General features: G+C 71.8%; 111 protein-coding genes (1 of these 111 only partly in view). 34 read left to right on the top strand and 77 right to left on the bottom strand.

The window, feature by feature from the left end; translation table 11 throughout:
• From AB0K15_RS29225 to gltB, 6 genes are all read right to left on the bottom strand, one after another.
• Positions 1-1211: the 5' portion of a class II 3-deoxy-7-phosphoheptulonate synthase gene (locus AB0K15_RS29225; protein WP_285969235.1), read on the bottom strand. Its footprint begins 181 nt before the window's first position; 1211 of the gene's 1392 nt are visible here — the first part of the coding sequence; the start codon lies at positions 1209-1211; the stop codon falls past the left edge of the window.
• Between the two features lie 52 nt (positions 1212-1263).
• Positions 1264-3618: a hypothetical protein gene (locus tag AB0K15_RS29230; RefSeq protein WP_364057278.1), complete on the bottom strand. Its 2355-nt coding sequence runs from the start codon at positions 3616-3618 to the stop codon at positions 1264-1266.
• Positions 3619-4738: 1120 nt separating this feature from the next.
• On the bottom strand, positions 4739-4930 hold the full coding sequence (locus tag AB0K15_RS29235; protein WP_364057281.1) for a hypothetical protein: 192 nt from the start codon (positions 4928-4930) through the stop codon (positions 4739-4741).
• Between the two features lie 104 nt (positions 4931-5034).
• On the bottom strand, positions 5035-5268 hold the full coding sequence (locus AB0K15_RS29240; RefSeq protein WP_364057284.1) for a hypothetical protein: 234 nt from the start codon (positions 5266-5268) through the stop codon (positions 5035-5037).
• Positions 5269-5592: 324 nt separating this feature from the next.
• On the bottom strand, positions 5593-7101 hold the full coding sequence (locus tag AB0K15_RS29245) for a glutamate synthase subunit beta (protein WP_364057287.1): 1509 nt from the start codon (positions 7099-7101) through the stop codon (positions 5593-5595).
• Entirely contained in the window at positions 7094-11662 is a 4569-nt protein-coding gene (gltB, locus tag AB0K15_RS29250) for a glutamate synthase large subunit (RefSeq protein WP_364057290.1), read from the bottom strand. The genes AB0K15_RS29245 and gltB overlap by 8 nt, the downstream gene beginning before the upstream one ends.
• 383 nt (positions 11663-12045) lie before the next feature.
• Between gltB and AB0K15_RS29255 the strand changes: the two genes are divergently transcribed.
• From AB0K15_RS29255 to AB0K15_RS29270, 4 genes are all read left to right on the top strand, one after another.
• The gene (locus AB0K15_RS29255) at positions 12046-12831 is read left to right on the top strand and encodes an SDR family oxidoreductase (RefSeq protein WP_364057293.1); all 786 of its coding nucleotides are present in this window, start codon (positions 12046-12048) and stop codon (positions 12829-12831) included.
• 142 nt (positions 12832-12973) lie between these two features.
• Positions 12974-13309: a hypothetical protein gene (locus tag AB0K15_RS29260; RefSeq protein ID WP_364057296.1), complete on the top strand. Its 336-nt coding sequence runs from the start codon at positions 12974-12976 to the stop codon at positions 13307-13309.
• 41 nt (positions 13310-13350) lie between these two features.
• Positions 13351-14757, top strand: a complete 1407-nt coding sequence (locus AB0K15_RS29265) for a hypothetical protein (RefSeq protein ID WP_364057299.1) — start codon at positions 13351-13353, stop codon at positions 14755-14757.
• Positions 14758-14771: 14 nt separating this feature from the next.
• Positions 14772-15620, top strand: a complete 849-nt coding sequence (locus AB0K15_RS29270; protein WP_364057302.1) for a hypothetical protein — start codon at positions 14772-14774, stop codon at positions 15618-15620.
• A gap of 397 nt (positions 15621-16017) precedes the next feature.
• On the opposite strand, the gene lgt is transcribed toward AB0K15_RS29270, so the two are convergent.
• From lgt to AB0K15_RS29290, 4 genes are all read right to left on the bottom strand, one after another.
• Positions 16018-17082, bottom strand: a complete 1065-nt coding sequence (gene lgt, locus AB0K15_RS29275; RefSeq protein ID WP_364057305.1) for a prolipoprotein diacylglyceryl transferase — start codon at positions 17080-17082, stop codon at positions 16018-16020.
• Between the two features lie 91 nt (positions 17083-17173).
• A complete protein-coding gene (locus tag AB0K15_RS29280; RefSeq protein WP_364057308.1) occupies positions 17174-18349 on the bottom strand; it encodes a M20 family metallopeptidase in 1176 nt (391 codons plus the stop codon).
• Positions 18346-19485, bottom strand: coding sequence for an amidohydrolase family protein (locus AB0K15_RS29285; protein ID WP_364057311.1), 1140 nt, complete (start codon positions 19483-19485; stop codon positions 18346-18348). Before AB0K15_RS29285 ends, AB0K15_RS29280 begins: the two co-directional genes overlap by 4 nt.
• Entirely contained in the window at positions 19482-20921 is a 1440-nt protein-coding gene (locus AB0K15_RS29290; protein WP_364057314.1) for an APC family permease, read from the bottom strand. Before AB0K15_RS29290 ends, AB0K15_RS29285 begins: the two co-directional genes overlap by 4 nt.
• Positions 20922-21007: 86 nt before the next feature.
• Between AB0K15_RS29290 and AB0K15_RS29295 the strand changes: the two genes are divergently transcribed.
• Positions 21008-22375 (top strand): glutamine synthetase family protein, encoded by a 1368-nt coding sequence (locus AB0K15_RS29295; RefSeq protein WP_364057317.1) that lies wholly within the window; start codon positions 21008-21010, stop codon positions 22373-22375.
• Between the two features lie 2 nt (positions 22376-22377).
• On the opposite strand, the gene AB0K15_RS29300 is transcribed toward AB0K15_RS29295, so the two are convergent.
• From AB0K15_RS29300 to AB0K15_RS29335, 8 genes are all read right to left on the bottom strand, one after another.
• Positions 22378-23034, bottom strand: a complete 657-nt coding sequence (locus tag AB0K15_RS29300) for a peptidoglycan recognition family protein (RefSeq protein WP_364057320.1) — start codon at positions 23032-23034, stop codon at positions 22378-22380.
• Positions 23035-23138: 104 nt separating this feature from the next.
• The gene (locus tag AB0K15_RS29305) at positions 23139-23561 is read right to left on the bottom strand and encodes a hypothetical protein (RefSeq protein ID WP_364057323.1); all 423 of its coding nucleotides are present in this window, start codon (positions 23559-23561) and stop codon (positions 23139-23141) included.
• A 53-nt stretch (positions 23562-23614) separates the two neighbouring features.
• Positions 23615-23965, bottom strand: coding sequence for a hypothetical protein (locus tag AB0K15_RS29310; protein WP_364057326.1), 351 nt, complete (start codon positions 23963-23965; stop codon positions 23615-23617).
• 49 nt (positions 23966-24014) lie between these two features.
• Complete coding sequence (gene trpA, locus AB0K15_RS29315; protein ID WP_364057329.1) at positions 24015-24809, bottom strand: tryptophan synthase subunit alpha; 795 nt, start codon at positions 24807-24809, stop codon at positions 24015-24017.
• On the bottom strand, positions 24806-26026 hold the full coding sequence (trpB, locus tag AB0K15_RS29320; RefSeq protein WP_364057332.1) for a tryptophan synthase subunit beta: 1221 nt from the start codon (positions 26024-26026) through the stop codon (positions 24806-24808). Before trpB ends, trpA begins: the two co-directional genes overlap by 4 nt.
• Entirely contained in the window at positions 26023-26832 is an 810-nt protein-coding gene (trpC, locus tag AB0K15_RS29325) for an indole-3-glycerol phosphate synthase TrpC (protein ID WP_364057335.1), read from the bottom strand. Before trpC ends, trpB begins: the two co-directional genes overlap by 4 nt.
• 154 nt (positions 26833-26986) lie before the next feature.
• Positions 26987-27499, bottom strand: a complete 513-nt coding sequence (locus AB0K15_RS29330) for a Trp biosynthesis-associated membrane protein (protein ID WP_364057638.1) — start codon at positions 27497-27499, stop codon at positions 26987-26989.
• A gap of 73 nt (positions 27500-27572) precedes the next feature.
• Positions 27573-29135 carry an anthranilate synthase component I gene (locus AB0K15_RS29335; protein WP_364057338.1) on the bottom strand — a complete coding sequence of 521 codons (1563 nt, stop codon included), beginning with the start codon at positions 29133-29135 and terminating at the stop codon, positions 27573-27575.
• Between the two features lie 96 nt (positions 29136-29231).
• On the opposite strand from AB0K15_RS29335, the gene AB0K15_RS29340 reads away from it, so the two are divergent.
• Entirely contained in the window at positions 29232-29840 is a 609-nt protein-coding gene (locus AB0K15_RS29340; protein WP_364057341.1) for a TetR family transcriptional regulator, read from the top strand.
• Between the two features lie 78 nt (positions 29841-29918).
• Here the strand turns inward: AB0K15_RS29340 and AB0K15_RS29345 are convergent, their stop codons facing one another.
• The 13 genes from AB0K15_RS29345 to AB0K15_RS29405 all read right to left on the bottom strand — a co-directional run bounded on the left by AB0K15_RS29345 (position 29919) and on the right by AB0K15_RS29405 (position 38799).
• Entirely contained in the window at positions 29919-30677 is a 759-nt protein-coding gene (locus tag AB0K15_RS29345) for a DUF3592 domain-containing protein (RefSeq protein WP_364057344.1), read from the bottom strand.
• Entirely contained in the window at positions 30674-31303 is a 630-nt protein-coding gene (locus tag AB0K15_RS29350; RefSeq protein WP_364057347.1) for a DUF3592 domain-containing protein, read from the bottom strand. Before AB0K15_RS29350 ends, AB0K15_RS29345 begins: the two co-directional genes overlap by 4 nt.
• Before the next feature lie 29 nt (positions 31304-31332).
• The gene (locus tag AB0K15_RS29355; RefSeq protein ID WP_364057350.1) at positions 31333-32232 is read right to left on the bottom strand and encodes a DUF3592 domain-containing protein; all 900 of its coding nucleotides are present in this window, start codon (positions 32230-32232) and stop codon (positions 31333-31335) included.
• On the bottom strand, positions 32229-33047 hold the full coding sequence (locus tag AB0K15_RS29360; RefSeq protein ID WP_364057353.1) for a DUF3592 domain-containing protein: 819 nt from the start codon (positions 33045-33047) through the stop codon (positions 32229-32231). The genes AB0K15_RS29355 and AB0K15_RS29360 overlap by 4 nt, the downstream gene beginning before the upstream one ends.
• 117 nt (positions 33048-33164) lie before the next feature.
• A complete protein-coding gene (locus AB0K15_RS29365) occupies positions 33165-33947 on the bottom strand; it encodes a DUF3592 domain-containing protein (RefSeq protein ID WP_364057356.1) in 783 nt (260 codons plus the stop codon).
• A 29-nt stretch (positions 33948-33976) separates the two neighbouring features.
• Positions 33977-34207, bottom strand: a complete 231-nt coding sequence (locus AB0K15_RS29370) for a hypothetical protein (RefSeq protein ID WP_364057359.1) — start codon at positions 34205-34207, stop codon at positions 33977-33979.
• Positions 34208-34230: 23 nt separating this feature from the next.
• A complete protein-coding gene (locus AB0K15_RS29375; RefSeq protein WP_364057362.1) occupies positions 34231-34884 on the bottom strand; it encodes a DUF3592 domain-containing protein in 654 nt (217 codons plus the stop codon).
• Positions 34885-34986: 102 nt separating this feature from the next.
• Positions 34987-35835 (bottom strand): DUF3592 domain-containing protein, encoded by an 849-nt coding sequence (locus AB0K15_RS29380; protein ID WP_364057640.1) that lies wholly within the window; start codon positions 35833-35835, stop codon positions 34987-34989.
• Entirely contained in the window at positions 35724-36086 is a 363-nt protein-coding gene (locus AB0K15_RS29385) for a DUF1304 domain-containing protein (RefSeq protein WP_220238022.1), read from the bottom strand. Before AB0K15_RS29385 ends, AB0K15_RS29380 begins: the two co-directional genes overlap by 112 nt.
• Positions 36083-36448 carry a phosphoribosyl-AMP cyclohydrolase gene (gene hisI / locus AB0K15_RS29390; protein ID WP_364057365.1) on the bottom strand — a complete coding sequence of 122 codons (366 nt, stop codon included), beginning with the start codon at positions 36446-36448 and terminating at the stop codon, positions 36083-36085. Before hisI ends, AB0K15_RS29385 begins: the two co-directional genes overlap by 4 nt.
• The gene (hisF, locus tag AB0K15_RS29395; RefSeq protein ID WP_360592030.1) at positions 36445-37218 is read right to left on the bottom strand and encodes an imidazole glycerol phosphate synthase subunit HisF; all 774 of its coding nucleotides are present in this window, start codon (positions 37216-37218) and stop codon (positions 36445-36447) included. Before hisF ends, hisI begins: the two co-directional genes overlap by 4 nt.
• Positions 37219-37276: 58 nt before the next feature.
• Positions 37277-38362, bottom strand: a complete 1086-nt coding sequence (locus AB0K15_RS29400; RefSeq protein WP_364057369.1) for an FAD-dependent monooxygenase — start codon at positions 38360-38362, stop codon at positions 37277-37279.
• Positions 38359-38799, bottom strand: a complete 441-nt coding sequence (locus AB0K15_RS29405) for a transcriptional regulator (protein ID WP_364057372.1) — start codon at positions 38797-38799, stop codon at positions 38359-38361. Before AB0K15_RS29405 ends, AB0K15_RS29400 begins: the two co-directional genes overlap by 4 nt.
• A gap of 78 nt (positions 38800-38877) precedes the next feature.
• On the opposite strand from AB0K15_RS29405, the gene AB0K15_RS29410 reads away from it, so the two are divergent.
• The 3 genes from AB0K15_RS29410 to AB0K15_RS29420 are packed head-to-tail and all read left to right on the top strand — an operon-like array spanning position 38878 to position 40719.
• Entirely contained in the window at positions 38878-39387 is a 510-nt protein-coding gene (locus AB0K15_RS29410) for a SigE family RNA polymerase sigma factor (protein ID WP_364057375.1), read from the top strand.
• Positions 39384-40313, top strand: coding sequence for a hypothetical protein (locus AB0K15_RS29415; protein ID WP_364057378.1), 930 nt, complete (start codon positions 39384-39386; stop codon positions 40311-40313). Before AB0K15_RS29410 ends, AB0K15_RS29415 begins: the two co-directional genes overlap by 4 nt.
• A 19-nt stretch (positions 40314-40332) precedes the next feature.
• The gene (locus AB0K15_RS29420; protein WP_364057381.1) at positions 40333-40719 is read left to right on the top strand and encodes a PPOX class F420-dependent oxidoreductase; all 387 of its coding nucleotides are present in this window, start codon (positions 40333-40335) and stop codon (positions 40717-40719) included.
• 10 nt (positions 40720-40729) lie between these two features.
• Here the strand turns inward: AB0K15_RS29420 and AB0K15_RS29425 are convergent, their stop codons facing one another.
• The 4 genes from AB0K15_RS29425 to AB0K15_RS29440 form a co-directional block, all read right to left on the bottom strand.
• A complete protein-coding gene (locus AB0K15_RS29425; RefSeq protein WP_364057384.1) occupies positions 40730-41071 on the bottom strand; it encodes a DUF1330 domain-containing protein in 342 nt (113 codons plus the stop codon).
• 492 nt (positions 41072-41563) lie between these two features.
• A complete protein-coding gene (gene priA, locus AB0K15_RS29430) occupies positions 41564-42295 on the bottom strand; it encodes a bifunctional 1-(5-phosphoribosyl)-5-((5-phosphoribosylamino)methylideneamino)imidazole-4-carboxamide isomerase/phosphoribosylanthranilate isomerase PriA (RefSeq protein ID WP_364057387.1) in 732 nt (243 codons plus the stop codon).
• Positions 42296-42366: 71 nt separating this feature from the next.
• Positions 42367-42987 carry an imidazole glycerol phosphate synthase subunit HisH gene (gene hisH, locus AB0K15_RS29435; RefSeq protein WP_364057641.1) on the bottom strand — a complete coding sequence of 207 codons (621 nt, stop codon included), beginning with the start codon at positions 42985-42987 and terminating at the stop codon, positions 42367-42369.
• A gap of 42 nt (positions 42988-43029) precedes the next feature.
• On the bottom strand, positions 43030-43914 hold the full coding sequence (locus AB0K15_RS29440; RefSeq protein WP_364057390.1) for a hypothetical protein: 885 nt from the start codon (positions 43912-43914) through the stop codon (positions 43030-43032).
• A gap of 140 nt (positions 43915-44054) precedes the next feature.
• On the opposite strand from AB0K15_RS29440, the gene AB0K15_RS29445 reads away from it, so the two are divergent.
• Together AB0K15_RS29445 and AB0K15_RS29450 are read left to right on the top strand one after the other, a co-directional pair.
• A complete protein-coding gene (locus tag AB0K15_RS29445) occupies positions 44055-44249 on the top strand; it encodes a hypothetical protein (protein WP_364057393.1) in 195 nt (64 codons plus the stop codon).
• Between the two features lie 44 nt (positions 44250-44293).
• Positions 44294-45466 carry an acyl-CoA dehydrogenase family protein gene (locus tag AB0K15_RS29450; protein WP_364057396.1) on the top strand — a complete coding sequence of 391 codons (1173 nt, stop codon included), beginning with the start codon at positions 44294-44296 and terminating at the stop codon, positions 45464-45466.
• A 51-nt stretch (positions 45467-45517) separates the two neighbouring features.
• On the opposite strand, the gene AB0K15_RS29455 is transcribed toward AB0K15_RS29450, so the two are convergent.
• Together AB0K15_RS29455 and AB0K15_RS29460 are read right to left on the bottom strand one after the other, a co-directional pair.
• Entirely contained in the window at positions 45518-46417 is a 900-nt protein-coding gene (locus AB0K15_RS29455; protein WP_364057399.1) for a transketolase C-terminal domain-containing protein, read from the bottom strand.
• A 5-nt stretch (positions 46418-46422) separates the two neighbouring features.
• Entirely contained in the window at positions 46423-47109 is a 687-nt protein-coding gene (locus AB0K15_RS29460; RefSeq protein ID WP_364057402.1) for a thiamine pyrophosphate-dependent enzyme, read from the bottom strand.
• 53 nt (positions 47110-47162) lie between these two features.
• Here AB0K15_RS29460 and soxR point away from each other — a divergent pair, with 53 nt between their 5' ends.
• Positions 47163-47624, top strand: a complete 462-nt coding sequence (gene soxR / locus AB0K15_RS29465; RefSeq protein ID WP_220238007.1) for a redox-sensitive transcriptional activator SoxR — start codon at positions 47163-47165, stop codon at positions 47622-47624.
• 45 nt (positions 47625-47669) lie between these two features.
• On the top strand, positions 47670-48215 hold the full coding sequence (locus tag AB0K15_RS29470; RefSeq protein WP_364057406.1) for an RNA 2'-phosphotransferase: 546 nt from the start codon (positions 47670-47672) through the stop codon (positions 48213-48215).
• A gap of 741 nt (positions 48216-48956) precedes the next feature.
• On the opposite strand, the gene AB0K15_RS29475 is transcribed toward AB0K15_RS29470, so the two are convergent.
• Both AB0K15_RS29475 and AB0K15_RS29480 read right to left on the bottom strand, forming a co-directional pair.
• Positions 48957-49373, bottom strand: a complete 417-nt coding sequence (locus AB0K15_RS29475) for an MBL fold metallo-hydrolase (protein WP_364057409.1) — start codon at positions 49371-49373, stop codon at positions 48957-48959.
• 71 nt (positions 49374-49444) lie between these two features.
• Positions 49445-50020 (bottom strand): TetR family transcriptional regulator, encoded by a 576-nt coding sequence (locus AB0K15_RS29480; protein WP_364057412.1) that lies wholly within the window; start codon positions 50018-50020, stop codon positions 49445-49447.
• A 207-nt stretch (positions 50021-50227) separates the two neighbouring features.
• Between AB0K15_RS29480 and AB0K15_RS29485 the strand changes: the two genes are divergently transcribed.
• The gene (locus AB0K15_RS29485) at positions 50228-52420 is read left to right on the top strand and encodes an MMPL family transporter (protein WP_364057415.1); all 2193 of its coding nucleotides are present in this window, start codon (positions 50228-50230) and stop codon (positions 52418-52420) included.
• A 27-nt stretch (positions 52421-52447) separates the two neighbouring features.
• Here AB0K15_RS29485 and AB0K15_RS29490 read toward each other — a convergent pair whose 3' ends face one another.
• Complete coding sequence (locus AB0K15_RS29490; RefSeq protein WP_285969281.1) at positions 52448-52606, bottom strand: hypothetical protein; 159 nt, start codon at positions 52604-52606, stop codon at positions 52448-52450.
• Positions 52607-52765: 159 nt separating this feature from the next.
• Between AB0K15_RS29490 and AB0K15_RS29495 the strand changes: the two genes are divergently transcribed.
• Complete coding sequence (locus AB0K15_RS29495) at positions 52766-53269, top strand: GNAT family N-acetyltransferase (protein WP_364057418.1); 504 nt, start codon at positions 52766-52768, stop codon at positions 53267-53269.
• Between the two features lie 32 nt (positions 53270-53301).
• Here the strand turns inward: AB0K15_RS29495 and hisB are convergent, their stop codons facing one another.
• The 3 genes from hisB to hisD are packed head-to-tail and all read right to left on the bottom strand — an operon-like array spanning position 53302 to position 56338.
• Positions 53302-53901, bottom strand: coding sequence for an imidazoleglycerol-phosphate dehydratase HisB (gene hisB / locus AB0K15_RS29500; RefSeq protein ID WP_360605878.1), 600 nt, complete (start codon positions 53899-53901; stop codon positions 53302-53304).
• Entirely contained in the window at positions 53898-55016 is a 1119-nt protein-coding gene (locus AB0K15_RS29505) for a histidinol-phosphate transaminase (protein WP_364057421.1), read from the bottom strand. Before AB0K15_RS29505 ends, hisB begins: the two co-directional genes overlap by 4 nt.
• The gene (gene hisD / locus AB0K15_RS29510; RefSeq protein WP_364057424.1) at positions 55013-56338 is read right to left on the bottom strand and encodes a histidinol dehydrogenase; all 1326 of its coding nucleotides are present in this window, start codon (positions 56336-56338) and stop codon (positions 55013-55015) included. The genes AB0K15_RS29505 and hisD overlap by 4 nt, the downstream gene beginning before the upstream one ends.
• 96 nt (positions 56339-56434) lie before the next feature.
• Here hisD and AB0K15_RS29515 point away from each other — a divergent pair, with 96 nt between their 5' ends.
• Complete coding sequence (locus AB0K15_RS29515) at positions 56435-57229, top strand: carbon-nitrogen hydrolase family protein (protein WP_364057642.1); 795 nt, start codon at positions 56435-56437, stop codon at positions 57227-57229.
• A 343-nt stretch (positions 57230-57572) separates the two neighbouring features.
• Here AB0K15_RS29515 and AB0K15_RS29520 read toward each other — a convergent pair whose 3' ends face one another.
• The 3 genes from AB0K15_RS29520 to eccB are packed head-to-tail and all read right to left on the bottom strand — an operon-like array spanning position 57573 to position 60392.
• Entirely contained in the window at positions 57573-58271 is a 699-nt protein-coding gene (locus AB0K15_RS29520) for a response regulator transcription factor (RefSeq protein ID WP_364057427.1), read from the bottom strand.
• Between the two features lies 1 nt (position 58272).
• Positions 58273-58956: a response regulator transcription factor gene (locus tag AB0K15_RS29525; RefSeq protein ID WP_364057430.1), complete on the bottom strand. Its 684-nt coding sequence runs from the start codon at positions 58954-58956 to the stop codon at positions 58273-58275.
• 14 nt (positions 58957-58970) lie between these two features.
• Complete coding sequence (gene eccB / locus AB0K15_RS29530; RefSeq protein WP_364057433.1) at positions 58971-60392, bottom strand: type VII secretion protein EccB; 1422 nt, start codon at positions 60390-60392, stop codon at positions 58971-58973.
• Positions 60393-60543: 151 nt separating this feature from the next.
• Here eccB and AB0K15_RS29535 point away from each other — a divergent pair, with 151 nt between their 5' ends.
• Genes AB0K15_RS29535 through AB0K15_RS29550 form a run of 4 tightly spaced genes read left to right on the top strand, consistent with a single transcriptional unit; the run spans position 60544 to position 63465 of the window.
• Entirely contained in the window at positions 60544-61623 is a 1080-nt protein-coding gene (locus AB0K15_RS29535; protein WP_364057644.1) for a type VII secretion protein EccE, read from the top strand.
• A gap of 30 nt (positions 61624-61653) precedes the next feature.
• The gene (locus AB0K15_RS29540; RefSeq protein WP_364057436.1) at positions 61654-61914 is read left to right on the top strand and encodes a hypothetical protein; all 261 of its coding nucleotides are present in this window, start codon (positions 61654-61656) and stop codon (positions 61912-61914) included.
• Positions 61915-61958: 44 nt separating this feature from the next.
• Entirely contained in the window at positions 61959-62660 is a 702-nt protein-coding gene (locus AB0K15_RS29545) for a GNAT family N-acetyltransferase (RefSeq protein ID WP_364057439.1), read from the top strand.
• Between the two features lie 13 nt (positions 62661-62673).
• On the top strand, positions 62674-63465 hold the full coding sequence (locus tag AB0K15_RS29550; RefSeq protein WP_364057442.1) for an SAM-dependent methyltransferase: 792 nt from the start codon (positions 62674-62676) through the stop codon (positions 63463-63465).
• Here AB0K15_RS29550 and eccD read toward each other — a convergent pair.
• From eccD to AB0K15_RS29580, 6 genes are read right to left on the bottom strand one after another with little or no spacing between them, the layout of a single operon-like run.
• Positions 63462-64841 carry a type VII secretion integral membrane protein EccD gene (eccD, locus tag AB0K15_RS29555; protein ID WP_364057445.1) on the bottom strand — a complete coding sequence of 460 codons (1380 nt, stop codon included), beginning with the start codon at positions 64839-64841 and terminating at the stop codon, positions 63462-63464. The genes AB0K15_RS29550 and eccD overlap by 4 nt on opposite strands.
• On the bottom strand, positions 64838-65161 hold the full coding sequence (locus AB0K15_RS29560; protein WP_220237990.1) for a YbaB/EbfC family nucleoid-associated protein: 324 nt from the start codon (positions 65159-65161) through the stop codon (positions 64838-64840). The genes eccD and AB0K15_RS29560 overlap by 4 nt, the downstream gene beginning before the upstream one ends.
• Positions 65158-65661 (bottom strand): hypothetical protein, encoded by a 504-nt coding sequence (locus tag AB0K15_RS29565; RefSeq protein WP_364057448.1) that lies wholly within the window; start codon positions 65659-65661, stop codon positions 65158-65160. The genes AB0K15_RS29560 and AB0K15_RS29565 overlap by 4 nt, the downstream gene beginning before the upstream one ends.
• A gap of 3 nt (positions 65662-65664) precedes the next feature.
• Positions 65665-67017 carry a hypothetical protein gene (locus AB0K15_RS29570; protein WP_364057451.1) on the bottom strand — a complete coding sequence of 451 codons (1353 nt, stop codon included), beginning with the start codon at positions 67015-67017 and terminating at the stop codon, positions 65665-65667.
• A 3-nt stretch (positions 67018-67020) separates the two neighbouring features.
• On the bottom strand, positions 67021-68112 hold the full coding sequence (locus tag AB0K15_RS29575; protein ID WP_364057454.1) for a hypothetical protein: 1092 nt from the start codon (positions 68110-68112) through the stop codon (positions 67021-67023).
• A gap of 28 nt (positions 68113-68140) precedes the next feature.
• Positions 68141-68917 (bottom strand): WXG100 family type VII secretion target, encoded by a 777-nt coding sequence (locus AB0K15_RS29580; protein ID WP_364057457.1) that lies wholly within the window; start codon positions 68915-68917, stop codon positions 68141-68143.
• A 136-nt stretch (positions 68918-69053) separates the two neighbouring features.
• On the opposite strand from AB0K15_RS29580, the gene eccCa reads away from it, so the two are divergent.
• Complete coding sequence (gene eccCa / locus AB0K15_RS29585) at positions 69054-73016, top strand: type VII secretion protein EccCa (RefSeq protein ID WP_364057460.1); 3963 nt, start codon at positions 69054-69056, stop codon at positions 73014-73016.
• Positions 73017-73030: 14 nt separating this feature from the next.
• Here the strand turns inward: eccCa and AB0K15_RS29590 are convergent, their stop codons facing one another.
• Both AB0K15_RS29590 and AB0K15_RS29595 read right to left on the bottom strand, forming a co-directional pair.
• On the bottom strand, positions 73031-73237 hold the full coding sequence (locus AB0K15_RS29590) for a hypothetical protein (protein WP_364057463.1): 207 nt from the start codon (positions 73235-73237) through the stop codon (positions 73031-73033).
• Positions 73238-73515: 278 nt separating this feature from the next.
• Positions 73516-73851, bottom strand: coding sequence for a hypothetical protein (locus tag AB0K15_RS29595; RefSeq protein WP_364057466.1), 336 nt, complete (start codon positions 73849-73851; stop codon positions 73516-73518).
• A 250-nt stretch (positions 73852-74101) separates the two neighbouring features.
• Here AB0K15_RS29595 and AB0K15_RS29600 point away from each other — a divergent pair, with 250 nt between their 5' ends.
• Positions 74102-74806 (top strand): trypsin-like serine protease, encoded by a 705-nt coding sequence (locus AB0K15_RS29600; protein WP_364057469.1) that lies wholly within the window; start codon positions 74102-74104, stop codon positions 74804-74806.
• 88 nt (positions 74807-74894) lie between these two features.
• Entirely contained in the window at positions 74895-75374 is a 480-nt protein-coding gene (locus AB0K15_RS29605) for a hypothetical protein (protein ID WP_364057472.1), read from the top strand.
• A 7-nt stretch (positions 75375-75381) separates the two neighbouring features.
• Here the strand turns inward: AB0K15_RS29605 and AB0K15_RS29610 are convergent, their stop codons facing one another.
• From AB0K15_RS29610 to AB0K15_RS29620, 3 genes are all read right to left on the bottom strand, one after another.
• Positions 75382-75516 carry a hypothetical protein gene (locus AB0K15_RS29610; protein ID WP_364057475.1) on the bottom strand — a complete coding sequence of 45 codons (135 nt, stop codon included), beginning with the start codon at positions 75514-75516 and terminating at the stop codon, positions 75382-75384.
• 253 nt (positions 75517-75769) lie between these two features.
• Entirely contained in the window at positions 75770-77236 is a 1467-nt protein-coding gene (locus AB0K15_RS29615; RefSeq protein ID WP_364057478.1) for a long-chain fatty acid--CoA ligase, read from the bottom strand.
• 55 nt (positions 77237-77291) lie between these two features.
• On the bottom strand, positions 77292-78251 hold the full coding sequence (locus AB0K15_RS29620; protein ID WP_364057480.1) for a hypothetical protein: 960 nt from the start codon (positions 78249-78251) through the stop codon (positions 77292-77294).
• A 225-nt stretch (positions 78252-78476) separates the two neighbouring features.
• On the opposite strand from AB0K15_RS29620, the gene AB0K15_RS29625 reads away from it, so the two are divergent.
• The 6 genes from AB0K15_RS29625 to AB0K15_RS29650 all read left to right on the top strand — a co-directional run bounded on the left by AB0K15_RS29625 (position 78477) and on the right by AB0K15_RS29650 (position 82613).
• Complete coding sequence (locus tag AB0K15_RS29625) at positions 78477-78821, top strand: WXG100 family type VII secretion target (protein ID WP_364057483.1); 345 nt, start codon at positions 78477-78479, stop codon at positions 78819-78821.
• Between the two features lie 21 nt (positions 78822-78842).
• Positions 78843-79142: a hypothetical protein gene (locus AB0K15_RS29630; RefSeq protein WP_285969303.1), complete on the top strand. Its 300-nt coding sequence runs from the start codon at positions 78843-78845 to the stop codon at positions 79140-79142.
• Positions 79143-79239: 97 nt separating this feature from the next.
• Positions 79240-79638 (top strand): hypothetical protein, encoded by a 399-nt coding sequence (locus AB0K15_RS29635; protein WP_364057486.1) that lies wholly within the window; start codon positions 79240-79242, stop codon positions 79636-79638.
• Positions 79635-80936: a WXG100 family type VII secretion target gene (locus AB0K15_RS29640; RefSeq protein WP_364057489.1), complete on the top strand. Its 1302-nt coding sequence runs from the start codon at positions 79635-79637 to the stop codon at positions 80934-80936. The genes AB0K15_RS29635 and AB0K15_RS29640 overlap by 4 nt, the downstream gene beginning before the upstream one ends.
• A gap of 16 nt (positions 80937-80952) precedes the next feature.
• Entirely contained in the window at positions 80953-82254 is a 1302-nt protein-coding gene (locus AB0K15_RS29645; RefSeq protein ID WP_364057492.1) for an alpha/beta hydrolase, read from the top strand.
• Positions 82251-82613, top strand: coding sequence for a hypothetical protein (locus AB0K15_RS29650; RefSeq protein WP_364057495.1), 363 nt, complete (start codon positions 82251-82253; stop codon positions 82611-82613). The genes AB0K15_RS29645 and AB0K15_RS29650 overlap by 4 nt, the downstream gene beginning before the upstream one ends.
• A 313-nt stretch (positions 82614-82926) precedes the next feature.
• On the opposite strand, the gene AB0K15_RS29655 is transcribed toward AB0K15_RS29650, so the two are convergent.
• The 5 genes from AB0K15_RS29655 to nadA form a co-directional block, all read right to left on the bottom strand.
• A complete protein-coding gene (locus AB0K15_RS29655) occupies positions 82927-83289 on the bottom strand; it encodes a hypothetical protein (RefSeq protein WP_364057498.1) in 363 nt (120 codons plus the stop codon).
• A complete protein-coding gene (locus tag AB0K15_RS29660; RefSeq protein WP_364057501.1) occupies positions 83286-84458 on the bottom strand; it encodes a S8 family serine peptidase in 1173 nt (390 codons plus the stop codon). The genes AB0K15_RS29655 and AB0K15_RS29660 overlap by 4 nt, the downstream gene beginning before the upstream one ends.
• Before the next feature lie 72 nt (positions 84459-84530).
• Positions 84531-85430, bottom strand: a complete 900-nt coding sequence (gene nadC, locus AB0K15_RS29665) for a carboxylating nicotinate-nucleotide diphosphorylase (RefSeq protein ID WP_364057504.1) — start codon at positions 85428-85430, stop codon at positions 84531-84533.
• Complete coding sequence (locus AB0K15_RS29670; RefSeq protein ID WP_364057507.1) at positions 85427-87067, bottom strand: L-aspartate oxidase; 1641 nt, start codon at positions 87065-87067, stop codon at positions 85427-85429. Before AB0K15_RS29670 ends, nadC begins: the two co-directional genes overlap by 4 nt.
• Positions 87064-88077, bottom strand: a complete 1014-nt coding sequence (nadA, locus tag AB0K15_RS29675; RefSeq protein WP_364057510.1) for a quinolinate synthase NadA — start codon at positions 88075-88077, stop codon at positions 87064-87066. Before nadA ends, AB0K15_RS29670 begins: the two co-directional genes overlap by 4 nt.
• 113 nt (positions 88078-88190) lie before the next feature.
• On the opposite strand from nadA, the gene AB0K15_RS29680 reads away from it, so the two are divergent.
• Both AB0K15_RS29680 and AB0K15_RS29685 read left to right on the top strand, forming a co-directional pair.
• Positions 88191-88826 carry an NUDIX domain-containing protein gene (locus AB0K15_RS29680; RefSeq protein ID WP_360606895.1) on the top strand — a complete coding sequence of 212 codons (636 nt, stop codon included), beginning with the start codon at positions 88191-88193 and terminating at the stop codon, positions 88824-88826.
• A gap of 39 nt (positions 88827-88865) precedes the next feature.
• Complete coding sequence (locus AB0K15_RS29685; RefSeq protein ID WP_364057513.1) at positions 88866-89588, top strand: LON peptidase substrate-binding domain-containing protein; 723 nt, start codon at positions 88866-88868, stop codon at positions 89586-89588.
• 4 nt (positions 89589-89592) lie between these two features.
• Here AB0K15_RS29685 and AB0K15_RS29690 read toward each other — a convergent pair whose 3' ends face one another.
• The 8 genes from AB0K15_RS29690 to AB0K15_RS29725 form a co-directional block, all read right to left on the bottom strand.
• Positions 89593-90198: a DUF2567 domain-containing protein gene (locus AB0K15_RS29690; RefSeq protein ID WP_364057516.1), complete on the bottom strand. Its 606-nt coding sequence runs from the start codon at positions 90196-90198 to the stop codon at positions 89593-89595.
• A 56-nt stretch (positions 90199-90254) separates the two neighbouring features.
• Positions 90255-90461: a hypothetical protein gene (locus tag AB0K15_RS29695; RefSeq protein ID WP_364057519.1), complete on the bottom strand. Its 207-nt coding sequence runs from the start codon at positions 90459-90461 to the stop codon at positions 90255-90257.
• Positions 90448-91479: a biotin synthase BioB gene (bioB, locus tag AB0K15_RS29700; protein WP_364057522.1), complete on the bottom strand. Its 1032-nt coding sequence runs from the start codon at positions 91477-91479 to the stop codon at positions 90448-90450. The genes AB0K15_RS29695 and bioB overlap by 14 nt, the downstream gene beginning before the upstream one ends.
• 85 nt (positions 91480-91564) lie before the next feature.
• A complete protein-coding gene (gene bioD / locus AB0K15_RS29705; protein WP_364057646.1) occupies positions 91565-92284 on the bottom strand; it encodes a dethiobiotin synthase in 720 nt (239 codons plus the stop codon).
• A 57-nt stretch (positions 92285-92341) separates the two neighbouring features.
• On the bottom strand, positions 92342-94516 hold the full coding sequence (locus tag AB0K15_RS29710) for a bifunctional SulP family inorganic anion transporter/carbonic anhydrase (RefSeq protein WP_364057525.1): 2175 nt from the start codon (positions 94514-94516) through the stop codon (positions 92342-92344).
• A 617-nt stretch (positions 94517-95133) separates the two neighbouring features.
• On the bottom strand, positions 95134-97383 hold the full coding sequence (locus AB0K15_RS29715) for a bifunctional SulP family inorganic anion transporter/carbonic anhydrase (protein ID WP_364057528.1): 2250 nt from the start codon (positions 97381-97383) through the stop codon (positions 95134-95136).
• 229 nt (positions 97384-97612) lie between these two features.
• A complete protein-coding gene (locus AB0K15_RS29720) occupies positions 97613-98899 on the bottom strand; it encodes an adenosylmethionine--8-amino-7-oxononanoate transaminase (RefSeq protein WP_364057531.1) in 1287 nt (428 codons plus the stop codon).
• Positions 98900-98924: 25 nt separating this feature from the next.
• The gene (locus AB0K15_RS29725; RefSeq protein WP_364057649.1) at positions 98925-100094 is read right to left on the bottom strand and encodes a cytochrome P450; all 1170 of its coding nucleotides are present in this window, start codon (positions 100092-100094) and stop codon (positions 98925-98927) included.
• A 134-nt stretch (positions 100095-100228) separates the two neighbouring features.
• On the opposite strand from AB0K15_RS29725, the gene AB0K15_RS29730 reads away from it, so the two are divergent.
• Positions 100229-100855 carry a uridine kinase gene (locus tag AB0K15_RS29730; RefSeq protein WP_364057534.1) on the top strand — a complete coding sequence of 209 codons (627 nt, stop codon included), beginning with the start codon at positions 100229-100231 and terminating at the stop codon, positions 100853-100855.
• Here the strand turns inward: AB0K15_RS29730 and AB0K15_RS29735 are convergent, their stop codons facing one another.
• From AB0K15_RS29735 to AB0K15_RS29750, 4 genes are all read right to left on the bottom strand, one after another.
• On the bottom strand, positions 100856-102013 hold the full coding sequence (locus AB0K15_RS29735; RefSeq protein WP_364057537.1) for a glycosyltransferase family 4 protein: 1158 nt from the start codon (positions 102011-102013) through the stop codon (positions 100856-100858).
• Between the two features lie 105 nt (positions 102014-102118).
• The gene (locus tag AB0K15_RS29740) at positions 102119-103180 is read right to left on the bottom strand and encodes an NlpC/P60 family protein (protein WP_364057540.1); all 1062 of its coding nucleotides are present in this window, start codon (positions 103178-103180) and stop codon (positions 102119-102121) included.
• Between the two features lie 425 nt (positions 103181-103605).
• Complete coding sequence (locus AB0K15_RS29745) at positions 103606-103821, bottom strand: hypothetical protein (RefSeq protein WP_364057651.1); 216 nt, start codon at positions 103819-103821, stop codon at positions 103606-103608.
• A 227-nt stretch (positions 103822-104048) separates the two neighbouring features.
• The gene (locus tag AB0K15_RS29750) at positions 104049-105473 is read right to left on the bottom strand and encodes an NYN domain-containing protein (RefSeq protein WP_364057543.1); all 1425 of its coding nucleotides are present in this window, start codon (positions 105471-105473) and stop codon (positions 104049-104051) included.
• A gap of 142 nt (positions 105474-105615) precedes the next feature.
• Here AB0K15_RS29750 and AB0K15_RS29755 point away from each other — a divergent pair, with 142 nt between their 5' ends.
• Positions 105616-107334 (top strand): DEDD exonuclease domain-containing protein, encoded by a 1719-nt coding sequence (locus AB0K15_RS29755; RefSeq protein ID WP_364057546.1) that lies wholly within the window; start codon positions 105616-105618, stop codon positions 107332-107334.
• Positions 107335-107385: 51 nt separating this feature from the next.
• A complete protein-coding gene (locus AB0K15_RS29760) occupies positions 107386-107670 on the top strand; it encodes an Lrp/AsnC ligand binding domain-containing protein (protein ID WP_220237955.1) in 285 nt (94 codons plus the stop codon).
• An 81-nt stretch (positions 107671-107751) separates the two neighbouring features.
• On the opposite strand, the gene AB0K15_RS29765 is transcribed toward AB0K15_RS29760, so the two are convergent.
• Genes AB0K15_RS29765 through AB0K15_RS29775 form a run of 3 tightly spaced genes read right to left on the bottom strand, consistent with a single transcriptional unit; the run spans position 107752 to position 111367 of the window.
• Entirely contained in the window at positions 107752-109404 is a 1653-nt protein-coding gene (locus AB0K15_RS29765) for a cytochrome bc complex cytochrome b subunit (protein WP_364057549.1), read from the bottom strand.
• Positions 109401-110552, bottom strand: coding sequence for a ubiquinol-cytochrome c reductase iron-sulfur subunit (locus tag AB0K15_RS29770; protein WP_364057552.1), 1152 nt, complete (start codon positions 110550-110552; stop codon positions 109401-109403). The genes AB0K15_RS29765 and AB0K15_RS29770 overlap by 4 nt, the downstream gene beginning before the upstream one ends.
• Positions 110549-111367 carry a c-type cytochrome gene (locus tag AB0K15_RS29775; RefSeq protein WP_364057554.1) on the bottom strand — a complete coding sequence of 273 codons (819 nt, stop codon included), beginning with the start codon at positions 111365-111367 and terminating at the stop codon, positions 110549-110551. Before AB0K15_RS29775 ends, AB0K15_RS29770 begins: the two co-directional genes overlap by 4 nt.
• Positions 111368-111398 lie beyond the last annotated feature (31 nt).

Consider the following 111398-nt stretch of genomic DNA (forward strand, 5'->3'; position numbering starts at 1 on the left):
GTGCCGAGCTTGTGGTGCACCTCGAAGAAGCCCTGCACCTCGTCGACGATGCGGTCGAAGTGGCGGGTCTTGTAACCGGTCGACGACTCGTGCGTGTTGCCGTGCATCGGGTCGCACTGCCAGATGACCTTGTGGCCCGAGGCCTCGACCTTCTCGACGATCGCGGGCAGCACCTCGCGGACCTTGCCGTTGCCCATGCGCGAGATGAGCGTCAACCGGCCTTCCTCGTGGCGCGGGTCGAGGCGCTCGACGTACTCCAGTGCCTGCTCGGGCGTGGTCGTCGGGCCGATCTTGAGGCCGATCGGGTTCGACAGCAGCTCCGCGAACGCGATGTGCGCGCCGTCGAGCTGACGGGTGCGCTCGCCGATCCACAGGAAGTGCGAGGACAGGTTGTACAGCTTGGGGTTGGCCGCGTCGGCGTTGTCCAGGCGCAGCAGGGCGCGCTCGTAGTCGAGCAGCAGCGCCTCGTGGCTGGCGAAGATCTCCGTGGACTGCAGCGACGTGTCGGTGACGCCGCAGGCGTTCATGAACCGCAGGCCGCGGTCGATCTCGTTGGCCAGCGCCTCGAAGCGCTGCGCCGCCGGCGACGCCGACACGAAGTCCTTGTTCCAGTCGTGCACCTGGTGCAGGTCGGCCATGCCGGCGCCGGTGAGGGCGCGGACCAGGTTCATGGCGGCACCCGCGTTGGCGTACGCGCGGATCATGCGGCCCGGGTCGGGCACACGCAGCTCGGGCTTGGGCACCAGCGAGTTGATGATGTCGCCGCGGTACACGGGCAGGCCCAGCGCGTCGGTGGCCGCCGAGCGGGGCTTGGCGTACTGGCCGGCGATACGGCCCATCTTCACCACGGGCAGGCTCGCGCCGTAGGTGAGCACCACGGCCATCTGCAGCAGCGTGCGCAGGTTGGCGCGGATGTGGGGCTCGGTGTTGGACTCGAACGTCTCGGCGCAGTCGCCGCCCTGCAGCAGGAAGGCCTCGCCGCGCGCGACCATCGCGAGCCGGCTCTGCAGCCGGTCGATCTCGGCGGGCACGGTGATCGGCGGCACGCTCTCCAGCACGCCCCGGACGCGCTTGGCCAGCTCGACGTCCGGCCACTCGGGCTGCTGGGCGGCGGGCAGGGCCAGCGCCGCGTCGAGGCGTTCGCGCAGCTGAGGCGGGAGCGGCGGGAGCTCGGGAAGCGTGTCGACGGGAACGTCCACTGTCCAGTTCACGGCACCCAGGATAAGGTTCGCCGCCCACGCGGCTCCGGGAGGGCGGTGCGGGTCACACGTCCGGGTCGTCCTGATGGTCGTCTTGGTGGTCGTCATGGTGATAGAGCGCACCGAACCGGTCGACGACGCCGAGCAGCCCGGCGAGCTCGTCCGCGTCGAGCGCGGGGACGACCACGGACCAGTGGTGGAGGCTGACCGCTTCGGCCAGGATCCGGCGTCGCTCGTCCGGCGGCGCGGCGGCCGAAATCCCGACCAGGAGCTGCGCGCGGTCTTCCGTGAACTCGACGCGCCGGGCCCGGTCGAGCGCGCGGGCCAGGTCGTGTCCGGCGAGCTTCGGCAGGAACGCCTTCAGCAGCCGCTCACGGTGGTGGTCTTCGGCGACGCTGTCGACCACGGCCTCGGCCTGGTCGACAAAACCAGCCTCAGCCAGGCCCGAGGCCAAGGCCTCCCGGGCGGTACGAACCGCGAAGTCGGGCAGGAGGGCGCAGAGCTGCAGCGCCACGGCGGCCTCGCCGCGCGCCGCCAGGTCCACGACGCCGTCGGTGACCGCCAAGTCCAGGCCGGAATTTCCCGCCGGGTACGCGGCGACCAGCTCCATGAGCTCGGCGGTTTCCCCCACCGCGCACAGCATCACGATGGCCGCTTCCCAGCCGTACCGCGGGTCTCGCCTCAGCTGGGCGACCCAGCCCCGCACGCGCGCCGCCAGCCGCGCCAGCGCCGCATGGTCGCCGACGGCTCGGAGCCGACGGGCGAGCAGCGCCAGCGGGTCGCGCATCCTCGGCCAGAACTCCATGCCACAGATCAGCTTCTCGGCGATCCGAGGATCTCCCTCGGCGGCGAGAAGTTTCGCGAACGCCTCGATCCCGCGTGGCGCGTGCAGGTCGGAGCGCACCAGCGGAGCGAGCAGCTCGGCCCGCCGCACGTCCCCGGCCGCCACCACCGTCGCGGTCAGCGCCCCGATCGCTTCCACCGCACGCTGGTCCCCCGCCGGTCGGCGCACCAGCGTTTCCGCCCGTTCGGCAGCCACCCGAGCGCGGTCGTCCTCGCCTGCGGCCAGCAGTTCGTCGGCGAGGACGACGTACCTCTCAAGATCGGTGCGCAGCTCGAACACCGAAGGGCGGTCGGACTGGAACCGGGCCGCCCATTCGAAGGCGCGCTCGGTCTCGCCCGCGGCCACGAGCGCCCTGATGAACCGCAGCGTGGCCTGGTCCCGGCTGAACCGGTCGGTCATCGAGACCAGCACCTCGGGGATGTGAGGCCACCGGCCGGTGTCGGCCAGAACCGCCACGACAGCCGGCAGGTAGCCCTGTTGCCGAGCTTTCTCGTCGAGATCGCCGGCCACTTCGGCGAAGTCCTCCGCCGCGGCCAGTTCGATCTGCAAGAGCACGGCCCCACCGCCGCATTCCCGCGCCACTTCGCGCGCCCGGACCACGTGACCGAGCCGGGACAGGCTCCGCGCCGCTTCGGCGAGCACCGAGCCCCGGTGGGGCCCGTCGGCGATCGTCCCGGCCAGTTCGACCGCGGCGTCCGGATCCACGGCCGCGAGCACGCGGCCCAGCTCGCCGAGTGTTCGGTCGCGGAGCCCCTCGTCGGAGATTTCCGCGGCCAGCCGCCGGGCCCGGGCGAAATCCGGTTCGGCACCGGAGAAGGCGAAAACCGCGCCGATCCGCTTGCGCCGGTCCGTGCTCACCCGGTCATCCACCTGGGCGGCGGCCTCGTCCAGGCGGCCCGCTCGCGCCAGCGCGATCGGAATCTGCGCGAGCAGCACGTCGCGCAGCTGCGGTTCGTGCTCGTCTTCGGCCACCTGCTTCGCTCGGCCGGCCTCCCCGGTACACGCGAGCGACCCGACCAGCTCGACCAGCGCCTGCGTGCGCAACCAGGGCTCGGTGATGGACTGGGCCAGCGCCACCGCGTGGTCGACCTGCCCCAGCTCCGCCCACACGGCCGGGAGCCGCTCCGGGGTCAGCTTGTTGCGTTCGCGGAAGGTGTCCCGGTAGGTCTCCAGCGTGATCAGCCGCAGCAGGTCCGGCTCGGGTGAGTCCAGCAAAGCCGTGCGGGCGGTGTCCAGTTCGCCCATGGCGGCCAGGTCGCCACCGGAGACGTCGAGCAGGCGGTCGTGGCGGGCCGGGTCGACGGCCAAGTCGGCGAGCGTGGCCACGTCGCCCGTCTCCTGCACCAGGCGGAAGTAGCCGCGGAGCAGGAACTGCGGGGTGTCGGGGGGCCAGCCGGCCGTGCGGTAGCCCGCGGCCCAGTCGTCGATCGCGTGCCGGTACTCGGCCAGCGGGGAAGGGCCGAGCGCGTCGATCGCCTCCCGCTGGAGGTTTTCGTGGCCCAGCAGGTAGATCTCGGGGGCTTCGCGGGAGCGCCAGTGCGCCGGGCGCCCGGGTGAACGAGCGGCTCGCCACACTGGACAGTGCCCGCTCGACCTCGCGCAGCCGACGCCGGGTCAACGCCGCGAGGTCCGCGCCGGTCAGGCCACCGCGGGCAGCGACCAGGAAGCCCAGCAGATCCTGCTCGCCCGCGGTGCCCTCCAGGAGGGCGTCGAGCTCGCGCTCCATGTCGTCGCGGGCCGCGCCGGCGGCGGGGGAAGGCGAGAGGGACCGTTCGATGCCGGATGCCCGCAGCGGGTGGTCGGGGCGGACGTCGGAGGGCAGGTCCGGATTGAGCCGGCTCGCCACGATCACCCGCAGGCCGTCGACGGGCGTCGGCAGCAGCGCAGCGATGCTGTGGCCGCCGGAGACCCGGTCCTCGTCCAGGCCGTCGACCACGAGGACGAGCCGTTCGCCGCGAGACCGGCAGTGCGCGGCGGCTTCGGCGAACACCGCGTTGAGGTTCCTCGCCGCGGGATCCTTCGCCGCGCCCAGGACCTCGGCGAGCTGTTCCTGGACGACGTCGACGAAGGCCTCTCGCGTGTCGTCGCCGCCCGAACGTGCCGTGATGAAGAAGGACACCACGCGCACGCCGACCGGGGGCGCCAGCACGAAAGACGCCATGAGGGCCGACTTCCCGGCCCACGGTGCCGCGCGCCACCACACGTACGAAGCGCCGTCCGGAGCAGTGCAGAAGGCGGCCAGCTCGGCGAGTTCGGCCTCCCGCCCGACAAGCCGCGACGGGGCGACCTGCCGCACCCATTCGAGATACCGGGACCGAACCGGGGGCGAAGACACGACCGAGTCCGCGTGCCCGACCTGCACCACCGTGCCGTGAACCGGCCCCAGCACCTGGTTCGTGACAGAACCGGGCTTCTCCCCCGTCACCCCTGCCGCCCTCCCGCCGTGAGGTGATCGAGCGTCGCACGGCGGGAGGGCCAGGTAAAGAACCGGTCAGTTGCGCATCGTCAGCTTCTCGATCGAGCCGGACGGGTTGCCGGCGCTCGGGCGACGTGCCGTGGTTGGCGATGTACACGTCGTTGCCGTCTATCACGAGGCCGGTGGCCTGGGCCAGGCCGGCGGACGCGAGCGCGGTCTTCTTGCCGTTCTTCTCGATCCGCGTCAGCAGGCCGGAGGCGATGCCGTCCTTGGCGAAGGTCACCACGAGCAGCCGGCCGGCACGACACGCCAGACGCGCGCGACACCGACGCCGATGCTGCTGAGCTCGGACACGTACAGCGCGCCGTCGGGACCCACGACCACGGACGTCGGCACGGACTGCACCGGGATCTTCGTGCCCGGCGGCAGACCCAGCGCGGGCGGCGCGGGCGCCATCTTGACCGGGAACACGGCCGGCACGCTGATCTTGCCGCGGCCGTCGACGTAGAACAGGTCGTTGGCGGCGGAATCGGGGTTGTTCTTTGCCTCGAACGCGGCGAAGTCCGGGCCCGGCTTCAGTTTCTTGCGCCACCACCGCTGCCGTCGGTCCCGGCCGCCGACGGCAGGTTCTTCACGACCTGCTTCACCTTGCCGTGGTCGAGCACCGAAACGGCACCGGTCTTGCCGAAGCACGCCTTGCCCTCGGGCCCGTCCGCACACGGCCCGCTGCCCCCACGACCGGCCTCGGCCACGTAGACCTTGCCGTCGTGGATCGTCAGGTGCCGCGGGCTGCTCAGGCCCGTGGCCACGGTCTTCAGGCTGGTCGACGCCGCACTCGACCAGGACGCCGGTGATCCACTGTGGATCGGGCCGGGGCGGCCGAGCCGCCCGATTCTGCGCTCGCGGCACCAAAAAGTCTCCGCTGGATAAACCGGGTGAAACGGGGACTGCGAAAAAACGCCACCGTTGAGCGAAAACTGGCGCTTCCGGTGACTGTTCCACTCTCGACGGTCAGCGGAGACCACCGTGCGTGCCGGGGAGTTCTCGCGCGCGAGGACACCGGTGAAAAACAGGCCCCCAGCGCGCCATTGCGCTGGGGGCCTGCGTACCTGGGGGCCTGGAGCAACCGGGGATCAGACCACCGCGAGCGGCAACGCCGTCGGGTGCACCGGAGCCGGCAAGTCCGAGTCGCCCATGAGGAACGCGTCCACGGCGTTGGCCACGGACCGGCCCTCGGCGATGGCCCACACCACCAGCGACGCGCCGCGGTGGGCGTCGCCGCAGACGAACACGCCCGGCGTCCCGGTCTGCCAGTCGGCACCGCACGACAACGTGCCGCGCCGCGTCAGGGAAAGGCCCAGACCGTCGAGCAGCGGCATCTGCTCCACACCCTCGAAGCCGATCGCCAGCAGCACCAGGTCCGCCGGCAGCACCTCGACCTCGTCGCTGGTCGGCACGACCTCGCGCCGGCCCGTCTCCGGGTCCTTCACCACGCGGACCTGCTGCAGCTCCAGAGCCTTCACGTTGCCGGCGCCGTCGTCGACGAACCGCTTCACGGCCACGGCGAACTTGCGCTCGCCGGCCTCCTCGTGCGCCGGGTAGGTGCGCAGGATGTAGGGCCACGTGGGCCACGGCGAGCGGTCGTCGTCGCGGCTCGTCGGCGGCACGGGGTACTGGTCCAGCTGCGTGACCGACAGCGCGCCCTGGCGGGTGGCGGTGCCGTAGGAGTCGGCGCCGGTGTCGCCACCGCCGATCACGACTACGTGCTTGCCGGCCGCGTCGATCGGCGACGGGCCGTCGCCCTCCACGAACCGGTTGGCGGGCACGAGGTGCTCCATGGCGAGGTGGATGCCGCGCAGCTCGCGGCCCGGCGTGGTCCGATCGTCGCGGCCGCGCAGCGCGCCCACGGCGAGCACCACGGCATCGTACTGCTCGCGCAGGTCTTCCACCGTGAGGTCCACGCCGACCTCGCAGCCGGTGACGAACCGCGTGCCTTCCTTGCGCAGCTGCGCGAGGCGCCGGTCGAGGACCTTCTTCTCCATCTTGAACTCGGGGATGCCGTAGCGCAGCAGGCCGCCGAGGCGGTCGTCGCGCTCGAACACCGTGACCTCGTGGCCCGCGCGCGTGAGCTGCTGCGCGGCGGCCAGCCCGGCCGGCCCCGAGCCGACCACGGCGACGCGGCGGCCCGAGGACACCTCGGACACCTGCGGCTGCACGTACCCGGCTTCCCACGACTGGTCGGCGATCGTCGCCTCCACCCGCTTGATGGCCACCGGCCCGCCCGACAGCGGCGAGATCGACAGCACGCAGCCGGCCTCGCACGGCGCCGGGCACAACTTCCCGGTGAACTCGGGGAAGTTGTTGGTGGCGTGCAGCCGATCACTCGCCGCGGCCCAGTCGCCGCGGCGGACGAGGTCGTTCCACTCCGGGATCAAGTTGCCGAGCGGGCAGCCCGAGGCGGCGGAGTGGCAGAACGGGATGCCGCAGTCCATGCAGCGCGAGGCCTGCGTGCGCACGGTTTCGTTGCGCTCGCCCGGCTCCACGTCGGCGTAGACCTCGCCCCAGGAGGCGAGACGGTCCTCTTTGGACTTCTTCTTCGACTCTTCGCGCCGATACTTGAGAAAACCGGTCGGGTCAGCCACGAGCGGCCTCCATGATCGCTTCGTCGACGTCGCGACCGGCGGCACGAGCCGCCGTGGCCGCGTCGAGGACCCGCTGGTAGTCGCGCGGCATCACCTTGGTGAAGGCCACCGAACGCCGCGTCCAGTCGCCGAGGAGCGACGCGGCCACCGCCGAGCGGGTCAGGTCGTAGTGCTGCTGGACGATCTGCTTGAGCCACGCCAGGTCCTCGGAACCCGGCGCGGACAGATCCACCATGTCACCGTTGACCTTGGCGCGATCGAGGTCGAGCACATAAGCGGTGCCGCCGGACATGCCGGCGGCGAGGTTGCGGCCCGTCGGGCCGAGCACCACGGCGCGGCCGCCGGTCATGTACTCGAAGGCGTGGTCGCCGACACCTTCGGCGACCACCGTGGCGCCGGAGTTGCGCACGCAGAAGCGTTCGCCCACCTGGCCCCGCAGGAACATCTCGCCGGCCGTGGCGCCGTACGCGAGCGTGTTGCCCGCGATCGTCTGGCGCTCGGCGGCGAACACGGCTTCGGGGTCGGGCCGCACGATGATGCGGCCGCCCGAGAGCCCCTTGCCGACGTAGTCGTTGGCGTCGCCGACCATGTCGAGCGTGATGCCGCGCGGGAGGAACGCGCCCAGCGACTGCCCGGCCGAACCGGTGAGCAGCACGTGGATCGTGTCCTCGGGCAGGCCCTCACCGCCGTAGCGGCGGGTGATCTCCGAGCCCAGCAGGGTGCCGACGGTGCGGTTCACGTTGCGCACCGGCAGCTCCAGGCGCACCGGGTGCGCGTCTTCCAGCGCCGCCTCGGCGAGCTGGATGAGCGTGCGGTCCAGAGCGTGCTCCAGGCCGTGGTCCTGCGCCCGCACACGCCGCTTCGCCCCGCCGTACGGCGTCTCGGCCGGCACCTCGAAGATCGGCTTGAGGTCCAGCCCGGCCGACTTCCAGTGCGCTTCGGCCTCGGCGGTGTCGAGCACCTCGGCGTGCCCGATGGCCTCGTCGAGGGTGCGGAAACCCAGCTGCGCCAGCGTTTCCCGCACCTCCTCGGCTACGAACTCGAAGAACTTCACGACGTGCTCGACCTGGCCGGTGTACCGCTTGCGCAGCTCGGGGCTCTGCGTCGCAACACCGACCGGGCACGTGTCGAGGTGGCACACGCGCATCATCACGCAGCCCGCGACGACGAGGGGGGCCGTCGCGAAGCCGTACTCCTCGGCGCCGAGCAGCGCCGCGATCACCACGTCGCGCCCGGTCTTCATGGCGCCGTCGACCTGCACGGTGATGCGGTCGCGCAAACCGTTGAGCAGCAACGTCTGCTGGGTCTCGGCGAGGCCGATCTCCCACGGCGTGCCGGCGTGCTTGAGCGAGTTCATCGGCGAGGCGCCGGTGCCGCCGTCGTGCCCGGAGATGAGCACCACGTCGGCGTGGGCCTTGGACACGCCGGCCGCGACCGTGCCGACGCCGAGCGAGGACACCAGCTTCACGTGGACGCGGGCCTGCTCGTTGGCGTTCTTCAGGTCGTGGATCAGCTGCGCCAGGTCCTCGATGGAGTAGATGTCGTGGTGCGGCGGCGGCGAAATCAGCCCGACGCCCGGCGTCGAGTGCCGCGTGCGCGCGATCCACGGATACACCTTGTTCGGCGGCAGCTGACCGCCTTCGCCGGGCTTCGCGCCCTGCGCCATCTTGATCTGGATGTCGGAGGCGTTGACGAGGTACTCGCTCGTCACGCCGAACCGGCCCGAAGCGACCTGCTTGATCGCGCTGCGGCGTTCGGAGTCGTAGAGGCGCTCCGGGTCCTCGCCGCCTTCACCGGTGTTGGAGCGGCCGCCGATGCGGTTCATGGCGATGGCGAGCGTCTCGTGGGCCTCGGCCGAGATCGAGCCGTAGGACATGGCGCCGGTGTTGAAGCGCTTGAGGATCGCCGACGCGGGCTCCACCTCATCGAGCGGCACGGGCTCACGCACGCTGTCGCGGAACTTGAACAGCCCGCGCAGCGCGCCGCCTTCGCGGTAGAGGCGGTGCACCTCTTCGGTGTAGGAGCGGTACACCTCTTCGCGGCCGGTCTTCGACGCGTGCTGCAGCAGGAACACCGTCTCCGGCGTGAACAGGTGCAGCTCGCCCTCGCGGCGGTAGGCGTACTCGCCGCCGGTGTCGAGTCCACGGTGGACGCGGTCGGTCGGGTTGTCCGGGTAGGCACGGCGGTGGCGCACCGCAACCTCCTCGGCCAGCACGTCGAGACCCACCCCGCCGAGCTTCGACGACGTGCCGGTGAAGTACTCGTCGAGCAGGTCCTGGCTCAGGCCGAGCGACTCGAACACCTGCGCAGCTGTGTACGCGCCGACAGTCGAGATGCCCATCTTCGACATGATCTTCAGGACGCCCTTCACGAGCGCCTGCACGTAGTTGCGGATCGCCTTGGCCGGCTCGATCCCGGTGACCGCGCCCTGCGCGATCATGTCCTCGATCGTCTCGAACGCGAGGTACGGGTTCACCGCCGCGGCGCCGTAGCCCAGCAGCACGGCGATGTGGTGCACCTCGCGCGCGTCGCCCGTCTCCACGACGAGCGCGACGCGCAGGCGTTCCTTGGTACGCACCAGGTGGTGGTGCACCGCGGAGACCAGCAGCAGCGACGGGATCGGCGCCATGCGGTGGTCGGAGTCGCGATCGGACAGCACCAGCGTGCGCGCCCCGGCGGCGATCGCCTCCGACGCTTCCCGGCGTACTCGTTCGATCGCGGCAGCCAGCGCCTCGGCGCCGCCGTCCACTTCGTACAGTCCGGAAAGGACACTGCACGCGAAGCCCGGCAGATCGCCGTCGTCGTTGATGTGGATGAGCTTCGCGAGCTCGTCGTTGTCGATGACGGGGTACGGCAGGTTCAGGTGCCGGCACGACGCGGGGCCAGGCGCGAGCAGGTTGCGCTCCGGGCCCATGATGCGGGCCATCGACGTGACGAGCTCTTCGCGGATCGCGTCGAGCGGCGGGTTGGTGACCTGCGCGAAGTTCTGCTTGAAGTACTCGTACAGCAGCCGGGATCGCTTCGACAGCGCGGCGACCGGGGTGTCGGTGCCCATCGAGCCGAGCGGCTCGGCACCCTTGGCGGCCATCGGCGCGAGAAGGATCTTGAGCTCTTCCTCGGTGTAGCCGAAGGCGAGCTGGCGGCGCAGCACGGAGTCGTGGCTCTGCACCACGTGGTCGCGGTCGGGCAGCTCGGCGAGCTTCAGCAGCCCGGCGTGCAGCCAGCCCTCGTACGGCTGTTCCGCGGCCAGCGCCGATTTCACCTCGTCGTCGGAGACGATGCGACCGGCCTCGGTGTCCACGAGGAACATGCGGCCCGGCTTGAGGCGGCCCTTCGCCACCACGTCGCCGGGAGCCACGTCGAGCACGCCGGCCTCGCTGGCGAGGACCACGCGGCCGTCGGCCGTCTGCCACCACCGCGCGGGGCGCAGGCCGTTGCGGTCGAGGACCGCGCCGACCAGCGTACCGTCGGTGAACGTCACACAGGCCGGGCCGTCCCACGGCTCGATCAGGCTCGCGTGGAACTGGTAGAACGCGCGACGTTCGGCGGACATGGTGGCCGAATCCGGATTGCCGTCTCCGACGGCGGCGTTCTCCCACGCCTCCGGGATCATCATCAGCACCGCGTGTGGCAGCGACCGGCCACCGAGGTGCAGCAGCTCCAGCACCTCGTCGAACGACGCCGAGTCCGACGCGTCCGGCGAGCAGATCGGGAACAGCCGCGTGAGGTCACCCGGGATCAGGTCGGACTCCAGCAGCGCCTCGCGGGCGCGCATGCGGTTGCGGTTGCCGCGCACGGTGTTGATCTCGCCGTTGTGCGCCACGAACCGGAACGGGTGCGCGAGCGGCCACGACGGGAACGTGTTGGTGGAGAACCGCGAGTGCACCAGGGCGATCGCGCTCTCGAGCCGCTCGTCGGTGAGGTCGGTGAAAAACGCGGGCAGCTGCGCCGTGGTGAGCATGCCTTTGTAGACGATCGTGCGGGCCGACAGCGACGGGAAGTACGTGCCGCAGCCCGAGGCCGCGCTCTCGTGCTCCACGCGCTTGCGCAGGCAGAAGACCAGCCGTTCGAGCTCCAGCCCGGCTTCGCCGCCCGGCGACGCGACGAACAGCATGGCGAAGTGCGGCATCACCGAACGCGCCGTGGGACCGATTCCGGCCCGGTCCACGTCGACGGGGACCTCGCGCCAGCCGAGGACCTCGAGGCCCTCTTCGGCGGCGATGCGTTCGGCCAGCTCGACGGCCTTGCGGCGCTGCTCGGCCTCTCCGGGCAGGAACGCGATACCGGCGGCGTAGGCGCCCGCGGCGGGCAGAGCGAAGCCGGCTTCGGCACGCAGCAGCTGGTCGGGCAGCTGCAGCAGGATGCCCGCGCCGTCGCCACTCGTGGGTTCGGCGCCCGCTGCGCCGCGGTGCTCGAGGTTCGCCAGCGCGGTCAGCCCGTCGGCGACGATGCCGTGGGAGCGGCGCCCCTGGATGTCGGCCACCATGGCCACACCGCAGGAGTCCAGCTCGGTCGCCGGGTCGTAGAGACCCTGCTTGCCGGGAATGGCGGAGAAGATCATGGAAAAGGGACCTCCTTCGTCGTCTTCGTGCGAGGCCGGCGGACCGGCCGTGGGGAGCGCACGGGACGACGATGGCCCGCTTGTTAGCGCGACTTTAACACCTGGGAAACACCGGAGCAGCACCTCAGAGCGCCCCGGACGGCGGTGAACGGTAACGATCCGGCTGCGCGGAACGACACAGTTCCTGATGACACCCAGGTTGTTCGCTTAGCTAACTATCGGATCTGGGCGGTTGTCGTCAAGTGTAACCGGGTTTTTACGCATCCGGCCTGGCGCAGCCGTTTCCGGCGGTTTTCCTGGGGTCTTCGCGGTGCCTGGCGGGCCCGCGCGACCACCTGTGTGACCGATGCCGCTCGCCGGTGAACCGTGTTAGCGTCCGCCGCATGATCCTCGATCGGTTCCGCGTCACGGACCGGGTCGCGGTGGTCACCGGCGCCGGTCGCGGCATCGGTGCGGCCACCGCCGTGGCGCTCGCCGAAGCGGGTGCCGACGTGGTCATCGCCTCCCGCACCGAGTCCCAGCTGAACGAGGTGGCCGCCCGCGTGGCCGCGGCCGGGCGCCGCGCACACGTGGTGACCGCCGACCTCTCGGACCCGACCGCGGCAGGCGCGCTGGCCTCGGCGGCCCTCGAGGCGTTCGGGCGGCTTGACATCGTCGTCAACAACGTCGGCGGCACGTACCCGAGGCCGTTCACCGAGTCGACGACGGACTTCCTCGAGGAAGCGTTCCGGTTCAACGTCGCGACCGCCCACGCACTGACCGTCGCCGCGACCCCCGCGCTGCTCGAGAGCAGCGGCGCGGTGGTCAACATCTCGTCGATCATGGGCCGCGTGCAGGGCCGCGGTTTTCTCGCCTACGGCACGGCGAAGGCCGCGCTGTCGCACTACACGCGGCTGGCCGCCGTGGACCTCGCGCCGAAGGTGCGCGTGAACGCGATCTGCGTCGGTTCGGTGCTCACGTCGGCACTGGAACTGGTGGCGGGCAACGAAGAGATCCGCGTGAAGATGGAGAACGCGACCCCGCTGCGGCGCATCGGCTCCGCGGAGGACGTGGCTTCGGCGGTGCTGTACCTGGCTTCGCCGGCCGCCGCGTACGTCACGGGCAAAGTGCTCGAAGTGGACGGTGGGCTCCAGGCACCGAACCTCGAGCTCGGGCTGCCGGATCTCTGACCGTCCTTTGTGGATCAGTGCCTGATTTGACCCCTTTGTCGGGTTGCCGTGTCCGAACCGGTGGATTTCCCCAAACACCGCACGCTGGGTGATCACTTCCTGCCATAGTGTCCGTCGACCGGCGATCACGGGGAGGGAATCGGTGTCGGAATTCGACGTACACACCGACGTCATGCGCGAGTACGCGGACGTCGTCGACGGGCTGCACGCCCAGGTCGGCAAGATCAAGGACTACATGCGCACGACCGCGTGCGACAAGTCGGGCTTCACCGGCCTGTTCGCTTTGCTGCAGCCCGTGGTCGACCTGGTGGGCAACCTCTACGGCAGCACCCTCGACTTCGGCGACAACCGCCTCACCTCGCTGAGCCAGGGCGTCCGCTCCGCCGCCGACTCCTACGACCACCACGACGGCCAGGTCGCCGCGATCCTCAAGGAGTTCGGCATCGCGATCGACGAGGTCGGCACGCCCGCGAAGTGACCACCCACCACTGACTTCGACCACCACCGAGGGGGAACGACATGGCCAGGCACAGCCACCCGGGCGGGTCCGGCGGAACGACGCACCACACGCCGACGCACCCGAACACGCCAACGCACCATACGAACACGCCGCCGCAGCACCCGAACACGCCGCCCCAGCACCCGAACGCGCCCCAGCACCCGAACACACCGCCGCCGAACCGGCCGGGTTCGCCGCCGCAGCAGGGCAACCCGGGCACCCCGGCGCCCGGCGTGCCCCCGCAGGGACACCAGCCGGACGACCCGCGCAACCCGAACCGGCCCGGCCAGGACGAAGGCGACGAGCGCAGGCGCCCGGGGCAGGGCGAGGACGAAGACGGCAACAACAAGGGCGACGAGGACAAGGACGAGAAAAAGAAGAAGGACGACGACGACTCCGACGAGCCCGAGGACGACGACTCGGACGATGACGATGACGACGACTCCGATGACGACTCCGACGACGGTGGCGATTCGCCGTCGTCGTCCGGAGGGGATCCCGGCGCCGCGCCGGCCACGTCGCCGAGCGGGTTCGACGAGGGCAGCTCGATCAGCGAGCAGCTGCAGCCGCCCGAGGACACGTCCGGCGAGGACATCCAGGACCTCGTCAAGGAGGCCGGCGTCGAGGTCATGGCCGTCGAGTGGATCTTCCAGCAGCTGACGGGCCAGACGCTCACGCAGATGTTCATCGAGCCGATCACCGGTGACTTCTCGAAGATCTCGGCCGACGCCGAGGCGTGGCGCAACATCGCCGAGGCGATGAAGGCGTTCTCGACCGTGATGGTGGGCAACGAGAAGATCCTCGGCGAGAGCTGGTCTGGCCCGGCGTCGCTGGCGCACAAGGCGTATGTGGACCTGGGGTGGCGCGCGGGGCTGGCCGCGGAGGCCGGGATCGCGGAGCTGATCGCCAAGGGGTTCGAGCTGCTGTCGGACACGTCGCAGAAGCTGGCGGCCAAGGCGCTCGACCTGTTGAAGAGCCTGATCGACCGGCTGCTGGTGATGGCGGCCGAGGCGTGCGTGCCGATCGCGGGGTGGATCGCCGACGCGATCACCGGGCTTTCGGAGATCCTGCCGCTCATCAACGCGCTGATCTCGATCATCGACATGATCAAGGACATCGTGCAGAAGGTCGGCGACCTGTGGAACTCGGTGAAGGACATCGGTTCGCAGCTGGCGAAGATCAAGGACGTCGGCAGCATCTCCGACGTGATCGACATCGGCAAGGGCATCGCGGGCGACGTCGGCGACATCAAGGACAACGCCTCCGACATCGCGGGCGACGTGGGTGACATCAAGGACTCCGTGAAGGACGGCGCGAAAGAGACGCGCGAGAACCACCAGGACAACAAGGACTACTGGGACAGCCGCCGCGGCCGTACACCCGCGCACTCGGGCAGCGGCCGGATCAGCGGCCGCATCGACGACTGAGAGGACCCGCCGTCATGTCACGGCCCACCCCCGCGCAGGACGCGTGGAAGACGCCGGAGATCCGCGAGGCGGAATCGGCGCTCGACAGCACCGTGAGCAAGTCGCGGCAGCTGCTGAAGGACCTCGAGAAGATCCGCCTGAAGCCGCTGCCGCAGACCGACACCCCCGAACGCGTCGAGGCGCTCAAGACCGCCGCCTCGAAGCCCGACGCCCCGGCCGCGCTGCGCCTGGTCAAGCGCAAGGTCGACGCCGGCGAGCTGACGTGGAAGGACGTCGCGTCCGGGAAGGCCTTCGCCGACCCCGAGGTGCGCGCCCTGGCCGACGCCAAGCTCGGCGACGCGAAGGACATGTACGAGGAGATGCAAGAGGGCCTGTCGCCCGAGGAGGTCCTCGAAGCCCGCACCGGCTCGCGCGACTTCCTCGCCGACTCGAACCGCTCGACCTACCCGGCCGCCGCGGAGGAGCCGAAGGGCTTCTCGACGGACGACCCGCTGGCGAGCAGCACCTCACTGTCGCACCCGGCTCCGCCGCCGCCCGGCCGCCACAGCGCTCCCCCGCCGGACGACGACTTCGCCGACCCGCTGGCCGACCGCAAGCGGCCGGCCCCGCCGGTGCCTCCTGTGCCGCCTGTGCCGCCGTCGTCCTCGTCGCCATCGCCCGAGCCGGACCACGGCCGGCACGCCGCACCCCGGCACGAGGACCCGCGCCTGCGCTTCACCACCCCGGACGACGACGAGTTCACCAACCCCCTCGCCGACCGCGGCACCCCGAAGCGCCAGGACCCGCCCTCCCCGCGCCGCCCCCGCGGCGAAGACCGCCCCGACGGAGACGACGACTACTTCGGCGGCTCCCCGCTCGGCTGAGCCCGCTCGGGGGTGGTGGTGGCGGTGAGAGCCGGCATCACCACCCCCGAGCAGTCGGAACCGAGCCGCGGACCGGCGAGAGCGGCCGTGGACCATTAACCCCACCGGACCCGCCGTCCGAAGCGACGCACGCGGGACTTCCGCACGCGGCGCGCGCACCACCCGAGGTCCCGACCAGCCTCAGGCCGGGACCTCAGACGAGCAACGGCTGAGACGAGCCGCGCTCGACCAGTCACAGCAGCGCCCGAGGCGCACCTCCGGCCGGCTACCTCATCAGGCAATGCTCGATAACCCGCCCCCGTGCCCGGCGCGGCGGCCGCGAGTGCCCGGACCCGCAACGCACGAGGTCCCCGGCTCGACTTCGGGCCGGGGACCTCGTGCGTGGTGAAAAACCGGGTCAGGACTTCTCAGGCTTGTCCGAGTCCGGGCCGGAGGAGCCGGCGTCCACGGTGATCTCGTCGCGGGCCTCCGGCTGGGGGCCGTCCTCGGGTGAGTCGGCTTCCGGTGGGGCGGGGGCGGAGTCCGCGGAAGACGAGCTTGGGTCCGCAGATTCCTCCACCGCGTCGCGCTCGTCGCCCCGGCTGTGCAGCGTCTCGGGCAGCTCGCGGGGACCACGTTTCTTGGCCACGATCATGTAGATCACCGCGCCGAGGAAGACCAGGATCGAGGTCCAGACGTTGACGCGCAGGCCCAGGATGTGGTTCGCGGTGTCGGTGCGCATGAACTCGATCCAGCAGCGGCCCAAGGTGTAGCCGGCCACGTACAGGGCGAACGCGCGGCCGTGGCCGAGCTTGAAGCGGCGGTCGGCCCACACCACGACCAGGGCGACGAGCAGGTTCCAGATCAGCTCGTACAGGAAGGTCGGGTGCACGGGGCTGTCGGGCAGCGGGATGTGGCCGGTGGCGATGCCGGTGAGGTCGTTGGGCAGCCCGGTCGTCGGGTCGATGCGCTGGTAGATCTCCAGGCCCCACGGCAGGTCGGTGTGCGCGCCGTAGAGCTCCTGGTTGAAGTAGTTGCCGATGCGGCCGATGGCCTGCGCGGTGACGATGCCGGGGGCGATCGCGTCGGCCAGTGCCGGGAGCGGGATGCCCTTGCGGCGGCAGGCGATCAGGGCGCCGACACCACCCAGGGCGATGGCGCCCCAGATGCCGAGACCGCCGTCCCAGATGGCGAAGGCGTTCCACGGGTTCTTGCCGGCCGTGAAGTACAGCTCGGGGTCGGTGATCACGTGGTAGAGGCGGCCGCCGACGAGGCCGAACGGCACGGCGAACACCGCGACGTCGATCACGGTCCCCTTGGTGCCCCCGCGCGCGGCCCACCTGCGCTCTCCCCACCAGATCGCCACGATGATGCCGGCGATGATGCACAGTGCGTAGGCACGGATCGGGATGAACCCCAGGTGCCACACACCGCGGTCGGGGCTCGGGATCGTGGCCAGGAAGGCTGCCGAGGCGGAATACACGCGGTCACCGTAGCGCGTCAATGCTCCGGTGTGGTGAGGGAGCCGCCGAAGGATTCGTGAAGGACCGGTCACGGTCCGGTCGCGACGGTGACTACTCGTAGCCTCCCGGCTGCAGAGCGGCGAGGTACCCGGCCATCAGGGCCCGCGCGACCTGGCCGACGGCAGCGTCCTCGGGCAGGAACACCTCGTCGTGCAGGCTGGGCGCCCCCGCGGTGTCGCCGAGGCCGACGAACAGCATCAGCCCGCGTGTGCCGGTGCCGCAGTAGTGGGCGAAGTCGTCGGCGCCGAAGGAGCGGAAGTCCACGTCGACGTCGGCACCGCCGTCGAGCAGCCACGTCTGGGCGGCCGCCGCCAGCGCCGGGTCGTTGACCAGCACGGGCTCGCACGGACTGATCTGCAGGTCGGCGGTGCAGCCGTACGCGCGGGCGGTGGAGTGCACGATCTCGGCCAGCACGTCCAGCGCGTGCACGCGGTCGGTCGCGCGCATGAGCCGCAGCGAGCCGAGCGCGGACGCGGTGTTGGGGACGACGTTGGCGGCCGTGCCGGCGTGGATGCGCCCGACCGTGCAGACGGCGCCGTGCACGGGGTCGATCCGGCGGCTCGCGAGCTGCTGCAGGCTCACCACCAGCTGGCTCAGCGCCAGCACCGGGTCGCGCACGAGGTGCGGGTAGCCCGCGTGGCCGCCCTGGCCGTGGAGCACGATCTCGAACTCGTCGGTCGACGCGTTCACCGGACCGGGCGCGGCGGAGACGACGTTGTGCGCCAGCCGCGGCTGCACGTGGGCGCCGATGACGGTGTCCACGCCGAGCTCCTCCAGCGCCCCCGACTCGACGACGTCCAGCGCGCCCGAAGGCGAAGTCTCCTCACGCGGCTGCAGCACCGCGACCAGCCGTCGCGGCACGCCCACACGCTGCGCCGCCCGGCACACGGCGACCAGCGCGGCCAGGTGCACGTCGTGGCCGCACGCGTGCATCAGCCCGGAGTCCGAGGCCCACGCCGCACCCGTGCGCTCGACGATCGGCAACGCGTCCATCTCCGCGCGCAGCGCGACGGCGGGGCCGGGGTGCTCTCCGGCCAGCTCGACCAGCCGTCCCGTCTTGGCGACGCGCAGACCTTCGCCGGCGCCCAGCGCGGCGGCCACCACGCGCGCGGTGTCCTCCTCGTCGCCGGACGCGCGCGGGTCGGCGTGCAGCCGGTGGCGCAGCTCGACGGCACCCGGCAGCTCGTCGGCGAGGGCGGCACGCCAGCGCGCGGCCAGGTCGGTCATCGGGGCTCCAGGCGGTAGATCCGGGTGGCGTTCTCGTGGCCGGCGAGGCGCACGAGGCGCTTCGCGTCCACTTCGGACAGTGCGTCGGCCGCCAGAGCGGACCGCAGGAAGTCGGAAAGCCCTTGGCGGAACAGGGTTGTGCCGAGGTGGTAGAGCTCCGCGAGGCCGAACGCGTCGGTGGAGAACAGCAGCTTGCCGAACGGCACGAGCTCCAGCGTCTCGGCCAGGATCGCCGGGGCGCGGAAGCCGGCGTTGTGTGTGATGAGGCCGGTGTCCACGAAGACGTGCTCGAAGACCTGCGCGAGGTAGGCGGCGTTGCGGTGGAACGGGTAGTTGTGCAGCAGCAGGATCGGCACGCCCGTCCTCCGCGTGGCGCGCAGGAACCCGGTGAGCAGCAAGGGATCGCAGCGGTGCAGGTCCACGTCGGAGTCGCCGTAGCCCACGTGGAACTGCACGGGCAGCCCGAGGTCGAGGCCTGCCCACACGAGGTGGCGGTGCAGCACTTCGTCGGCCAGGCGCAGCCCCAGCCCGGCGCCGACGCGCGAGAGCCACCGGCCGGCCGCGTCGACCACCTCCACGGCGTCGGGCCGCTCACCCGACAGCTCCAGCCCCACCCGGTACGCGGCGATCGACTTCACCCCGACCGCGTGCTTCGCCCGTTTTTCCAGCTCCGCCCCGAAGTCCGCGGCGAACCGGCCCGCGGTCGTGCCGGCCCGCACCACGTCCTCGGCGACCTGCTCGAGCCGGACCACGTCGTGCGCGCGGGCTCCGGCGAGGCGGGCGAACTCGGCGGTGCCGGTGAGCTCGTCGGGCTGGAAACCGCCGTCGAGCAGGAAGTCGGTGGTCCCCGTACCGCGCAGGAACCGCCGGTTGACCTCCTCGGCCCCCAGCTCGGCGCGCCGCGCGAGGTACTCGTCGGCCGTCGCGTGCTTCGGCAGGTCGAGCACCGGCGCGCACCGCTCGCGCACGGCGAGCCCGATGAGCGAGTCGAACAGCGACGTCCCCAGCGGTGACACCGCGTCGGCCTCCGTGAGCATCCGCTCGAAGCCCTCGCGCCGGAGTTCGCCGGTCACCACGCCGTGGCAGTGGTGATCGACCAGCGGCGCCTCGGCGACGAAGTCCAGCACCTCGCTCATCGGCCTCCTTCGGTGACACCCAGCCTTTCCCCCACCCTACGGGCGAAGCCGGGCGCCACGAGAACCAAGACCACGGCCAGCACGAGGACCGCGCCCGCCGCGACGGGGAACCAGCGGGCCGGGCCCTCGGTCGGGTAGGGGACGACGTTGACGTACACCGTGTAGCCCAGCAGCGCGAGCGCGCCGAGGGGGAAGATCAGGTGCCACCACGGGACGTGCATGCGACGGCGCACGAAGAGCAGCAGGATGGCGCCGAGGGTGGTCAGCAGGTAGATGACCAGCAGGATCAGCGTGCCGATGGAGCCCGACCAGGCGAAGGTGTCCGCCGCGGTCGCGCCGAAGAAGACAGCGCACACCACGATGATCAGCGCGGCCGCCAGCGCGACGGCCGTGACGGCGGTGACCGGCGTGCCCTTCGGGGACGTGCGGCCGATGCCGCGGCCGTCGAAGGCGTCGCGGCCCAGGGCGAAGAGCAGGCGCGAGCCGCCGACCACGCAGGCGAGGCAGCAGCCGAACGCGCTGACGGCCGCGCCCACGCTGATGACGTCACCGGCCCACGAGCCGACGAACGTGCTGCCCAGGTCGCCGAGCAAGGACGGCGAGTCGTGGAAGGCCTGGGCGTCGGAGCGGAACGCCATCATCTCCACGGCCGTCACGATCACGAAGAAGACGCCGCCGAAGAGAGCCGTGCCGAGGATGGCGCGCGGGATGTTGCGGCGCGGGTCGCGGGTCTCCTCGCCGAGCGTCGCGGCGGCTTCGAACCCCGCGAAGGACAGGAAGCCGAACACGGCGCCGAGGAACACTCCGGACAGGCCGATGTCCGGGGTGAAGGTGAACACCGACATCGTGAAGTGGGCGTCGCCGGGCGCGTCGCCGGCGATCAGGCGGACCAGGATCACGGCGGTGACCAGGAGGATCACCGCGATCGTGGCGCCTTCCACGGCGAGCAGGGTCGACGTGCCGCGGCGCGCGGGCGCCACCGCCAGCAGCCAGCTGCCGATGAGCGCGACGCCCGTGAGCACGAACGGCCCCCACCACGGCGGGTTCGGCCAGATCCCCACCTGCGTGAGGAACGCCGTGCCGAGGGTGCCCGCGGCGGAGCTCGTGACCACGGCGTAGAAGGTGTACGTGCCGAGCAGCCCGATGCCGGACACCACGCCGGCGCGCGGGCCGAGCGTCGCGCCGACGAACGCGTAGACCGAGCCCGCGTGGTGGTAGTGCTGGCAGAGGCGGACGAAGCCGTAGGCGACCAGCAGCACGCCGGCGGCCGAGAGCAGGAAGGCCAGCGGCACGGCACGCCCGGCGGCGGCCGCGGTCTGCTGGGGGTTGATGTTGGCGGCCATGCTCGGCGCCATCAGCGCCACGGACAGGCCCACGGCCTGCCACACCGACAGGGTGCGCCGCAGCGCTGGACGGGTTTCGACGATGTCTGACACGATGCGCTCCTTCGTCCGGAGGCAGCAGGTGGTTCCACGGCCGGCGAGGACGCCGGCGTGAAGTAAACAGTGAACATCGCGGGGGCATGATGAGCCAGCTCGATCGGGTTGAACTTTCCAGGCGGGGTGCCGAGGAAGCGACGCGGCTGGGCCGTTCGGGGGTCGAGCTGGTGGCGCTGACCTTCGTCGACAACTCCGGGATCTCACGCGTGAAGGCGGTTCCGGTGAGCCGGCTCGCCGAGGTCGCGGCGTGGGGCGTGGGCGCGTCGAACTCGTTCGACTTCTTCCTGTGCACGGACACGATCACGTCCGGCGCCTACTCGCTCGGCCCCGTCGGCGACCTGCGGCTGCACCCGGACCTCGACGCGCTCACGGTGCTCGCCGCGCAGCCGGGGTGGGCGTGGGCGCCGGCGCTGCGCTACGACCAGGAGGGCGAGCCCCACCCGCAGGACTCGCGGGCGCTGGCTGCGACGGCGGTGGCGAAGCTGGCCGAACGCGGGTATTCGGCGCGGATGGCGTTCGAGCTCGAGTGGGTGGTCGCCGGGCCGGGCGGGACGCCGGTGGCGGGGCCGGCGTACGGGTATTCGCGGCTGGCCGAGCAGTCGGCGTACGTGCGGGATCTGGTGTCCGCTTTGGACAGTCAGCACCTCGGGGTCGAGCAGGTGCACCCGGAATACGCGGCGGGGCAGTTCGAGGTCTCCGTGTCCGCCGACGATCCGGTGCGGGCGGCGGACGTCGCGGTGCTGGCGCGGGAGACGATCCGCGCGGTGGGGGCGAACCACGGGTTGAGGACGTCGTTCACGCCGAAGTTCGCGCCCGGCGGCGTGGGCAACGGCGGGCACGTGCACTGCAGCCTGTGGGCGGGCGGGCGGAACCTGTGCGCCGGCGGCGACGGGATGTTCGGGCTGAGCGAGGTGGCCGAGTCGTTCGCCGCGGGGATTTTCGGGCGGTTGCCGGCCTTGCTGGCCATCGGGGCGCCTTCGGTGGTGAGTTACCTGCGGCTCGAACCGCACCACTGGGCCGGCGTGTTCACCGCGTGGGGCCTGGAGAACCGGGAAGCTCCGCTGCGGTTGGTGCGCGGCCCGGCGGGGAAACGGGAAACGGCCGCGAATTTCGAAGTGAAGTGCTGTGACCTCACGGCCAATCCGTACCTGGTCGTGGCCGGGTTGCTGTTCGCGGGAATCGCGGGGCTCGATGCCGCGGCACGGCTGCCGGAGCCGGTGGAGGTGGATCCGGGGACGTTGTCGGCCGGGGACGCCGCGGCCGCGGGAGTGGTGCGCCTCCCCCGCTCGCTGGAGGAGGCCGTGGCCGCGTTCGTCGCCGACGACGTGCTGAAATCGGCCTTCGGCGCGGAACTGGCGACGACGTTGATGGACGTGCGCCGCGGCGAGATCGACGAACTGGGCGGGCTCGACGCCGAAGAGCTGTGCGACGTGATGCGCTGGCTGCACTGACCTCACCCGAGCCGGGCGGCGACTTCCTCACGCAGCTGCGGCAGCTTCGCGTAGAGCTTGTCGCCCGGGCATTCGGTGTTGTAGTAGTCGCGGTGGCCCTTGATCTCCTCGACGGGAATGCCGTACTGCTCGCACACATACGCGATGAACACGACCAGCGAGTCCCACTGCGCCTGCGGCGGCTCGACGGACGTGTACGTGCCTTCGTTCTCGATGCCGATCGCGTTGTCGTTCTGGCCCGGGCAGTGCGCGGCGCGGACGATCCGGTTGCCGTCGCGCAGCGCGTCGAGGCTGCCGTGGCGGCCCTCCATGCGGTAGCCGCCGCGGGAGACGGTGAAGTGCTGGCCGGTGTCGGACCAGCCGTTGTTGTCGATGTGGTCGGCCTGATCGTCGCGCGCGACCTGGAACGCGTGGGACAGCGAATAGTCCGTGCTGTTGGGACACGCGATGTGGTGCACGAGCACCCGGTCGGCCGGATGGTCGAGCGTCGTCAACGGATCGGCGGGCGGCCGCGCGCCCCACTCGGCGCAGCTGTAGATGCGGGGCTCGGTTGCCGCTTGGGCCCGCGCTCCGGGCAGCAGCAGCCCGGCCGCGGTCGCGGCGGTGAGACCGGCGGCGCCACGGAGGAACGAGCGCCGGGGAAGGTGGGTGAATTCCATGCCCGCGAGGGTGGGCGCGGGGCGTACATGATCTATACAAATGGCCACCAGAACCACGACCGCCGGCGCACCACGGACTCCCGCGGCCCGTCTGTCGGCGCCGGTCACTGTGACCCCGTGGCCACCAGCCTCGCCGTGATCGGTTCGAGGGCGGTGATCAGCTCGTCGAGCTCGGCGGGAGACAGCGCGTCGTACGGCGGGGCGGCGAGCTCGTCCGTGAGCGTTTCGATGCGCTGCTTGGTCTCCCGGCCGGCGTCGGTGAAGTGGCCGTCGGCGTCGACGAGGCCGCGGGAGCGCAGGCCGGCCATGACCGCGGCGAGCCGGGACGGAGGGAGGTGCTGGACGCGGCCGAAGGACTCCGGGGGGTGGATGCCCATGTCGATTGCGGAAAGTACGTGGGCTTCCGTGCCGTCGATGTCCGCGGCGAGGAGGGCGGCGATGTGGCCGTCGGCGCGGTGTTCGCGGAGCATCGTCGCCGAGTGCCACAAGCGGGCGACGGGGTCGGTGGGCACCGGGAGGGTGCGCATCCCGGCGAACATCATCCGGCCCCTGGTGGGCGCGCGCGTGGCGGCCTGTGTGGTCAGGTCGGCGGGCGCACCAGGCCCGGGGAGCCGGCCAGCTCGGCACCGAGGATCCGGCGCAGGGAGGCGGCGCTGCCGCGTTCCCGGGCGGCGACGGAGGACTCGGGCGGGATCGTCTCCCACGCGCTCGGGATGTGCCGCGCGACCTCACCCTCGGCGAAGTTGTAGAAAGCCGCGTCCACGACCTGAGCCGGCACCCGCCCCAACGGCGCGGCACGGCTGACGAAATAGCCGTCCCAGTAGGTGCGGTGCCCGAGCGCCGCCAGCTCCTCGTTGCACTCGTCCGACAAGAACGTGACCAGGCAGATCGGCTCCAGGAGCTCGAACATGCGACGCGCCGTGCGGCTCATGGCCCGCATCCTGCCAGCGATCACGGCCCCGCGGAGTAGAACGCAGGAGTCAGGCCCGGGCCGGAGCCCGGCGCACACCTTCCGCGAGCTCCTCCGCCAGCTTCCGCACCCCGTCCACACTGCCCTCGGCCGCGGCCGTGACCAGGGCCGACCCGACGATCACCGCGTCGGCGAAGCCGGCCACCTGGGCCGCCTGGTCGCCGGAGCGGACGCCGAGGCCGACGCCGATCGGGAGGTGCGTGTGGGCCCGCGTGCGGCGGACCAGGTCTTCCGCGTGCACGCCCACCGCGTCGCGGGCGCCCGTGACACCCATCACGGCCGTGGCGTAGACGAAGCCGGACGACGCGGCGGTGGTCAGCGCCAGGCGCTCCTCCGACGACGACGGCGCCACCAGGAAGATCCGGTCCAGACCGTGGGCCTCGGACGCGGCCGTCCACTCGGCGGCCTCGTCGGGGATCAGGTCCGGCGTGATCATGCCCAGTCCACCGGCCGACGCGAGGTCGCGCGCGAAGCGGTCCACCCCGTAGCGGTGCACGGGGTTCCAGTACGTCATCACCACGGCCTTGCCGCCGCGCGCCGACACCGACTCGACGACCTCGAAGAGCCGCTTGAGCTTGAACCCACCGGCCAGCGCCGACTCGGCGGCGGCCTGGATCGTGGGCCCGTCCATCACCGGGTCGGAGTACGGCACGCCGATCTCGAGCAGGTCCGCGCCGCCGTCGATCGTGGCGGCCAGGAGGTCCTTCGAGCCGTCGACCGACGGGAATCCGGCGGGCAGGTAGCCGACCAGCGCGGCCCGGCCTTCCGCCCGCGTCGCCGCGAACACGTCGTCGAGCGCGCTCACTGGTCCTCCCCGTCCACGAGGCCGAACCACTTGGCCGCGGTGTCCATGTCCTTGTCGCCGCGCCCCGAGAGGTTCACGACGATGAGCCCCTCGGGCCCGAGCTCACGGCCGAGCACCAGGGCGCCGGCCAGCGCGTGGGCCGACTCGATCGCCGGGATGATGCCTTCGGTGCGCGAGAGCAGCCGGAACGCGTCCATGGCCTCGGCGTCGGTGACCGGGCGGTACTCGGCGCGGCCGGAGTCCTTGAGCCACGCGTGTTCCGGGCCGACGCCCGGGTAGTCGAGCCCCGCCGAGATGGAGTGCGACTCCACCGTCTGGCCGTCCTCGTCCTGCAGCAGGTACGACATCGCGCCGTGCAGGTTGCCCGGGCTGCCCTTGGTGAGCGTGGCGCCGTGCCGGTCGCCGTCGAGGCCCTCGCCGCCCGGCTCCAGGCCGACCAGCCGCACCGACGGATCGTCGTAGAAGCCGGAGAAGATGCCGATGGCGTTGGACCCTCCGCCGACGCACGCGGCGACGACGTCGGGCAGCCGGCCGGCCTGCTCCAGGATCTGCTCGCGCGCTTCCTCGCCGATGACCTTGTGGAAGTTGCGCACCATCATCGGGAACGGGTACGGGCCTGCGGCGGTGCCGAACAGGTAGTGCGTGGTGTCGGAGTTGGTCACCCAGTCGCGCAAGGCCTCGTTGATCGCGTCCTTGAGCGTGCGGGAACCGGTCTTGACCGGCACGACCTCGGCGCCGAGCAGCTTCATGCGCGCGACGTTGAGCGCCTGGCGCTCGGTGTCGACCTCGCCCATGTAGACCAGGCACTCCAGGTCGAGCAGCGCGCACGCGGTGGCCGTGGCCACACCGTGCTGGCCCGCGCCGGTCTCCGCGATCACGCGCTTCTTGCCCATGCGCTTGGTGAGCAGCGCCTGGCCGAGCACGTTGTTGATCTTGTGCGAGCCGGTGTGGTTGAGGTCCTCGCGCTTGAGGAACACCCGCGCGCCCCCGGCGTGCTCGCCGAAGCGCTTGGCCTCGGTGAGCAGCGACGGGCGGCCCGCGTAGTCCTTGAGCAGGCGACGCAGCTCACCGGTGAAATCCGGGTCGCGGCGCGCCTTGTCGTACTCAGCCGCGACCTCGTCGACGACGCCGATCAGCGCTTCCGGCATGAACCGCCCGCCGTACGGGCCGTAGTAGCCGCGCTCGTCCGGGTCGTGCTTGCTGTGCTCCTCGGTCACCGCGCCGGCCTCGGGCAGGCGGGGTGCGAACCGGCGGTGACGAGCTTCACCAGCGCGCCCTTCGGGTCGCCGGAGGCCACCAGGCCCTCGCCGACCAGCACGGCGTCGGCGCCTTGGCCGGCGTAGGACATCAGGTCCCCGGGGCCGCGGACGCCGGACTCGGCGACCTTGAACACCTCGAACGGCAGCCCCGGGGCGAGGCGGGAGAACACGTCCCGGTCGACTTCCAGCGTGTGCAAGTTGCGGGCGTTGACGCCGATCACCTGGGCACCGGCCTCGAGGGCGCGGTCGGCCTCTTCGGCGTTGTGGATCTCCACGAGCGCGGTCATGCCGAGCGACTCGACGCGGTCGAGCAGCGCGGCCAGTGCGTTCTGCTCCAGCGCGGCGACGATCAGCAGCACCATGTCCGCGCCGTGCAGGCGAGCCTCGTGGACCTGGTACGGGCTGACGACGAAGTCCTTGCGCAGCACCGGAACGTCGACCGCCGCGCGCACTGCGTCGAGGTCGGCGAGCGAACCGCCGAAGCGGCGCTGCTCGGTGAGCACGCTGATCACGCGCGCACCGCCGTCCTCGTAGTCCTTGGCCAGGGAAGCGGGGTCGGCGATCGGGGCGAGGTCGCCCTTGGAGGGGCTGCGCCGCTTCACCTCGGCGATCACGCCGATACCCGACTCACGCAGGGCGGCCATCACGTCCCGGGGCGCCGGGGTCTTGGCCGCGCGGGCCTTCAGCTCGTCGAAGGGCAGGGCGGACTCGCGCACGGCGAGGTCCTCCCGGACACCGGCGACGATGTCTTCGAGCACGCTCACCGGGCGCACCCGCCCCTCGGCGAAATCATCGATCCTGTCGCAAGTTCGCTCACAAAAACCTTCCCCTTCCCGCCGAAACGATGCTAACCCCCGCTCGAAGACCGGCCCGTTCCGGGTGCACGCCTTGCTCCGAATGCGCTTCGGTATCCGGCGCTCACCTGCCCGCGGTGGGGTCCTCACCCTCGGAAAGCGCCTCCCACAGCTCGATGTCCGGATCGCGCTTGGCGCGCTGGGCGCCCGGCGCCGCGTACCGGGTGCCGAGCCGCCGCGCGGTGCCCGCACCCTTGATGGCGACCAACCCCGCGACGACGAGGAGAATTCCGCCCAGCACGGCCAGCCCGCGCCCGAGCAGCAGCTCGGTGACCGGCAGTCCGGGCACCCAGCCGCTGAACTTGACGCCGTTCACGCCGGTCCAGACGCCCGCGACACCCGCGAGCGCCAGCACGACGCCCAGGATCCGGCGCGCCCAGCCGCCGGTGGCGATCACGCCCGCGACGCCGGCCAGCGCCAGCAACGCCAGTGGCACGAGCGCCGTGGCGCGCTGCTCGCCGTCCTCGGTGTAGAGCTGCGTGCCGAGCACGCCGCCGTCGCGGAACTCGGCGAACCACGCGAGCTTGGACGCGCCCCACAGCGCGAGCGCACCCAGCAGCAGGCCGACGACGATCATCCACAGTGGACGGCGCGAGGGCTTGGCCTCGGTCTGTACCTGCTGCGGGCCGGCTGGTTCCGGTTCTCCCTGCTCAGACACCGGCGGAGTCCTCGGCCGGTTCGAGCTCGCCCGCGGGAACCATGGTCTGGGCCGCCGCGACGGCCGAGAGCACCGTGCGCGCCTTGTTGAGCGACTCGGTGTCCTCGTAGTCGGCCACGGAGTCGGCGACCACGCCGCCACCGGCCTGGACGTAGGCGACGCCGTCGCGCATCAGGGCGGTGCGGATGGCGATGGCCGTGTCGGCGTCGCCCGCGAAGTCGAGGTAGCCGACCACCCCGCCGTACAGGGCGCGGCGCACGGGCTCGAGCTCTTCGATCAGCTGCATCGCGCGCACCTTGGGCGCACCCGAGAGCGTGCCGGCCGGGAAGCAGGCGGTGACGGCGTCGAACGCCGTCTTGCCCTCGGCCAGCTCGCCGGTGACGGTGGAGACGATGTGCATCACGTGGCTGTAGCGCTCGATCTGGAAGAAGTCGACCACGTGCACGCTGCCGGGGCGGCAGACCTTGCCGAGGTCGTTGCGGCCCAGGTCGACGAGCATGAGGTGCTCGGCGCGTTCCTTCTCGTCGGCCAGCAGGTCCTTGGCCAGCTGCGCGTCCTCCTCCGGGTCGGCGCCGCGCCAGCGCGTGCCCGCGATGGGGTGCGTGGTCGCACGCCCGTCGCGCACGGTGACCAGCGACTCAGGGCTGGAGCCGACGATGTCGAAGCCCTCCAGCCGCAGGAGGTACATGTACGGGCTCGGGTTGGAGGTGCGCAGCACGCGGTACACGTCGAGCGCGTCGGCGCCGGTCTCGATCTCGAACCGTTGCGAGGGCACGACTTGGAACGCTTCGCCGGCCTTGATCGCTTCCACGGCCTTGTCGACCGCGGCGTGGAAGTCCGCCTTCGTGCGGCGGCGCTTGAACTCCGGCGCCGGCCGGTCGAACGTCGCGACGGTCGGCGGCGCGGGCACGCGCAGCTGCTCGGTCATCGCCGACAGGCGCTCCAGCGCGCTGTCGTAGGCCGCGTCCACGCGCTCGGGCGAGTCGTCCCAGTTGACCGCGTTGGCGATCAGCGTGACGGTGCCCTCGTGGTGGTCGAACGCCGCGAGGTCGGTGGCCAGGAGCATGGTCAGCTCAGGGATGTCGAGGTCGCGCTCGGCCAGCTCGGGCAGCTTCTCCAGCCAGCGCACGGCGTCGTAGCCGATGTAACCCACCATGCCGCCGGTCAGCGGGGGCAGGCCGGGCAGCGGCTCGGTGTGCAGCGCCTCGACGGTCGCGCGCAGCACCTGCAGCGGGTCGCCCTCGGTGGGCAGGCCGACGGGCGGCGTGCCGGTCCACACGGCCTTGCCGTCGCGCACGGTCAGCGCGGCCGGGCTGCGCACGCCCACGAACGACCAGCGCGACCAGGACTTGCCGTTCTCCGCCGACTCGAACAGGAACGTGCCGGGCCGGTCGGCGCCGAGCTTGCGGTAGATCCCGAGCGGGGTCTCCCCGTCGGCGAGGACCTTGCGCACCACGGGGATCACGCGGCGGCCTTCGGCGAGAGCGCGGAACTCGGCGCGCGAGGGGCTGACCGGGCCGGGCCCGGTGGATTTGCCGGCTGCTGAGCTGACCATGCGCCCCATTGTGCCGCGCGGGCCTCGGCGGACCTTGGGCGGCCCTTGAATTCAGCACCTGTTGAATTCAAGGGGGCGACGAGTCATAGTGGACCCGTGAGCACCGAAGACACTACCTCCCGCAGGCGCGGCCGCCGGCCCGCCGGACAGGACACCCGGACGGCGCTGATCGAGGCCGCACGCGCGGTGTTCGCGGAGCACGGCTACGAACGCGCCACCGTGCGCGCGATCGCCGCGCGCGCCGGCGTCGACGCGGCCATGGTCAACCACTGGTTCGGCGGTAAGGAAGGCCTGTTCGCCCAGGCCGTGCTCGAGCTGCCGTTCTCCCCGCTCGAACTGCTCGCGACCCTGCGCGACGGCCCCGACGACAAGCTGGGCGAACGGATCGTCCGCGTCTTCGTCACCCGCTGGGACGGCGCCGGCGGCGACACGTTCCAGGCGCTCATCCGCAGCGTCGCGGGCCACGAGCTGGCCGCGACCGTGCTGCGGGATTTCTTCTCGCGGTTCTTCGCCGAGGTGATCGGCGACATCGGCTCCGACCAGCCCGGGCTGCGGACCACGCTGTGCGCCTCGCAGGTCGTGGGGCTGGGCATGGTCCGCTACATCGCCCGCTTCGAGCCGATCGCGTCGGCCGAGGTGGAAACCCTCGTCACGGCGATCGCGCCGAACCTGCAGCGGTATCTGACGGGGGATCTGGGGCTTTAGGTCCGGCGGGTGCTGATCGTCTGCATCGAGACCGCCTCCGCCCCGGCACGATCAGCACCGCCCGTCGCGGCCCGCCGCTCACCGGCCGGCCGGCCAGGTCCAGCCCAGCTGCGGGCGGACCGGGATCGGGCAGGGACGGGCTCTGCGCGGCCCCCGGGCGAGCACGAGGACCGTGGCCGAGCCTGCGCCGCCGATCCATGCTCGCGTCGGTTCGGGGCCCTGCAGAAAGGTGTAGCGGCCGGGCAGCATCGAGAGGGTCCGGACCCTCAGCCGCCCCGCGTCGTCGACCTTGAGAGCCAGCGCCTGGTGCGCCGCTTCGGGCGTCGCGTCGGTCACCGTGACGGGCACCCAGCTCGACCGCCGGGCCGCACGCCACCGGCGGAGCCAGCGCACCGCGAACACCGTGCCCCAGGGGAAGAAGACCAGCGCCACGAGCGCCGGGGAGACCAGGCCCCACTTCCAGGCGTCGCTGCGGTTGCGCTCTTCGGCCGTGCGCACGTGCTGCGGATCGACCGGGTCGTAGTAGACCCACACGAGATCCCCCACGTGGTAGGCCAGCCCGGAGTCCCGGTTGACGACGGTTTCCCGGGGCGTGACACCCACGGTGTAGTCCACGGTGATGGTCGGCGTCCCTCGGCGCGGGTCCGCGACGCCGACCACCCGGCCGACCGCGCGCATCCCGCTCACGAGCAGCGTGTCCGCGGAAGCGTCCAGGGCGATCATGCCGCCCACCGTCGAAGCCAGGACGAGGAGCCAGAAGAAGGCGGCTGCGACGGATCGGCACGATCGCCTGCGCAGCACGCGGTTCCAGGCTGTCTCGTCCGCTTCGGGGCTCATCGGCCGGCCGGCCATCGTGATCCGCTCGGGACGCGCAGGGGGATCACGTAGGGCCCCTTCGCGTGGTGTGGCAGCGCAAGGGTGAAGCGGCGGCCTTCGCCGGAGACCCACGCTTCGACCGGCCCGTTGCGAAGGAAGGAGTAGCGCCCGCGCAGCGCCGCCACGGTGCGGGCGGCGAGCCGCCGGCCATCGGGGAAGTCGAGGCGCAGGAGCTGGTAGCCACCCGAGGAGTCGAAAACGACGGCGGTGACGGGTTCCCAGCCCGACTTGCGGGCGCATCGGCGCCGGCGGGCCCAGCCCAGCGTGTACGCGATCAGCCACGGGAAGACGAGCAAGGCCACGAGCATCGGGATCACGGCGAAAGCCATCCCCGCGTTGGTGACGTTCTCCTCGTCGTCGGTCCGCACGCGCTGCGGATCGGCCGGGTCGTAGTAGACCTGGACGCGCTCGTTCTCGACGTAGTCGTCGTCCGAGTCGCGGTTGATCACCGCTTGTGCGAGGACGTCGCCGACGGGGTAGTCCACCGTGACGGTCGGCGCGCCCCGCGCCGGGGTGTACACGGCGACCACGCGCCCCTCGACCTTCGTGCCGTGGTCGAGCAGCCAGGTGGACCTGTTGTGCAGCAAGGAAATCACGGTGACCGCCACCGGGATGATCAGGAACCACGCCGTCGCCGCGGCGGCCGCGCGCCAGAACCGCTTGCGCAGCGCGCGATCCCACCCCGTGGGGTCGGCGGGTCCCCGTTCGGCGCGTTGCCGGCGGGTTTGGTGGCGATGCCGTTTGGCGCGCGGCCGTCTCGCGGGCTGGTCTTCGGCGACCATCGTGCTGTCCCCCTGGGGTTTTCCGTGGCTGGAGTTTGAGGCGGCGAAGCGGGATCGCGAAACGGGCCCGTGCCTCGCGGGATCACCAGGACCAGGCGCCGGCCTTCGCCGGCGACCCAGCCTCGGGAGGGTTTTCCTTCGAGGTATGGGCAACACCGGCGGGTGACCGTGCTGGTGCCGGTCGCCGTGCGCTCCCGGCCGGCGAGCAGCAGCGACCCGTCGCTGAACGCGGTGACCTCGACCGGCTCCCAGGCGGAGCGGCGGGCGGCCCGGTGGCGCAGTGCCAGGAGCACGGGAAACACCACCGCCCACGGGAGGCAGCACAGCGAGCAGAGGGTCACGCCGCGCAGCAGCGCGAGCGCGAAACCGTCGTTGCGGTCGCCGTCGGTCCGGGCACGCCCGGGGTCGGCCGGGTCGTAGTACGCCGTCAGGACTTCGCCGACGAAGTACCGCGTGTCGGAGTCGTGGTCGATCGTCGCCTGCCGGGCCGTCCCCCAGCCGAGGTAGTCCACCGCGAGGTACGGGGATCCGCGCAGCGGGTGGTCGTCGACCGCGGTCACCCGCGCGGGCACGGCCACCCACTGTCCGAGAAGCGCGTCGGACAACGCATCCACCAGCTGCGCCCGACAGGCCCCACCGCCGCCGAGCGCCCACAGCATCGCGGCTGCCACCTCGCGCCGGATCCGCAGGCGTACCGCGCGGTTCAACGCGGCCGGGTCCGGTCCCCCGGTCATCGGCTCAGTCCCCGGCGTGGCGGCAGGATCGGGGACCAGCCGGGGCTGCGGCCGAGGGGGATGGCATAGAGGCGGTTGCCGCGCGGGGCCACGAGGAGCAGGCGGGCGCCTTCGCCGGCTACCCAGGCGGGGACGGGCCGCTTGGCCAAGTACTCGTAACGACCGCGCAGCAGCGTGACGACGCGGGCCCACGTCCGTTCGCGGCCGCCGTGGTTCAGGACGTACCTGCCATCGCGCAGGGACGTGACCTTGACCGGTCGCCACCCGGAGCGGCGCGCGAGCCGCCGGCGCCGGTCCAGGACGACCGGGTACGCCACGGCCCACGAGAGCGCGCCCGCCTCGAGAACGACCACGACGACCGAGCCCAAGGCCCAGGAGTCGTCGCCGTTGGGCTCTTCCGTGGTGCGCACGTGCGCCGGATCGGCCGGGTCGTAGTACACCGTCAGGACTTCGCCGACGAAGTACCGGTTACCGGAGTCGAGGTCGATCCTGCCTTCGACGCCCGGTGCCAGGTAGTCCACGACGAGATAGGGCCCGGTTTTCCCGTCCTCCACGGCGACCACTCGCGCGGGCGCCTTCACCCCGTCCGTGAGCAGGCGGTCCGCCCGGTCGAAGAGCACGGACGAACCGACGATCGTCGCGGCCACCACGAGGACCCACAGCGCGGCCGCGCCGAGGGCGTGCCAGATCCGCGAGCGCACGGCCCGGTCCAAGATCACCGGGTCCGGCTTCGGCAGCCGCCCGGTGCGGGCTAGGAGAGGTTCGTCGTCTTCTTGGCGCGGGGTTTCGCCCGCGCCGGTCGTCCCCAGATCCATCAGGAGAGCCTACGACCGGGAAATCTCGTTCCACCAGCGAAAAAGCTGCGATTCAGAACACCGGCTGGGAAGGCAACCGAGAGGGCCCGTCGAGCGTGCTGACGGTCCCCTCGGCAGTCACCCGCCGCGGCGGGGATCGAACGCGCGCAAGGCCACCACGCGGTTCCCGCCGCGGCGGGAACCGCGGGGCAGCACCAGAACGAACCGGAGGCCCGACCCCGCGACCCTCGCGCCGGCCCGGCGGCTCCCCTCACGAGGCACGCGCGTCAGCGACGTCGTGCGGGCGACGACCTGCCGGCCGCCGACGGTGAAGCGGACGACCTGCGCGTGGTCGGCGCGATCGTGGGCCTGGATGCGGACTGGCCGCCAACCCGTGCGGCGGGCGAGCCGGCGGCGACGCGCCCAGCCCACGGCGAGGGTGATCGTCAACGGCAGGAGAATCGCCACGAAGATCAGCGGGACCGAGAACACCGCCATCCACCCGTCGCCGACGTTCTGTTCGTCTTCGGTGCGCACACGGGCCGGGTCGGCGGGGTCGTAGAACACCGAGATCGGTTCGCCCACTTCGTATTCGCGGTCGGAGTCGCGGTTGATCTCGGCCTGTTCGGGGACGCCGGCGGCGGTGTAGGAGACCGTGATGGTGGGCGTGCCGTCGCCGTCCCGGGGCGTGTGGACCGCCACGACCTTTCCGGTGGCCTCGTCGCCGTGGTCGAGGAGCCAGTCGGCGCGCAGGTCCTGCCACCCGATGCCCAGTGCCGACGCCGGCACGACCAGCGCGCACAGCACGACCCAGCCGACGGCCCGCCAGAACTGCCGGCGCAGCGCGCGGTCCTCGGACGCGGAGTCCGCGGCCGCAGGAAGCGGTTCGCCGGCGTTTTCGTTGGTCTTCCCCAGGGCCACGGCCAGAGCGTACGACAGCGGCGCGTGGTTCAGGCGAGCGTCCGCTTCGAGGTGGACGTCAGGCGAAACGGGATCGCGTACGGCTCGCCGTCGCGGGGGCCGACGGGCAGGACCACGGCGAGCGTGCGGCCGGAACCGGAGACCCACACCTCTCGCCGGCCACGGTGGCGGAGGAACGCGTACCGGCCGGGCAGGACGGAGGTGGTCTTCGCCTCGATGGTGACGCCGCCGGGGAGGACGAACTCCAGTGTGTGGAACACCTCCGGGGCGTCGGGGCGCAGTCTCAGGGGCAGGACGATCGCCGTGGCGGGGTGCCAGGGCGAGCCTCGGCGGCGGGCCCAGCCCACCACGTGGGCGACCTCGATCGGGATCGCGGCCAGGCTCGTGAGACGAGGAGGAGGGACGGCGCCATCACCCCGAGGCTCAGGTTCACGTCGTCGTGCAGGCGCGCGGTGTGCGGGTCGGCGGGGTCGTAGAACACCGGCACGGTCTCCCCCGCGACGTACCGGTGGTCGGAGATGTGGTCGATCACCGCGCGCAGGCTCACCCCGGTGACCACGTAGTCGACGATCACGACCTCTTCGCTCACGGCCGTCACCTCGCCGTGCGCGCGGGCGCCGCGGGTCAGGAGCGCTTCGGTGGCGAAGCCCGTCAGCAGGACACCGGCGCCTCCGGTGAGCAGCACGACCAGCCGCGCCACGGCGGTCCACACGGCACGCCGGAACCGGCGGTGGACCGCCCCGTCCCACTTCCGCTGCCGCTCCGCAAGCCGCTTGGCCCGCCTGTGCTCGCGGCTGTTGCGAGGCCGCGCCGGCCCGCTCATCGGCGTCGCCCCGGCCCGGCCGAGGCGGACCACGGCGTTGTCCCGGTCCACCGGAAGAGACTGGTCGTCGTCACCGCCGGAGCGTTCGCTCCGGCCGGTCCTCCCCAGGTCCATCAGAGAGGGTACGACCGGGAAATCGCGCTCCACCAGGGGAAAAGCTGGGATCGAAAACACCGCCGACGAAGGCGACCGAACGGGACCGTCCGGCGTTTCGACTCACCCGCGCGCGACCACGGCCGGCACGGCGTACGGCGCTTCGCCGCGGCCGTGGCGGAAGAGGATCACCGACGCGGACCCGGCGCCGCCCAGCCAGGCGGGGCGGTCGGTGTAGGTGCGCAGGAAGCGGGCGCCGTGGGTCGACGGCACGGCGCGCAGGCGGACGACCTCGCCGGAGAGCAGGCGCACGTGCACGTACGGCGGGTTCACGGTGCGGCCGGTGGGGGGCGCGAGGACGACGGTGGCCGTGCCCTCCTGCCAGCCCGTGCGGCGCACGGCGCGGGAGCGGCGGGACCAGCCGACGGCGCCCGCCACGGCGACCAGGGAGCACAGCAGGACCAGGCCGACGCCGATCCAGGCGAAGCCAAGGCCGTTCTCGCTCAGGCCGTCCTCGGCGGTCGTGCGGACGCGCGCCGGGTCGGCCGGGTCGAAGACCACCGTCACACGCTCGCCCGGGGTGTAGGCGGCCGTGGAGCTGCGGTCGACGCGTTCGGTCAGCGTGCGGCCGTCGGCACGGAAGGACACGTCGATCCAGCGCGTGCCCTTCGGCGGAGTGGCGACGGAAACGACCGTCCCCGGCACGCGTGTGCCGGTCGCCAGCAGGGTGTCCGCCGAATGGAGAGCGCCCAGCACCGCGACCAGTCCGCCCGAAAAAACCAGGCACCACAGCGCCGCGAGCGCCCACGCCCGCGAGGCGATGGCGCGCAGCCGCCGCGTCTCGCGGGCCGGATCGGCACTCAGCGCGCCAGCAGCACGAACACCAGCGCGAGCACGCCCGGCAGCACCTGCACCAGCAGGATCCGCTTCGAGGCCGTCGCGGCGCCGTACAGGCCGGCGACGATCACGCAGGCCAGGCCGTAGAGCTTGAACTGGAAGCCCGTCGGGTCGGTCGCGATGAGGCCCCAGATCAGGGCCGCCGCGAGGAAACCGTTGTAGAGCCCCTGGTTCGCGGCGAGCGCCTTGCTCTCCTGCGCGAACGCCTCGGTGGTGCCGAACGCCGCGCGGGCACGCGGGGTCGTCCAGAGGAACATTTCGAGCACCACGATGTAAACGTGGATGAGGGCGACCAGCCCCACCAGCACGTTCGCAACAACCGTCACGGGGTGTTCTCACTCTCGTCGGCGAGGAGCAGGCGCTCCGCGGAGTCGAAACAGGTGTGGGTGTCCGTGTGGCAGGCCGGGCCGGTCTGGTCCACACGCAGGAGCACTGTGTCACCGTCGCAGTCGATCCGCACTTCGCGGACGTGCTGGACGTGGCCCGAGGTCTCGCCCTTGACCCACAGCTCCTGGCGGCTGCGGGACCAGTAGGTCGCGCGCCGGGTCGTGAGGGTGGACTCCAGGGCCTCGTCGTTCATCCAGGCCATCATCAGCACGTCGGACGTCGAGTGCTCCACGACGACGGCCGCGATCAGGCCGTCGGCGTTGCGCTTGAGCCGCTGGGACAGGTCTGCGTCGAGGCTCATCGGACGACGACCCCGCCTTCACGCAGGGCGCCCTTGACGTCGCCGATCTTCAGCTGTCCGAAGTGGAACACGCTCGCCGCGAGCACCGCGTCGGCGCCCGCCTCCACGGCCGGCAGGAAGTGGTCGACGGCACCCGCGCCACCGCTGGCGATCACCGGCACGCGCACCGCGCGGCGGACCATCTCGATCAGCGACAGGTCGAAGCCGGACTTGGTGCCGTCGGCGTCCATCGAGTTGAGCAGGATCTCGCCGACGCCCAGCTCCTCGCCGCGCGCGGCCCACTCGACCGCGTCGATGCCGGTGCCGCGGCGCCCGCCGTGGGTGGTCACCTCGAAGCCCGACGCCGTCGGCTCGCCGCCCTCGGGCACGCGCCGCGCGTCGACCGACAGCACGATGCACTGGGCCCCGAACCGGCGCGACGCCTCGCGCAGCAGCTCCGGACGCGCGATCGCGGCCGTGTTGATGCTCACCTTGTCCGCGCCCGTGCGCAGCAGGCGGTTCACGTCGTCGTTGGAGCGCACGCCGCCGCCCACGGTCAGCGGGATGAAGACCTGCTCGGCCGTGCGGCGGACCACGTCGAAGGTGGTCTCGCGGTTGCCCGACGACGCGGTGACGTCGAGGAAAGTCAGCTCGTCGGCGCCTTCGTGGTCGTACAGCCGGGCCAGCTCCACCGGGTCGCCGGCGTCACGCAGATCGGCGAAGTTGACGCCCTTCACCACGCGGCCCGCGTCGACGTCCAGACACGGGATCACCCTCACCGCCACAGCCATGCCACCAGGGTAGCCGTCCACCTGCGACGGTCCGCCCGCCCGGTCGGAGCACGGGCGGTCAGAGGACGGGCGGAGTCCAGTCCCACAAGAGCGCGGCCCGGCGCCGGATCACCGACGCCGGCATCAACGGCACGGTCACCGCCAGCAGCGCGTGCAGCCACCACGCCGGCGACGTGTCGGCCACCGCCTTGCCGCGCGCCTGCTTCGTGACGTACGCCGCACGTGGGCGGCGCGCGGCGTCGTAGGCGGCGAGCGCCTCGGGCACGGGGTGGTCCCGCAGCGAGGCGGCGAGGACCACGGCGTCCTCGATCGCCTGGCAGGCGCCCTGGCCGAGGTCCGGCGGCACGGCGTGAGCCGCGTCACCAAGCAGTGCGACGCGCCCGCTCGTGAACGCGGGCAGCGGGTCGAGGTCGAGGATGTCGTTGTGCAGCACGGCGTCCGGCCGCGTCGCTGCCACGAGCTCGCGGGCCTCGGCAGGCCAGTCCGCGACGCGGCGGGTCACCTCGGCGTGTTCGCTCGGGTGGCGCACGCCGGGCGTGGACTCGGCGGCGCCGAGGGCCCAGCAGGCCCGGTCACCCGGCAGCGGGTGGATCATGAAGTACGCGCCGCGGCCCATCGTGAAGCTGCCGCGCACCGGCGGCGCCGCACCGGGTTCGGTGACGCCGCGCCAGGCCGTGTAGCGGAACCCGGGCCCGGGCGCGGCGGGGAACAGCCGGCGGCGCAATCCACTGTGGACACCGTCGGCCGCCACGATCACGTCTGAGTCCACTTCGGACTGGTCGGTCACCTCGGTTCCCGTGCGCACCAGGGTTTCCGGCAGCTCCGCCAGCAAAGCCGAATGCAGCTCCGCACGGTGGAACGCGGCGAGCGGCTCGTCCCGGCCCGCGCGGAACCGGCACAGGAAGCGGCCCGACGACGTCCGAAGTGTCCCCGTGACCTCCGACGGCGCCGAGTGCTTCCGCACCCGCTCCCCGATCCCCAGCGCGTCGAGCGCCCGCAGCGCGTTGGGCGCCAGGGAAAGCCCCGCCCCGATCTCCCGCAACTCGGGCGCGCGCTCCAGCACCGTGACCTCGTGACCCGTGCGGCGCAGCGCGATCGCGGCCGTCAGCCCGCCGATCCCGCCACCCACCACCACGGCCTTCACTTCGGCTCACCCGCGTCCGCGAACGCCTCGGCCAGCCACGCGAACGCCGCGTCGGCACTGCGCACCCGGGCCGCCCGGCCGCCGTCGCGTTCGAGCAGCTCGATGCCGGCGTTCGTGATGTCTCGGAACGAGCCCAGCGTGGCGATGCGGCGGCGGATCACGCGCTGCCACGCGTCGTCGTCCACGCGGTAGTAGGCGGTGCGCTCACCGCGGCCGAGCCGTTTGCCGACGAGCCCGGCGTCGAGCAGCAGCCGCAGGTTCGTGGTGAGCGACGCGCGGCTCGCGGCCACCGCCTCGGCCAGCTGCGCCGCCGACTGCTCCGGCGGGTCGCACGCCATCAGCCAGCCGAGCACGCGCCCGGCGATCGGCGGCAGGCCGTACTCCTGCGTGAGGAAGCCCGCGACCCGCTCGACCCACTCGAGCACCTCGTCGTCCATGATGGTCAGCATAGGCTAGTCACTACTGAAATTCGATCGGAATGCATCAGAACGGGCCCCTCGCGCGTCTGAAGGAGCGTGACCACCAGCTTCGACGAGTTCGTCGCGGAGCGCCTCGACGGGCTCCTGCGCTACGCGACCGTCCTCACCGACGATCCGCACCTGGCGCAGGACATCGTGCAGGACGTGCTGCTGCGGGCCCAGCAGCGCTGGACGAAGATCGACTCGCCGCCCACGTACGTGCGCCGGATGGTCACCAACGAGTACCTGTCCTGGCGGCGCCGCGCGGTCCGGCGCGTGGTGCCGTCGAGCCACGAGGTACTCGACGCGATCAGCCCGCCGGCGGCCGACCCGTCGGTGGCCTACGACGAGCGCGACGAGATGCTGGCCCGCCTCGCGACGCTGCCGCGCAAGCAGCGCGCGGCGCTGGTGCTGCGCTACTACGAGAACTACTCCGACGAGGAGATCGGCGACGTCCTCAGATGCGCCACCTCCACCGTGCGGAGCCAGATCTCGCGCGCGCTCGCGACCCTGCGCGCCACGGCGTACCCCTTGCCCACCACCTTGACCACCGGAGCCGGAGAATGAGCCAGCCCGCCCGCGACACCGAGACGCTGCTGCGCGACAGCCTCGAACGGCTTGCCGAACGCGCTCCCGACGGCCACGAAGTCCGCAACGCCCTGGTCCGCGCCCGCCAGTCGCGGCGGCGCCGGCCGCGGCTGGCGCTGGTGGCGGTGGCCGCCGCGGTGGTGGCGGTGACCGTCGGGGTGTCGGTGGTGGCCACCTGGCCCTCGCGGGTGCCGCCTGCCGCGGGTGAACCGGTGCTGGGGTACACGCCGGGGTGGCTGCCCGACGGGTTCACCGAGCAGTACCGCTCGGCCGGGCCGGGCACGACGCCGCAGGTGCGCCGCTGGTTCGCCGGGCCGAGCCGGATCGAGCTGTCGGCGTTCTCGACGAAGGATCCCGAGTGGTCCGCGACGGCGCTGCGCATCGCCGCGGTGCGTGACCAGGTGCTGGTGCACGGGCGGGTCGCGATGCTGACCGGGTCCACGACGTCGGCGGTGCTGACGTGGTCGCCCGACGAGACCCATGTGCTGCGGGCCGAGGTCGATGCGGTGCCGTCGGCTCGGGCCGTGGCGCAGCGGATCGCGGAGGATGTCTCGGAGAGCCGGCCGATCCCGGTTCGCGGGGAGGCGCGGTTCGGGCCGCTGCCGGCCGGGCTTCGGGAGACGGCGACGACGGTCAGCGGGATGAGCGCCGCGGAAGCGACGACGACGTTGGCGGCCGGGCCGGTGCAGGCCACGGTGGGCGCGGCCTCGCCTGGTCTCGGTGGATCGGTGCCGGTCACGGTGCGCGGCGTCCCGGGCGCGGCCGTGGCGGACCTGGTGACGGTGCGGCTGGCGTCGGGTCGTTGGCTCACGGTTTCGGGGAAGGTGCCGCGGGCGGAGTTGGTGGCCGTCGCCGGTGCGGTGGTGCTGGACCCCGCCCCGGATTACGGCTGGCTGGGGTCTTGACCGCGGCTAGGGTTGGTCCATGTCTACGGAGCTGAGCCTGTTTGCCGGTGAGAAGTACGTCGTTCTCACCACGTTTCGCCGGGATGGGCGGGCTGTGCCTACCGCTGTCTGGTTCGGGATCGATGGTGACGAGTTGCTGGTGTACTCGGAACGCAAGGCGGGCAAGGTGAAGCGGATCCGCAACGGTGGGCGCGTCGAGATCCAGGCGAGTGACGTTCGCGGTCGTACGCATGGGCCCGTGACCACCGGGACCGCGCGGTTGTTGGACGATGCCGGGACTGAGCGGGTGCGGAAGGCGATCCGCCGCCATTATCCGTTGGTGGGGCCGGTGTCGATGTTTTTCAGCAAGCTTCGTGGCGGGCCCCAACGCACGATCGGGATCGCGGTGAAGCTGGACGAAGGCTGAGCGGTCCCGGTCACCCGGCGACGCCCAGCCCCTCGGCCAGCTTCGCCGGGTCGTGCCCCGGATCCACGCCCTCGACCAGCACCACGTCACCCACCAGGTGGTCGGTGCGCAGCGGCAGGATCTCGCGATATTCGGGCGAGTCGTACCAGCCCCGGGCCCGGCCCAGGTCCGGGAAGCTGATCACGACGATCGGACCCGGCCACACTCCCTCGACGACCTGTGCTTGTGCGCCGTGCACCAGGAAGCGGCCGCCGAATGGTTCCAAAGTGGACCGGATGCGGCGGAGGTACTCGCTTACCTCGGGGTGGATCACACCAGGCTGGCGAAGGTGGGCGATGGCGTAGGCGGTCATTTTGGTCTCCTCGGTCGGATCGGTTGCGTGTTGAGAACTGATCCTGTCGAGGAGGGGTAAGCATGTCGATTACGCGAGGGGTAGTGGCCGGGGTGCGGGGAGGGGTGGGGAGAGTTTGGGTTGGGTTGCCGGGTGGGGGTTGGGTGGAGGCAAGAGCACGTGCGGGTTGGTGGCGCGCTCGGGTTGTGCGGGCGACCGACGGTTAAGTGGCGGCAAGAGCTCGCGCGGGCCCGTGGTGAGCGGGGGTTGCGCGAGCGACCAACCGTTGAGTGGGGCAAGAACGCGCGCAGGTTGGTGATGCGCTCGGGTTGTGCGGGCGACCGACGGTGAAGTGGGAACAAGAACGCGCACAGGCCCGTGGCGCGCGGGAGTTACGCAAGCGGCCGGCGGTGAAGTGGGGACAAAAGCGGCCCGATGGGGCGTCGGTGCGTGAGCGCAACGGACGCCGCAGTGGGGTGGGGAGGTGCTGAGTGAGTGGGCGTGGAGGGGCGGCTAGCGGACGGCGGCCAGGGCTTCCGGCAGGGTGAAGGCGCCGGCGTACAAGGCCTTGCCGACGATGGCGCCTTCGATGCCGTCGCAGGAGAGGCCGGCGAGTGCTTTCAGGTCGTCCACACTGGACACGCCGCCGGAGGCGATCACGGGGGCGTCGGTGCGGGCGGCGACTTCGCGGAGGAGGTCGAGGTTCGGGCCCTTGAGGGTGCCGTCCTTGCTGACGTCGGTCACGACGTAGCGGGCCGCGCCGTCGCGGTCGAGGCGTTCCAGGACTTCCCAGAGGTCGCCGCCGTCGGAGGTCCAGCCGCGCGAGGACAGGCGGTGGCCGGCGTCGGTGATCCGCACGTCGAGGCCGATGGCGACGCGGTCGCCGTAGGTGGTGACGACCTTGGCGGTCCAGGAGGGGTCCTCCAGGGCCGCGGTGCCCAGGTTCACGCGCCGCGCGCCGGTGGCCAGGGCGGCTTCCAGGGAGGCGTCGTCGCGGATGCCGCCGGAGAGCTCCACCTGCACGTCGAGGCGGCCGATCACCTCGGCCAGCAGCTCGCGGTTCGAGCCCTTGCCGAAGGCCGCGTCGAGGTCGACGAGGTGGATCCACTCGGCGCCGTCGCGCTGCCAGGCGAGCGCGGCGTCGAGCGGGCTGCCGTAGGACGTCTCGGTGCCGGCCTCGCCCTGGACGAGTCGGACGGCCTGGCCATCGGCCACATCAACTGCGGGAAAGAGCGTGAAGGTCACCGCGACAGCGTAAAGGCGCCGGTCACGGTGCCCGACCACCGGGCCGACCTACCGCACCGAACCAGGCCGGACTAGAGAGTGGCCAGCCAGTTGCGCAGCAGCTTCGCGCCCGCGTCGCCCGACTTCTCGGGGTGGAACTGCGTGGCCCACAGCGGGCCGTTCTCCACCGCCGCCACGAAGTCCTCGCCGTGGTTGGCCCAGGTCACCTTCGGCTGCCGCCCGGCGAGGCCGGACTCCAGCTCCCACTCGCGCGCCGCGTAGGAGTGCACGAAGTAGAAGCGTTCGTCCGGGTCGATGCCGGCGAACAGCTGCGAGTCCTCGGGCGCGCGGACGGTGTTCCAGCCCATGTGCGGAAGCACGTCTGCGTGCAGGCGCTCGACGGTGCCGGGCCACTCCCCCGTGCCCTCGGTCTCCTCGCCGTGCTCGACGCCGCGGCTGAAGAGGATCTGCATGCCCACGCAGATGCCGAGCACGGGACGGCCGCCGGCGAGGCGCTTGCCGATGATGCGGTGCCCGTGCACGTCGAGCAGCCCCGCCATGCAGGCGGAGAAGGCTCCCACCCCGGGCACGACCAGCCCGTCGGCCTCGAGCGCGGCATGCGGGTCGGCGGTGACCTCCACCTCGGCGCCCGCGCGCGCGACGGCGCGTTCGGCTGAGCGGAGGTTGCCGGAACCGTAGTCGAGGATCACCACACGAGACACACGTCAAGCGTAGTCCCGGGGCGCGAGCACGCGTCAGCCGCGGCGGAAGGAGTAGACGTCCGTCACGGTGTTGCAGGGCGCGGGCGGCACGACCTCCACGCGCAGGGTGCCCGTCGGCGCGTCGTAGTCCACGCCTTCCGGGGTGAACGCGCCGGCGCAGGTGCTCGACAGCGGGAGCTGCCCGAGCTCCTTCACGTGCGCCCGCACGTCGTGGCCGGTGAGCGCGTGGGGCAGGTCGACCTGCAGGAGCTGGTAGCTCGTGGGGTAGAGGTCGTTGTTGGAGTCCGACGTCGCGCACAGCAGACGTGTCGTCGAGACGAAGTCGCAGCCCTGGGCGGCGCGGATCGTGTGGTCGAGGTGGATCCGCGCCGCGAGTGGCAGGTCGCCGGCCACGCGCGGGGCGCGGCGGTTGAGGAACGGCGTCGGCGAGACGAACAGCTCCGTCGCGTCACCGAGCGCGCCCGAGACGAGCCATTGGCCGTCGGGACTCACGGCGACCTGGGCGTTCGCGTTGGGCGCGGGTTCGTCGGCCGCCAGCGGGTGCACGAACTCCGTGGTCTGCCCGGCCGGCGAGGTGACCAGGTACATCTTCGACACCGGCGGGTTGGTGACGGTGTCCTGGTAGACGTCGAAGGTGTAGCCGCGCAGGGAGTCGGGGTCGCCGACGTGGCCCCAGCCCTCGTCCTTGAGCGGCTGCGGGATCGTGGTGCCGTTGCGGTACACGGTCTGCGGCGCGTGGCCCGGCAGCCGCAGTGTGGTGATGCCTTCGCCGCTGATCGAGTTGGCGACCGAGGTCTTGCCCACCTGGTGCCAGCCGCCGAGGGAGGCGGCGGGGCTCGCCGTGGCGACGGAAGCGCAGCCCAGCAGGGCCGCGGTGGAGAGTACGAGGGCTTTCGCCGCCGACGTCGACAGACGCATGGTTCGCTCCTTCGCGAACGTGACCTTGGCGGCGGCCCGCGAATTTTTGCACGCGACCCCGTTTCACCGGAGGCTCCGCTGGGTATTCACCCGTTCGGCTGAGGCGCCGCCGGCGCCCCCGGACGAGGGAAGAGGAAGACATGTCCGAGTCGGACCTCCTCTGCCAGATGTTCGAAGCGTGGCGGGACGACATCAACAGCGTGCCGTTTCCGCAGTTCACGACGCTGGTGATCCCTCCGCAACCGTCCCGCGCGCAGGTCGACGCATGTCGTTCTCGTGACGCTCGCAAAGAGAACGTGATGAATCCCACGCGCTGGCACCGGGGTCATCTGTGATTTCCTGCTGGCACCGCGTCGACGCGAGCCAGTAGGAGCAGCCGATGAGCAAGAACCCGGACCCACACGACTTCCTCGATCTCGACGCGGGCCTGGCCGAGGAGGATCGGGCCATCCGGGACGCGGTCCGCGACTACGCCCGCGACCAGCTCCTCGACCACGTAGCCGACTGGTACGAGTCGGGCTCGCTGCCCGCGCGCGACCTGGCCAAGGGCTTCGGGCAGCTCGGCCTGCTGGGCATGCACCTGGAGGGCTACGGCTGCGCCGGCACGAGCGCGGTGGCCTACGGCATCGCCTGCCGCGAGCTGGAGGCCGTCGACTCCGGCCTGCGCAGCTTCGTCTCCGTGCAGGGCTCGCTCGCGATGTTCGCCATCCACCGCTGGGGCAGCGAGGAACACCGGCAGGAGTGGCTGCCGAAGATGGCCGCGGGCGAGGCGCTGGGCTGCTTCGGCCTCACCGAGCCCGACGCCGGCAGCGACCCGGGCAGTATGCGCACCCGCGCGGTGCGCGACGGCTCCGACTGGGTGCTCACCGGCACGAAGATGTGGATCACCAACGGCACCGTCGCCGACGTAGCCGTGGTCTGGGCGCAGACCGACGAGGGCATCCGCGGCTTCGTGGTGCCGACGTCGACGCCGGGCTTCACCGCCAACGAGGTGAAGCACAAGCTGTCGCTGCGCGCGTCGCTCACGGCCGAGCTCGTGCTCGACGGCGTGCGGCTGCCGGAATCCGCGGCGTTCCCGGAGGTGCGCGGCCTGCGTGGCCCCCTGTCCTGCCTCAACGAAGCGCGCTACGGCATCCTGTTCGGCGTCGTCGGCGCGGCCCGCGCGTGCTACGAAACGGCGCTGGACTACACGCTCTCGCGCGAGCAGTTCGGCAAGCCGCTGGCGAGCTTCCAGCTCACGCAGCGCAAGCTGGCCGACCTGCTGGTCGAGGTCAACCGCTCGGGGCTCGTCGCGTTGCAGATCGGCCGGCTCAAGGACGCCGGCGAGCTGCACCACAACCACGTGAGTTTCGGCAAGCTCGCCAACGTCCGCTCGGCGCTCGACGTCGCCCGCACCGCCCGGTCGATGCTGGGCGCCAACGGGATTTCGCTGGAGTACCCGGTGATGCGGCACATGGCGAACCTCGAGACGGTGCTGACGTACGAGGGCACCGAGGAGATGCACGCGCTGTCGCTGGGCCAGGCGGTGACGGGCATCGCGGCGTTCCGCTGACCGTCCGAAGCGGACGGGTCGCCGGGACCCCCAGCCCCGGCGACCCGAAGCTCACGACCGCAGGAAGTCCTTGAGGGACAACGCGATCGAGCCCGCGTCGAGGCCGTGCGCGAGGTCGTGGTCGGCCCGCGTCCCGTAGGTGCGCACCTCCGTGTCGCGCAGGGTGCCGAGGGACAGCAGGCGGTGCGGAACGTCTCGCAGCGCCTCGCTCACGTGGTGGGCCGAAGTGCCCTTGAGGTACGGCTCCACGAGCACGATGTCGGCGACCTCTCCCACCGCGGCCCGCAGTCCCGCGGCGTCGAACGGGCGGATCGTCGACGCGTACAGCACCGTCACGTCCAGGCCTTCGCTCGCGGCGAGCACCCGGTCGAGCATCGCGCCCACGGCGAGCACGACGCCGTTGCGGCCGGTGCGCACCCGCTGGAACCCGACGCCGAGGTGCGGTTCTGCGTTCTGGTCGGCCGAGAGCCGCAGATATACGCGGCCGTCTCCGGGCACGGAGTCGAGCAGCAGGCGGCGGGCCTCGTCGGGGTGGCCGGGCACGTGGACATACCAGCACGGCAGGGAGTCGATCAGCGCGACGTCGCCCGGCGACTGGTGGGTGCGGCCTTCGGCCGGCATGTCGTAGGAGGAGCCGTAGGACACGAGGACGGCGCCGACGTACTGGTGGACCAGGTCGAGCTTGATCTGCTCGAACGCGCGCTCCACGAGGAACGACGAGAACGTGTGGACGATCGGGCGCAGACCGGCCAGCGCGAACCCGGCGCCCGTGCTCACGAGCAGCTGCTCGCGGATGCCGACGTTCACCACCCGGTCCGGGTGGCGCCGCGCCACGCCGGCGAGCTGGGCAGCGGAGATGTCGGCGAGGACGACGGCGACGTCCGGGTCGGCGTCCACGATCTCTTCGGTGGTGGCGAGGAAGGTTTCGCGCATGTTCGGCGTGGTCGGCATGTCCGTCAGCCCTTCGGTTCGACGACGGCGACCACAGCGAGCGGGCGCCCCGGGTGTTCGGTGGTGAACGCGTCGTAGAGCGCTTCGTGGTCGCGACCGGAGACCGTGCGCGTGGCCCAGCCCTCGACTTCGAACCGGCGCGCGATGCCACCGGGCCAGCCGTGCGTGGACGACTGGTTGTCCACGACCACGGTGGTCAGGTTCTCCAGGCCGAGGCGCGCGGCGACGACGATCGCCTCGGCGTTGGAGCCTTCGTCGAGCTCGGCGTCGCCGACGAGCGTCACCACGCGGCCGGAGTGGCCGCCCGCCCGCAGGCCGAGCGCGGCGCCGAGGGCGATCGGCAGGCCGTGGCCGAGTGAACCGCTGGAGATCTCGACCCCGGGCGCGCGCTTGCGATCGGGGTGGTGGCCGAGCCGGGAGCGCGCCGAGGACCAGTCGGCGAGCTCGGCCTCGTCGAGGAAACCCTTGACGGTGAGCACGGCGTAGTAGGCCATCGGCCCGTGTCCCTTGGAGAGCAGGAAGCGGTCCCGGCCCGGGTCGTGGAAGTTCTCGGGCGAGATGTCGAGCACGCGGTCGTAGAGCACCCAGAGAACGTCTACTGTGGACTCCGCCGCGGCCTGGTGCTTGTCGTCGCCGGTCATCAGCGAGATCAGCCGGGGCAGATCCGCGTATGCCGTTGCTGTGGTGGTCATGTTCCCACGGTGCAACCTCGACCAATGTCTAGGTCAAGCGCTAACCTGGACCAATGACGAGGTTGGCGGAGCACTTGAGCATCGGGCAGGTCGCCGAACGCAGCGGCGTCCCGCACACGGCCCTGCGGTTCTACGAGGACAAGGGGCTCATCACGTCCGAACGCTCGGCGGGCAACCAGCGCCGCTACCCGCGTTCGGTGCTGCGGCGCATCGCGTTCATCCGGGCCGCGCAGCGCGTGGGACTTTCCCTGGAGGACATCAGCGGCGCGCTCGCCACGCTGCCCGCCGACCACGCGCCCACGAAAGCCGACTGGGCGCGGCTCTCACGCGAGTGGCAGCACGAGCTCGACGCGCGCATCGACGCCCTGCAGCGCCTGCGCGACCGTCTCACCGGCTGTGTCGGCTGCGGCTGCCTGTCGCTGCGCAGCTGCAGCCTGTACAACGCGGACGACGAGCTGGCCCGCTTCGGCCCCGGTGCGAGCAAGCTGCGTCCGGTTTCCGAGGGCGGCATCTGAATTTCCGTTGTGGCGCGGGCCTGGATGTGGGTCACTGGTGCGGTCATGAATGAAGAGCACATGATCCGCGTCTCGAAGCGGCTCTCCCGCCACCTGCGTCACGAACCCGAAGCGATCGGCCTCACTCTGGACGCCGCCGGCTGGGTCGGGGTCGACGAGCTGCTGGCGGCCTTGCGCGCCCACGGCGTGCGGGTGCGCCGGGCCGAGCTGGCGGAGGTGGTGGAGCGCAACAGCAAACAGCGCTTCGCCTTCGACGGGAGCGGAACGAGGATCCGCGCGAACCAGGGGCACAGCGTCAGCGTCGAGCTGGGCCTGGAGCGCCTCGCTCCGCCCGAGGTGCTCTACCACGGCACCGCGACGCGCTTCCTGCCCGCGATTTACCGGGAGGGCCTGCGCCCGATGCGGCGCCACGCCGTGCACCTGTCGGCCGCCGTCGAAACCGCCCTCGCGGTCGGGGCCCGGCACGGCCGTCCGGTGGTCCTCCGCGTTGCGGCGGGCGAAATGGCCGCCGCCGGGCACGAGTTCCAGCGCAGTGAGAACGGGGTGTGGCTGACCGCCGCGGTCGCACCGGAGTTTCTGACCGAGAACTAGTGCCGCGACGGTGGTCGGGTGAGTGGGTGGCTGCGGCGTTCGTGGCGGCGGTTGCCGGGCGCGCGAATACGACGGGGCGCGGGGGCGATCCGCAACGGCCGGCGGCCGGGGCGCGGACGCTGCCCGCTCGCCGTCGCGGAGTCTCCGGCCGCACCGAGATCGCTCGCCATGGACCCCGCCGCTCCACGGCCGGATCCGGTCCGGATTCGGCCGTGGCAGGATGCCCGGCCGACCCGGCGTGAGCTCGCCTCTTCGCCGCCTCCATGCCGGTGGCGGCGACCTCGTCCGCACACAGCCGCTGCCACCCGCACGGCGTTCCTCGTCAGGCGGCCAGACGGTAGGTGGTGCCGCTGCTGCTCGGCACCCACGAGTCGGGCAAAGCGGCGGCAAGGGCGTGCTGCGCGCGCCAGCACGGTCGGCGCGAAGTCTTGGAGCGCGGCGATCGTCGGCGCAACCACGGGCGCGAAAACCGGGCCCGACAGGTGACGCCCTCCCACGAGCGCGTGGAGCCGGCCCACGCGGGTCAAGCGCTGCGCGTGCCAGACGGTGTCGATGACGCCGGAGTGCCCGCACCCGGTCACCACGACGAGCCCTCGGTTGCCGACGTTCACGACGAGAGCCTGGTCGTCGATCGCCGGCGGGTCCGGTTCCCACTTCGAGCCCGTCCAGCGCTGGTGCGCCTCGGGCATCCCCCGCTCGATGACCTCGTAGCCTTCGCGCTCCAGAGCACCCTTGCTCAGGTCAGCAGCGAACCGCCCCCGCGTCCGGGCAGATCGAGCGGCGTTTCGACCACACCTCCGGGTGAACGACCATCGAGACCTTCGTGGTGCCCAGGCGCGCGGCCGGCCCGCCGGCGTGGTCGAAGTGCCCGTGGCTCAGCACGACGCTGTGCACGTCGCGGAGATCGATCTCGAGCCGGTCGGCGTTCGCGATCATCGCGTCGGGCGAAAGGCCCGTGTCGAAGAGGATCGAGTGACTCCGGTCGCCACGGCGCGCGGTGACCAGCGCCGAGAACCTGTGCTCGGCCACCATCCGCACCGCGGTCGTGCCGTCCTCGAACTGCGGAGCGGAGACAACGTCGGAGGTCGGCGCCGCCCGCAGGACGTGTACTTCGTCCGGCAGGAAGGTGTCGTAGGTGTTGTCCACGAGCGTGGTCACCCGCACCTCGTCGACGGCGCCTCAGCCATTGCGAACGCCGCGGCCACCCACTCCCGGCTGCCACCAGTGGTCTAGTCGTGGTGCCGCCGGGGCCGGCCGAGCAGCCGGCGGCCGACGTCAATGAGTTCGCGGCGCAAGCTTTCGTCGTCGAGCTGCGCGATGTCCGGCGAGCCGCCCGTCATGGCGAGGCCGGTGAGCGTGACCAGTGCCGCGACCCGTGAGGAGATGTCGGGCTCGGGCCCGGCCAGGATGTCGATGAGGGCGTTCTTGAAGCCCTCCATCCCGCGCGTCGAGTTCTCGATCGCGCGGTTGATGCCCGGGTCGCTGGAGAACAGCGCGACGAGCACGCGGTGGCGCACCACGAGATCCACGAAACCCTCGAGCAGGTAGTCGACCTGCGTGCCACGGCGGCGCTGCTTCGCGGCCTCCGACACGATGTGGTCGAGCTCGCGGATGGCGGGCGCCGCGACGGCCTCGGTGATCTCCGCCTTGGTCTTGAAGTGGTAGTACACAGCCGCCTTGGTCACCCCGAGCGCGTCGGCGATCATCTGCAGCGACGTGCCCTCCACGCCGTGTTCGGCGAACAGCCGCAGCGCGGTGCCGAGCAGCCGCGTCCGAGTGTCCTCTGCCGGGGCGGCGGTAGTCATCGTTCCTCCTCGTCAAGCCCAGGAAGCGTACGTGACAGCTAGTCGATCGGCAAACCGAGATACTTGCCGATCGACAAGCAACCTCCTAGCCGTGCGGCTAGTCACATACTTGCCGATCGGCTTGGCAGCCTCCTTGCCGATCGGCTAGCTTCGGGGTCACTGGTTCGTGTGACGAAGGCCCTATCCGGGCGAAACGGAGAAACACTCGTGGCGACATTTCTGTACCGGCTCGGCCGGTTGTCGTTCCGGCGACGCGCTCTCGTCTCGGCCGTGTGGGCGGCCGTGCTCGTGGCGCTCGGCATCGGCGCGCTCACGCTGTCCGGCCAGCTCTCGGACTCGGTGACGATCCCCGGGACCGAGTCCCAGCAGGCGATCGACCAGCTCCAGGCGAAGTTTCCGCAGGCCGCGGCCGGTGGCGCGACCGCGCGGGTCGTGATCGCGGCCCCGCAGGGCCACACCGTGACCGACGCCGCCGGCAAGGCCGAGGTCGAGTCGACGGTGGCGAGCCTCAAGACGGCGCCGAAGGTCGCGAGCGTGGCCGACCCGTTCCAGGCGAAGTCGATCTCGCCGGACGGCCGTGTGGCGCTCGCCCAGGTGAGTTACCAGGTCAAGGGCTTCGAGCTCACGGACAGCGACCGGCAGGCGCTGCTCGACAGCGCGAACGGCGCCAAGCAGCGCGGTTTCGAGGTCGAGTTCGGCGGCGACGCGGTGCAGGCGATGCCCGCGACCGACGCCACCGAGGGCCTCGGCGTGGCTGTGGCGGCCGTCGTGCTGATCATCACGTTCGGATCATTGCTGGCCGCCGGCATCCCGCTGCTCACCGCGTTGATCGGCGTCGGCATCGGCATGGCGGGCATCATGCTGGCCTCGGGTTCGCTCGAGCTGAACTCCAACACCCCGGTGCTGGCCCTGATGATCGGGCTCGCCGTGGGCATCGACTACGCGCTGTTCATCGTCTCCCGCTACCGGCACGAGCTCAGCATCGGGCGAGAACCCGAGGAGGCCGCGGGCCGAGCCGCGGGCACAGCCGGGTCCGCCGTGGTGTTCGCCGGGCTCACCGTGATCATCGCCCTGGCCGGGCTCACCGTGGTCGGCATCCCGTTCCTCGGTCAGATGGGCATCGCCGCGGCGGCGACCGTCGCGATCGCCGTGCTCATCGCGCTCACGCTGCTGCCGGCCATCCTCGGCTTCGCCGGCGCCCGGGCCATGGGCGGCCGGATCCGCTTGCGCCGCAAGACGGACAGGGCTTCGCACGGCGAGCGCTGGGCCCGGTTCGTCGCCCGGCACCGCTGGCCTGTGCTGCTGACGGCGCTCGCCGGCCTCGTGGTGGTCGCCATCCCGGCACTGAGCATGCAGCTCGGCCTGCCCAACGACAGCACCGCGGCACCGGATTCGACGCAGCGCAAGGCCTACGACCTCGTGAGCGAGAGCTTCGGCGCCGGCGCCAACGGCCCGCTGCTGGTCGTCGTCGACACCGGGGTGAACCACGACCCCGAGTCGCTGAAGCAGGCCGTCGCGGGCATCAGCACGCTGCCCGACGTCGCCGGGGTGACGCCACCGCGCGTGAACGCCGACGGGGACACGGCGCTGCTGACCGTGATCCCGAAGAGCGGGCCGAGCAGCAAGCAGACCGAGGACCTCGTGGCGGCGATCCGCGCACAGTCCGAGCCGCTGCACGAGACCACGGGCGCGAGCCTGGCCGTGACCGGCCAGACCGCCGCCAACATCGACGTGTCCGAGAAGCTGTCCGACGCGATGATCCCCTACCTGGCGCTGATCGTCGGCCTCGCGTTCATCCTGCTGATGCTGGTGTTCCGCTCGATCGTCGTGCCGCTGAAGGCGACGCTCGGGTTCCTCGGCTCGGTGGTCGCGACGTTCGGCGCCGTGGTCGCGGTGTTCCAGTGGGGCTGGTTGACCGACCTGCTCGGCGTCGCGTCGACCGGGCCGATCATGAGCATGCTGCCGATCCTGCTCATCGGTGTCCTCTTCGGACTCGCGATGGACTACCAGGTGTTCCTGGTGACGCGGATGCGCGAGGAGCACGTGCACGGCGCCGACCCGCAGGAGGCCATGGTCACCGGCTTCCGCCACGGCTCACGCGTGGTCACGGCCGCGGCCCTGATCATGATCAGCGTGTTCGCGGGCTTCGTGCTGGCGGAGTCGACGCTGATCCAGTCGATCGGCTTCGCGCTCGCCTTCGGTGTGCTGGTGGACGCGTTCATGATCCGGATGACGATCGTGCCTGCCGTGATGTCGCTGCTCGGGCGCCATGCCTGGTGGCTGCCGCGCGGCCTGCACAAGGTGCTGCCGAACGTCGACGTGGAGGGTGAGGGCCTGGCCAAGGCGCTCGAAGCGTCCGGCAGCCGCGGTGACGACGAGCGCGAGCCCGCTCGTGTGTGAGGCCGCGCCGTCCGCCTGGCGGGTCGCTCAGCCGACCAGCCAGGCGACGGCGCCGCCGATCGCCAGCAGTGCCGCGACACCCAGCGCCACGGCGATGAACTTCGCCGTCTTCCACGTGGAGTAGACGCCACCGGCCAGGAAGCCCGCGAGGGCCAGCAGCAGGATGGCGACAACCTCTTTGCTCACGGGGCTCAGCGTGCCACACGGTCCTCGTCCGGCCGGGGCGGGGCAGCGGCCCTCTCAGGTGGGTGCGCCGGCACGCCGGAGACGTGACGCACGTCTCCTCGCTGTCACAGACCTGGACCGACCGTCGCGTCCGGCGCCTCGACGTGGCAAGCTCTCCGCGTGAGCGGAGCGTCCGATTCGGAGATTGTCCTGACCCCCCTCGACGAAGAGGCCTTGGTCCGGCTTCTGGACGTCGCGGTCGAGGGCGCGGACCCGCTTGACGTGCTGCCGCCGATGGACGGCCCACCGGGCTGGACACCCGAGCGGCGTGAGGCGTTCCTGACGTTCCACCGCCGGAACTCGCTCGATCCGGACACCGCGACGACCACCGCCTGGACCATCCAGGTCGGCGGCACCATCGTCGGCGGCGCGCGGCTGCACCCCGTCCACCGCGGCAAGTCGGTCGAGATCGAGGCCCAGGTCTGGGTCGCCCGCTGGGCGCGGGGCCGCGGGATCGGCAAGTGGGTCACCGAGACCCTGATCGACGCGGCCCGCGAAGGCGGCGGGGGCCGGTATGTCGCTTCGACCACCACGGACAACAAGGCGGCACAACGCCTGATGAAATCCGTCGGTGCGAACGTCGACCTGCGTGAAGACGGAGTCGACTCGCACCTCGAGATCTAGCCAGGCGTGGTGCCGGCCTCGGGGAGCTTTTCCTAGAGAACGCCCTTCGTGGACGGAATGCCGCCCGCACGCGGGTCGGGCTCGGTCGCGGCGCGCAGGGCCCGCGCGACGGCCTTGTACTCCGCCTCCGCGATGTGGTGCGGGTCGCGGCCGTGGATCACGCGCACGTGCAACGCGATCTGCGCGTGGAACGACAGCGAGTCGAACACGTGGCGCGTGAGCACGAACGGGTAGTTGTTGCCGATCGTGAAGGTGTTGAACTGCTCCGGCTCCCCCACGTGCACGCAGTACGGCCGGCCCGAGACGTCGATCGCCGCGTGGGCCAGGGTTTCGTCCATGGGGATCCACGCGTCGCCAAAACGGCGGATGCCGCTCTTGTCGCCCAGCGCCTGGCGCAGGGCCTGGCCCAGGACGATGGCGGTGTCCTCGACGGTGTGGTGCGCGTCGATGTGGATGTCGCCGGTGGCCTCGACCTTGAGGTCCAGCGAGCCGTGCACGCCGAACGCCGTGAGCATGTGGTCGTAGAACGGCACGCCGGTGGAGATCTCCACCTGGCCGGAGCCGTCGAGGTCCAGCTGGACCAGGATCGACGACTCCTTGGTCGTGCGTTCCACCTTGCCGATGCGGGTCATCGCGGTACTTCCTTACTCGCCTCGAGGAACGCGTCGTTCTCTTCCGGGGTGCCGATGGTCACGCGCAGGTGGCCTTCGATGCCGACGTCGCGGATCAGCACGCCGTGGTCCAGGTAGGACTGCCAGCTCGCCTTCGCGTCGGCGAACGGTCCGAAGAGGACGAAGTTCGCGTCGCTCGGCACGGGCGTGAACCCGAGACCCAGCAAGGCTTCCACCACACGGTCGCGTTCGGCGGCGAGCTTGTGGACGGTGGCGAGCGTGGCGTCGGCGTGGCGCAGGGCGGCGCGCGCGGCGGCCTGCGTGAGCCGGGACAGGTGGTAGGGCAGGCGCACGAGCTGCAGGGCGTCGACGATGGCCGGCGCGGCCGCGAGGTAACCCAGCCGTCCGCCGGCGAAAGCGAACGCCTTGCTCATCGTGCGCGAGACGATCAGCTTCGCCGGGTACTGCGCGATCAGCTGGACCGCGCTGGCCTGCGAGGAGAACTCGGCGTAGGCCTCGTCCACCACCACGATGCCCGGCGCCGCCTCCAGGACCCCGCGCAGCTGCTCCAGCGGGATCGACCCGCCGGTGGGGTTGTTCGGGCTCGTCACGAACACGATGTCCGGCTGCCGCTCGGCCACCAGCTCGGCGGCGCGCGCGGTGTCCAGCGTGAAGTCGGGCCGGCGCGGCGCCGGCACCCACTCCGTGCGCGTGCCGGAGGAGATGATCGGGTGCATCGAGTACGACGGCTCGAAGCCCAGCGCGCTGCGGCCCGGCCCGCCGAAGGCCTGCAGGATCTGCTGGAGGATCTCGTTGGACCCGTTGGCGGCCCACACGTTCGCCTCCGACAGCACCACGCGGGTCGACACCGTGAGGTAGTCGGCGAGCTCGGTGCGCAGCGCGACGGCGTCGCGGTCCGGGTAGCGGTGCAGCGAAGCGGCTTCGGCGCGCACGGCCTCGGCCACGTCGGCCACCAGCTCCGGCGGCGGCGGGTACGGGTTCTCGTTGGTGTTGAGCCGCACGGGCACGTCGAGCTGCGGCGCGCCGTAGGGGCTCTTGCCGCGCAGGTCCTCGCGCAGCGGCAGGGCGTCGAGGGTCACCTCGGCGCCGGGCACGGCCGGGGTCTCCTCGGTCATCGGCCCTCCCCCGCGAACCGGGCGGTCACGGCCTCGCCGTGGGCGGGCAGGTCCTCGGCGTCGGCCAGCGCGACGACGCGGCCGGCGACCTCGCGCAGCGCGTCCTCGCTGTAGTCGACCACGTGGATGCCCTTGAGGAAGCTCTGCACCGACAGGCCCGACGAGTGCCGCGCGAAGCCGCCGGTGGGCAGCACGTGGTTGGAGCCGGCGCAGTAGTCGCCGAGCGACACCGGCGCGTAGGCCCCGACGAACACCGCGCCCGCGTTGCGCACGCGGCCGGCGACCTCCCGGGCGTGGGCGGTCTGGATCTCGAGGTGCTCGGCCGCGTAGGCGTCGACCACGCGCAGGCCGTCGTCCACAGTGGACACCAGGATGATGCCGGACTGCTTGCCGCCCAGCGCCTGCCCCACGCGTTCGCTGTGCTTGGTGGCCGCGACGCGCTCGGCGAGCTTCTTGTCCACCGCGTCGGCGAGCTCCTCCGACGTGGTGACCAGCACGCTCGCGGCGAGCGGGTCGTGTTCGGCTTGGCTGATCAGGTCGGCCGCCACGTGGACGGGGTCGGCCGTCTCGTCGGCGAGGATCGCGATCTCGGTGGGCCCGGCCTCGGAGTCGATGCCGATCACGCCGCGCACGAGACGCTTGGCGGCGGTGAGGTAGATGTTGCCCGGCCCGGTGACGATGTCCACGGGGGCGAGCTCGGCACCGTCGGTGTCCGTGCCGCCGTACGCGAGCAGCGCCACGGCCTGCGCGCCGCCGACGGCCCACACCTCGTCGACGCCCAGCAGCGCGGCGGCCGCCAGGATCGTCGGGTGCGGCAGGCCGCCGAAGGCCGCCTGCGGGGGCGAGCAGACCACCAGCGAGCGCACGCCCGCGAGCTGCGCCGGGACGACGTTCATGACCACGGTGGACGGGTACACGGCCAGCCCGCCCGGCGCGTACAGCCCCACGCGCTCCACCGGCACCCAGCGCTCGGTGACCGTGCCGCCGGGGACCACTTGCGTGGTCACGTCCTGGCGGCGCTGGTCGGCGTGCACCTTGCGAGCGCGGCTGATCGACTCCTCCAGTGCGGCGCGCACCTGCGGGTCCAGCGCTTCGAGGGCCTTGGTGAGCTCGCCCACCGGCACGCGCACAGCCGCCGGGCGGACCTTGTCGAACTGCTCGGTGTACTCGAGGACGGCCTCCACACCGCGGTCGCGGACCGCCTCCACCACCGGCCGAACGTGATGCAGCGCCGCGTCCACGTCGTATTCGGCGCGCGGCAGGGCGGCGCGCAGTTCGGCGGCGGTCGGGACCTGCCCGCGCAGGTCGGTGCGGTTCAGCATGGTGACCAGGGTACGAGGTGGCTCTCGGCGTCCGGGCAGGGATACTCGGTGGTGACTTGCCGTCCCACGATGAGGGAAGCCATGAAGGAGGCCGCCGTGCCGCGGATCGCGTTGTGCCAGCTGAACTCGGGCGACGTTCCGGAGGACAACCTGAAACTGGTTCGCTCCGGCGTCGAAGCCGCGGCGGCGGACGGCGCCCGGATCGTCGTGTTCCCCGAAGCCACGATGGCCCGCTTCGGCCGGCCACTGGCGCCGGTCGCGCAGCCGCTGGACGGGCCGTGGGCCTCGGCCGTGTCCGCGATCGCGGACGAGCACGGGGTGCTGGTCGTGGCGGGGATGTTCACCCCGGCCGACGACGGGCGGGTGCGGAACACGCTGCTCATCACCGGGCTCGGCCAGCGGCTGGGGTACGACAAGATCCACCTGTACGACGCGTTCGGGTTCGCGGAGTCGGACACGGTGGCGCCTGGGGAGAGTCCGGTGACCTTCGAGGTCGAGGGGACGGTCTTCGGGGTCGCGACGTGTTACGACATGCGGTTCCCGGAGCTGTTCCGGCAGTTGGCGGACCACGGCGCGGACATCGTGCTGGTGCCGACGTCGTGGGGTGCGGGCGAGGGGAAGCTGGATCAGTGGCGGGTGCTGGTGCGGGCTCGGGCGTTGGATTCCGGGTGCTGGGTTGTGGGGTGCGGGCAGGCTGATCCCGCTGCTTCGGGGATCGAGGTGAATCCGAAGGCGCCGACGGGGATCGGGCATTCCGTGGTGGCGGATGGGTTCGGGCGGGTGCTGGTGGAGCTGGGGGATGTGCCGGAGACGGTGGTGGTGGAGGTGGATCCCGGGGTGGCGGGGAAGGCTCGGGGGGCTACTGGGGCGTTGGCTAATCGGAGGTTGTGAGGGGTTCTGGTCCTTCGCGGGGGCGTGTTGCGGTTGGGGTGGGTCCTCGGTCCTTCGGGTCCTTCGCAGGGGCGTGTGGCGGTTGGGGGTGCACCCCGAAGCTGGATTGTGTTGACGGCCGGTGAGCCGTTGTCAAGGCGGGAAAGCGTGCCTTGACAACGGCTCGCCGGCCGCAAGGAGGCTTCGGATCGGGGTGCCGGGGAGGGGCTGGGTGCAGGGTTGCGTCGCGCGGGTGGGCGGCGGTTGCGAGGGTGGACGCGGCCTGAGTGGGTGGTGAGTCGGGTGGGCGGGTGGCGGTGGGTGGTGACCGAGCGCCCCGATGTGGCGTTCGGGGGGCGGGGCGTTAGCGGAGTAGGCCTTCGCGGATGGCCACGCGGACGAAGCCCGCGCGGCGGCGTTCGCCCGTTTTGTCGCGGATGCGGTCCAGGTAGGAGCGCACGGTGCGGACGCTGATGTTGAGGATCTCGGCCACGTCGACGTCGCGTTCGCCGGCGGCGACCAGGCGCAGGACCTGTTTTTCGCGTTCGGACAGGACGATCTTGGGGCCCGCGTGGCGGTCTTCGCTGTCCTGGATGATCATGCCGGCCAAGGTGGGTGAGACGTAGGCGTTGTCCTGGGCGATGGTGCGGATGGCGCGCAGGAGCTCGTCGCCGTCGACGTCCTTGGAGAGGAAGCCCTTGGCGCCGGCCTGCATGGCGCCGAGGACTTCGGGTTGTTCGGCGTGGGCGGAGACGACGAGGACCTTGTGGCCCATGTGGCCGACCTCGAGGACGGCGGCCGCGTCCTGGACGCCGCGGAGTTTGAGGTCGAGGACGACGACGCTGCCGGCGGGTTGCTCCTGCACGGCGAAGCGGGCGACGGAGTCGGCGACGGCGCCGAGCTCGATGTCCGGGGCCTCGGTCAGCACCCTGGCGACGGCGTCGCGGTAGAGCGGGTGGTCCTCGATCACGCCGACGCGGATGCGGTCGGTCGCGGCCGAGTCCTCCGCGGCGCGGTCCGTCGCGGCCGAGCCCGCCGCGGCGCCTCCCCCAGCGTCGGTCATGTCACGAAGTCCTTCCCGCGCCGCCCACCAGGCCCCGGCGGATGGCCTCCTTGACCAGGCCCGGCCGGCGGCGTTCGCCCGTCTTGTCGCGGATGCGGTCGAGGTAGCCGCGTACGGTGCGGACGCCGATGTCGAGGATGGCGGCGATGTCGATGTCGCGTTCGCCTGCCGCGACCAGGCGCAGCACCTGCTCCTCGCGGGGCGAGAGCTCCATCTCGGGCCGCGCCACCGGCCGCTCGGTGTTGTCCTTGATGATCATCCCGGCGACCACGGCCGACACGTACGAACCACCCTCGGCCACCGCGCGGATGGCGGTCAGCAGCTCGTCGACGTCCACGTCCTTGGACAGGAACCCCTTGGCCCCGGCGGAGATCGCGGCGAGCACCTGCTCCGACTCGGCCTGCGCCGAGACCACGAGCACGTGGTGCCCGAGCTCGCACACCTCCAGCACGGCGGCCGCGCCCGCGACGCCCGGCAACCCTAGGTCGAGCAGCACGACCGAACCCGGCGGCTGGCGTTCCACGTGGAAGCGCGCGACGGAGTCGACGACCGCCCCCAGCTCGATGTCCGGCGACTCGGCGAGCACACGCTCCACCGACCGCCGGTACAGCGGATGGTCTTCGATCACCGCCACCCGGATCCGGGCGGACTGCGTCTCTTCGGCGCGTGGCCGTTCCTCTGTCATGTGCACCGACTCGCTCACCCCGTTCCACCCGACGGCACCGGCTGCCCGGCCGTGGCCGGATCCAGCGCGGGTCCCGTCGGCACCAGTGCCAGGAGACCGCTCGCGAGCGCTTGCCTGGCCACGGAACCGTAACCGAGCGAGGCGAGCGCCGGGGCGGTCGCGACCGGATATTTTCTCCCCAGGTCCGTGACCAGGTAGGTCGTACCGGAGCCCGTGTCGGAAACGACGGCGCCACCCGAGGGCGGCACGTACACCTCGTCGGCCACGCGGGCGTCGCGCCGCGTCGTGACGGGCAGTGCGCGCCCACCCGGCGGCACGGGCACGTCGGCGGAGACGAAGATCCGCCCGCCCTGCGCGCACAGCGTCACCGACGAGCCGGTGATCGGCGCCTTGCCGGGGATCCGGTCCGGGTAGGCGGCGGGATCCGCGCCGCCGGCCCGGGAAGCCGCGACCTTCGGCACCGCAGCGACATCGGCCGCGCGTACGCGCACCGGCGCGGGGTTGCCGTCGTACGCGGCGTCGTTGTCGGGGGTGGTGACGAGCAGGCTCGCCTCCGTCTGGCCGACGGGCTCGAGGCCGTCGGCGTGCACGAGGTAGTACGAGGTGGCGTCGCCGGCGCTGGCCATCGCGTCGACCACGGCGAGGACCTCGCCCACGCGGGTGTTCACCCCGCCGACGCGCGGACCGGGGGCACCGGCGCCGGGCACGGCGATCTCGCCGAGGTCGCGCCCGGCGGGCACGGTGTCGATCCACCGCGACGACACGGCGAGGGTCGGGTAGCTGTCGAACTGCAGCGCGGCCGCGGCTTCGTCGCTGAGCTGGTAGCGACGCCCGTCCGTCACGAGGTAACGCCCGCCCGAGGGAAGGCGGACGATCACGCCCGAGCCGCGCGGCAGCTCCGTCCCCGCGGCCGGCGCGCCGAGCACCACCGCCACGAGCGGTTCGGCCGACGCGGGCGCGTCCTGCGTCGTGCGGCTGCAGCTCGTCCACGGCGCCGAGACGAGCGCGGTCGTGGCCGGCAGGGAGTCGGGGGCGCCGGAGATGCCGATCTCCGTGCCGCGCGGGGCGGTGCCGAGGTCGGTGGAGGACACGGACACGGTCGCGTCACCGTTGCCGCCCGCGAGCAGGCGGGCCGAGGCGTAGTTGAGGACGGGGTGCACCGCGCCGTCGGCGCCGAGCACGAACCGCGCGCCCGTGCCCTCCTCGACGATCACGTGCCCGCCGGCCAGCCAGTCTTTGCCGCCCGAGGGGTTCAGCAGGCCGATCACGCCGAAGACCGCCGTCACGAGCAGCGCCGCGGCCAGGCCCAGCACCGTGCCGAGCACGAGCCGGCGGCTGGGCGAGACGGGGTGGTTGGCGTCGGCGGCCACGAGCGCGGAGACGAGCCTGCGCCGGAGGAACTGGTAGGCCTGGATCTGGTCCCGCTGCGTCCACACGCTGCTTCGGCCCCCTGCCCCTCGCTCCTGTTCCGGGCGCGAGCGTAGGAGCGCGCGGGCGCGGAGGACGAGGGTAATTTTTACGCCCACACGCCGGTGTGTGGAGCGCTAGCGTCGCCGCTACCGCCCGGGGAAGGGGACTTCTGTGTCCGTGTCAGCACCGCCGGCGCCGGCGGCCGTGACCGTGCCGGCTTCGCGCGCCGGCACCGCCGCGTTGCCGTGGCTGCTGCCGATCCGGCCGGTACAGGCCGGGCTGTGGGAGCTCGCGGCGATCACGGTGCTGCTGGTGTTCGCCGTCGACGGCGTCGAGCAGCCTGTGCGGATCGGCGTGGCAGCGGTCGCGGGAGTACTGGTGCTGACCACGTCGGTGCGCGTCGGCGGCCGCCACTTTGCCGCGTGGGCCGGTGCGTGGCTCGGCTACCGCCTGCGGCGCCACGACAGCCGCCGCGACAGCCCCGACCCGCTGCATCGCGTCGCTGGGCCCGTGCGGGTGCGCCAGCACGTGGACCGCGCCGGCAACCGCTTCGGCGTCGCCGAGGTCGACGGCGACTGGAGCGCCATCGTCCGCCTCACGCCCGGCACGAGCGAGCCCCCGGCCGAGGCGCTGCTCGCCATCCTGCGCAAATCCTTCCACGGCACCGACATCCCGCTCGCCGCCGTGCAACTGCTCACCTGGGCCGTGCCCCGCGGCGCGCAGGTCTACCGCGCGCGCTGGCTCGCCGTCCGCTATCGCCCCGAAGACGCCCCCATAGCCGCCCTCGCCCGCGGCGGCGGCGAGCTCGGCGCGCTGCGCAGCACGGCGAGCGCGGCGCTGAGCCTGATGGTCGCGCTGGCCGAGGCGGGCTATCCGTCCACTGTGCTCGAAGCCGGCGAGCTGACCGCGGAACTGCGCGTCGCCCTCGGCGTCCCCGCCTCCCCGGTGCCCCTGGAAACCGACGGCGACGGCTGGCGCGCCTGGTCCTGGGCCGGCGCCACCCAGTCCTGCTACCGCCCCCGCTCGACGCGCGACCTGCCCCGCATCCTCGGCCTCGCCGTGCCGGACGCCGCGTTCACCGCCACGTCCGCCACCCTCCGCCGCACCCCGGGCGGCCGCGAACGCATCGACGTGACCTTGCGCGTGGGGGCCCGGTCGGGTGCCGAACCACCGGTGGTGCACGGGGTTTCGGCCGTTCCACTGCACGGGGGTCACGAAGCCGCCGTCCGTCGGACGTTGCCGCTCGCGCTGACCTGATCGCGGGTCATTCCCACGCCCGTCACCACCGTGGCTGCCAGCAGCGCCGCCGCCACCCAGCACGCGGCGGGCGCGCCCGCGGCGAAGAACACGCTGCCGAGCGAAGCGACGCCGAGGGTGGCGCCCAGCTGCTGCACCGCGTTGAGCAGGCCCGCGGCCGAACCCGTCGACCTGCACCGGTACCTCACGCAACGCCTCGGCACGATCGAGGGCATCCGCACCTGCGAGACGGCGCCGGTGCTCCGGACGCTCAAGTCCGCCAGCCCGATTGGCCCTCCGCTCGGGGCCTGAATCGGCCCTTCTGAGAGTGCCACCGGCCGGTTAGGGTCGAACGCATGACGCTGGACCTCGCGGTGGCGAACGCGGCCGCCTTCTGGACGATCGTCGCCGAGAGCCGCGGCCACGCCGTGACCACGCGGCCCGGGTTCGTGTGCGTGCACGGCAGCGAGCGCAGCGGGATGCGAATCGTGCTGCGGACCGCGACGCCGAGCGCCGACGACGTCGCCGAGCTCACCGAGCTGGCGAAGAACGCGCCGACGGTCCTGGTCGAAGACGCGTACGGCACTGTCGACATGTCGCCGCTGGGCCTCACCTCGCGGCAGCTGCCCGTGATGACCCGCACGGGCCCCGGCTTCGGTCAGCGCAGCGCCCTCCGCGTCGAGACCCCGGACCTGCTCGCGACGGTGGAAAACGTGGTCGTCCACGGCTTTCCGCTCGGGCGCCACCAGCCTTACGTCCGCGGCGAGGTCTTCCCGCCCGCCCTGCTGGAGCGCGACGGCGTCACCACCTGGCTCGTCACCCGCGACGACGAACCCGCCGGCGCCTGCCTCGTCATCGACGACGGCGCGGCCGTCGGCCTCTACTGGGTCACGACCCTGCCGGCCCACCGCTCCCGCGGCGTCGGCCGCGCCCTCATGCACACCGTGCTGTCCCAAGTGGACGGACGCACGGTGACGCTGACCGCCGCCAAACCCGGCAAACCGCTGTACGACTCGCTCGGCTTCACGACGGTCGGCTCGGCCACCTGGTGGTCCTAGGTAGGTTGTCGGCATGACGGTGGGCAGCGCGTTCTGGATCGCCGCCGTCCGCGCGCGCGAGTCCGAGCGCGCGGACCGGTTCTTCGACGACCCCTTCGCCCGGGAGCTGGCCGGAGAGCGCGGTTTCGCGACAATGGCCGCGTCCGAACGCGCCACCGGCGGCGAGAACCCGTACCTCCCCGTCCGCGTCCGCTGGTTCGACGACCTGGCCACGGCGACACAGGACGTAATGCAGGTCGTGCTGCTGGGCGCGGGCCTCGACACCCGCCCGTACCGGCTGGACCTGCCGGCCACCCTCGACTGGTACGAAGTGGACCGTGCGGAAGTGTTCGCCACCAAGGAACCCGTCCTCGCGCACGCCACCCCGAGGTGCCGCCGCCACACCGTCGCGGCCGACCTCATCACCGACTGGGCCACACCTCTGCTCGACGCGGGCCACCAATCCGGCGCGCGGACCCTGTGGCTCGCCGAAGGGTTGTTCTTCTACCTCGCCGAAGACCGGATCGCCACGGTGCTGAAGACCGCCGCACAGCTCTGCGCACCGGGCAGCCGCTTCGCGGCCGACGTCACCGGCACCACCGGCCTCGACTCCCCCGCGATGCAGCCCTACCGCAAGTGGTGCGCCGGCAACGGTTTCCCACCGCCGTTCGGCTCCGACGACCCGGCCGGGCTGGTCCGAGCCGGCGGCTGGACCGCGGACCACCTCACCGCACCGGGAGCGGCGGACGCGAACCACGGCCGCCTCCACCCCCAGCCCGGAGGCGTCGTCCCCGGCCGCACCGACTTCGTGACCGCGGTTAACTAGCCGCGCACGGCTTCGTACACCCCCGCGATCATCCCCACGAACGGCACCAGCGCCAGCAGCACCAGGAACTCCGACACGTCCAGCAACCGCGACCAGTACGGCGAGCGCACCCCCTTCGCCACCCGCGTCGCGTACACCAGGCAGACCACCGCGGCGATCAGCACAGCCGCACCGGCCGCGAGAAGCAGCACGCGGTCGTCGGCCGCGATCAGCCACGCGCCCGCCGTGAGCACCGTGACGACGCCGAAACCGGCCAGCACCAGGCGTTGCAGCCGGCCCGCGTACGAACGCGAACGCTGCACCCAGGCCACGCCCGCCAAAGCCGCCAGCCCCGCTTCCCACGGTCCGCCCGACGCGGCGAGCGTCACCGCCGAAGCCAGGACGACGAGGCCCAAAGCCACGAGCAACGCCGTCAGCAGCATCTGCGCGTACGTGGTCCGGCCGATGACCTCCGCGCCGAGCGAGGGCTGTTCGTCGGCCCGGAACGATTCCATGTCGTCCGGCACCCGAGGCAGCGGCAGCCGGCCCAGGCGCAGCGCGAGCATCGGCGCCACGGCCGCGAGCGCCGTCGCCAAGACCGCCGCGACAGCCGCCGCGGCAACCGGCTTCACCCCGGACAGCAACACCACGCCGGTCGTCAACGCACCAAGACCGGCCGAACCCGTGATGGCCACGAAAATTGGCAGCCGGTCGGCCACCGACACCGCGGCCAGCACGCCGTACACCGTCACCGCGGCCAAACCGGCGGCCAGCGGACCGGCCGACAACGAGAACACCCCGTGCGGCGGCAGGATCGACATCCCCGCTAGCAGCGCGACGAACACCCCCGCCACCGCGCCGGCCGCACCCGCGCCCGAGTCACCGTAGGCGCGGCTCAACGCGCCGCCGCCGAGCAGCAGGATCAGCGACAACAGCCCCGTCGCGATCGGCGCCAGCACGCTGCCCGCCGTCGACGCCTGCACGAGCAGCCCACCAGCCGCCAGCAGCACCACCGCCGCCGCGATGCCCGCGCGCCGCGCGACGCGAGGGCCCCACGCCGTGGACGCGCCGTCGCCGACGCTCGCGATCGAGTCCACCACGTCGTCGAACAGCAGCGGACCACGTGGACGTTCGCGCGGAGTCAGGTGCAGCACCTCGCCGTCACGCACCTGCGCGGCGGCCACGGTGAGCCCAAGCGCGAGCGGCGCGCCGCCGAGGCGCGAGAGCACCCACCCTGGGTGCTCGGCCGCGGCCTGGCCCGTCGCACCGGCGAGCCGCACGAGCTGCGGCACGAGCTCCGCGAACGTGCTCTGCTGCGGCAACGCGACGTCCACGCGGGCGCGCGGCGTCACGATCGTCACGCGCCGGGTGGACCCGGCCAGCGCCGGCGCGCTCACTGCACGGACCTGGACGCCTCGATCACCGGGGCGAACTTCGCACTGCTCGCCTCGGCCAGCTTCTGCAGGCCCGCGTTCACCGCCTCGAGCACGATCTCCGACAGGTTGCGCGCGTCGTACTCGCGGATCGCGCGCGGGTCGATGTCGATGGAGGTGAAGCGGCCGTCGCCGCGCAGCGACACCGTGACCTCGTTCTGCCGCGAAGCCGCCTTGACCTCCATGGCCTCGACCGAGCGCTGGATGCGCTGCACCTCCTCGGTCTGCCGGCGGACCTGCGCCAGCAGCTCGTCCATGTCCGGCACGGCGTACGGGTCGGTCACAGCTGTTCTCCTTCTCCTGCGGGGTGATTGCGGCGGATGTGCACGCTGGCGACGAACTTCCGGAAGTCGGGGGTGAGGCGCTGCGCGGCCCCGGGTTCGGCGGTGAAGACGAGCTCCAGCACCACGCGCCCGACCGGCCCGTCGGCGCCCGGCACGGTGAGGTGCACCTGTGTCTGCACGAGGTCGGTGCCCTCGCCGGTGCGCATCCGCAGCACCTGCGTGAGGCCGGGCGCGGTGGCGTTGCCGACGTCGTGGCGGCTCACCACGTCGAGCAGCGCCATGGTGCGGCCCAGGCGTTCCACGGCTTCGTCGGCGATCTCTGCCAGCGTCGCCGGGTCGGGACGCTGGCGCACGCCGAGCGTGATGTTGGGCGTGAAGCCCGCTTCGGGGTGCACCGCGACGAACGCGACGCCCGGCGCGCCCGCCCCCGCCGGGTCGAGCGGCGTCCACCCCTCGGGGACGTCGAAACCCAGCGGGAGCGAGACGGTGTCAGCAGGCATCGATCACCACGACCCCACGTAGTTCACGGCGTCGTCCCAGGTGTGGCCGACGTAGTCCGCCGCCTCGTTCGCGGCGCTGCCGACGGCGTCGACCGCCGCGCCGCCGTATTCGCCGATGGTGTGTCCCAGTTTCGGCAGGTCGATGTCGATCTTGGCCCCGACGCCCGCGCCGAGGCCGAGCGCGACACCCGCCTTGAAGTTCACCTTGATGTGCCCCGCGTCGTACACGGCCTGGCCGTCGAGCTGCGCGCCGAGGCCGTACTGCAGCGTGCCGTTGGCGCCGACTCCGACACCGGCGACGTCGGCCGACACCTCGCCCTCGACCTTGCCGCCGACGAACGCGTTGCCGTGCAGCCCCAGCCCGTGCGCACCGAGCTGCGCCGAACCACTCACCTCACCGCCGGCGAAGACCGAAGCCTTCCCCTGCGCCTCCGCGACGCCGTACTCGAGCTTGCCGTCCGCGGTCTTGTCGAGCGCGGCGAGCTGGGCGTGGCCCGAGGCCTTGGCGTCCCAGCCCTCGGAGGTGATTTTCCCGTCGTACTCCGGGGAAAGGCAGTCCTGGTCGTGCTGGGTCTTGTAGTAGGTGATCTCGGTGTTCTTGAAAGCCTTGTCCTTCAGGGTTTCCGGCTCCGGCTGCCCGAACGGCGTGTCGGCCTTCTTCGGCGCGCGGGTGCCCTGCAGGCCGTCCCAGGTGAGCTTCTTCCAGCCGGAGTTGCCGAACCACGAGGGCACGGTGCGTGGCCGCTTGCGCCCGTCGAGGGGTTCGCCGTTGAGCCAGCTCAGCGCGCCGGTGCTCCACTTGCCGAGCTCGTGTTCGAGCCGGCCGACACCTTCGGGCGGGAAAAGCTGTGCCAGCGCTTCGGAAAGCTCGTCGGCCACCTGTTCGGCCATCGCGACGGCCTGTTCGCCGAGCGAGCGCGCGGCGGAGATGAACGCACCGACGGCGTTCGGGGTGGCGGCCTTGGCCTGGCTGGTGAGCTGCGCGCCGTACTGGTCGAACTGCGCGAGCACGGAGTCGAGCGCCTGGCGGGCCCACTGCAGCAGCTGCGCGGCCTTCGCGAGCCGCTGCGCCTGATCGGCCAGTTTGGTGCCGTCCTCGGTGAGCTCGTCAGCGGACTTCTGCGCGGCCGTGGCGTAGGCGGTGTAGGCGGCGCCGTCCCAGTCGGTGTGCAGGGCCTTGGCCGCCTGGGAGATCTCGGTCGCCTTGCCCGACACCGTCGACGCCTGCGTGCCGCACTGCTGCGAAGCGGTGTTCAGCGCCGCCGGGTCGCCCGTGACCCGGCGCTGGTACTCGACCAGCACCTGTCGATACGACGACAGGACCGAGCTGACGACCCCGGAGGCGTCGACGGCCATGGCCTAGGCGCCCTTCGCGTCGATGCCGACGTGCTGCTGGAAGTGCCGGCCGTCGTAGGTGAGGTCGAGGTCGATGTCGAGGTCCTGGCCCGCAGGCGCCTCGACGGTCGACTGGCCGGTGGACAGGTCGGTGTGGATCACGACCTCGTTGGCCCCGGCCGGGGCGATCGGGCTGACGGTACCGCCGGTTCCGCCGGCCGGGGGCGTGATCGGCGTGGTGCTCGGGGCCGCGCCCGGAACCGAGGTGCTCGGGTCGACGGCGATCCAGCTGTTCGACGGGTCGAGCGGGGTGCCGTTGGCCGTCACCGGCGTGGTCGGGGTGGTGCCCGTGGTCCCGGCCAGCGCGGGTGGGGTGTAGTTGATGAACGACGGCTGCCCGGCCGGCGCCGTCGCCCCGCCGCCGGTGCCCCCGGCGATCGCCTGCTGCCCGGCCGCGCTCGCCACCGACGGCGGCGCCTGCGGAGCGGTGACCGGTGTGCTCGACACGGCCGTGTTTCCCGTGGCCCCAGCCGCGGCGGCCGACCCGGTGTCCCCGCCGTGGAACAGCTTCTCGATCTCGCCGATGATCTGCGCGACCTGCGTGATCTGGTTCGCCAGGTCACCCGCGCCGAGCGCCTTGAGCAGCGCGCCGATCGCCGTGATGAACGCCTTCAGCGAAGCGCTCGTGGCCGTGGACAGCGCCACGGCGGCACCGTAGGTCCACCAATTCGACATGAGCGAAGCGACGGTGGGGTTCACCGCCGAGACCACCGAGCGGTAGGCCTCCTGCGCCGTCTTCACGAGCGTGCCGGACACGCCGAGCAGCTGCGCGCCCTTCTCGATCACCCCGATGATCTTCGTGAGCTGGTCGAGCGAGTCGGTGATCTTCTTCAGCGCCGTCTCCGACGCGGCGCCGGACCAGACCTTGCCCAGCTGGTCGGCCGCCTTGCTCAGCTCGGTGTAGAGCGACGCGAACTCGCTCGCCTTGTGCAGCAGGTCGAGCACGTGCTTCGCGATCTGCTCCGGCTGCCCGGTGACGATCTGCGGCAGCGTGGTGATAGGGCCACCCGAGGACGCCGTGGCGTCCATTGCGCTGGAATTCGGGAATGTCAGCATCGGACCTCACTTGCTCGGGAGTCGGGAGTCAGACGGATGCGGGCCGGTAGACGCTGAGCTTGGCCAGGCCGCCGAGGCCGGGGTCGACGAGTCCGTGGTTGTAGAGGGCGCCGCCGTCGCCGGCCACGCCGATCACCGGGCCGGAGTCGGCGAACAGCAGGGGTTCGACCACCACGACGTCGCCCGCGTGCACGCCGCCCGGCACATCGCCGAAGGTGCGGGCGGTGCCGGCGTAGACCTCGATCAGGCCGACCCGGGCCTGGTTGTCGGCGTCTCCCGCGAGCCAGTCGTTGAAGTCGGCCACGCCGTGGAAGCGGGCGTCGGTGATCGGGTGCTCGCCCAGCTTGCCGAGGTCGGCGTCCCCGAGGTAGCGCAGCACGTTGCCGACGGAGCTCGGCTCACCGTGGGCGCCGGCACTGTCGTTGATCGCGATGGTGGCCAGCTCGCCGGCGTGCGGGGTGCCCCAGATCGACGACGAGGGCGCCGACGTGGTGGAGGTGCCGCCGCCGTAGCCGCTCGCCGCGGCGTCGTCGGCTGCCTGGTAGGCGTCGGCGCTGGTCTTGACCAGGCCGTTGATCTGCTGCAGCAGCTGCAACAGCGTGCGCACGGCGGTGACCTGGGTCGACTGCAGTGCCGAGTTGGCCGCCGCGACGGCGCTGCCGAAGGCCGCGAACGACGTCGGCTGGACCACGAGTTTCTCGAGGTCGGCGACCGCGTTGATGCCGTGGGCGACGATGCCGCCGACGTTGCCCACGATCGAGCGCATGGCCTCGGGTTCCGCCCGGTACTCGCCCGCGGTGACCATGGCTCTCCTTCCTTGGGTGCGTCGTGCCGCCTCCCCCGCGAGGGTGGCCTCGGCAGAGCGTAAAAGCGTGCCCGGCTGCGAGCGGACGGCAAAAGTACCCACCAGGGCGGCCGCGGTGGTGGCGAAAATACGGGGTATGAGCCCGTCCCGTGACCGCCTCGACCTGCTCGGCGAGCAGCCCGGGGAGATCATGCTGCAGTCCCCGCCGATGCTTCCGAAGAGCGGCTCGGGCGGGCTGGTGCAGCTCATGATGTTCCTGCCGATGATGCTCGGCATGGGCGCGATGTCGTTCGTCTACATCGGACGCGACGGCGGGGTGATGACCTGGATCTTCGGCGCCCTGTTCGTGACCGCGATGGGCGGCATGGTCGTGATGTCGCTCGGGCGCGGCGGGATGGCCAAGAAGGCGCAGATCAACGAGGAGCGCCGCGACTACCAGCGCTACCTCGCCGGCCTGCGGACGAAGGTGCGCGCGGTCGCCGACGAGCAGCGCGCGGCGCTCATCGCGCAGCAGCCCGACCCGGCCGACCTGTGGGCGTACGTGGAGACAGGCCAGTACTGGGACCGCCGCCGCGGCGACCGACACTTCGCGCTCGTGCGCGCGGCCACCGGCCCGCAGCCGTTGGCGACACCGCTGCGCGCGCCGCAGACCGTGCCGCTGGAGGACCTCGACCCGGTCTCGTCGACGAATCTCAAGTACTTCATCCGCACGTACTCCACTGTGGAGGGCCTGCCGGTTTCGCTGTCGCTGCGCTCGTACGCGGCGGCGACGCTCTCGGGCCGGCGCCCGGATGTGCTCGGGATGACGCGCTCGCTGCTGGCGCAGCTGGTGACGTTCCACTCCCCCACCGACCTGCGCGTCGCGTTCTGCGTGGCCCCGGACCGGCGGCACGACTGGGACTGGGCGAAATGGCTGCCGCACGCCACCGCGCCCGCTCTGACCGACGCGACGGGCCGGCGCCGGCTCGTGGCGTCCGGGCCGGTGGAGCTGGCCGACCTGCTCGGCCCAGATCTGGGCGACCGTCCCGCGTTCACCCGCCGGCCGGGGACGGCACAGGACCTGCCGCACGTCGTGGTCGTGGTCGACGGCGGCGGCACGCAGGGCGAGCCGCGGCTGCTCGCCGAGGAGGGCCGGCTCGGGATCACCGTGCTGGAAGTCGGCGGCGATCAGCCGCGTGCCGCGTCGAACGAGCAGCTGCTGAGCCTGCACGTGGCCCCCGACCAGCTCGGCATGGTCGTGCTCGACGGCGGTGCCGAGGCGCGGCTGGGCTTCCTCGGCACGCCCGACCAGCTCGACCGCGGCGCGGCGGAGGCGCTCGCGCGCACGCTGACGCCGCTGTACCAGGGCACGGCCGTGGTGAGCGAGAAGCCGATGTCGGCGACGTTCGGGCTGGCCGGGCTCCTCGGGATCGGCGACCCGCGCGACGCGGACACGACCGTGACGTGGGCGCCGCGCGCGGCCCGCGACCGGCTGCGCATCCCGCTGGGCGTGAACCCCGAGGGCCGGCCGGTGGAGCTGGACTTCAAGGAGTCGGCCGAGGGCGGCATGGGCCCGCACGGGCTGGTGATCGGCGCGACGGGCTCCGGCAAGAGCGAGCTGCTGCGCACGCTCGTGACCGCGCTGGCCGTGACGCATTCGTCGGAGAAGCTGAACCTGGCGCTGATCGACTTCAAGGGCGGCGCGACGTTCGCGGGCATGACCGGCCTGCCGCACGTGTGCGCGGTGATCACCAACCTGTCCGACGACCTCGCCCTCGTCGACCGCATGGCCGACGCGTTGAACGGAGAGCTGCTGCGGCGCCAGGAACTCCTGCACGCGGCCGGCAACTACGCCTCGGTGCGCGACTACGAGAAGGCGCGCGCCGACGGGGTGCCACTGCAGCCGTTGCCGTCACTGCTGGTGATCATCGACGAGTTCTCCGAGCTGCTCTCGTCGCGGCCGGAGTTCATCGACCTGTTCGTGGCGATCGGGCGGCTGGGGCGTTCGCTGGGAATCCACCTGCTGCTGGCTTCGCAGCGGCTGGAGGAGGGCCGGCTGCGCGGGCTCGACTCCCACCTGTCGTACCGGATCGGGCTGCGGACGTTCTCCGCGTCGGAGAGCCGGGCGGTGCTCGGGGTGGCCGACGCGTACCACCTGCCGCCGGTGCCGGGTTCGGCGTACCTGAAGTCCGACAACGACACGTTGACGCGGTTCAAGGCCGCGTATGTGTCGGGTGAGCTGCCGCCGCGCAGCACGATCGTGCGGGAGGACGGGCAGCAGGTGGGGGTGCTGCCGTTCACGTTGGACGCGGTGGAGGTGCCGTTGGCGGCGCGGCCGACGGCCGAGGTTTCGCTGCCGGGTGCGGGTTCCGGTTCCGGCGAGACCATCATCGGCGCGATGTTGTCGCGTTTGGAGGGTCGCGGCCCCGACGCGCATCAGATCTGGCTTCCGCCGCTGGCCGAACCGCCCACTTTGGACCAACTGCTGCCGCCCCTGGGCGACGACCCCGCCCGCGGCCTGTGCCCTTTGGGCTGGGGCGGCAACGGCAAGCTCACCATCCCCGTCGCCCTGGTCGACAAACCCTTCGAACAACGCCGTGACATGCTCTGGGCCGATTTCTCCGGCGCGGCCGGCAATGCGTTGGTGGTGGGCGCACCGCAAAGCGGCAAGTCGACTTTGCTGAAGGACATCGCGGCGATGCTCGCGTTGACGCACACGCCTGCTGAAGTGCAATTGTTCGTGCTGGACATGGGTGGTGGCGCGCTGGCCCCGATCGCCGGCTTGCCCCACGTCTCGGGCTACGCGACCCGCCGCGACGCCCAACGGTGCCGACGCGTGGTCGCCGAGCTGACGACGTTGCTGGACCAGCGCGAGGAGTTCTTCGCCGCTCAGGGCCTAGAGTCGATGGCCGCTTTCCGTGCTCGTCGTGCCGACTTGCTCGAGAGCACCGACGGCCGTGAGTTCGGCGACGTGTTCCTGTTCGTGGACAACTGGACCACCATCCGGCAGGAGTACGAGCAGCTGGAGGAACAGATCACCGGCCTCGCCGCGCGGGGCCTCGGTTTCGGCATCCACGTGATCGTGACGGTGAACCAGTGGATCGGCGTGCGCGCCCAGCTGCGTGACGCGATCGGTACGCGGTTCGAGCTGCGTCTGGGTGATCCGGCGGATTCTTCGATCGACCGCAAGGTGGCCCTGAACGTTCCCGCGGACCGCCCCGGCCGCGGCCTGACTGCCGAGAAGCTGCACTTCCTGGCCGCCCTGCCCCGCGTCGACGGCGACCAACGCCCGGAAACGATCGGGGCCGGTGGCCTGGACCTGGTTCGCCGGGTTACGGCCGCGTGGCCTGGCGCCCGGGCTCCTCAGGTGCGTTTGCTGCCTTCGGAGGTGCCGCTGGAGTCGCTGCCGTCGGCGGCTTCCGGGCGAGTCGTCCTGGGCATCGCCGAGTCGACCCTGCGCCCGGTCGAACTCGACTTCTCCGCGGACCCCCACTTCCTGGCCTTCGGCGACGTGGAGTCGGGCAAGAGCTCTCTCTTGCGGGCCCTCGCTACGGGCATCTCCGCTGCTTTCTCCCCCGACGAGGCCCTCCTGCTCGTGGGCGACTACCGGCGTGGCCTGTTGGGCGCCGTGGACCAGCCCCACCTCTTGGGCTACGCGGGCGCGGAGAACACGTTGACGGATCTGGTGGGCCAGTGCGCCACGGCCATGCGGAACCGGTTGCCGGGCCCGGACGTGACCCCGGAGCAGCTGCGCTCGCGGTCTTGGTGGCGGGGGCCGGATCTGTATGTGTTGATCGACGACTATGAACTCGTTGCCACAGCTGGGAAGAACCCCTTGCTGCCGCTGCTGGAGTTCCTGCCGCAGGCTCGGGACATCGGCCTGCACCTGATCATCGCCCGCGCTTCGGGTGGGGCTGGGCGCGGTCTGTACGAGCCGGTCTTGCAGCGGGTGCGGGAGCTGGGCTCGCCGGGCCTGATCATGTCGGGCACGAAGGAGGAAGGCCCCTTGCTGGGCGACGTGAAGCCTTCGCCCCAGCCCCCGGGCCGGGGGACACTGGTGTCGCGCCGGCATGGGACGGGGTTGGTGCAGGTGGCGTGGACGAAACCGGCGGAGTCCTGAGACGGACGACAGGGTCAAACCATCGGAAAGTGCGGAGCTTCGAGGACGCGGTAGTTGTACGCGTTTCCGCCGGCGTGATCGATCAGGACGCGGAACCCGGCCTCATCCAACACGCTGCTCATCGCTCTGATGATGATCTGCTTCGCGTTCACTACGTACCCGAAGAGCCCACTCACATCCTGGTTGAGGACCTTTTCGGCGAACTCGGGCGTTTTCGTCACCGGGGGGGTTCCAGTCGAGAGTCACGCCGAAAGGCTCGACCTCGTTCACCCAGATGCGCGCACCGAAGGGCAAGCCGTGCGGGTTGCCCTTCGGAACCACCGATGCCGTGAATCCCATGCGGGTGAGTTCCTCAGCCACTTGTTCCGCGAGGACTTGCCAACTCGCGATCGCGTCTTCGGGCGCACGGTAGATCGGGCCGCTGTGGAGGTGCTGGTCCCGGAAGAAGCGGAAGGGGTCGGTCATCGATTTTCTCTCAGCAGTGTTTGTCGAGGCGTCGTCAGGAGGGCGTCGACGGGTTCGGGATCTCGACTTCACGGAAGGGTGAGCCACCGGCGTAAGTCACTTCCCAGGTTTCGTCGAGTTCGTGTCCCACCCGTCGTGCGAGTTCCCAACCCCGCGCGTGGAAGTCGTGCTCAGCCGCCTCCGACGGGAACCCCGGAGAAGACGCCGGATCGTCGAGATCGTAGGTGGCGTCCAACTCGTCCTGCCATGCCAGCAGTCCCCGCACCAAGTCGTCGCTCAGTCCCAACTCGGGTGACGCGGGATGGACGTTGTCCATCGTATCCGGATCTTCGAACCACAACGGTCCGCGTAAACCTTGATCGAGCGCCACCACGGCACGGTGTAGGGCGTGGGCTTCCGCGGCCAAGGCAGCCAGTCCAGCCAACGAAACGCACTCACCACAAACCCCGGACACCCACGCGTCCGACGAGATCAACGATACGGACCCGCACAACCGCGAATCCCGATCGTCGCCGGCACCCTACTTCCGTCGGTCCGAGACCCGACGGAAGTAGGTTATCAAGTTTCCACATGCCACCTACGTTGGTGAAAATATTTCATCGACCGGAGGGGCTCAACACATGCGTTTCGCGAAGGCAGTGGCCGTGGTGGCGGGGGCGGCCGCGGTGTTCGGCGTGGTGTCGGCGGGGGCGGCGAGCGCCGGGCCGCGGATCATCGGCGGGGAGACGGTGGACTCGGCGCCGTGGGGTGCGCAGGTGTTCTGGGACGACGCAACGGACTTCGGCGGGTTCGAGTGCTCCGGCACGATCATCACGGCGCAATGGGTGCTCACCGCGCAGCACTGCCTGAACGCGCCGGGCATGCACGTGAAGGTCGGCAACGTCGCGCTCGGCCAGGGCACCGAGGCGGCCGTGGACCAGCAGAAGGCCTCGCCGAACGGGGACATCGCGCTGCTGCACCTGTCGTCCGCGGTGGACGCGACGTTCATGAAACTCGGCGACGCCGACCCGGAAACCGGTGCCACCAACCAGATCTACGGCTGGGGCCGCACCGAGGGCAACAACCCGCCGTCCGACACGCTGAAGACCGCGGACGTGAAGGTCACCGGCCAGGGCACCGACGCGTTCAACGGCACGGCCATCACCAGCGAGGGCGTCACGGGCGCCTCCTGGCACGGCGACTCCGGCGGCCCCCAGCTCGCCGACGGCGTCCAGGTCGGCGTGTGCTCCACCGGTGAGAACTCGGGCAGCGACAAGAACGGCACGCAGAACTACGCCAGCGTCGCCGCGAGCCGCGACTGGATCAAGCAGACCGCGGGCGTCTGATTCCAATGTCGAGCCGCCCGCCGCATCCTGTGGCGGGCGGCTCGTTATTGCGATGCGCCGGCCGGGCCGGTTCGGCACACTCGGTTCCGTGCTCACCGCCGAGATCGCCTTGGACGTGTTGTCCCGTCTGCGCGCCGCCGGCTGCCACGTCTGGATCGCCGGCGGCTGGGGCGTCGATGCCTTGCTGGGCCGCGAAACCCGCGCGCATTCGGACCTGGACCTGCTGCACCGCGCCGAGGAGGAGCCCACAGTTCTCGCGGCACTGAACGACTTCACCGAGTCCGAGGACTTCCGCCCGGTGCGCTTCGTCCTCACCCGCCCCGACGGCGCATCCCTCGACCTGCACCCGCTCCACTTCGAGGCCGACGGCTCCGCCACCCAGGCCGCCGACTCCTCCGGCGGCCTTTTCCGCTACCCGACGGACTGCTTCGTCACCGGGGCAATCGACGGCGTCACCGTGCCGTGTCTGTCGGTGGCGCAGCAACTCCTGTTCCACGAGGGCTACGAACCCCGCCCCCGCGATCTCGCCGACGTCGCGGCCCTCCGAACAGTCTTCGGTCGGCCCTGAACGGTTGCTACCACTCCGACGACATTGTCTTCGACACGAGGACCTCGAGCACTGTTCCCTCGCGCGTCTCGCGCGTGATCCGCATCGTGCCGGCCGCCAGAAAGCCCTCGGTGTCGGCGCCGTGGATCTCTATGAGCTTCACGGGCTCGCCCAATGCTCCGGGTAGGACCCATGCCGATCAACCGACAAAAGCCGGACCGGACCGCGGTAGTGCGTCGACAACTCGACTCTCCGAACGCCGGAGAACGCTACTCGAACGACGTCCGGGTAGTCGTCCGACCATGGAGTCTGCAAGGACAGCTGCAAGTGGCCGACCCCGTAGTGCCACAGCTGAAGACCTCGGTCACTCGACCACAACACCTTCGGTTCGTCGCTCAAGCACACGATGGCAGCCGTCAACCCAGCAGCCCCAGCAACGCCGCCTTGTCCGGCTTCCCCGACGCGGCCACCGGCACCTCGTCGATCACCTTCACCGACGCCGCCGCCTCGCCGACGAAACCTGCCAGCACGCCGCGCAACTCAGCCACATCCGGAACCCGCCCCGGAGCCGGGACGACAAAAGCGTGCGCCGCTTCGCCGGTGGCAGGGTTGGGGGCCGCGACGACGTAGGCCTGGTCCACGTCGGGGTGCGAGGCGAGAGCGCGTTCGATCGGGCCCGTGTAGTGGATGACCGCGTTGACGATCACCACGTCCCGGGTGCGGCCGGTCAGGTGGAGGAAGCCGGAAGCGTCGACGTGGCCGATGTCCTGGGTGCGGACCCAGCCGTCCTGCAACACCGAGGCCGTCTGCGATGGATTGCCCCAATACCCGGAGAACTGGCCGGCCGAACGCACGTAGATCTCGCCCGAAGCGCCGGCCGCGACCGCGGCCCCCGAAGAGTCGCGGACGGAGATCTCGACGCCCGCACAAGGACGGCCGGCGGAGCCCAGCGCGTCCGGGAACGCGGCGACGTCCGCGGGGGTCAGCACGGTCAGCTTGCCCACCTCGGTCTGGCCGTAAGCCTGCTGCATCCCCGGCCCCACACCGGAAAACGCTTCGGCCATCAACCCCGGTGCGACGGGCGAGCCGGCGACCACCAGCATCCGCACGGAACTGAGGTCCACCGGGGTAGTCCGCAGCACGTCGAGGATCTTGTACAGCCGCGGCACCGTCGTCAGAGCCGCCGTGATGTCGAGCCGCGCCAGGATCCACGGGAAATCCGGGAGCTGCGAAGGAATCACGACCGTGCCGCCCGCCAGCAGGCAGGAGCGCAGGTGCGTGATCATCACCGCGCTCGTCAAGGTGCCGAACAGCAGGAAACGCCGGTACCGCTCGGCCAGATCCGCGGCGCTCTCCCCCGGGCGTTGCTCGATCCCCTGCGCCGTCAACGCTTCGAAGCTGTACGCCACGCCCTTCGGCAACCCCGTGCTGCCGCTGGTGAACACCACCCAGCCGATGTCCGAAGGCCGCCCAGCCGGCACGGGTTCCTCGAACACCGACAACAACTCCGGCCCGACCCGCAGGATCTTCGCCCCCGCCGCCGTCGCGCGAAGTTCCGGCGTCTCCGACGCCTCGTCGACGACGACCGCCGCCAGGTCGCCCACCACCGTCCGCAGGTGCGTGACCGGCAGGCCCGCCCGGATGCCGACGGTGCGGCACCCCAGCGTCTGCGCGGCAATCTGCGCGGCCCACCCCTCGGGGGTCACGGCGGTGGCGACCCCGACGCCGTCACCGCGCGAGACGCCCGCGCCCCGCAGGGCGGCGACGAAGCGGCCGATCAGGTCGCGCGCCTCACCGCGCGTCACCTTCCGCGGGCCGTGCTCGAACGCCACCGCGTCCGGATCCGAACTGAGCGCGTCGAGCACCGCCTGCGGAAAGACCATCGCACCGTCCTTTGTCCGACCCGGAAAACGCAGGACCATCCCTACCCGAAAGATCTCAGAATTCCGTCAGAGCGTGCACTCTCGGTGAGCGCAGCGACAGCGCCGCTCCCGCCGCCACCACCGCGATCAGCGCCGCCGCCGCGGACAGCGTCCAGAAGTCCGGGCGGACGATCGACTGGCCGCGCAACGCCTGCCACGTCACCAAAGCGAGCACGCCCGCGTAGCCGACGGTCGCGGTCCACATCAGCCGCCGGCGCACGAGGTCCGACGACAGCACCGGATACCGCCGTGCGAGCGCCGCCAGGCCCAGCGCGATCAGCGGCAGCGCCTGGATCGCGTGGATGCCCACGAAGTGCGGGATCCGCAGGTCCCCGCCGACGGTGCTCCAGCCGAGCACGGGCAGCCCCGGCCCGCCGTCGGCCAGGCCGACCGTGTGCCCGCCGATCATCGGTGGCCGCTCCCCCGCCGCCTTCATCGCCTGCTGCGCCGGGGTCGGCGAGAACATCAGCAACGCCAAGCCCATCCCCACGGCCGCGAGCGCGGTCCCCCACCGCAGCGCCGACGCGAGAGCGCGGTCCGGCAGCTTCTGGAACAGCAGCAGCACGACCACGGCGGCCGTCGCGCCCCACGCCGTGAAAGCGCCGGTGGCGACGACGTTGTTGATCGTCACGTCGGCCGGCGTCGCGTGGTTGAAGTGCAGCGCCCGGTCGCGGAACACGACCTGCCACACCAGCAGCGTCATGTCCATCCCGATGCCGACGGCGAACACCGTGCCGATCCACCACCCGGCCCGCCGGCCGCGCCGCAGCAGCGTGAGCAGCCACGCGAGCGTCAGCGCGTACATCCCCACCGACACCGAGAACTTGAACGGTTTCGCCCACAACGGCGCGTTGACGAGCGTGCGATCATCGAACACCAGCCCCAGTGCCGACACCACGAGCAGCAGCGCCATCGCCCCCGCGAGCACCACGAGCGGCCGGTGCAGCCGAGCGAGTGAAATTCCCCCAGTCGTCATGCCTTCAGGGTCGCGAGACCGGCGGGAAAGGGCACTGGAGAACGCCCCCGTCCCCGAGGTGGGGAGCGCCCCACCCCGTGTAGGTAATAGTGCCGTCAAAGCGACCGGCAGTTGTGCCGTTTGACCACACCTCCGGGTTTTCTAGCGTGACATTCACAACGCGCGGGCAGGGGCAAGCCTCTCGCGCACCGGGATCTTCCGCGAGAGGGAAGGAGGTGGCCCGTCATGTCCAGTCCGGGATTCCAGGCAGATTCCGCTGCGATGAAGCGCGCCGTCCAGGGCTTCGAGGAAACCGCGTCGAACGCGAAGACGACCATGGCCAGCTTGGAGTCGGAGCTCACCGAGACTCTGCGCAACTACAAGGGCGACCAGGCCGTGGCGTTCTGGGACCTGCAGCGGCGGCTCCAGGAGAAGATGCAGGCCGCGGTGAAGGAGCTCGACACCATGTCGCAGCTCGTGCACACGAGCCACACGAACTACAACACCGGCGACTCGGACGTGCACCAGAGCTTCCAGAGCGTCGGCCACAACCTCGAGGGCGCTTCGGTGATCCCTCGCCTCAACCTTTGAGTCACGGAGAGGACCGGCAAGATGGCTGACGTCGTCGAAATCAACTTCGCCGCGCTGCAGTACAGCTCGGCGTCGCTGGCCGCCAAGGCCAAGGCACTGACCTCGCAGCTGGAACAGCTGCACCAGAACCTCCAGCCGATCACGGCGACGTGGTACGCCTCCGGCAGCTCCGCCGGTGAGGCCGCCCGCCAGGCCGAGACGCGGCTGCGGCAGGCCACCGCCGACATCGTCGCGATCATCGCGCAGTTCGGCGGCAAGGTGGGCGACGCCCACGACCTGCAGTCGCAGCTGGAGAACCGCAACCAGGGTCTGTTCGCCTGATCCGCTCCCGACGTCGGTCGGCCGGTGCGGGAAACCCCCCGCTCGCACCGGCCGGCCGGCTTTCCAGCGTCCGTTCTGCACGAGAGGGTCGGGACCGATGCACGACCAGTCGTACTACGTTCACCTCGAATCGCTGAAGGACTTCGTGCGGGAGCTGGAAACCCAGATCCACGCGATGTCCAAGCCCGACGATTTCCTCAGCACGCTCGGCGACCACCCGCTGCTGTTCGGGGAGTTCGGTGAAGCCGGCTCGCTCGTCGACGCCCACCGCGCCGCCGTCGCGGAGATGCGGGGGCTGCTCGAACAGGTCCGCGGCGCGATCACGTTCGCGCAGGACGTGACCACCACCGTCGCCGACGGTTACGAGCAGGCCGACCAGTCGGTGGCCGGCGACCTGCACCAGTCGGGCAGCGAGACCGGGTTGCTCGATCCGCTGCTTTCACTGCTGGGCCTCGGGTCCGGTGGCTCGCACCACTCCGGGGGGACGGACGCATGAGCGGGGCGCACACCAACTTCGCCGCGTACACGCACCAACAGCTGTACGCGATGCTGCAGGCCGGCGACCCCAGCAGCGCCCAGGCCGCGGCCGACCAGTGGAACTCCACCGCGATCGGGCTGCACGAGCAGGCCGAGAACCTGTCGAAAGAGCTGTCGGACTTCTCCGGCGAGTGGACCGGCGGCGCGGCGGACCAGTACTCGCACATGATCACCGACCTCGTCGGCGGCATCCGCAAGGTCGCGCAGACCGCGCAGGGCATGCAGCACATGCTCGAAGACGCGGCCGACGCGCTCGTCAAGGCCAAGGCCGAGATGCCACCGCCGGTCTCGGTGCCCGACGTCTCGCCCGGCGAGATCGCGCTGGCCGTGAACCCGCCGTTGCTGCCGCCCGACTCGTCGCCGGCCACCGTCGCCGCCGCGGCCCAGCAGCGGCAGCAGGCGATCGCGAACGTCGAGGCGCAGCAGCAGGCCGCGAACGCCGCGGGTTCCGCGCACGCCAAGGCGATCGTGGTCATGACCAACCTGGCCACGAACTACACCACCGCCGAGGACTCGATCCCCGTCTCGCCCAACGCGGTCGACGCACCGGCCGCTCCCCCGGCCGGCGGCGGCGCGTCCGGTGGCGGTGCGACCGGCAACGGCCTGGCCGACCCGGGTGTCGTCGTCGGCACCCCGGACGACTCCCACCCGCTGCCGGTTGACGGCTCCGTGGCGGGAACGCCGGGGGTTCCGGGCTCGGACCCGGCCACTTCGGGCAGCCCGTTGTTCGGCGACATGTTCACCGCGGGTCTCGCGGCGGCGTCGGCGGCGGCGTTCGGGCGGTTCGGCTCGATCATGCCGAAGGTGCCCGCCTGGGCGTCCGGAAAGGATTCCGACGACAAGAAGGACGAGCCGGCCGGCACGAAGCTGGGTGGCGGGGCGGGCACCGAAGGCGGTGCCGGCGGCGGCATCCCGATCGGCGGCGGTGACGCGCCTTCTCTCGACGGCGGTGGAATCCCTGGCGGCGGCGGGCTTTCCGGCGGCAGCGACGCTCCGGCGGCCCACTCCGGCCTCGCGGGCGACGGCGGCGCGTCGAACGTCCTCAGTGGACTCGCGGGCGGCGCGGCCGGTGCGGCGGGCACGGCGGCCAAGAGCGCGATGCCGATGATGCCCATGATGCCGATGGGCATGGGGGCCGGCAGTGACCTGGGTTCCGGACGGCGGATCCCGGCGTGGCTCGTGGAGACGGAGAACGTGTGGGGCCAGCAGGCGCCGGTGGCTCCGTCGGTGATCGGCGAAGAGCCGGAAACCTACTGATCGGGAGGACGGCTCGGTGACGGCTGCAGTGGACTCCGGGGGTTACCGGGTCGCTCCCGCCAAGCTCGACGCGGCCGCGGCGGACCTGGGCGGGCGCGCAGGCGCGCTCGAGACGGCGCAGAAAGCCGTGGCGGGGATTTCCGTGCCCGCCACGGCGTTCGGCCAGGTGTCCGCTTCGGCGGACTGCGCCGCGACGTTGAAGAAGACGTTGTCCGAGCTCGGCGAGAAGATCGACGGGCAGGTGCAGCGCGCGAAGGTGCTGCAGAACGGGCTCACCGCGTCGGCCGCGGGTTACCGGCGCGCCGACGAGCAGGTGGCGGCTTCGTACCGGTCGTTGCTGCCGGAGGATCCGCTGCCGGCGGTGAGCGGTCCCGTCGGAGCGGCGGCGAGCGGGACGTGGGCTCAGGACATCGCCGCGAACCGCACCAAGGTTTCGGATGCATTGACTTCGGAGCAGACGCATCTCGCGCAGCTCCAGTCGTCGGGTGGCAGCGCCGACGACCTCGCGCGTGCGCAGCGGAGGATCGCGCTGTACCAGGATATTCTGGCGAACAACCGGCAGATCCTGCGGTTCGACCCCGCGGCCGACGGGCGGATCGCCGAGCTCGTGGGCTCGATCCAGCCGGGGACGCGCAACGTCGGGCTGTTCGTGCCGGGCGTGAACACGCGGCTGGACAACTTCCAGGGTTACGCCGACCTCGGCCGCAGCCTCGTGGCCGCCGACCCGACGGGCCGCACGGCGATGGTCGTGTGGGCCGACGGCGATTTCCCGCAGAACCCCCTGGTCGAGGGCCCGGATGCCAGCTATGCGCAGGCGATGGCCCCGGACCTCAAGACCTTCGGCGACGAGCTGCGCGGCCAGGTCGACACCCAGACCGGCGGCGCCGCGACCATCACCGCCATCGGCCACAGCTACGGCGGCGCGACCGTCGGATTGGCCGATTCCCAAGGCCTCGCCGTCGACCGCGTGCTGCACGTCGAGTCGGCGGGCATGGGCCACGGCGTGTGGAGCCCGGCTGACCTGCCCGCGAGCCAGGCGGGCGTGCAGCGCTTCTCGATGACCGCGCCGCTCGACCCGATCGTGCTCGCCCAGGGCAACGCCTGGGGCGCCGAGTGGACCGGCATCGGCCACGGCGCCGACCCGGACACCTTCCCGGGCGTCACCGACCTCGCGACCGGCCACGACGCGGCCGGCAACGAGCTCTGGGGCCTGTCCTCCCACAACGACGTGCTCAAGCCCGGCTCCGACTCGTGGACCAACATCTACGGCGTCCTCACGGATGGCGCTCTCACGACCGTGCCGGGGGTGCAGCGATGACCCTCCCATTGCTGGCCCACGAGCTCACGGCCGTCATCGACGGCGTCGCCGCCACCTTCGGCCCCGGCGCGGTCCCCACGGTCGACGGCGAGCTCGACTGCGACCCGGCCCGCCCGGGCACCCTGGTGTGCTGGCAGTACGGCGTCCGCCTCGACCACCGCGGCGACGCGGAACACCAGCTGGCCGAGTCGGTGCTGCCCTCACTCGAAGCCGCGGGCTGGTCGGCGCACGACCGCAGCACCCCGCGCGAACTCATCGCCCGCTTCAACCGCGACGGCGCCGACTTCACCGTCCACGTCGCCCGCTCCGGCGGCGGCGTCGCGATCATCGGCTCGACGCGGTGTGTGGTGCCGGCCTGACCCGCCGGCGTGCGGGCTACCGATCGCAGAACACCGGACGAACCGACAGCGCAACAGCGAAAACGCGCCGCCGCACTCACCGAATTGGGCCGATCCCGCACGCCGCCCGAGCCTGGCTCGCCGCCGCAACCGCCTCAGTGCGCAGGTCTCGACGGTACCGTGTCAGGCGAAACCGTTGATACAACGCCGAATACCCGTCGCGGACACCGATCACCCCACGCCAGTTTCGCGCAAGCCTTCGCGGCGTCCCCTGCGCTGTCCAGTTCTCGCCGGCGCGACCCGCGCGCATGGCGTGTGATGAGTGCCGAGTCGGCTAACGCAGCCAGCGCAGGGCAGCCTCGGCGGTGTCCTCCGGCGTGCGGTTGAAGGCGATGGCCGCGGTGGGCGCGAGGCGGTGGACGAGGTTGACGACCTGTTCGAAGAGCTCCAGCAAGGGCTCGTAGCCGCGGATGCCGCCGCCGATGATGATGCAGCCGTAGTCGGCCTGAGTCAGGGCGGATTCGATGGTGGCCAGCGGGTTGTCGTCCGGGGCGACTAGGCAGAGGTCGGCCTCGAGGCCGTGGGTGGTGAAGGTGGCTTGGCCGCGCGCGATGGCGGCTTGGACCGGGGCGGGGTCCCAGCCGTCGAGGCGGGTGGGGTCCAGGCCGATCACCAGGACGCGGCGCACGGCGGTCACGACGCGAACCGGGAGGCGCGCCACGAGCGGCGGCGGCCGCGGCGGATCGTGGCGACGGCGATGCCCGCGGCGGCGGCCAGGACGACCCCGCCGAGGGCGATGGCGGCGGCGGGAACGTCCACGGCGGACGCACGAGGGGCAGGCGCAGGGGCGACGGCCGGCAAGGCAACCGGTGCGACCGAGGCGCCCGGGCCCGCGACGGAAGCGGGCAGCGCCGAGGAAACGGCGGCATAGGCGTCCACCACGCCCCAGCCCCGGCGGGGGTCGTGGCCGCCCGACGGGGGGCGCGAGGCGGTGAGGGTCAGGCGGGTCACGACCTGGTCGCCCGTGAAGTCCGGGTGGGCGGCGCGCACCAGAGCGGCCACGCCGGCGACGTAGGCGGCGGCGAGACCCGGGTCCGTCACCGGCCAGCGGTGCGCGACGGCGCCGCCCGCGCCGGCCGAGGTGCTGACCAGGTCGGCGCCCGGGGCGGCGACGCCGAGGTAGTCGCCGGCTTCGGTCTGGACCGGGGCGCCCGCCTGGTTCGTGGAGCCGACGGCCAGCACGCCCGGCGAAGCGGTGGGATAGGTGTGCGCGCCCTGCTGGGTGGCAGCCGCGGCGGAGACGACGACGGCGCCGCGGGAATGTGCGCGGGCAACCGCCGCGTCGAGGGCCGGGCTGTCGAACGCCGCCGGCACCGCGATGAGCAGCACGCCGGCACCCCGGTCGAGTGCTGTGTCGATGGCGCCCGCCAGAGCGCCCGGATCGCCGCCGTCATGGGACGAAGCGTCGACGTACTGCAGCGGCAGGAGCTTCGCGCCCGGTGCGACGCCGACGAAAGTCGTTTCCCCCGAAGGCTGCGCGGCGACGATCCCCGCGGCGATGGTGCCGCGGCCGTCGCAGTCGGACGGGGCCGTGCCGGGGCCGGCGAGGACCTGGCCCGGCGCGAACTGCCCGTTCTGCGCGTCGACGCCGGTGCCGATCACGGCCACGACCTGGCCGTCGCCGCGGGTGAGCGGCCACAGGCGCTGCGGGTCGACGAGCCGCTGGCCCCACGACACCGCGCCGGTGTAGGTGCCGGACGGGTTCGCGCACGCCCCCACCGCGCTCGCGGACCCGGCGGCACCGACGGACGACAGGGAAGACACCGCCACGAGACCGGCCACGGCGAAGACGGCTGGCCACCTCACCGCGGCACCCTCCCGGAGAATCTCGCTGTCCGACAACGGGATTCTAGTCGAGCGGGCGCCGCGGCAACAGGTTCAGCGCAGGTCCATCCCGAGGTCCAGCGCGGGCGAGGAGTGCGTGAGCGCCCCCACCGCGAAGTAGTCCACACCGGACTCGGCGTAGGCCTTAGCACGGTCGAGGGTCAGGCCACCAGAGGATTCCAGCCGCGTTTTCGGCGAAATCGCGTTGCGCCGCTCGACGGCCTTCGCGCAGTCCTGCGGCGTGAAGTTGTCCAGCAGCACCTCGTCGGCGCCCGCGGCGAGCGCCTCCTCCAGCTGAGCCAGGTTGTCGACCTCCACCTCGCACGCCAGCTCCGGCGCGTGCTCGCGCGCCGCCGCCAGCGCGGCCGTGACCGAACCCGCGGCGACGACGTGGTTGTCCTTGATCAGCACCGCGTCACCCAGGCCCATGCGGTGGTTCACGCCGCCACCGCAACGCACGGCGTACTTCTCCAGCAGCCGCAGGCCCGGCGTCGTCTTGCGGGTGTCGCGGATCGCGGTGCCCGAACCCTCCACTTCGGACACCCACCGGGCCGTCGCCGTGGCGATGCCCGAGAGGCGGCAGACGAGGTTCAGCGCCGTCCGCTCGGCAGTCAGGAGGCCGCGTACGGTGCCCCGCACCGCGAGGGCGGGCTCACCCGCTGCCACCCTCGACCCGTCGGGCCGACTGGACACCACTTCGTAGTCCGCACCCAGCACCGTGTCGAACACCGCCAGCACCACGGGCAGCCCCGCCACGACACCCGGCGAACGCGGCGTCAGCTCCGCGACCGCGCGCGCGTCGGCCGGAACGGTCGACGCCGTGGTGGCGTCCGGCCCGTAACGCAGGTCTTCTTCGAGCGCGGTGGTCACGACGCGACGGACGTCCGCCACCTCGAGGCCCGCGTCCACGAGGGCGCGCGAGACGGTGCCGGAAAACGGGAACAACTCGGTCATGCCGCACCTTCCAGGGCGATCGGGTCGGCCAGCACGGGCTGACCGGAGGGGCTGAGCCGGATCAGCTGGTTGCGCCGCCAGCCCTCGGCCCGCTCGGGAAAATCGGACCGCACGTGGCAGCCGCGCGATTCGGTTCGCCGCGCCGCCGCCGCGAGCAGCGCCTGCGCCACCACGGTGAGCGCGGCGTCCTCCACGGCCGCGTGCGTCCACAACGGACTGTCCTGCGTGGACAGGTCAAGTACGGAACCCGCCGCCGCCAGGCCGTCGGCGTCGCGGCCGATCGCGGCGTAGCGGCTCATCACGCGCTGCAGGGCATCCCGCTCGGCCGCGGGCGCCGACGTCCGCGAGGGCAACCGCCCACGCGCCGGGTCCGGCAGCAGCCCGGCCGCGAGGTCGGCGGCCACGGCCTGCGCCACGCGGTGCCCCACCACGAGGCCCTCCAGCAGGCTGTTGGACGCCAGGCGGTTGGCCCCGTGCAGCCCGGTGCGGGCCACCTCACCCGCGGCGTACAGCCCGGTAACACTCGACCGTCCGTCCACAGTGGTCACCACACCACCGCACGCGAAGTGCGCCGCGGGTGTCACCGGGATCGCGTCCACGGCCGGGTCGAGCCCCAGCACCGCACACGCCGCGTGCACGGTCGGGAACCGCTTCGCGAAGCCGGAAATGCCGGTGGCGTCGAGGAAAACGTGGTCGTCGACGCCGCCCGGCGCCAGCCCCATCCGCCGCGTGATCGCGGCCGACACGACGTCGCGCGGGGCCAGGTCGCCCAGCGGGTGCACGCCGGCCATCACCGATCGGCCGGCGCCGTCGACGAGCGTGGCCCCCTCACCGCGCACGGCCTCGGTGACGAGCGGGCACCGGCCGCGCGCCCCCGGCGTGTAGAGCACGGTGGGGTGGAACTGCACGAACTCGACGTCGGCCACGGTCGCGCCCGCTCGCAACGCGAGGGCGAGACCGTCGCCGGTCGCGATCTCCGGGTTGGACGTCGCCTGGTAGAGCTGACCGAACCCGCCGCTCGCCAGCAGCACGGCCGAGGCCCGCACCACGCCGGGCACGCCGTCGCGGTCGAGCACGGTCACGCCCGCCACCTCACCCACGGGCGTGAGCAACGCGTCGACCGCGATGTGGTGCTGCAGCACCGGCACGCGCCGGTCGCCCGCCTGCGCCACCAGCGTGCGCTCCACCTCGGCGCCCGTGGCGTCGCCGCCCGCGTGGATCACGCGGAACGCGCTGTGGCCGCCCTCGCGAGCGCGCGCCAAGCCTTCGGCGCCGGCGTCGAACTGAGCGCCGCTGGCCCGCAACCACGCCACGGCCCCCGGGCCGCCGTCGAGGATCGATCGGGCCGCGTCCTCGTCACACAGGCCGGCACCCGCGGTGAAGGTGTCTTCGGCGTGCTTCGCGACCGAGTCGTCGCGGTCGTGCTCGCCTTCCAGCACCACCGCGACGCCGCCCTGAGCCCAGCGCGTGTTGCCGTCGGACACCGCCGCCTTGGTCACCACGAGCACGTGCAGCCCGAGCTCCTGCGCCCGCAGCGCGGCCGTCAGCCCCGCCACCCCGCTGCCCACGACGACGAGGTCCGCACGGGCTTCCCACACCGGGGTTTTCGCCTGTGAAGCGTTAACCGGGGTGGTCATTCTCCGCCGCCGGGCTGCCCGATTTCGATCATCCGCTGCACCGACGCACGCGCCCGGGTGGCGGTGTCGAGGTCCACGTGGACCTCGTCCGCGCCTTCGCGCAGGCTCCGCAGCAGCGCGGCGGGGGTGATCATCTTCATGTACCGGCACGACGCCCGGTCGTTCACCGCGCGGAAGTCGATCTCGGGCGCGGCCTTGCGCAGCTGGTGGATCATGCCGATCTCGGTCGCCACCAGCACCGAGCGCGCCTTGGTGTCCCGGGCCGCGTGCACCATGTCGCCAGTGGACAGGATCTTCACGCGCTCCGGTGCCACCGCGCCCTCGCCCGCGAGGTAGAGCGCCGACGTCGCGCAGCCGCACTCGGGGTGGATGAACAGGTCGGCGTCGGGATTCTCCTCGGCCCGCGCGGCCAGCTCGGCCCCGTTGATCCCGGCGTGCACGTGGCACTCGCCCGCCCAGATGTGCATGTTCTGCCGGCCCGTCACGCGCTTCACGTGCGCACCGAGGAACTGGTCGGGCAGGAAGAGAACTTCCTGGTCAGCGGGGATCGAAGCCACCACGTCGACCGCGTTCGACGACGTGCAGCAGATGTCGGTCTCCGCCTTCACCTCGGCGGTGGTGTTCACGTACGACACCACGACCGCACCCGGGTGCTCGGCCTTCCAGGCCCGCAGCTCGGCGCCGGAGATGGAGTCGGCGAGCGAACAGCCGGCCCGCGCGTCGGGGATGAGCACCGTCTTCTGGGGCGCCAGGATCTTCGCGGTCTCGGCCATGAAGTGCACGCCGCAGAAGACGATCGTGGACGCGTCACTGCTCGCCGCGATGCGGCTGAGCGCCAGCGAGTCGCCGGTGAAGTCGGCGATGTCCTGGATCTCGGGGACCTGGTAGTTGTGCGCCAGCAGCACCGCGTCGCGCTTGCGGGCGAGCTCGCGCACCTCGTCCGCCCAGTCCGCGTTCGGCTCCACCCCGCCGTACGGGGTCAGGTCCTGCTCGTCAACCGTGGTGGTCATGTGTGGCCCTCCTGGACCGTCGACGGGTTTTCGCCTTATAATCGAAAACCGTGCGGAGTCATCTTAACACCCAGACCCCCCTGGCCCACGAGGTTCTGTGCGCCGTCCTGCAAGTGCGCTCGGACACACTGCGCGTGCTCCTGTGGCGGCGTGCGCTCGACCCGCACCTGGGCCGGTGGTCGCTCCCGGGCGGGCGGCTGCGCCCCGACGAGGACGTCGAAACCTCCATCCGCCGGCAGCTCGCGGAGAAGGTGGACGTGCGCCAGCTCAAGCACGTGGAGCAGCTCTCGGTCTTCAGCGCGCCCGACCGTGTGCCCGGGCCGCGAGTGGTGGCCACGGCGTTCCTGGGCCTCGTGCCGTCGGACGTCGACCCGGAGGTGCCCGAGGACACGCAGTGGCACGACGTGACCGCGCTGCCGCGCACCGCGTTCGACCACGAGGCGATCGTGCTGCGCGCCCGCGACCGGCTGCGCTCGAAGCTCAGCTACACCAACCTCGGCTTCGCGCTGGCGCCCGAGCAGTTCACGATCTCCGCCCTGCGCGGGCTCTATTCCGCCGCCTTGGGCTACCGCGTCTCGGCGACGAACCTGCAGCGCGTGCTCTCACGCCGGGGACTCCTCGTGCCCACCGGGGACACCGCGTCACCCGGGCGGGCCGGCGGGCGCCCGGCGGCGCTGTTCTCCTTCGCGGGCAAAGGGATGCAGATCACGGACCCGTTCGCAGTCCTCAAGCCGCCGCCGAAAAGGTGACGGACTGCGAGCGTGCCCCGGTACCCGTACGGTGGACGCGTGACCGAGCCGGAGCAGGAGCAGAACCCCAGCGGGACGGCGACCCTGCCGTTGTTCCCGCTGCAGACCGTGCTGCTGCCCGGGACGCACCTGCCGCTGCACATCTTCGAACCGCGATACCGGCAGCTGACCGCGGACCTCGTGGGCGGCACGGTGCCGGGGCGCGAGTTCGGCGTGGTCGCGCTGCGTGCCCCGCTCGTACGTGAGGTACGTGGTCTGGACCACGTGTACGACGTCGGCTGCAGCACCGTGCTGCGCGAAGCGAAGCGGCTGCCGGACGGGCGCTACGACGTGGTCACCAAGGCCGCCCGCCGCTTCCGCCTGCGCGAGCTCGACTGCACGTCGGCGCCCTACCTGATGGGCGTGGTCGACTGGCTGCCCGACGACGCCGTGCCCGCCAGCGCGGCCGAACCCGCGCAGCGCCTCGGCGAGGTCGCGCGCGCCGCCCACCGTCGCTACTGCGAGGCCGCCTGGCACGACGACGACTGGAGCACCCCGGACGACGACGCCGACGTCAACGAGCTCGCCTACCAGCTCGCCGCCGACTGCCTGCTGCCGCTGGAGGACCGTCAGCTGCTGCTGGAGGAGACGCACCCGTTGCGGCGCCTGCGCATCGTCTGCCGGCTGCTCACGCGCGAGTCGTGGTTCCTGGACACGCTCAGCGCCGTGCCGCTGCCGCCGACCGAGTTCGCCGACTTCTCCAAGCCGGCGAACCTCAACTAGCGCCTCAGCCGAGGCGACGGCCCAGGTCCTCGCGGCCGTTCCACGCCGCGAGCAGCGCGTAGACGAGCGAGGTCACCAACGGGGCCGCCAGCCAGATCCACCCGGACTCCAGCTGCGGCGCCTCCGAGATCACCGCACCCAGCGCGGGGGCCGTGTCGATGGCGTATTTCGAGTTCACGAACGCCACGCCGATCTGCGTGCCGAGCCAGCCGGCCAGTGCGGCGCCCCCGGCGGCGGCCACGAAGACCACCGGGCCACGGCGTTCGCGCATCAGCCAGACGATCACGCCGATCAGCAGCCCCGTGGCCAGTGCCAGGAAGCCGTAGATGGCGAGGTCGTCGAAGCGGTGCCAGCTCTCCAGCTCCAGCGGCACGCGCTGGCCGTCGGCGGTGACCACGCGCTCGCGCTGCGGCGGCGCCATCAGCGACCACAGCCAGCCGAGCGGGATGCCGAGCAGGCCCGCCGTCGACAGCACGCTCACGGCCGGCAGCAGGTCGGCCTTCACCACGACCTTGGGCCGCGCCCGGTGCGGGGGGAAGAGATTCGGCACCGACCAGGCGTCGCCCACGGCGGACGACCGGTGTGCTGCCTTGCCCGCGGAATCGACCACCCCGGACTCCCTCCCTGCGTTTGTGCGGACCGAGCGTAACCGGTCAGCACCCGCGGTCAACCACTGGCGGTCTCGCCGTGCCTGCTGCACCGCGCCGTCCAGCCGACGGGCGTCACCTGCACCACCATCCGGCGGGCGCAGAACACGCAGAACCGCGGCGGTTCGAGCGCCGTGCGCGGGTTGTGGCAGGCGTCGTGATCGGCGCCGCCGGGCGACGCCTGTCCACAGTGGACGCAGAAGGCGGGTGCGTCAGAGGCTGTCACTGAGGGCCTTGACCGGCATCTTCAGCTCGTCGAGCATCTTCAGGTCCGCGCTCGCGGGCCGGCCGAGGTTCGTCAGGTAGTTGCCGACGATGATCGCGTTGATCCCGCCCAGCATGCCCTGCTCCGCGCCCAGGTCGCCCAGGGTCAGCTCACGGCCGCCGGCGAAACGCAGCATCGTGCGCGGCATGGCGAGGCGGAACGCCGCGACCGTGCGCAGCGCGTCCTTGCCCTCGACGATCTCGAAGTTCTCGTACGGCGTGCCCGGCTGCGGGATGAGGAAGTTCATCGGCACCTCGTGCGGGCTCAGCTCGGCGAGCTGCACGGCGAACTCCGCGCGCTGCTCGATGGTCTCCCCCATGCCGATGATCCCGCCGCAGCAGACCTCCATGCCGGCCTCGGCGACCATCCGCAGGGTGTCCCAGCGCTCTTCCCACGAGTGCGTGGTCACGACATCGGGGAAGTGCGAGCGCGCCGTCTCGAGGTTGTGGTTGTAGCGGTGCACGCCCATCTCGACGAGCTCGTCGACCTGCTCCTGCGTGAGCATGCCGAGCGAGCACGCGATCTGGATGTCGTTGCCGTCGGCGCGGATCGCCTGCACACCCTCGCGGACCTGCGAGAGCAGGCGCTTGTCCGGACCGCGCACGGCCGCGACGATGCAGAACTCGGTCGCGCCCGTCTCGGCGGTCTGGCGCGCGGCCTTGACCAGGCCGGGGATGTCGAGCCACGCCGAACGCACCGGCGACGGGAAGCGGCCCGACTGCGAGCAGAAGTGGCAGTCCTCGGGGCAGCCGCCGGTCTTGAGGCTCACGATGCCCTCGACCTCGACCTCCGGGCCGCACCAGCGCATGCGCGCCTCGTGCGCGAGCTGCAGCGCCTCGCCGAGCCGCTCGTCGGGCAGCCGGAGCACGGCCAGCACCTGTTCCTCGGACAATCCGACGCCGCGCTCGAGCACCTGCTCACGCGCCACGGCCAGCACGTCCGAAATGTCCTGGGCCGGCTTTCCCGCCACTGCGGTCACGACGTCTCCTGTCTGTCGAACTTCTGCACGGGCGCGCTCTGGAGTCATGGTGCCCGAGAGCCCGCCGCACGGGCTGCGACGCCCGTCACTTGTTCACGGAAGCGGCCCGCGTGAAGGCCTCGGGATCGAACTCCCCGCCGAACCACGGCGAGAGCCCGGCGCGCGCCCGTTCCACGAACGTATCGTGATCCGTCGCCGCCAGCCCCCCGGGCAGCACCCCGAGCAGGGGTGCCCCGGCCGCGTTGGGCAGATCGCGGAGGTTCTCCACGGACGCGAGGTCGGGCTCGGCCGGCCACGCGCCGACCACCACACCCGCGACGTTGAGGCCGCGCCGCGTGGCGACCTCCGCGGTCAGCGCCGTCGCGTTGAGCGTGCCGAGGCCCGGCTGGGCGACGATCACGATCGGCGCGCCCAGCGCCCACGCGACGTCGGCCAGCCCGCTGCCGTCGGCGTCGAAGCGCACCAGCAGGCCACCGGCACCCTCCACGAGTGTGAGGTCGTGTTCGGCATCGAGAGCGGAGGCGGCGGCCGCGATTTCGCCCGGGCCCAGCGTCGGCAGGCCGCTGCGACGCGCTGCCGCCTCCGGGGAGAGCGGATCGGGGTACCGCCGCAGCTCACTCGTGGTCACGCCCTTGCCTGCCAGGCGCACGACCTCGTCGAGGTCGCCCGCCTCGCCCGGCGCGACCCCGGTCTGGGCCGGTTTGAGCACCGCCACGCGCTGCCCTTGCCCGAGCGCCAGCGCCGCGATCGCCGCCGTGGTGATCGTCTTGCCGACCTCGGTCCCGGTCCCCGTCATCACCAGCATGGTCACGGGCCATCAACTTAGTCACCCGCACCGGGTGCGCACCACGTCCGGGTGGGATCACCCACGATGTGGGGTGACGGGCGTCCCAGCCGCCACGAACGCGCCCGCCACCGGATCGGACAGGTAGACCTGGGCCGCGCCGACGTCGAAGTACAGGCCGGTGAGCAGCAGCTCGCCGCGGGCTTCGGCCTCGGCGACCAGCGAGTACGCGCGCAGGTGGTCGAGCTGCTGCAGCACGTTGTGCAGGGCCAGCCGGTCGGGTTCGCGGGCGGGAAGGTCGCCGCCGAGCGTGACCGGACCGCGGCGGCGCAGGCTGGACTCGGCGTGGCGCAGCCAGCCCTCCAGCGCCGTGCCGGCCGGCGGCCCGTCGGCGAGCGCGCCCATCGCGCCGCATGACGAGTGCCCGCAGACCACGATCTCGCGCACGTGCAGCACCCCCACCGCGTATTCGACCGCGGCGTTCATCGACGGGTCGGCCTGCGCGGGCGGCACGAGGTTGCCGATGTTGCGGACCGTGAACAGGTCGCCCGGCCCCGACGTGGTGATCAGGTTGGGCACGATGCGCGAATCGCCGCAGGTGATGAACAGCGTGTGCGGGCGCTGGCCGTCGGCGAGGCCCGAGAGCGTCTCCTTCAGCAGCGGCGCGGCCCGGCGCTGGAACTCCGTGGCCCCGCGGTGGGTCCGCTGGCCGGGCAGGCGGACGTCGGCGGCCTGCCAGTCCGACCACGGCGCGAGCCAGCGCGGCACGGCGCGCGCGGCCGCCGTGCGCCGCAGCGTCGGCGTACCCTCCTTGCCCTTGCCGAACCAGGGGTGGCCGACCTCGTCGACGACGACGGTGCCGCCGGCCCGTTCGTGGGCCTGCTGCCAGCTCGACAGGCTTTCGAAGGCGGCGTGGTCGAGGTAGTCGGCCACGAGCTCGAGCGTCACGACCGTGCCGGGCGGGACAGCGCCGAGCACCTTCGACAGGCGCGGCACGGACAGGAACGTGAGCACACCCTCCACGACCACGCGCGATTCGTCGCCGTCGCGCTCGGCGTGGACGCCGGACCACACCGTGCGGCGCAGCATGAGGGCCACCGCCAGCACGATCCCGGCGAGCACGCCCGTGAGCAGGTCGAACACCACCACACCGGCGAGAGTCACGAGGTAGAGCGCGAGATCACCGTGGCGCAGGACTTGCCTGAGGTGGCCGGGGTTCACGAGCTTCACGCCGACGTGCACGAGCAGGCCGGCGAGCGCAGCCAGCGGGATGTTCTCGATCAGCCCGGCGAGCGCGACCACGAAGACCAGCACCCACACGCCGTGCAGGACGGCGGACGCGCGCGACTTGGCGCCCGCGGCGACGTTGGTGGAGCTGCGCACGATCACGCCCGTCACGGGCAGTCCGCCGAGCGCGCCGGACACCAGGTTGGCCGCGCCCTGGCCCACGAGCTCGCGGTCGAGGTTGGCGCGCGGGCCGGTGTGCAGCTTGTCCACGGCGACGGCCGAGAGCAGGCTCTCGACGCTCGCGATCAGCGCGATGGTCACCGCGGCGAGCACGACGTCGGTCCAGCCGTCGCCGGGCAGCTGCGGCGCGAAGCGGATCTGCAGCAGGTCGCCGGGCAGCTCCACCCGCGGCAACGTCATGCCCGCGACGAGCGAGATCACCGTGGCGACGGCGATCGCCGCGAGCGGCCCCGGCACCTTGCGCACGGCGGCGGGCAGGCGCGGCCAGACCACGAGGATCACGATGGTGAGCAGCCCGATCACGGCCGCCGCGTCGTGGTGGGCCACGACCTGCGCGGGCAGCTCGGCGATGTTCTCCAGGGCGGAGCTCTGCGCCTTCCCGCCGAGCACGACGTGGAGCTGGCCCAGCACGATCGTCACGCCGATGCCGGCGAGCATCCCGTGCACGATGGCCGGGGAGATCGCCAGCGCCGCCCGCGCGATGCGGCTCAGCCCCAGCAGCACCTGCAGCCCACCGGCAAGCACGGTGATCAGGCACGTGACGGCCCACCCGAAGGTGGCGATCGTCTCGGCCATGATCACCGTCAGTCCGGCCGCGGGCCCGCTGACCTGCAGCGGCGAGCCGCCCAGCGCCCCGGCGACCACACCCCCGACCACAGCGGCGATCAGCCCGGCGACGATCGGCGCCCCGGACGCGAGCGCGATGCCCAGCGACAGCGGCACGGCGACGAGGAAGACCACGAGCGAGGCGGGCACGTCGTGGCGAAGCACGGCAAGTCGACTCATGATCACCAGGTAACCCGAATGTGGGTGAAATGTCCGCTATGTCCCACCTGATGGCATGAATTTTTATTGGACACCCCACTTTCGGGTTGCGCGGGAGCCCGACTGCTGGGCCGGTGCGGGTGCGCACCGGCCCAGCAGATCAGGGCACGGTCGAGCCGGCCGGATGCCCGGACTCGCCGGGCGCTCGGCCGAGCTGCACCCCCGGCCGGCGCCGAGTCGATACCCGCTGGGTCGGATCGGCCGGGCAGGCTCCGGCACTGGGTTGATTGGCGCCCGACCGAGCAGGACCGAGCCGCTCAGTGGCTGGGCCCGCCAGACTGCCCGGCCCAGTGATGCTCCAGCCGGCCGGTGACGAGTCAGCAGCCAGGCACCCCAGCCCACCGACGCCGGACGCGACCAGCGCCCAGCCGGGCACGACCGAGCTACGCGGCGCCCGGCCAGACTGACCGGCCCCAGTCACGCTCCAGCCGACCCCGGCCGGTGACGAGTCGGCAGCCAGGCGACCAGCCCGCCAACGCCGCACCCGACCAGCGCCCGGCCGGGCTGCCTGGCCAAGTCAGCACCAGTGCTGGACTCGATCGGTGCCCGGCCGGTGGGACCAGGCCGGGCACCGGTGATCAGGGCACGGTCGAGCCGGCCGGGACGAAGCCGCGGTGAGAGGTGTCCAGCAGGGACACCTGGGCGGCGCCGACGTCGAAGTACATGCCGGTGAGCGTCAGGGCGCCGGCGGCGAGGGCGTCGGCCACGACCGGGTGGGTGCGGAGGTGGTCGAGTTGCTGGACGACGTTGTGCAGCGCCAGCTGGTCGCACTCGGCGGGTGGGCGCCGGCCGTCGAGCAGCAGGGGCGGCTCCGCGGCGCGGCGGCGCAGGGTGGGTTCGCCGTGCCGCAGCCAGCTGCCGAGGCGGGTCAAACCCTCGGGGGCCTGCCCGAGGAGTGCCTTCATCGCGCCGCACGAGGAGTGGCCGCACACCACGATCTCGGGCACCTTCAGCACGCCCACGGCGTACTCGACGGCCGCGCCCACCGAGGAGTCGGTGCCGTCGCCGGCTGCCGGCACCAGGTTGCCGATGTTGCGCACGGCGAACAGGTCGCCCGGGCCCGACGTGGTGATCAGGTTGGGCACGATCCGCGCGTCGCCGCAGGTGATGAAGAGGGTGTGCGGCTGCTGGCCGTGTGCGAGGCCGCTGAGGGTGTCGCGCAGCAGCGGGGCGGTGCGGCGCTGGAACTCCGACGCGCCGCGGGACAACGGCGAGCGCGGTCCGGGCAGCGAAACGTGCTCGGCCTGCCACTGGGACCACGGTGCGAGCCACCGCGGCAGCACACGCGCCGCGAGGCTGCGCCGCACCGTCGGCTCGCCGGAGCTGCCGCGGCCGTACCAGGGGTGCCCGATCTCGTCGACGGTCACCGTGCCCCCGGCCTTCACGTGCGCCTGCTGCCAGCCGCGCAGGCAGTCGAACGCCGCGTGGTCGAGGTAGTCCACGAGCAGCTCCAGCGTCACGTCGGCCCGCTCGGGCACGTCGGCGAGCACCCTCGTCAAGCGGGGCACGGAAAGGAACGTGAGCGCGCCTTCGATCACCACGCGCGTGCCGCGCTCGTCGGCTTCGACGTGCACGCCGGAGTGCACCATCCGCCGCAGCATGAACGCGAGCGCCAGCAGCACGCCGGCCGCGACGCCGGTCAGCAGGTTCACGAACACCGCGCCGGCGAGCGTCACCGCGTACACCGCGAGGTCGCCGTGGCGCAGCACTTCCTTGAGCGCCGGGAGGTTCACGAGTTTCGCGCCCACGTACACGAGCAGCCCGGCCAGCGCGGCGAGCGGGATGTAGCGCAGCACGCCGGTGAGCAACAGGCAGAACCCGAGGATCCAGCACGAGTGCAGCAGCGCCGACGCCCGGGTCTTCGCGCCGGCCTCGTAGTTGGTCATGGTCCGCACGATCACGCCGGTCACGGGCAGCCCGCCGAGCGCGCCGGACGCGACGTTGCCGGCGCCCTGGCCGATGAGCTCGCGGTTGAGGTCCGTGCGACGGCCGCCGCGGAGCTTGTCGATGGACACCGCCGAAAGCAGGCTCTCCAGGCTCGCGATGAGCGCGACCGTGACGGCCGCGAACGCCACGCCGCTCCAGCCACCGGACGGCAGCTGCGGCACGAACCCGAACGACGGCAACGCGGCGGGCAGGTCCACGCGCGGCAGCGACATCCCGGCGGCGACGGACAGCCCCGTCGCGACCGTGACGGCGGCCAGCGGCCCCGGCACCTTCCGCACCGGCGCCGGCAGCTTCGGCCACACCAGCAGGATCGCGACGGTGAGCACGCCGATCAGCACGGCCTGGTCGTGGTGGCCGACGATCTGCCCGGGCAGCGCCGCGAGGTTCGCGAGCGCGGAGCCCTGCGCCCGGCCGCCGAGCACCACGTGGAGCTGGCCGAGCACGATCGTCACGCCGATGCCGGCCAGCAGGCCGTGGACGATCGCGGGCGAGATGGCCAGCGCGGCGCGGGCGAAGCGCAGGAGCCCGAAGAGGATCTGCAGCAGGCCGGCTCCGACGGTCACCGCGCAGGTGACGGCCCAGCCGTAGGTGGCGATGGTGTCGGCGAGCACCACGGTCAACGCCGCAGACGGCCCGCTGACCTGCAGGGCCGACCCGCCGAGCAGACTCGCGACCAGGCCGCCGACGACGGCGGAGACGAGGCCCGCGAGCAGTGGCGCGCCGACAGCGAGGGCGACGCCGAGGGAAAGCGGCACGGCCACGAGGAAGACGACCAGCGAGGCCGGCACGTCGTGGCGCAGGATGTTCTGGAGGGTCTGGTTGGCCTTGGTGCGGCGCGACGGGGGTCCGGTGTCGTGTTCTCCACGAACGATCTCGATCATGGCGACAGGAAAGCGGAAAAAGATCGAAAAGTCCGCTACGCGAACGATCTTCGGGTTCGCTTGTGAACCGGAGAACTAGGGTGTTTCCGGCAAAGTTCACCAATCAGTCAGACGCTCCCGAAGCGACCCAGACCTGATCGCGTGGAAACCCCGGAGTTCCGGCGACTTTGCGTGACTCACGGTATACGGTCCGTTTCGTATGGCCGCGGTCACACCCGGCCGGGTGAATTCAGGCTTTTTCAGCCGCCGCGAGCATCGCGCCGGTGATCACGGCCAGGTCCGCGTCGTCCGTGACGTACGGCGGCATCGCGTACACGAGGTCGCGGAACGGCCGCAGCCACGCGCCCTCCGCCGTCACGATGTCGGTGGCCACGCCGAGGTCGACCTCGTGGTCGAGCTGCAGCACACCGATCGCGCCGAGCACCCGCACATCACGCACGTTCGGCAGGTCCCACGCGGGCTCGAGACCGCGTCGCAGCCCCGCCTCGATCCGGGTGACGTCCGCGCGCCACCGGCCGTCGGCGAGCAGCCCGAGCGACGCGTTGGCGACGGCGGAGGCCAGCGGGTTGCCCATGAACGTCGGCCCGTGGGCCAGCACCGGCAGGTCGCCGCGCGCGATGCCGTCGGCGATCTCGGGCGTGCACAGCGCCGCGGCCATCGTGAGGTAGCCGCCGGTGAGCGCCTTGCCCAGGCACAGCACGTCGGGCGTCACGCCGGCATGCTCGGCCGCGAACATCCGGCCCGTGCGCCCGAACCCGGTGGCGATCTCGTCGAACACCAGCAGCACGTCGTGCTCCCGCGTGAGCTCCCTCAACGCGCGCAGGTAACCGGGGTGGTGGAACCGCATCCCGCCGGCGCCCTGCACCACGGGTTCCACGATCACCGCGGCCAGCTCGTGCGCGTGCTCCTCCAGCGCGGCGGCCAGCCTGTCCACATAGGACTGGTCGACGGGCGCGTCGAAGCCCGCCGGCGGTTCGGGCACGAACACCTGCTCCGGCAGGACTCCGCGCCAGAGCGAGTGCATCCCGCCGTCGGGGTCGCAGACGCTCATGGGCGTGAACGTGTCGCCGTGGTACCCACCGCGCCACGTGAGCAGCCGTCGCTTGTCCGGCAACCCGCGCGAACGCTGGTACTGCAGGCACATCTTCACGGCGACCTCGACCGAGACCGAGCCGGAATCGCACAGGAACACGTGCTCGAGGCCCTCGGGCGTGAGGTCCACGAGGGTCTTCGCGAGCGTGATCGCCGGCTCGTGCGTGAGGCCGCCGAACATCACGTGGCTCATCCGCCCGGCCTGTTCGGCCAGCGCCGCGTCGAGCACCGGGTGCCGGTAGCCGTGCACCGCCGCCCACCACGACGACATGCCGTCGACGAGCTCACGGCCGTCCGCGAGCTTCAGCCGCACCCCGCTCGCCTCGGAGACGAGCAGCGGCGCCACCCGTCCCGGCATGGGCGCGTATGGATGCCACACGTGCGCGGCGTCGAGGGCGAGCAGGTGGTCGGCGCTGGTGTCCACGCGCCGACCCTACGTGCCGCCCCGCTCAGCGGAGCAGCACGGGCAGCGTCTTGACGCCGTGCACCAGCGGGCTCGTGCGGTAGACCAGGTCCTCCTCCGGCACGGCCAGCCGCAGCTGCGGGAACCGCGCGAGCAGCGCCGTGAGCGCGATCTCCGCCTCCATGCGCGCCAGCGGGGCGCCGACGCAGTAGTGGATGCCGTGGCCGAAGGCCAGGTGGCCGCCGGCCGCGCGCGTGACGTCGAGGTCGGCCGGGTCGGGGAAGCGCCCCTCGTCGCGGTTGGCTGCGAGCAGCGAGACCTGCACGAACTCGCCCGCCGGGATCTTGTGGTCACCGACCTCCACGTCCTCGACGGTGTAGCGGAGGGTGGCGATGTTGATCGGCCCGTCGAACCGCAGGAACTCCTCGACGGCACCGGGCATCAGCGACGGGTCCGCCGTCAGCTTCGCGCGCTGCTCGGGCGCACGAAGCAGCGCCAGCACCGCGTTGCCGATCAGGTTCACGGTCGTCTCGTGGCCCGCGACGAGCAGCAGGAAGGCCATCGAGACGAGCTCTTCCTCGCTCAGCGAGTCGCCCTCGTCGGTCACGTGCACGAGCCCGGACAGCAGGTCCTCGCCCGGTTCGGCGCGCTTCTGCGCGACGAGCGCCACGAGGTAGGTGTGCATGGCGATCGCGGCCGCCTGCATCTCCTCGACGTCGCCCGCGCCCAGCAGGATGTTGGACCAGCCGGTGAACTCGCCGCGGTCCGCCTCGCGCACGCCGAGCAGCTCGCAGATCACGGTGATCGGCACCGGCCCGGCGAACGCGGCCATGAGGTCGGCCTGCTCGTGCTCGGCCATCGCGTCGAGCAGCTCGGTCGTGATCTGCTCGATGCGCGGACGCAGCCCGGCGATCGCGCGCGGGGTGAACGCCTTGTTCACGAGCTTGCGCAGCCGCGAGTGGTCCGGCGGGTCGGTGTTGAGCATGTGCGCGCCGAGCAGCTGGCCGAAGTTCCGGTTGATGTTCCCGGCCCCGACCTTCGCGGCCATCAGGTCGTAGGCGCCGCGGTTGTCCTTGCTCAGCCGCGGGTCCGCGAGCAGCGCCCGCGCCTCGTCGTAGCCGGTGACGAGGTACGACGGAGTGCCGCGCGGCATCCGGATCGGGCACACGGCGCCCTGCTCGTGCAGGTGCTCCAGCGTCTCGTGCGTGTGCTGCATGAACTCGTCGTCGATCACGGGGATTTCTTCGACGGCCACTTCGCCCCCAAGGTTTCCGTCCGACTGGTCACGTGCTCCCCAGTATGCCCACGCACCGGTGTGCTGCGTGTGGCCCGAGGGCAGGATGGTTGTCCGTGCACTACCGACCGATCTCCCCCGACGTCCTGGCCGCCGAGCTGACCGAGCGCGTCGCGGCGCTGCCGCACCGCCGGCTGGCGGTCGCCGTGGACGGCGCCGACGGGGCCACCGACACCGCAGGTCTCGCCGACGCGCTCGTGGACCCGTTGCGGCTGCTGGGCCGCGCCGCGGTGCGCGTGCCCGCGAGCGGGTTCCTGCGCCCCGCGTCGCTGCGCTTCGAGCACGGCAAGCGCAATCCCGACGCGCGCTACACCGACTGGCTCGATCTCGGCGCGCTGCGCCGGGAAGTCCTCGACCCGCTCGCCGGCGAAGGCAGCGGTGAGGTGCTGCCGGCGCTGTGGGACACCGAGCGCGACCGCGCGACGCGGATGGCGCGTGTGCCCGTGCCCGAGGGCGGCATAGTCCTCGTCAACGGCGAGTTCCTGCTCGGTGCCGGCCTCGCGTTCGACCTCGTGGTGCACCTGTGGCTCTCCCCCGCCGCGCTGCGCCGCCGCCTGCCCGAGGACGACGCGTGGGCGCTGCCCGCGTACGAGCGCTACGAGTCGGAGGTCGACCCGGGCGCGCTCGCCGACGTCACGGTCCGCGTCGACGACCCGCGCCACCCGGCGGTCCACGAGCCCTAGCTAGCGCACGGCGGCGACGGGATCGCCGTCCAGCAGGCCGGACAGGCGCTGAGCCATCGTGTCCCACCGCCAGTTCTCCGTGACCCACGCGCGCCCCGCCTCGCCCATCCGGCGGGCCCGCACGGGGTCGGCCAGCAAGGCCTCCAGGGTGTCGCACAACTGGCCGACGTCCCGGCCGTCCACGACGTGGCCGGTCACCTCGTCGAGCACCGCCTCGGGCGCGCCGCCCGACGTGCCGGCCACCACGGGCAGCCCCGTCGCCGACGCCTCCAGGTAGACGATCCCCAGCGCCTCCACGTCGAGCCCCTTGCCGCGAGTGCGCGCCGGCATCGCGAAGACGTCGCCCGCGTTGTAGTGGGCGGGCAGCTCTGCCCACGGCACGGAGCCGGTGATGACCACGTTGTCGGCCACGTCCAGCTCGGCGACGAGCTCCGTGAGCCGCTTGCGGTACGGACCACCACCGACGAGCAGCAGCGCCACGTCCGGCACGCGCTTGCGCAGCTCCGGCAGGGTGCGGATGAGCATGTCCTGGCCCTTGCGCGGCACGAGCCGCGAAACGCAGACGACCGTCGGCCGGTCGCCGAGGCCGTGGCGGGCGCGGATCTCCTCGCGCGCCCCCGCGTCGGGCGCGAACAGCGTGGTGTCGACGCCGGACGGCAGCATCTCGAGTCCGGCCATCGGCCCGAACGCCGCGCCGAAGCGGCGGCGCGTGTACTTGCTGACGTAGGTGAGCACATCGACCGTGTCGCCGATGCGCCGCAAGGCCTGGCGCGAACCCGGCAGCATCGACCAGCCCACCTCGTGCCCGTGCGTGGACGCCACGACCCGCCTCGCGCCGGCCTGGCGCAGCGGGTGCCCGAGCAGGGCCAGCGGCGCCGCCGCACCGAACCACACGGCTTCGCAGTCGCGGGCCCGCATGATCTGCTTCGAGCGGCGCAGCACGTCCGGCGTCGGCAGCATCAGCGACGTCGGGTGCCGCACGACCTCGAAGGGCGCCTCGGCGTCGAAGTCGACGTGCGAGCCGGCTTTCCCTTCCCACGACGGCGCGTAGACCACCAGGTCGTCGGCGGGGAGCCGCGTGGCCAGCGAGTTGAGGTAGTTCTGGATCCCCCCGGGCCGCGGCGGGAAGTCGTTGGTCACGAGCAGCGTCCTCAGCACACGGGCAGGCTATCGGGCACGCTGCCGGGCGCCGAGAGCCCACCGACGACGACGGGGCGGCACCGCGTGTGCGGTACCGCCCCGTGGTCAGGGAACGACTGCTGCTCAGCTGGGGCGACGGGCGCCCACGTACTGGCTCTGCAGCGGCGAGATCTTCACGACGTCGCCGGTGGTCGGAGCGTGCACCATCTTGCCGTCGCCGATGTACATGCCCACGTGGGAGACCGGGGTGTAGTAGAACACCAGGTCGCCCGGCTGCAGCTGGCTGCGCGGGATCGGGGTGCCGAAGGTCGACTGCTCCCGGCTCGAGCGCGGCAGCGAGATGCCTGCCTGCTTGTAGGCCCACTGCATCAGGCCCGAGCAGTCGAACGTGCTCGGCCCGGTGGCGCCCCACACGTAGGCGTCGCCGAGGCGGCTCAGCGCCGCGTTCACCGCCGCCTGGGCCGCGGGCCCGGGCGCCTTGATGTTCATCGGCGGGGCGCTGCCCTTGTCGCCGCGCAGAGCCTGATCCAGCGCCGACAGCTCGGGCTCGGTCTTCTTGAGCTGGTCGATCTGATCCTGCAGCGTCTTCTGCTTGGCCTTGATGTCGTTCGCCAGCTTGGCGGCGGCGTCACGGGCGTCCGTCGCGCGCTTCGCGGCGTCGGCAGCCTGCTTCGTGGCGTCCTGGGCCTGCTTCACGGCACCGGCCAGCGCGTCGAGCGCGGCGTCCTTCTGGGACGCGATCTGGTCCAGCGCGGAAGAGCGCTCGAGGAACTCCTGCGTCGACGTGCCCGCGAGCAGCGCCGAGAGCTTGTTCATCTGCACGCCGCTGAGGAACGAGGCGCCGGCGAACTTGTCGACGTCGACGCGGTAGAGCTTCTCGTTGTTCTCGGCCTGCTGCGCGGACTTCTTCGCGTTCTCGACGTCGGCGTTGGCCTTGTCGAGGTCCTTCTGTCGGGCGGCTTGGTCGTCCTGGGCCTTGAGGAGGTCCTCATTGGCCTTCTCGGCCTGCGAGGCGAGGTCGCGGTACTTCGCGAGGGCGTCCGAACCGGAGTCGGGCGGGGTCTGAAGGACGGGGATGGGAGCTGCGATGGCCGTGGCCGAGGGCTGGGCGACGGTGACGATGGCGATCACCGAGGCTGCCGCGAGGGCACCTGACACCACGCGCTTGACTGGATGCGACTGCACGGTCGCGCGTGTCTCCTTTGCTGTCGGGCCGCCGTCGGAACCTCGTGACGCCGAAGAGGTCGGGGGCCCTCTTCCGTGCGTCCACCTCGCGCGTTCCGGCCGCGTTTCACTGCAACAGCCTCACGCGCACGGTGTGGTTCCGGTGTTGGCTCCCCGACAAAGCCTTTTCCGGCGGCGATCCCGCGTCGCCGTCTTGCCGACGGCTGCTGGCCACGAGATCTCGGACAGGTTACGAAAAGACCGTCACCGCGTCCACCGGGCCCCACATAAAAACTCTCCGTAGTTCGCCGAAACACCATCGGACCAGCGAGGGAGGGTTTGTGTGACGGCAGTCATACTCTCTGGTGTCAGAATGGCGTGAAATTGCTACCGACCGTTCACCCGATCCGATCGACCACTCGTCGCGCCGTTATCACCCAGAAGTGTCACGCGGGCTTACGTTCGGGCTCCGAAACCAAGCGCAGCCGGGGCACCATCCCCGCCTCGGCGAGCGCGTCGACGGCTCGCCGTTCGTCCGCGTCCCACGCCAGGGCGACCGGCGGGCCGAGCAGCACGCTGACCACACAGTCGTGGCACGCGTGGCCCCGCACGGCGCAGCGGTCGCAGTCGACGACCAGCGTGTCGAGGTCCGCCGGATCGATGTCTCCGACGTCGACACCAGTGAGGTCGAACTCACTGCCCTCGACGCTGTCGAGGTCTCGGTCGGCCGGTTCCTCGATGTCGACCCGGTCGGGCGGGTGGTGGTTCGTGTTCTCGGTCACGGGAGGCTCCTCACCGCAAGTCGGCTGTCGTGCTTCCTGGGACGCACGGTAGGAGCCACCACCGACAGTTTCCGTCCCGCCGGACTCAGCCGTCCCCCGGACGGGTCTCAGACGCGGCTCAGACGGCTGACCAGCACCGCCGAGGGAGCCGCGTGCGCACCGGTCGCGCGGACCGAGTCGGCGACGGCCCGGTCGGACGTCGCCACGACCATCGGCCGGCCCTTCGGCTCGGCCGCCACGAGCGAGCGGATCACGTCGTCGGCCAGCACGCCGCGGTCGGAGAACAGCACGCGCACACCGCGCGGCACCGACGCCGGCACGGACAGCACGCCCGCCCCGTCGAACACCACCGTGACCTCGGCACTCGTGCGTGCGGCGAGGGCGGAGAGCTGGTGGATGAGCCGGTCGCGCTGGTCGGCCAGAGCCAGCTCGGGGTAGCCGGTCTTGGTGACGTTGTAGCCGTCGACGATGAGGTGCACGTTGGGCAGCGCGAGGTAGCGGTCGAGCGCGCCGACGTCCTGCACGCGCCCGCCCGGGCCGAGCCCCGACGTCGCGCCGCGCACCATGTCGGCGGGCCGCGCGCCGCGGTCGCCCAGCATCAGCTCGCGGCGCAGGCCGGTCACGGCGCCGTCGATCGTGTCGACGAGCAGCGCCAGGCGCACCTCGTCGGCTTCCCGGGCCTCACGGGCCGACTGACGGGCGATCTCGGCGTCGGCGACCGCTCGCTCCGCCCGCGTGCGCTCGGCCGCCACGCGGCGACGCTCGCGGTCCAGCTGCGCGGTCAGCGCGTCGATCTCCTCGGCCTTCGCGGTGCCGCCGCGCACCACCTCGGCGCGGGCCTCCTCGGCGGCGTCACGGGCCTGACGCAGCTGCACGCCCTGTTCGCGCAGCCGGCGCAGCAGCTTCTCGACCTCGGCCTCGCGTTCGCCGCGGGCGGCCTCCGCGGCGCCGCGCGCCTGGTCCAGTTCCTCCCGCAGCGCGGCCAGCTCCGCCTCGAGCTTCTGGTTTCGCGCGAGCGCGGCGTCGCGTTCGGCCCGCAGCGCCGTCTCTTCCGCGTTCTTCGCGACGAGCCGCACGCGCCCGGCCGCGCCCGACTCCCCCAGCAGCACGGCGGCAGCCGCGCCCACCACGGAATCGGCGGCGTTCGGGTCCAGCGCGTCGGCGCGGTGCTCGCGCAGCCACTCGATCACGGCGGTGCGGAACTGCGCGGAGTCGCCCAGCGCGGCCAGCAACGCCGCGCCGCCCAGCTTCGCGCGCTTCGCGGGCGCGAACTTCGCGACGGGACGCAGCTGCCGCGGCACGTCGGTGGGCGGCAGCTTCGCGACGGCGGTGGCGGCCAGCTCGGCGATGCGCTCGCGCACGGCGTCGGGCAGGCCCGTCCAGGAAGCGGGCTCCGGCGCCGGCGCGTCCGCCTCGGAGATCTCGGCCGCGTCGGTCCCGGCTGACGCGGCGGCCGCGTCAGCCCGCGCCGGCACGGCCGAGGGGCCGACGGCCCCCTCGGGTGCGACCGGATCCACGGGCTGGGGGTGCATTGGTCCAGGGTAGGCCCCGGGGCCGGATCGCGCGCCGTTGGTCACCGGACGTGGGAACCACCCCACCAGGCACCCGCGCCACACCCGTCCCACGGATCGGGCCGTCCGGGATTGTCGGTGGGCGGTCCTAAGGTGCGCGATCATGGACACCCGACCGCGGCCCGGCCAGGCGCAGCTGGCCTTCGACGAGCTGGGCACCCCGTTGCGGGACACCACGTTCGTCGTCTTCGACCTCGAGACCACGGGCACGAAGCCGGGACCGGACGCGATCACCGAGATCGGGGCCGTGAAGGTGCGCGGCGGTGAGGTGGTGGCCGAGTTCGCGACGTTGGTGAACCCGGGTTCACCGATCCCGCCGCAGGTGGTGGAGCTCACGGGCATCACGCAGGCGATGGTCTACGACGCGCCGCGCATCGAGCGCGTGCTGCCCGCGTTCCTCGAGTTCATCTCCGGCGCCGTGCTCGTGGCCCACAACTCGGGGTTCGACACGGGCTTCATGCGGGCCGCGTGCGAGGGCCACGGCTACGTCTGGCCGCGTGCCACGGTGATCTGCACGGTGAAGCTCGCCCGGCGCGTGATCCCGCGTGAGGAGGCCCGCAGCTATCGCCTGTCGAACTTGGCGATGCTGCTCGGCTCCCGCACCCGGCCCACGCACCGCGCGCTCGACGACGCCCGTGCGACCGTCGACGTCCTCCACGCGCTGCTGGAGCGGGTCGGCAACGTCGGCGTGCACACGGTCGAAGAGCTCGTGGACTACCTGCCCGAGGTGACCACCGCGCAGCGGCGCAAACGCCACCTGGCGGCCGACCTGCCGTCGCGGCCCGGCGTGTACCTGTTCCGCGGTCCCCGCGAGGAGGTCCTCTACGTCGGCACCGCGCGAGATCTGCGCCAGCGCGTGCGGCAGTACTTCACGGGGTCGGAGAGCCGCGGGCGCATCCGCGAGATGGTGGCGCTGGCCGAGCGGGTGGAGGCCATCGAGTGCGCCCACTCGCTGGAGGCCGAGATCCGCGAGCTGCGCCTCATCGCGGCCCACCGGCCGATGTACAACCGCCGCTCGAAGAACCCCCACCACGCGTGGTGGGTCGGGCTCACCGACGAGGCCTTCCCACGCCTGTCCGTGGTCCGGCTGCCGCGCGAAGGCACGCTCGGCCCGTTCCGCAGCCAGGCCGACGCCCGCACCGCCGCCGACACGCTCGCGGGCGCCGCCGGGCTGCGCACCTGCACCCTGCGCATCTCGGCCCGCGGCGGCTCGGCCACGCCGTGCGTGCTCGCCGAACTGGGCCGCTGCGGCGCGCCGTGCGCCGGCCGCCAGAGCGTGGCCGACTACTCCCCCGCCGTCACGGCCGCACGCGACCTCATCTCCGGCCAGGACGGCCGTCCCCTGAAGCTCGCCGCGGCCCAGCTCGACCGGCTTTCGGAAGGCCGGCACTACGAGCAGGCCGCCCGGCACCGCGACGAGCTGGCCGACCTCGTGCGCGCCGTCGGCCGATCCCACCGGCAGGCCGCGCTCGCCGGCATCGCCGAGCTCATCGCCGCCAACCCGGACGGCAACGGCGGCTGGGAGCTGTCGGTGATCCGCCACGGCCGGCTGGCGTCCGCCGGCGTCGCCCGCCGTGGCGTGCCGCCGATGCCGGTGGTGGAACACCTCGTCGCCGCCGCGGAAACCGTGCTGCCGGGCGAAGGTCCGTTGCGCGGCGCGTCGGGGGAAGAGGTGGCGGTGCTGCTGCGCTGGCTCGCCCGCCCCGGGGTGCGGCTTGTGCGCACCACGCGCCCGTGGGCCGAACCCACGGCCGTCGCGGGGTGGCGCGGGTGGCTCGATCTCGCGGCGGGTGCGCGGACGCTGGAGCGGGTCGCGGGGTGATGAAGGCTACGATCAGCGCTCGTCGGTACCGCCAGGGAGTGGAGGAACGCTGTGATCACGGCGATCGTGCTGATCAACGTAGAGGCCGAGGAGATCCCGCAGGCCGCGCAGGCGATCGCGGACCTCGAAGGGGTCAACGAGGTCTACTCGTGCGCCGGTGACGTCGACCTGATCGCCACCGTGCGCGTGAAGGCCCACGAGGACCTGGCCGACCTCATCCCCGGCCGCATCGGCAAGGTGAGCGGCGTGCTGGACACCGTCACGCACATCGCGTTCCGCTCGTACTCGCGGGCCGACACGGACTCCGCGTTCGAGATCGGCGTCGAAGGCGCCTGAACCCCGCGCTGCGAAACGACTTCGGAACAGAGCAAGGCCCCTCCACCCGCCGGGTGAAGGGGCCTTCCTCGTTGTCGAGAGCTAGTGCTTGGTACCGACCTCGTGCGACTCCGACTCCGAGCTCTCCAGCTCGGCGTGCCCGTTGCCGTGCGACGCCCGCTCGAGAGCGGCCGACTCCTCCGGCGGGTCCGGGGTCCAGAGCGAACCGGGGACGGCGTGCCCGGCGGTGCCGAGCTTGTTCATCTTCTTCGGCACCGCGGCGCCCTGGTACTCGAGCGGGATCGCGTGGCCGTGGCTGTCCACGCCGCCCAGCGGCTGGTGGACCTCGATGAACTCACCGTGCGGCAGGCGCTTGATGATGCCCGTCTCCACACCGTGCTCCAGCACCTCGCGGTCGGCCCGCTGCAGACCCAGGCAGATCCGGTAGGTGAGGTAGTACGCGATCGGCGGCACGATCAGCACGCCGATGCGGCCGGCCCACGTGGTGGCGTTCAGGGAGATGTCGAACTGGTCGGCGATGATGTCGTTGAAGCCCGACAGCTCGATGACCAGGAAGAACCCGAGCGCCATCATGCCCAGCGCGGTGCGGACCGGTGCGTCGCGCGGCCGCTGGAGCAGGTTGTGGGCCGCGGTGTCCTTCGACAGCTTCCGTTCCAGGAACGGGTACGACAGCAGGAGCCCGATCAGCACCGGCATGCCCACCGCACCCGGGAAGAACACCGCCGGGATCGTGTAGTTCCCGAGGTAGACCTCCCACGCGGGCCAGATGCGCAGCATGCCGTCGGCCCAGGCCATGTAGAAGTCCGGCTGGGAGCCGGCCGACACCATAGACGGGTTGTACGGCCCGAAGTTCCACACCGGGTTGATCTGGAACAGGCCCGACATCAGCGCGATGACACCCACGACCAGCGTGAAGAACGCGCCGCCCTTGAGGGCGAAGTACGGCATGATGCGCACGCCGACGACGTTCGTCTCCTTGCGCCGCACGCCCGGGAACTGCGTGTGCTTCTGGTACCAGACCAGCGCCAGGTGCACACCGACCAGTGCGAGCATGATGCCCGGGATCAGCAGGATGTGCAGCGTGTACAGGCGCGGGATGATCTGGTCGCCCGGGAACTCGCCGCCGAACAGCGCCCAGTGGATCCAGGTGCCGATGACCGGCACCGAGAGGACGATGCCCGACAGGGTCGCGCGGATACCGGTACCGGAGAGCAGGTCGTCCGGGAGCGAGTAGCCGAAGAAGCCTTCGAACATGCCCAGGATCAGCAGCAGGCCACCGATGACCCAGTTGGCCTCACGCGGCTTGCGGAACGCGCCGGTGAAGAAGATCCGGAACATGTGGATCATCATCGAGGCGACGAAGATCAGCGCGGCCCAGTGGTGCAGCTGCCGCACGAACAGGCCGCCGCGCACGTCGAACGAGATGTCCAGTGTGGTCCGGAACGCCTGCGACATCTCGACGCCCTGCAGGTTCTGGAAGCTCCCGTGGTAGGTCACTTCCTGCATGGAGGGGTCGAAGAACAGCGTCAGGTACACACCCGAAAGCAGGATGACGATGAAGCTGTACAGCGCGATCTCGCCCAGCAGGAACGACCAGTGCGTGGGGAAGACCTTGTTCATCTGGTGACGCAGGCCCTTGGCCAGCTTGTACCGCTGGTCCGCGTTGTCCGCGGCCTCGCCGAGGTGCTGCTCGAGCGCGCTCGTGCCCTTCGTGGGCGTGGTGAGTGAACTCATGACTTACGCTCCCAAAAGGCCGGACCGATGGCCTCGATGAAGTCGCCCCGTGCGATCAAGTATCCCTCTGAGTCGACCGTGATCGGCAGCTGTGCCAGCGGCCGCGTCGCCGGGCCGAAGATGGGCTTGGCGTAGTGCAGGGCATCGAACTGCGACTGGTGGCACGGGCAGAGGATGCGGTTCGTGCGCTGCTCGTACAGGGAGGTCGGGCAGCCGACGTGGCTGCAGATCTTCGTGTACGCGTAGTAGTCGCCGAAGTTGAAGTCCTCCTGGCCCTTCCGCTTCACGACGCGCGCGGCGTCGGTGGGGCGCAGCCGGATGAGCATCACCGGGTTGTCGACGCGGGTCAGCGCGGCGGCCAGCGCCTCGCGGTTGCCCGCTTCGGTCTTGCGGTACGGGAACACCGTCTCCATGGCACCGGCGTCGAGGTCCTCGACGCGCAGGAGCGTGACGCCCTGCTCGACGTCCTGGTCCAGGCTGCCGGTGTTGCGGCGCAGGTACACGACCTCACCCGGGTGCTGCGGCTGCCAGCCGGTGTGCCACAGCGAGTTCTCGTTGTCGGTGTCCTTCCACGGGTCCTTGATGAAGGACGCGATGGGCAGGGCGGCGACCGCGAGGCCGAGCGCGCCGGCGCTCGCGCCGACGGTGCGCTTGATCAGCGACCGGCGGGCGATGGTGCTGCGGTTCCCGGCGTCGGCCAGGTGCGCGAGGATCGTGGCGCGGTCGACCTCGGCCGACGGGCCGTCGCTGCGCTGCTGCACGGCCTGCTCCTGCGGCACGAACTTCTTCGTGTACAGGATCACGCCGATACCCAGCGCCAGCACCGCGACGCCGAGCGTGACGCCCAGAGCCGGGGTGTAGAGGCTGTAGGTGGCGTGCCCGCTCGCGTCGCTCGGGTCCTTGTACTCCCACCAGTGCGGCCACGCGATGACCACGACGAACGCCAGGCCCGCGAGTGCGGACAGGGCGAACCAGAACGCCACGAACCGCTGCGCGCGGCGTTCGGCACGGGTGTTCTTGACCGGCCACGGTTCCGGGTAGTCGACGATTTCGACGCCGTCCAGCTGACCGCCCAGCTTCAGCAGCTGATCGCGGTCCATCTCAGCCAGTTCCGCCTCCGAGGGCGGCTGGGGCCCTTCGGCACTCATGCCTTCGATCCAATCCACAGCGTAATGCCGACGAGCGCGGCAATTCCGACGACGAACGCGATGAGGCCTTCGGAGGCGGGACCGAACCCGCCGAGACCGTTGCCACCCGGGTTGTTGTTGCCGTCCGACACCGACTTTACATAAGCGATGATGTCTTTCTTCTCCTCCGGGTTGAGCTGCCGGTCGGAGAATTTCGGCATGTTCTGCGGACCCGTGAGCATCGCGTCGTAAATCTGCTCTTCGGTCGCCGGGTCGAGGTTCGGCGCGTACTTACCCGCAGAGAGCGCGCCACCGCGACCGGTGAAGTTGTGGCACGACGCGCAGTTGAGACGGAACAGCTCGCCACCGCGGGCCGGGTCGCTGCCGCGCAGCGCGGCACCGGTTTCGGCGGGGCGCTGCACGCCGCCGCCGTGGGCCTGCACGAAGGCGCCGACGGCGTCGATCTCGCTCGGCGTCAGCTTCGGCGGCTTGCGCGCGATCTGCGCCTCCTGGCGCGCGGCGGGCATGCGGCCGGACGAGGTCTGGAAGTACACGGCCGCGTCGCCGACGCCGATGAGGCTCGGACCGCGGTCCTGCACGCCCTCGAGGTTCTTGCCGTGGCACTCGATGCAGGTGTTGTTGTAGACCTGCTCACCCTGCCGCAGCAGAGCCGGGTCGCCCTGGGCCTGCGCGGTCTGGGGCTCCGGCGCGAACACGGCGTACAGAGCGCCGGCTCCCACCAGCGCGACACCGAGTGCGAGCACGCCGGCGAAACGCCTGCGCAGCTTCGAACGCGCGCGGAACCGGCGCTCCGGGGACTTCTTGCTGGTGGTCATCTTGCGGCAACCCTTGCTGTCAGTTCAGGCC

This window comes from Amycolatopsis sp. NPDC049253 (assembly GCF_040678995.1).
GTDB lineage: Bacteria > Actinomycetota > Actinomycetes > Mycobacteriales > Pseudonocardiaceae > Amycolatopsis.

What these genes read in the sequence shown, in the direction of transcription:
- AB0K15_RS29715 (WP_364057528.1), bottom strand. Translation starts at nt 97,383, where the DNA reads ATGATCGAGATCGTTCGTGGAGAACACGACACCGGACCCCCGTCGCGC.
- AB0K15_RS29470 (WP_364057406.1), top strand. Translation starts at nt 47,670, where the DNA reads ATGAATGAAGAGCACATGATCCGCGTCTCGAAGCGGCTCTCCCGCCAC.
- AB0K15_RS29330 (WP_364057638.1), bottom strand. Translation starts at nt 27,499, where the DNA reads ATGATCGTCGTCGGCCTGCTGCTGGGTGCGCTCGCGCTGTGGGGCGCG.
- AB0K15_RS29440 (WP_364057390.1), bottom strand. Translation starts at nt 43,914, where the DNA reads ATGCGTCTGTCGACGTCGGCGGCGAAAGCCCTCGTACTCTCCACCGCG.
- nadA (WP_364057510.1), bottom strand. Translation starts at nt 88,077, where the DNA reads ATGACCACCACGGTTGACGAGCAGGACCTGACCCCGTACGGCGGGGTG.
- AB0K15_RS29550 (WP_364057442.1), top strand. Translation starts at nt 62,674, where the DNA reads ATGACGGTGGGCAGCGCGTTCTGGATCGCCGCCGTCCGCGCGCGCGAG.
- AB0K15_RS29505 (WP_364057421.1), bottom strand. Translation starts at nt 55,016, where the DNA reads ATGACCGAGGAGACCCCGGCCGTGCCCGGCGCCGAGGTGACCCTCGAC.
- AB0K15_RS29650 (WP_364057495.1), top strand. Translation starts at nt 82,251, where the DNA reads ATGACCCTCCCATTGCTGGCCCACGAGCTCACGGCCGTCATCGACGGC.
- AB0K15_RS29635 (WP_364057486.1), top strand. Translation starts at nt 79,240, where the DNA reads ATGCACGACCAGTCGTACTACGTTCACCTCGAATCGCTGAAGGACTTC.
- AB0K15_RS29725 (WP_364057649.1), bottom strand. Translation starts at nt 100,094, where the DNA reads ATGCAGCACACGCACGAGACGCTGGAGCACCTGCACGAGCAGGGCGCC.
- AB0K15_RS29305 (WP_364057323.1), bottom strand. Translation starts at nt 23,561, where the DNA reads ATGCGCACCCTCCCGGTGCCCACCGACCCCGTCGCCCGCTTGTGGCAC.
- AB0K15_RS29265 (WP_364057299.1), top strand. Translation starts at nt 13,351, where the DNA reads ATGGCCAGGCACAGCCACCCGGGCGGGTCCGGCGGAACGACGCACCAC.
- AB0K15_RS29310 (WP_364057326.1), bottom strand. Translation starts at nt 23,965, where the DNA reads ATGAGCCGCACGGCGCGTCGCATGTTCGAGCTCCTGGAGCCGATCTGC.
- AB0K15_RS29565 (WP_364057448.1), bottom strand. Translation starts at nt 65,661, where the DNA reads ATGCCTGCTGACACCGTCTCGCTCCCGCTGGGTTTCGACGTCCCCGAG.
- AB0K15_RS29525 (WP_364057430.1), bottom strand. Translation starts at nt 58,956, where the DNA reads ATGACAGAGGAACGGCCACGCGCCGAAGAGACGCAGTCCGCCCGGATC.
- bioD (WP_364057646.1), bottom strand. Translation starts at nt 92,284, where the DNA reads ATGCTGGTGATGACGGGGACCGGGACCGAGGTCGGCAAGACGATCACC.
- AB0K15_RS29520 (WP_364057427.1), bottom strand. Translation starts at nt 58,271, where the DNA reads ATGACCGACGCTGGGGGAGGCGCCGCGGCGGGCTCGGCCGCGACGGAC.
- nadC (WP_364057504.1), bottom strand. Translation starts at nt 85,430, where the DNA reads ATGACCGAGTTGTTCCCGTTTTCCGGCACCGTCTCGCGCGCCCTCGTG.
- AB0K15_RS29345 (WP_364057344.1), bottom strand. Translation starts at nt 30,677, where the DNA reads ATGAGCCCCGAAGCGGACGAGACAGCCTGGAACCGCGTGCTGCGCAGG.
- AB0K15_RS29480 (WP_364057412.1), bottom strand. Translation starts at nt 50,020, where the DNA reads ATGACTACCGCCGCCCCGGCAGAGGACACTCGGACGCGGCTGCTCGGC.
- AB0K15_RS29295 (WP_364057317.1), top strand. Translation starts at nt 21,008, where the DNA reads ATGATGAGCCAGCTCGATCGGGTTGAACTTTCCAGGCGGGGTGCCGAG.
- AB0K15_RS29570 (WP_364057451.1), bottom strand. Translation starts at nt 67,017, where the DNA reads ATGGCCGTCGACGCCTCCGGGGTCGTCAGCTCGGTCCTGTCGTCGTAT.
- AB0K15_RS29620 (WP_364057480.1), bottom strand. Translation starts at nt 78,251, where the DNA reads ATGACGACTGGGGGAATTTCACTCGCTCGGCTGCACCGGCCGCTCGTG.
- AB0K15_RS29755 (WP_364057546.1), top strand. Translation starts at nt 105,616, where the DNA reads ATGGACACCCGACCGCGGCCCGGCCAGGCGCAGCTGGCCTTCGACGAG.
- AB0K15_RS29280 (WP_364057308.1), bottom strand. Translation starts at nt 18,349, where the DNA reads ATGACCGACCTGGCCGCGCGCTGGCGTGCCGCCCTCGCCGACGAGCTG.
- eccCa (WP_364057460.1), top strand. Translation starts at nt 69,054, where the DNA reads ATGAGCCCGTCCCGTGACCGCCTCGACCTGCTCGGCGAGCAGCCCGGG.
- AB0K15_RS29670 (WP_364057507.1), bottom strand. Translation starts at nt 87,067, where the DNA reads ATGACCACCCCGGTTAACGCTTCACAGGCGAAAACCCCGGTGTGGGAA.
- AB0K15_RS29445 (WP_364057393.1), top strand. Translation starts at nt 44,055, where the DNA reads ATGTCCGAGTCGGACCTCCTCTGCCAGATGTTCGAAGCGTGGCGGGAC.
- AB0K15_RS29405 (WP_364057372.1), bottom strand. Translation starts at nt 38,799, where the DNA reads ATGGACGACGAGGTGCTCGAGTGGGTCGAGCGGGTCGCGGGCTTCCTC.
- AB0K15_RS29615 (WP_364057478.1), bottom strand. Translation starts at nt 77,236, where the DNA reads ATGGTCTTTCCGCAGGCGGTGCTCGACGCGCTCAGTTCGGATCCGGAC.
- AB0K15_RS29355 (WP_364057350.1), bottom strand. Translation starts at nt 32,232, where the DNA reads ATGACCGGGGGACCGGACCCGGCCGCGTTGAACCGCGCGGTACGCCTG.
- hisB (WP_360605878.1), bottom strand. Translation starts at nt 53,901, where the DNA reads ATGACCCGCATCGGCAAGGTGGAACGCACGACCAAGGAGTCGTCGATC.
- AB0K15_RS29285 (WP_364057311.1), bottom strand. Translation starts at nt 19,485, where the DNA reads ATGAGCGAGGTGCTGGACTTCGTCGCCGAGGCGCCGCTGGTCGATCAC.
- AB0K15_RS29460 (WP_364057402.1), bottom strand. Translation starts at nt 47,109, where the DNA reads ATGACCACCACAGCAACGGCATACGCGGATCTGCCCCGGCTGATCTCG.
- AB0K15_RS29630 (WP_285969303.1), top strand. Translation starts at nt 78,843, where the DNA reads ATGGCTGACGTCGTCGAAATCAACTTCGCCGCGCTGCAGTACAGCTCG.
- AB0K15_RS29335 (WP_364057338.1), bottom strand. Translation starts at nt 29,135, where the DNA reads ATGGTCAGCTCAGCAGCCGGCAAATCCACCGGGCCCGGCCCGGTCAGC.
- hisI (WP_364057365.1), bottom strand. Translation starts at nt 36,448, where the DNA reads ATGAGCCTCGACGCAGACCTGTCCCAGCGGCTCAAGCGCAACGCCGAC.
- AB0K15_RS29775 (WP_364057554.1), bottom strand. Translation starts at nt 111,367, where the DNA reads ATGACCACCAGCAAGAAGTCCCCGGAGCGCCGGTTCCGCGCGCGTTCG.
- AB0K15_RS29710 (WP_364057525.1), bottom strand. Translation starts at nt 94,516, where the DNA reads ATGAGTCGACTTGCCGTGCTTCGCCACGACGTGCCCGCCTCGCTCGTG.
- gltB (WP_364057290.1), bottom strand. Translation starts at nt 11,662, where the DNA reads ATGATCTTCTCCGCCATTCCCGGCAAGCAGGGTCTCTACGACCCGGCG.
- hisF (WP_360592030.1), bottom strand. Translation starts at nt 37,218, where the DNA reads ATGGCTGTGGCGGTGAGGGTGATCCCGTGTCTGGACGTCGACGCGGGC.
- soxR (WP_220238007.1), top strand. Translation starts at nt 47,163, where the DNA reads ATGACGAGGTTGGCGGAGCACTTGAGCATCGGGCAGGTCGCCGAACGC.
- AB0K15_RS29375 (WP_364057362.1), bottom strand. Translation starts at nt 34,884, where the DNA reads ATGGACCTGGGGAGGACCGGCCGGAGCGAACGCTCCGGCGGTGACGAC.
- AB0K15_RS29425 (WP_364057384.1), bottom strand. Translation starts at nt 41,071, where the DNA reads ATGACCGCCTACGCCATCGCCCACCTTCGCCAGCCTGGTGTGATCCAC.
- AB0K15_RS29575 (WP_364057454.1), bottom strand. Translation starts at nt 68,112, where the DNA reads ATGCTGACATTCCCGAATTCCAGCGCAATGGACGCCACGGCGTCCTCG.
- AB0K15_RS29545 (WP_364057439.1), top strand. Translation starts at nt 61,959, where the DNA reads ATGACGCTGGACCTCGCGGTGGCGAACGCGGCCGCCTTCTGGACGATC.
- AB0K15_RS29450 (WP_364057396.1), top strand. Translation starts at nt 44,294, where the DNA reads ATGAGCAAGAACCCGGACCCACACGACTTCCTCGATCTCGACGCGGGC.
- AB0K15_RS29770 (WP_364057552.1), bottom strand. Translation starts at nt 110,552, where the DNA reads ATGAGTGCCGAAGGGCCCCAGCCGCCCTCGGAGGCGGAACTGGCTGAG.
- hisD (WP_364057424.1), bottom strand. Translation starts at nt 56,338, where the DNA reads ATGCTGAACCGCACCGACCTGCGCGGGCAGGTCCCGACCGCCGCCGAA.
- AB0K15_RS29455 (WP_364057399.1), bottom strand. Translation starts at nt 46,417, where the DNA reads ATGCCGACCACGCCGAACATGCGCGAAACCTTCCTCGCCACCACCGAA.
- AB0K15_RS29640 (WP_364057489.1), top strand. Translation starts at nt 79,635, where the DNA reads ATGAGCGGGGCGCACACCAACTTCGCCGCGTACACGCACCAACAGCTG.
- AB0K15_RS29255 (WP_364057293.1), top strand. Translation starts at nt 12,046, where the DNA reads ATGATCCTCGATCGGTTCCGCGTCACGGACCGGGTCGCGGTGGTCACC.
- AB0K15_RS29415 (WP_364057378.1), top strand. Translation starts at nt 39,384, where the DNA reads ATGAGCCAGCCCGCCCGCGACACCGAGACGCTGCTGCGCGACAGCCTC.
- AB0K15_RS29600 (WP_364057469.1), top strand. Translation starts at nt 74,102, where the DNA reads ATGCGTTTCGCGAAGGCAGTGGCCGTGGTGGCGGGGGCGGCCGCGGTG.
- AB0K15_RS29625 (WP_364057483.1), top strand. Translation starts at nt 78,477, where the DNA reads ATGTCCAGTCCGGGATTCCAGGCAGATTCCGCTGCGATGAAGCGCGCC.
- AB0K15_RS29750 (WP_364057543.1), bottom strand. Translation starts at nt 105,473, where the DNA reads ATGCACCCCCAGCCCGTGGATCCGGTCGCACCCGAGGGGGCCGTCGGC.
- AB0K15_RS29360 (WP_364057353.1), bottom strand. Translation starts at nt 33,047, where the DNA reads ATGGATCTGGGGACGACCGGCGCGGGCGAAACCCCGCGCCAAGAAGAC.
- AB0K15_RS29580 (WP_364057457.1), bottom strand. Translation starts at nt 68,917, where the DNA reads ATGGTCACCGCGGGCGAGTACCGGGCGGAACCCGAGGCCATGCGCTCG.
- AB0K15_RS29765 (WP_364057549.1), bottom strand. Translation starts at nt 109,404, where the DNA reads ATGAGTTCACTCACCACGCCCACGAAGGGCACGAGCGCGCTCGAGCAG.
- AB0K15_RS29300 (WP_364057320.1), bottom strand. Translation starts at nt 23,034, where the DNA reads ATGGAATTCACCCACCTTCCCCGGCGCTCGTTCCTCCGTGGCGCCGCC.
- AB0K15_RS29270 (WP_364057302.1), top strand. Translation starts at nt 14,772, where the DNA reads ATGTCACGGCCCACCCCCGCGCAGGACGCGTGGAAGACGCCGGAGATC.
- AB0K15_RS29420 (WP_364057381.1), top strand. Translation starts at nt 40,333, where the DNA reads ATGTCTACGGAGCTGAGCCTGTTTGCCGGTGAGAAGTACGTCGTTCTC.